The following is a 112,250-nucleotide window of genomic DNA, read 5'->3' as shown; positions in this document are numbered from 1 at the left end:
CAGCCGGTGCCGATTTCCAGCACGCGGGTGCCTTCGGTGACGCCGGCCTTGTCCAGCAGGCGGTCGATCTTGGCCTGCTGGGCGGCGGCGAGCCCGTCCCAGGCGACATGCCGCAGCGCCTCGCCGCGTTCCGGGAACAGCGCGCTGGAGTAGGTCATGGTGCTGTCCAGGAACGTCGCGAAGAGCTCGTTGGACAGGTCATAGTGCCGGGAGATGTTGGACCGGGTGTTCTGCTCGGTGTTGCGTTCGGTCCGCGGGGTGCGGGGCAGGTAGAGCCCGCGCAGTTTCTGCAGCGGCTCCGGCACGAGCGAACCGACCCGGGCCGCAAAGACCTCCATCACGGCGGTGAGGTTGTCCGCGTCCCAGTCCCCGGCCATGTAGGACTCGCCCAGGCCGATCAGGCCGCCGTCGCCCAGCCGCCGGGCAAAGTCTTCGGGCCGGTGCATCGTCATGACCGGGTACGCGGTGCCCCGGCTGGAGCCGGAACCCGCGCCGAGACCCAGCTCGGTGCCGTCGGGGTAACGGACGGTCAGGGGCAGGCGCCGGACCGCGGCGCGGAAGATCGTGTCGGCGACCTTCCCCGCAACCCGGGCCTTGGTGCTGGCCGGAACGGCGGCGACGCTGGGCCAGATCGCGGCGTCTATGACCGCCGGCGGCTCCGGAACGGTGTACGGGACAGCGTACGGCGTGGCGGCGTTCCCAGAAGTAGGGTTACCGGACGCGGGGTTCCCGGCCGGAGTGTTTCCGGACTGGGTGCTGTCCGGGGTGCTGGGTTCCGGCGTGTGGTCAGTCGGCGGCGCCGGGTAGGCTCCGCCCGCTTCGGTCATGGTCACTGGACTGCCTCCTGTGAGGGGTGGTGTGGTCTTTTGATGACGGGCAAGCGGCGTGCCCACAGCTTGATGCCCTGCCAGCGGATCTGCGCCGCGACCCGCAGCGGCGCCAGCGGGACGGCGAGCGCCGCGGCGAGGATGTTCGGCACGGTGGCTTCGCGGCGGACCCCGTCCATGGTGGCGACGAAGGGCTGCTGGCCTTCCCGCTCCAGGACGATCGATACGGCCAGCCGCTCCCCCGGTTCGGGCAGTTTCATCCGGTACCGGCCGTCGACGTCGTTGAACGGTGAGACGTAGAACGCCTTGGGGACGGTGGCGCGGCCGGCGGAGTCGGTGTGCAGCAGGTAGCAGTGCCGTTCGCCGTAGGTGTTGTGCACCTCGGCGACGACGCACCGCAGCTCCCCGCCGGGGCCGTGGCACCAGAACAGGCTGAGCGGGTTGAAGACGTGGCCGAAGACGCGGGCGCTGGCCAGCATGGTGATCCGGCCGCCGTCGAGCGTGATGTCCTGGGTGGCGAGGTAGCGTTCGACGTTGCCGCGCAGGCTCCCGGCCGGGTCACCCAGGTGGTCGGCGGCGGAGAAACCGGCCAGCGGCGCGATCCAGCGTGGCAGCACCGGGAGGGCATCGACGTCGACGTACCAGCTGTAACTGCAGTAGGTGAAGGCGTTGCGCAGCGGCGTCCGCCGCACGTGCCCGATGGAGGTGCGGTAGATGGCTGCGCCGCCGCTCATGCACCCTCCAGCGCAGGGGTCAGGGTTTCAGCGCCCTGCGGTGCTGCGGCCGCCGGGTCGGCGGGGGCCGCCGGTTCCCAGGACCGCCCCAGGGCCGCCGCGGCACGGACGCCGGAGAGCGCCCCGTCCTCGTGGAAGCCCCAGCCGTGGTAGGCGCCGGCGAACGCCAGCTGCCCGTCGCCAAGGCCCTGGATCTGCTCCTGGGCGCGCAGCGAATCCGGGGTGTACTGCGGGTGTTCGTAGACCATGCGCTCCAGGACGGCGCGGTCGCCGACCAGTTCGGATTCGCCGAGGCTGACGATGTAGCGCCCGCCGTCAACCGGGTCCAGCCGCTGCAGCCGGGTCATGTCGTAGCTGACCAGCACCCGGTCGGGACGGGCGTCGCAGGAGGGCAGCCGGTAATTCCAGGAGGCCTGGGCGTTGGTGCTCTTCGGAAGCACGGCGTTATCGCGGTGGAAGACGGTGTGGTTGACCGAGTACGGCATGCCCGCCAGGGCATCCGTTTCGGCCGGTGAGGCGTCGGTGAGCAGGCTCAGCGCCTGCGCCGGGTGGGTGGCGACGACGACGGCGTCGAAGGTCTCCGTGTGTTCGGGCCCGCTGGCGGGTTTGGAGGTGACGTCCACGCCGCCCTCGTGCCGGCGGATCCCGGTGACCGGCGAGGAGAGCCGGATGTCCGGCAGGCCGGCCGCGATCTTGTCCACGTAGCTGCGGGAGCCGCCGGTTACGGTGCGCCACTGCGGGGACCCCTTGATGCCGAGCAGGCCGTGGTGGCCGAGGAAGGTGAAAAGGTAGCGGGCCGGGTAGGCCAGGGCGGTGGTCGGGTCGCAGGACCAGACGGCGCTGACCACGGGCGTCATGAAGTGCACGATGAAGTAGCTGCTGAACTTTTCCCGGTCCAGGAACTCTCCGAGCGTCAGTTCGCCGGCGCCGTCCGCTGCCCCGTCCGTGCCGGCGGCCAGCAGGGCCCTGGCCCGGCGGTAGAACCGCGTGACCTCGAGCAGCATCAGCAGGTAGCGGCCGCGCAGCAGGGTCGAGGGCGTGGGGATGATGCCGCGTGCGCCGGCCCGGGCCCCGGCATATTCGAGTCCGCAGCCGTCGCAGCGGATGGACATGCTCATCTCGGACGGCTGGGTCTGCACGCCGAGTTCCTTGAACAGCCGCAGGAGGGTGGGGTAGGTCCGGTTGTTGTGCACGATGAAGCCGGTGTCGATGCCCAGCACCGTGCCGTCGGGCTGGCGCACGTCATGCGTATGGGCGTGGCCGCCGAGCCGTGCGTCGGCTTCGAAGACACTCACCCGGTCCCGCCGGTTCAGCACGTAGGCGGCGGTCAGGCCGGCCACCCCGCTGCCGATCACGGCGACGCGCCGCCCGTCCGGGATGCTCTCTGCTTGCTGCACTGTCTGCTCCTGTTGCCTTGCCTGAATTGTCCTGATGGACCGTCGTATGGGCAATTCGTCACCGCGGGGCGGCCGGATGAGTGTAAATTTTCGGCGGCCGCTTGAAACCCAATGTGCCAGAATGAAGCCGGATTCCGCTTCCGCCCCACCGAAGCACCGACGCACAACCCCGAAGGACGGCCCTTGATCAACCCCGTGCACCTGCGAACGCTGGTGGAAGTGGTACGGCTGGGCTCGTTCACGGCGGCCGCATCCCGGCTCGGTTACACGGCCTCGGCGGTGTCACAGCAGATGTCCGCCCTGGAGCGGGACACCGGGGTGGAGCTGTTCCAGCGCTCAGCCCGCAGCATCCAGCCCACGGAAGCCGCCGTCGTCATGACCCGGCACGCCGCCAAGGTGCTGACCGATATCGACGCCCTGATGGCGGCGGCCGCACGGACCCACGACAGCGCCAGCCAAGAACTGCGGCTGGGCATCTTCCCGTCCCTGGCCACGTACGTGCTGCCCCGGATCCTGCAGAACCCGGCGTGGAAGAAACTCGGCATCGAACTGCGGGTCTCCGTGGCGGAGCCCGGCCAGACCATCCAGGGGCTGCGCACCGGCGGCGAGCTCGACGTCGCCCTGGTCTACCAAGTGGGCCAGTCGGGCCTGGCGTGGCCCCACACCATCAACCGGCAGTGGATCGGCGACGACGACTTCCGGGTGGTGCTGCCCGCGGCGTGGGGCATCGGCGCGGACGCCCGGGTGGCCGCCGACCATCTCTCCGACATGCCCTGGATCATGCACCACCCCGGCACCTCCGATGCCACCGTGATCGAGCGGCTCTTCGCCGGCTGCAACCTGCACCCGCGGGTGGTGGCGTACAGCGATGACTTCCACGCCAGCCTGGAGATGGCCGCCGCGGGGCTTGGCGCGGCACTGGTTCCCGAATTGGCGCTGCTGCACCGGCCCGACGGCGTCGTGGTGCTGGACGTCCCGGAGATCCGGCTGGCCCGCAACGTCTTTGCGCTCCTGCCGAAGGAGAAGCAGACGGCGCAGGTGCAGTTGTTCGTGGAACTGCTGGCCGACACGCTGCAGAAGCTGGGAACGACGCGCCGGGACTAGGCGCAGGAGCGGTTGTTAGGGCCGGACCTCAGGAGCGGCGCCGCAGTTTCCCGGCGGGCGCGACGAGGGCGCTGATGAGCCGGTGCTTGGCCTTCGTATACGGCGGATAGATCAGTTCCAGGGTGTCCGGCCAGGACGGTTTGGACAGGGTGGAGCGTTCGTGGGAGAAGGTCCGCACCGAGTGTTCCCCGTGGTAGGCGCCCATGCCGCTGTTGCCCACCCCGCCGAACGGCAGCCCCGGAACGCTCAGGTGCGCCGCCGGAACGTCGAAGCAGAGCGCCCCGGAGGAGGTCTCCTCGGAGAACGCCTGGCGCGTGCCGGGGTCGTTGCTGAAGACGTAGAGCGCCAGCGGCTTGGCGCCGGCGTTGATCATCCGGATCGCCTCCGCCTGCCCGCTGACCGGAACCAGCGGCAGCAGCGGTCCGAAGATCTCCTCCCCCATCACCGCGTCGCCCGGCGCGGGCCGCAGCAGGCTCGGGGCGAAGTACCGGCTGGCGGCGTTCCGTCCGCCGCCGTGGACCACCGTGCTGCCGTCCGCGAGCGCGGCGACCCGCTCGAAGTGCCGGTCATTGACGATCCGGCCGTAGGAGTCGCTCCGCGCCGGGTCGCTGCCGAAAAGCGCCGTGATCGCCTTGACCAGCTCACGCTGCAACGGTTCCAGCACCTCTTCGGTGGCCAGGACGTAGTCCGGTGCCACACAGGTCTGGCCCGCGTTCATGAACCGTCCCCAGGCCAGCCGCTTCGCCGTCTTGGCCAGGTCCGCGGTGGAGTCCACGTACGCCGGTGACTTGCCGCCCAGTTCCAGCGTGACCGGCGTCAGGTGTTCGGCCGCGGCCCGCAGCACCACCTTCGCCGCGGCTTCCCCGCCGGTGAAGAAGATATGGTCAAAGCGCATTTCCAGCAGGGCCGTGGTCTCGGGGATGCCGCCTTCAATGACCTCGGCTGCGCCGGGAAGGTACTCCGGGATCCAGCGGGCCAGGGCGGCAGAGGTGGCGGGGGCGTGTTCGCTGGGTTTGAGCACCGCCGTGTTGCCGGCGGCGAGGGCGCCGGCCAGCGGCGCCAGCAGCAGCTGCAGCGGGTAGTTCCACGGCCCGATCACGAGCACCACGCCCAGCGGGGTCAGCTCGGTCCAGGCCTTGGCCGGCTGGACGGCCAGCGGGACGGAGACCGGCCTGGGCTTGAGCCAGGCGGCCAGGTGCTTCTCCAGGTGCGCGGCCTCGGCGGTCACGAAGCCGATTTCGGTCAGCTGGGCCTCGGTCTCGTGCTTGCCCAGGTCACCGGCGAGAGCGGCGGCGAATTCGCCGCGGCGCTCAACCAGCATCCGGCGCAGGTTGCCGAGTTGCTCGAGGCGCCAGGCGAGCGGACGGGTGGTTCCGCTGTCAAAAACTTCGCGGGCGCGGGCGACGGCGGCGGCTACGGTGTGCATCCGTTCAATCTACCCGCCGGGAGAGCCTCTCCGGCGGCGGCACCGCACAATTGCCGCCGGATGGTGGAACGGCGCGGGATTGAGGACTATGTTGAAGTCATGAGCAAGGTAGCAAGCCGGCACTTTGGAGAGATCGAGCTCAACCACGGTCGTGACCATAATTTCGCTGCGAAGCACGAACTTGACGGCCAGCCCCTGGAGCTTGACCTCAATGTCAACGCCCATGACCACTTCGACGAGGCGGCCCTGCACAAGGTCGACTACCGGCTGCGGTTCCTGCCGGAACTGGTGGACCAGGTCCGCGAGATGATCGCCGAGGAACTGGACCAGGAGGGCACCAGCCCGCAGGAGTACCTTCGCTTCCACTGCAACGCCCTCAAGCCCGAGCATCTCAAGCAGGTCTTCGGCGTCGAGGACAAGGCGCAGTTGACCAACCAGGTCTTCCTCAAGGCGTTGAAGCTCGGCCACGTGGGCATCTTCCCCGGCCAGCCGGAGCGCTACTTCGTCCTGGACTTCACCCTGGGCGCACACTTCACCGACGAGGTCCTGGTGGCCTCCGCGGACGAGGACGGCGTCGTCGACGACGAGATTCTCTGGGAATCCTGAAGCTGAGCGGAACGCACGACGGCGGCCGGCCACCCAGGTAGGTGGCCGGCCGCCGTCGTTTTTTCACTCGGCCTGCCTGTCCGGCCGGGGGCTAGACAGCGGCTTCGAGCAGTCCGGTCCGGACCGTCCGCGCCGCGCCGACCAGGTGCCGCAGCGATGCCTCGGTCTCGGCGTAACCGCGGGTCTTGAGGCCGCAGTCCGGGTTGACCCAAAGCTGGCGGGACGGGACATGCCTGACCGCGGTGCTGAGCAGTTCGGTGACTTCCTGCTCCGCCGGGACACGGGGCGAGTGGATGTCATAGACGCCCGGGCCCACGCCGCGGCCGAAGCCGTGCGCCTCGAGGTCGTGCACCACCTCCATGCGGGAGCGGGCCGCCTCGATGGAGGTCACGTCGGCATTGAGGCCGTCGATCGCGTCGATGATGGCGCCGAACTCGGAGTAGCACAGGTGGGTGTGGATCTGGGTGGCGTCCGCGGCGCCCGCGGTGGCGAGGCGGAACGACCTGACGGACCAGTCCAGGTAGGCGGCCTGGTCGGCGCGGCGCAGCGGCAGGAGCTCACGCAGCGCCGGCTCGTCGACCTGGATGATGCTGATTCCGGCGGCTTCCAGGTCCGCAATTTCGTCCCGGAGGGCCAGCGCCACCTGGTTGGCGGTCTCCCCCAGCGGCTGGTCGTCGCGGACGAAGGACCAGGCCAGGATGGTGACCGGACCGGTGAGCATGCCCTTCATCGGCTTGTTGGTCAGCGACTGCGCGTAGCGGGCCCATTCCACCGTGATCGGGGCGCTGCGGGTGACGTCGCCCCAGAGGATGGAGGGCCGGGTGCAGCGCGAGCCGTAGGACTGGACCCAGCCGTGCACGGTGACATCGAAGCCCTCGAGGTTCTCCGCGAAGTACTGCACCATGTCGTTGCGCTCGGGCTCACCGTGGACCAGGACGTCGAAGCCGAGTTCTTCCTGCAGCCCGACCACGCGCTTGATCTCGTCCTTCATGAGCTGCTCGTACTGCCCGGTGCTGAGTTCGCCCTTGGCTGCCCGGGCCCGGGCGGTGCGGATGTCGGCCGTCTGCGGGAAGGAACCGATAGTGGTGGTGGGCAGCGGGGGCAGCTGCAGCGCCGCCGCCTGGGCGGCTTCGCGGATGCCGTAGTCGGAGCGGCTGAAGTCGGCCTCGGTCAGGGCCGCCGTGCGGCGGCGGACGCCGGCGCGGCGGACCCCTTCGGCGGCGGCGCGGGAGGCGATGACGGCCGCCGCCTCCTCGATGGCCGGCTGCACGGAGGCCGGATCGGTCAGCAGCCCGGCGAGGGTGACCACTTCCACGGTTTTCTGGTCGGCGAAGGCCAGCCAGCTGCGCAGCTGCGCGGAGAGCTGGGTCTCCTCGTCGACGTCGTGCGGGACGTGCTGTGTGGAGGTGGAGGTGCTCACGGCGAGCCGGGCGGCGGACTGCCGGAGCTCGGCGATTTTCGCCGCCGAGGCGCCAAGGTCGTTACGCCAGATGTTGTGCCCGTCCACGACGCCGGCGACGAGGGTCGTGTTCCCCAGCGCCGCCAGTGCGGCGGCGGAGGGTACCTGGCCCTTGAAGACATCCAGGTGCAGGGCGTCGATGCCGGTCGCGGCGAGGGTGCCGAGCTGGCCGTCGAGTGAGCCGTAGGGGGTGGAGACGAAGAGCTGCGGCCGGCGTGCCGCGGCGGCGAGGACCTCGTAGGCGCGGGCGGCCGCGGCCTGGATGTGCCCGGCCGGGGCGGCGTGGTCGGCGACGAGGGCGGGTTCGTCGAGCTGGATCCAGGCCGCCCCGGCTGCCGCGAGCTTCTCCAGCAGCGCGGTGTAGACCGGCAGGACGTCCTCGAGCCGGGAGAGCGGGTCGAAGCCGGCCGGGGCGTCGTCGGAGGCCTTGCTCAGCAGCAGGAAGGTGACGGGTCCGACGAGGTACGGGCGGGTCTCCACGCCGTTGGCGAGGGCGTATTCGAACTCTTCGACGATCCGGGAGGAAGCCGGCGTGAAGCGGGTTTCCGGGCCGATCTCCGGGACGAGGTAGTGGTAGTTGGTGTCGAACCACTTGGTCATTTCCAGCGGCGGCTGGTCCTTGGTGCCGCGGGCCAGGGTGAAGTAGCCCTCGATGCCGAGCTGGCCGTCCGCGTCCAGGAGGTTGCCGAAGCGGGCGGGGACGGCGCCGAGGTGGGCGGCGGCGTCCAGCACCTGGTCGTAGTAGGAGAAGGTGCCGGGGATGGCGGCGGGCTCGGTCAAGCCGAGCTCCTGGAGCCGGCGGGCGGTTCCGAGCTGGATCTGTTTGGCGGCCGTGTCCAGGGCGGCGGCGTCGATCCGGCCGGCCCAGTAGGCTTCGACGGCCTTTTTGAGTTCGCGGCGGCGGCCGATCCGGGGGTAGCCGAGGATCGAGGCGGACGGGAAGGGGGTGGCGTGCTGTGCAGTCATGGCAGGTCCTTGGGTGGTGGTGAATGTCAGCTGGCGAGGCGGCGCTCGGTGCCGCCTCGCGGCGCGGCGCTCCGGCGGGGGCCGGGCCGGGCGCCCGGCCTGGGCAGCGCGAGCCGGTCCAGCACGTCGAGGGCGCTGGCGTGCTCGTTGAAGGTGTAGAGGTGCAGGCCGGGGGCGCCGGCGTCGAGCGCGGCGTTGGCGAGGTCCACGGTGGCGGCGACTCCGATCCGGTTGCGTTCGGCGTCCGTGTCGGCGGCAGCGAGCCGTTCGAGCAGTTCCGGTGCCGGTTCGACGCCGGTCAGCTCGCCCAGCCGGGTCAGCCGACGGACGCTGGTCAGCGGCATGACGCCGGGGATGATCGGGATGGTGACGCCGGCCCGGCGGGCCCTGGCCAGCAGCTGCTCGTACTGGCCCGGGTGGAAGAACACCTGCGTGATGGCGAAGTCTGCGCCGGAGCGCTGCTTGGCGAGCAGCACCTCGACGTCGTGCGCCTCGCTGGGCGATTCCGGGTGCCGGGACGGGTAGGCGGCGACGCCGACCGCGACTTTGCCCGCACAGAGCAGGGCCGAGCGGCGCTGTTCGACGCGGCGGATCAGCTCGATCAGGTCCTGGGCGTAGCGCAGGGACCCCTGGGCCGGCTCGGTTCCGTCCTTGGGCTGGTCCCCGCGGAGGGCCAGGATGCCGCGGACGCCGACGTCGAGCAGTTCGGCGATGACGCCGGCCAGTTGCTGCGGGGTGTTGCCGACGCAGGTCAGGTGCGCCAGCGGCCGCAGGGTGGTTTCCTGGACGAGCCGGTTGATCAGTTCGACGGCGGTGCCGCGGTTGGAGCCGCTGGCGCCGTAGGTCACGGACACATAGTCGGGATTGGTCGTCTCGAGTTCACCGATAGTGGTCCAGAGCGACTCCGCAGCCGCGGGTGAGCGCGGCGGGAAGAGTTCGTAGGACAGGGCGACAGGCGCCGTGGCGGCCGGATGGGGATGTGCGTCGATAAGGCTTGGAGGTGACATTTGCGTCCTTGGCTGTGGGTCATCGCCGCCAGCTCGGCCGGCGATCCGGCCGGCACTGCCGCCAATGAGGTGAGTTTGGGGAACACGGAGGGAACTTCGGCAGGACGCAGCCGCGACTGGTACGCCTGGGGGGAAGCTGTCCGTGAGCAAATGTCAGGCCCACATGGGGGCACCCACACCCTCCTGGGCGGCGCCGGATGGTTCCGGTGGCCGGCCCGCAGCGGAGGATCGCTGACACGTTACGGAAGTAACTTGGCTACGACTCTAGGCGGATCAGGAAGGGGCGCACAAGCCGACCGCCGAATTAAGACGCGGTTTTACGTCAGGAAGGCACGTGTCGTTGAATATTCTTCGCCAGAACTCCACCTGGGACGCCGGGGCAAGGCATGATGCTCAGTGCGGAAGGGCCCTCCCCAGGCCGCCGGTGCGGGTCTATCCTGTGCACATGATCCAGCTTCCAGCCAGTTACCAGGAGTATCTCGCCGGCAAGAGCGAGAGCCTCGTCAACACCGTGCGGCCCATTTTGATGCAGTCCGCGGCGGACGGCCGGCACGGCGTCCGGGTGGTCGTCCACCCTCACGACCACCAGGCGCACCTCGACGACACGATCCCGTTCGGGACCGTCATCGAGGACATCGACTAGCGTCCGGAGCCCCGCAAGGCCGGCGCGCCTAGCCTTCGAGCAGAAGGCGCTGCGAGCGGGGTGCCAGCGTGTGTTCGAGCACCAGGCAGGCCGCACCCACGGCGCCCACGTCCTCCCCCACGCCGGTGCCGACGACCTCGATGCCATGGATCTTCCCGGTGGCGCTGTTGCGGCCCACCAGTTCGGGAAGCATCTCCAGGTAGGCGGGCGAGAGGCAGGTCCAGAACGGGCCGCCGAAGACGACGCGGTCCACGTCCAGGGCATTGGCCACCGCGGAAACGGCCCTGCCGACCAGCACCGCGGATTTCCTGATGATCTCGACGGCTGTCTCGTTGCCGCCGTAGGCCAGGGCACAGAGTTCGGCGAAGCTTTCCTGCACGGCGGGCGCGCTGCGGTCGCCCCGGGAACCGTCCAGCACCCCGGCCGCCTCGGCCTGCGCCACGAGGACCTGCGGGATGGCGGATGACTTGACGCAGCCGCGTTGGCCGCAGTCGCAGAGCGGACCGTCCGGGTCCACGATGATATGGCCGATTTCGCCGGCGTTGCCCGAAGTCCCGCGGATGACCTCGTCGTTGATCACCACGCCGCAGCCGATGCCGGTGCCCATGTACATGAAGACGAAACTGCCGGCGCCACTGGGGCCGCCGGCCCAGGTCTCGGCGACCGCGGCGCTGGTGACGTCCTTGTCCAGCAGCGTGGACAGGCCGGTCGCCTCGGCAAGGGTGTCGCGTAACCGCACCCGGTCCCACCCCGGCAGCAGCGGTGGATCCACCACGGCGCCTTCGCCGAGGTCGATCGGCCCCGGCGACGCCACGCCCAGCCCGGCCACCTTGGCCGGATCGACGCCGGAGTCCTGGATCAGCTGCCGGATTTCGTCCGCGATGGTGCCGATGATCGATTCCGGGTCCGTGCTGGAAGGGGTTTTGAGCCGGGAATGTTTGACCACGGCGCCGACGAGGTCCAGCACCACAAAGGTGAGCACGGCGGGATCGAGGTGGACGCCGACGGCGTACATCCCACCCGGGTTGAGCCGGAGCATGGTGCGCGGCTTCCCGGGCCCGGAGCCTTCCTTGCCGGCTTCCACGATCAGGTTCTGGTCCAGCAGGCGGCGGGAGATATTGGAGATGGTTTGCGGCGACAGGCCGACCATCTGTGCGAGCTCGACGCGGCTCAGCCCGCCCGGGGCCCTTCGGATCGCGTCCAGGATGACGGTGAGGTTGAAGTCGCCCATGCGTGGGAGGTTGGTTCCGCGCCGAGGCGAGGGTGTGCGGATCTCAGTCACTGATACCTCTAAACGTCATTGGCCAAGCACAGCTGATGTCAGAATCGTACGTTACCGACGGCGCGGACCCCACCCGCAGGCGTCACGATCAGGCTGGTTCGATGTCCCGTGCGGCGGCGGGTGCCGGTGCCGCTGCCGACGGTGCCGGTCCGGCACCGCCCGGCGGCTGTTGCCGCACGCTGACGGTGACGGTGAATTTACGGTTGCGCCCGGCCTCCCGGGTGGGTCCCACCAGCCGCTGGAGTGCGGGCCGGTACTGCAGATGGCTGTTGAAGACCGTCCACAGTTCCCCGCCCGGCGCCAGGACGCGGGCGGCCGCTTCGATGAGTTTGAGCCCGGCGCCGGCGTGCACGGCGGCGCCCAGATGGAACGGCGGATTCAGCAGGACCAGCCCTGCGCAGCCGTCCGGCAGGGAGCTCACGGCGTCGTCCTGCAGCGTCTCGATCTGACCGTCAAGGCCGTTGGCGCGGGCCGTGGCCCGCGCGGAGTCGACGGCCGCGGCCGAGCGGTCCGTAGCCGTGACGCGGGCGAGCGGATGGCTGCGCGCGTAGGCCGCGGCCAGGACGCCGGTGCCGCAGCCGAGGTCCACGGCGTGGGCGGCGTCGGACATCTCGGGGAGGAAGTCCAGGAGGAACCGGGTGCCGATGTCCAGACCCGTGCCGGCGAAGGCCGCACCGCGGGCGCAGACGGTCAGCCCGAGCCCGGCGTGCCGTTCGGCGACCGGGAACGGCGCGGCGCCGTCGACGGCTTTGGCCCCGCGCACCAGGAGGACGCGCGACTTATGCTTGGCCAGCTGGGGTTGGACCTGCCGGAAGTAGCGTTCCAGCACGGTGTTCATGCCCAGGCTCATGTGCTTGATCCTGCCGCCAGCGAGCAAGGTGACGCCGGGGGCGGCGTACCGGGCGACGGCGTCGGCGATCTCTTCGAGTTCGGCCAGGGACCGCGGCAACTGGAGCAGGACCAGGCCGGCATCCTTGACCGCGTCGTGAAGCGGCAGCTGTTCAAATCCGCCGGTGAGGCCGGCGGCCTCGGCGTTGCGCCTCAAGGCGCGTTCGCCGGTGACCAGGTCCTCGTGGACACGGATGATGCCGTCCGCCCCGGCGGTGCCGTCGCTGCCCCGGCCGGCCAGGCGCAGCCCCAGTGTCAGGGCCCCGTAGCGGTCCCCCACGACGGCGGTCCGGACGCCGGGGGCAAGTTCACCACTGGCCCGCAGTGCGGCGGCGGTGTCCAGCAGCAGCCGGTCCGTGGCATCCCAGGCCTGCAGGTTGGGCGCCTCGACGTCGGGGGCCCTGCGCAGCAGGGAAAACAGGGAGTCCAGGTCATCCTCCGCCATGTGCACAGCTTGCCGCCGTTCTCTCGCGCCGTTCCGGTCTTGCCTGCGGCCGCGCCCCACTCGTGGGCGCTTCCCCGCGCCGGGCAGGGCCTGCCCGGCCTACCGGCTTAAAAAGGCGAGGTCCCGCTCGCTGAGCGGGACCTCGTTCGGTGGAGCTGAGGGGACTCGAACCCCTGACCCCCTGCATGCCATGCAGGTGCGCTACCAGCTGCGCCACAGCCCCAAACCGCTGCTTCTCCGACCTTCCCAGTGGGCGGTTCGATCAAGCAACCTGATTAGCTTAATCTACATTTGCCGCAGACGCTAATCGGCGCACGGACGCGCATTTCGCGGGGATGGCCGGCACCTGGAAGGTGTGGCCGGTGGTGCTGGAACCCAAAAAATCCGCCGGAATCTTTCGATTCCGGCGGATTATCCGGTGGAGCTGAGGGGACTCGAACCCCTGACCCCCTGCATGCCATGCAGGTGCGCTACCAGCTGCGCCACAGCCCCGTATTCTTGCCGTTCCGGTTTCGTTCTCTCCGGAGCAACTCAAATATCTTAGACCAGCACTTCTGAAAATTCCAAATCGGGCATATTCAGAATTCGGTGCCGCCCGGTCGGGCTGTCCGCTACTCGGTTTCGGTGGCGGGAGCCGTGGTGGCGGTGGCTTCGTCGCCCAGCTGGAGATCCACGACGGGGCAGTCCTTCCAAAGGCGCTCCAGGGCGTAGAAGACGCGGTCTTCCTCATGCTGGACGTGGATGACGACGTCGGCGTAGTCCAGCAGGACCCAGCGGCCGCCGGAGCGTCCCTCGCGGCGGACCGGCTTCAGGTCATGCTTGGACAGTTCGTCTTCGATGCCGTCGACGATGGCGTTTACCTGCCGTTCCGAGGGGGCGGAGGCGATCAGGAACACGTCGGCCAGGGCCAGCCGTTCGCTGACATCGAGGGCCACGATGTCCTGGGCGAGCTTGTCTGCGGCGGCGTGGGCTGCCTGGCGGGCGGTCGTGATGGATGAATCGGTGGCAGTCATTGGACTCCTTGGTGAAGTGGAAAGCTGATGGATGGGAACGGGCTGGGCGCCCGGGGTGCGTTGGGCGCCTGCGGCCGGGGATGCGGTGCGGGACCGCGGAGACGGGACCGGTTAGCCGGCCAGCCCGGTGATGATCAGGATGATGCCTGCGATGAGCGCCAGCACGCCAAGGGCCAGGACTCCGAGCTGGAGGGCGCGCAGGCGCCGGGCCCGGCCGAGCCCCGCCGTGGCGGCGTCCAGCGGATCGAGCCCGTACGCGGCGTTGGCGGCAACCGGAGGCCTGGCCGCCGGCTCCTCCTCGGCCGGCATCTCGACGCCGGCAGGCTGGCGGCGGACGGAGGCCGCTTGCGCGGCGGCTTCTGCCCGGGCCAGGACGCCGGAGCGCCCGTCGGCGGGGCCGGTGTCGCGCTTGCGGGACGATCCGGGCCGGCGCGCCGTGCGCGGCGGCTGGACCTTGGGACTGGAGTTGGTGACCAGCGGGACATAGGACGTCGCCGGGCGTTTCATCACCGGCCGGTCGATGCCGGGGACGGCTTCGAATTCCAGCGGCGTGACCATGGCGAGGTTGCTCGCCGTCGAGGGCCCGTTGCTGGGTGCCTCGGTGCGCGGCTGGCCCGGGCGCGGCGCGGCCGGCTGGTTGTTTTGTGCGGCGAGCTTTTGCTTTGCTGCCGCCCGCCGGTTGAGCACGGCGGCACGTTCGGCCAGGGCGATCTGCTCGGCCAGCACTTCCGGGTTGACCGCGTCCGGGTCGGTGGCGGCGATGTGTTCCATCTTGGCAACCTGGTTACGCGCCTGTTCGGCGAGGAGCTCGCGGGCGGCAAGGGCCTGTTCGACGCTCATCCCCTCGGGCAGCTTTGGCTCCGGGGCCGGACCGGCCGACGCGCCGGTGGGCGCGGTGCCGGGGGCGGGAGCAGCCGCCTCCGACGCCCCAGAAGCGGCGCCCGGCGCCTCAGGACCCTTCCCGGCGGCAGCCTTCGGGGCAACGACCGGGTGGGACCGGGTCCGCGGCGACGGCATTGGAACAATCGGATTCGCCGAGGTCGCCGGGGCGGTTTCCTCGGCCAGCTGCTGGAGCCGGAGCTGCCGGCGCGTCGGCGTCCCGCCGGGCGAGAGCTGTCCCTCTTTTTCGGCCAGCTCCTTGATGGTGCGCAACGCGGCGCGGTCACGGGCGCGGATTTGGGACGAGCGCTCGGCCGCGGAGGTCGTCCGGACCGAGTCCACCGGCCCGGGGATGCGCCGCCGGCCGGTGGTTTCGGCCTCCGTGGGTGCTTCCGGCCGCGCGGCATTGGCCGGGTTGTCCGGCGTCTCGGCGCCCGGGTTGGCGTCCTGGCGTTCGCCCCTGGCCTGGCGCAGTTCGCGTCGGCTGCGGATGGGAGGCTGTTCCTGACTCATGGAAGACTCATTCGGTGCTGGCGGATTGGTGTGCTTCGGGCTCCGGCCGCGACTCCCGGGGATCCGACTCGGGATCGGACCGGCCGTCGTAGAGGTCGTACTTGGCGATGTACTGGACTACCCCGTCCGGCACGAGGTACCAGACCGGGTTGCCGGCCGCGACCCGCGCCCGGCAGTCGGTGGAGGAAATCGCCATGGCGGGGACCTCCAGCAGGCTCACATCTTCGCGGCCCATGCCGTCCAGTACGTGGCCGGGCCGCGTTACGCCGACGAAGTGCGCCAGTGACCACAGCTCGTCGATGTCCTTCCAGGACAGGATCTGGGCCAGCGCGTCCGCGCCGGTAATGAAGAACAGGTCCGCGTCCGGCCGCAGCGTGCGCAGGTCGCGCAGCGTGTCGATGGTGTACGTCGGCCCGGGCCGGTCGACGTCGACCCGGCTCACCGTGAACCGGGGGTTCGACGCCGTGGCAATGACCGTCATGAGGTAGCGGTGTTCGGCCTCACTGACCTTCTTGCTGCTCTTCTGCCACGGCTGGCCGGTAGGCACGAAGACGACTTCGTCGAGGCCGAACTCGGCGGCGACCTCACTGGCCGCGACGAGGTGGCCGTGATGGATTGGATCGAAAGTTCCGCCCATCACACCCAGGCGCAGGCGGCGCTTCGCGCCGTGCTGCTTCACTGTGGCGGAAATATTAGTGGCCCAGTCCGTGGTCGTGCTTGTTCGGGTGCTGGCGGTGCGGGTCCGCGTGCTCCTCGACGGCTTCGTGGCGCTTGCCGAGGTTGCCGTAGGAGAGCGTCACGAACAGCATGACCAGCAGGATCACGAACATCGTAATGCCGACGACGAACGGCGGCGCGATGAGCGGTGCGAGTGCCTCATGCTCGGCAGCGGCGGCTACGGTGGTGGCGATCTGCTGGAACAGCATGTTCTCCCCTAGTGAGTTCACGGAATCAGGGCGGCGGGCTCCCCCGCCGCTCCTGGCTTTTGTTCCATGTTACCGCGTCGCTAGGCCCTGACCTGGCCTTCGCCCTGCACGATCCACTTCGTGGTGGTCAGCTCGGTCAGGCCCATCGGCCCGCGGGCGTGCAGTTTCTGGGTGGAGATGCCCACCTCGGCGCCCAGGCCCAGCTCCCCGCCGTCGGTGAAGCGCGTGGAGGCGTTCACGATCACGGCGGCCGAATCGACCTCGGCAATGAAGCGTTCGGCGTTGGCGAGGTCGTTCGTGAGGATGGCTTCGGTGTGTCCGGTGGACCAGGTCCGGATGTGCTGCACCGCTTCATCGAGGCTGTCGACCATGGCCACGGCGAGGTCCAGGTCCATGTATTCGGTGCCCCAGTCCTCGTCGGTGGCCGGGACGGAGTCGACGCCGGCGGGCAGCGCGGCCCGGATCCGGTCGTCGGTGTGCAGGGTGACGCCGGCGCCGCGCAGCGCCGCGGCGACCGCGGGCAGCACCGTCGACGCGGAGTGCACCAGCAACGTCTCAACGGTGTTGCAGACGCTGGGCCGCTGGGTCTTGGCGTTGAGCAGGATCTCCACCGCCATCTCCTCGTCGGCGGAGGCGTCGAGGAAGATGTGGACATTGCCCTCGCCGGTTTCGATCACGGGGACCGAGGAGTTCGTCACTACGGTCTGGATCAGTTCGCGGCCGCCGCGGGGAATCAGCACGTCGACGCGGCCCCGGGCCCGCATCAGCACACCGGCGCCCGCACGGCCGTATTCGTCGACGCTCTGCACGGCGTCCGCGGGGAGGCCCACGGACTCCAGCGCGTCGCGGAGGATTGCGACCAGCGCGGCGTTGGTGTGGGCCGCGGCGCTGCCGCCGCGCAGGATCACGGCGTTGCCGCTCTTGAGGGCCAGCCCCGCGATGTCCACGGTGACGTTGGGACGCGCCTCGTAGATTGCTGCCACCACGCCCATGGGCACGTTGACCTGCCGCAGCCGGAGCCCGTTCGGGAGGGTCTGGCCGCGGACCACGTTGCCGACCGGGTCGGGCAGGTTGGCGAGGTTTTCAAGCGCGGCCGCGAGGGCCTGGACGCGGGCACCGGTGAGGGTCAGCCGGTCCAGCAGTGCCGCGGAGGTGCCGTTGGCCTGACCGGCGGCGACATCCTGGGCGTTGGCGGCCAGGACACGGTCCTGATGTTCGAGCAGGGCGGCTCCGACGGCCCGCAACCCGCGGTCCTTCCAGGCGCGGTTGGCACGGGCCATCCGGCGGGACGCGGCCCGGGACCGGTCTGCGACGGCGTGCACCGCGGCTTCGACGTCCGTCACGGCCGGCGGCAGGGCCTCGGCGGGCGCGTCGGTAACCGGCAGGTCGGGGTGCGAAGTGAGGGCCTCAGTCATGCTCCCAGTTTAGGCGAGCCGAGGGCTCAGACCAGCACCAGGTCGTCAACATGAACAACTTCACGGTCATAGCCGCGGCCGAGCGCCCGGCCCAGTTCCCGGGTGGAGCGGCCGAGCATCTGCGGCAGTTCCCCGGCCCCGTAGTTGACCAGCCCGCGGGCCACCACCGTCCCGTCCGTGCCGGTCATTTCGACCGGGTCGCCGGCTTCGAAGTCCCCGTGCACGGCGGTGATACCGGCCGGAAGCAGCGAGGTGTGGCGGTCGCGGACGGCCCGGACGGCGCCGTCGTCGAGCACCAGCGTGCCCTGCACGGACGCGAGGTGGGCGAGCCACAGCAGCCGGATCGGCTTGCGGGAGCCGTTGACGGAGAACCAGGTTCCCACGTCCTCCCCCGCCAGCGCCGCGGCGGCGTTGGCGGTGGAGGTGACGAGTGCGTGGATGCCGGAGCCGGCGGCGATCGAGGCGGCCTCCACCTTGGTGACCATTCCGCCGGTGCCGACCCCCGCTTTGCCGGTGCTGCCGATCGAGACCCCTTCGAGGTCCTGCGGGCCGGCGACGTGCGGGATCCGCTTGGCGCCGTGGGAGGGCGGCCCGTCGTAGAGGGAATCGACGTCGGAGAGCAGGATCAGCGCGTCGGCGCGGACCAGGTGGGCCACGAGCGCGGCGAGCCGGTCGTTGTCGCCGAAGCGGATCTCATGGGTGGCCACGGTGTCGTTCTCGTTGACCACCGGGACCACGCCGAGGTTCAGCAGCCGGTCCAGCGCCCGGAAGGCGTTGGTGTGCTGGCTGCGGCGCATGAAATCGTCCGCGGTGAGCAGCACCTGGCTGACCGTGACGCCGTGTGCGCCGAAGGCGTGGGTGTAGCGTGCCATCAGCAGTCCCTGGCCCACGCTCGCGGCGGCCTGCTGGGTGGCGAGGTCGCGGGGTCGCTTGTCCAGGCCCAGCGGGGCCAGGCCCGCGGCGATCGCCCCGGAGGAAACCAGGATGATCTCGGTGCCGGCGTTGCGCTTGCGCGCCAGGGCGTCGGCGAGGTCGGTGACCGCTTCCTCCGCGATCCCGCCCCGGATGGAGGTCAGCGACGAGGACCCGACCTTGACCACGATCCGGCGGGCGCCGGAGAGCACGGCACGGCCGGGGACGCCGGCCGTGCCGGGCCGGGCGACGGCGTTACTCGTCATCGGCTTCGCCGAGTCCACTCTCCTTGAGCGGCTGCGGGGCGCGGCGGGCACTGACCGATTCGGTCCAGATGCCGGCCTTGCGCTCGGCCTCCAGCTCGGCGCGGGCGGCGGCCTTGGCCTCGCGGCGCTCCTGCTGCTCTTCGCGCTTCTGGCCGCGGGTGGGGCGGTCGCCGATGTCGGCGAACCGGATGTCCGTGCCGCGCGGGGAGGCCAGCAGTTCGGCGCCGGCCATCATCGTCGGCTCCCAGTCGAAGACGACGCCGTCGTCCTCGCCGATGACGACCGCGTCGCCGGGCTTGGCGCCCTGCTTGAACAGCTCGGTTTCGACGCCGAGCTTGGCCAGCCGGTCCGCGAGGTAGCCGATGGCTTCCTCGTTGGTGAAGTCGGTCTGCTTGACCCAGCGGACCGGCTTCTCGCCGAGGACGCGGAACAGCGGCTCCATGCCGCGTTCCTCGCGCCGAATGGTGAAGCCGGATTCGTTGACCGCGCGGGGGCGCAGCACCGGCGCAGCGACCTTGGGCGGGGTGGCGGCGACGGCGTCGCGGGCGGCCTTGACGATCTCGGCCATGGCGAAGCCGAGCTGGCGCAGTCCCTCATGGCTGGTGGCGGAGATCTCGAAGACGCGGTAGCCGCGCTTCTCCAGCTCGGGACGGACGAATTCGGCCATGTCCTTGCCGTCGGGCAGGTCCACCTTGTTCAGGGCGACCAGCCGCGGGCGGTGATTCAGGGGCACGACTTCGCCGTCGGTGCCGGCGTAGCTCATGTCGACGGCGTACTTCTCCAGTTCGGCCTCGATCACGGCCAGGTCGGAGAGCGGGTCGCGGTCGGATTCCAGCGTGCCGCAATCCAGCACGTGGACCAGGGCCGCGCAGCGCTCGACGTGGCGCAGGAAGTGGTGGCCGAGGCCCTTGCCCTCGCTCGCGCCCTCGATCAGGCCCGGGACGTCGGCGATGGTGAAGCGGACGTCGCCGGCCTGCACGACGCCGAGGTTCGGGACCAGGGTGGTGAAGGGGTAGTCGGCGATCTTCGGCCGGGCTGCGGACATTGCGGCAATCAGGCTGGACTTGCCCGCGGAGGGGAAGCCGACCAGCGCGATGTCGGCGATGGACTTCAGCTCCAGGACGATGTCGCTGGATTCGCCTTCGATGCCCAGCAGCGCGAAGCCGGGGGCGCGGCGCTTCTGGGAGGACAGCGCGGCGTTGCCCAGGCCGCCCAGGCCGCCGGCCGCGGCGATGAACTCGGTGCCTTCGCCGACCATGTCGGCCAGGACGGTTCCGTCCTTGCTCTTGACGACGGTACCCTCGGGCACGGGCAGGACCAGCGTCTCGCCGTTCTTGCCGCCGCGCCAGTCGCCCATGCCGGGTCCGCCGTTGGTGGCGTGCCGGTGGGGGGCGTGGTGGTAGTCGAGCAGGGTGGTGGTCTGGGGGTCCACGCGGAGGATGACGTCGCCGCCGTTGCCGCCGTTGCCGCCGTCGGGTCCGCCGAGGGGCTTGAACTTCTCGCGGTGGACGGAGACACAGCCGTGGCCGCCGGTACCGCCGGATACGTGCAGTACTACCCGGTCTACAAAGCTGGCCACGTGGATCTCCTCAGTGCTGTTCCTTGGGTCCCTGGGGGCCCAAGATGATTGTAATGCGGTTAAAACACCGGTGGAGCGGACCTGCTGGCCCGCCCCACCGATTTAGAACTTGTTGTTACTCTGCAGCTGCAGCAGCCACGATGTTCACAACGCGACGACCACGGCGGGTGCCGAACTCGACAGCACCGGGGGTCAGGGCGAACAGGGTGTCGTCGCCGCCGCGGCCGACGCCGGCGCCCGGGTGGAAGTGGGTGCCGCGCTGGCGGACGATGATCTCGCCTGCGGAAACTACCTGGCCGCCGAAGCGCTTGACGCCGAGGTACTGGGCGTTGGAGTCACGACCGTTGCGAGTGGAGCTCGCGCCTTTTTTATGTGCCATTTGAAATGCCTGCCTTTAAATTCTGGGGAATCTGCTGAAAACCTGAACAGTAACGCTAGTTACTTGATACCGGTGATCTTGACCTTGGTCAGTTCCTGACGGTGACCCTGGCGCTTCTTGTAGCCGGTCTTGTTCTTGAACTTCTGGATGACGATCTTGGGACCACGCAGGTCCTCCAGGATCTCAGCCGTAACCGTTACCTTGGCCAGGTCCTTGGCTGCAGACGTGACCTTGTCACCGTCTACCAGGAGCAGTGCGGGCAACTCAATGGTGCTGCCGGCTCCACCGGGGACGCGGTTCAGGGTAACGAAGTCTCCAACGGAAACCTTCTCTTGGCGGCCGCCTGCGCGGACAATCGCGTACACCACTGGGGAACTCACTTCTCTCGACGTTTATTACTAGATTTGCGTGCGGAACCTGGGACCAAGGGCTGGTCCGGCTCACGCTGTGCCTCAACGCCGGTGGATTCCCCGGGGGAATCCATGAGCCATTCCGTGAAAGCGTCCTGCCCGTAGGCGGATGGACACTTCCTCAAGGACATAACCCAAGTGTTGGCGTAAGCACCGAAGGTCTAGACTACGCTAATTTTGCCTTCGGCCGCAAACGAGGCCGGGCCCGGCATGGAGTGCGTGACAGGCGCCACACCGCCCCCGTCAAGGGGCCGGTGCCGTCCTGCCGCAACGGCTTCCGGAACCGCGCCCCACTATCTTACCGGCCGGACCGTCCTGCTTCGGCTAAGCGTGCAGCCTCGGCGCGTCGAAGAATTCCGTCTCGTAGCGGCAAGAGTGGCGGAAGGCTTCGGCCATGGCCGCGCGGTCCCCTGCCGACGCCCGCCGGGCTGCCGCGTCGGTAAAGCGGATGGCCTGCCGCGTCGATGCCGCGAAGGCTTCGTCCGCATAGGTGCGGAGCCACGCGGCATAGGGATGGGCCTCGGGGTCGGCGGCAAAGTCCCGCCGGAAGGCCTCGTGCAGGGTGGCGCCCACCTCGGCGTACAGCCAGAAGCACGGGAGGGCCGCCGCGACCAGCACCGCGTAACTGCCGGCGAGTGAGGCCGCATGCAGGTGGTCCACGTAGGCCTTGGTGACCGGCCCGGCGCCGGATGCTGCCGCGGCGTGGCCGGCCAGCCACGTGCGGTGCAGTTCGGATTCGACCTCGAGGCACTGCTGGGCCGAGCGCCCCCAGAACAGCTGTTCTTCTTCGGTGGGGGCAAGCGCGGCGGCACGGGACAGCACCCGGGAGTAGCCGTTCAGGTACAGGGCGTCCTGGCCGAGGTAGTAGGTGAATTCGCGCTCGGGCAGCGTTCCGTCCGCAAGCCCGCGGATGAAGTCCAGGCCGTAGATGGCCGCCAGGCTGTCGGCCGCGTGCCGGTCGAGCGCCGCCGCGAAGCCGCCCTCGGCGGCCTCCGGGTCGCCGTCCCCGCCCCCGTACCCGCCGGACGCTGACTGCAGGTGGTGGAAGTGGTGGACGGGTCCGTTGCCGCCCCCGACCTCGAGTTGCCCGGCCTCCCGCAGTGCTCCCAGCAGCCAGGGTTTGACCTCCCGCAGTGCGGCTTCCCAGTTGCCCGCCCGGGCCTGCACCGTGGCGAGGGCCGAGGACAGCGAGCAGCCGGTGCCGTGGCTGTTCCCGGTGGCGATTCGCTCGCCTTCCACCACCACCTGTTCCCGGCCGAGCACTCCCCCGGTGTTGATCAGCGCATCCGGGCAACCGCCGTCGTCGGTCCCGGCACTGCCCGCCAGGTGGCCACCCTTGACCAGCACCGTGGTCCCGGTGGCGGCTGCGAGCCGTTTGCCCTGCTGCAGCGCACCGGGCCAGTCATTGGCCGCCGGTTCGCCGAGCAGCATGCCCAGTTCGGCCAGGTTGGGGGTGATCAGGTCCGCCAGGGGAAGCAGGGCGCGGAGGGCGGCTTCCGACGATTCCTGCAGCAGGCGGTCGCCGCTTGTTGCCACCATCACCGGATCCAGGACCACGACGGCGGGACGGGCCTTCTCCAGCCAGGCGCGCACGGCCTCGATCACGGCGGCGTCGCCCAGCATGCCGATCTTGACCGCGTCGACGGTGATGTCCTCGCTGATGGCCTCCAGCTGGGAGGTCAGGAACGCCGCCGGCGGGACGTGCACCGCGCGCACGCCCCTGGTGTTCTGGGCGGTCAGCGCGGTGATGGCGGCCATTCCGTAGCCGCCGTGCGCGGCGATGCTTTTCAGGTCCGCCTGGACGCCGGCTCCGCCGGAAGGGTCGGAGCCGGCGATGGCCAGGACCCGCGGGATCCGCCGGGGCTGCGGGGCTTCCACGGCGGCGCCTCCCGGCCCGTGGCCCGCCTGCGCGGGGGTTGGAAAGGCGGCGGAGAAAACGGACGTAGGCGCAGTGGGTACAGTCATCTGGACATCCCTTCGCCGGTGCTAACCGGACAGGTTCAACGGGTCTGGATCTCAGCCGGCTCGATGCGCGGCACCCCGTGTCAGTCCACCCAGCCTAGCGCGCGTCGCCCCGATATCCCGCGCCCCGCAGGGGGCCGCGTGCCCGGCGGAACAGCCCCCTTAACGACCCAGCGGGCCCCGCCCGGGTCCGAGCACGTGTGCGTCGGATCCGGGCGGGGCCCGCGGTGGTTCGTGCCTGCTGCTGCCGTCCGCCTACAGTTCCGAGGCGGGGACGCCGACGCCGAGGATGAGCGGTTCGCTGGCGGCCGGCTTGGCCGCTGCCTGGCTCGGCTCCGGCGCCTTGGCCTCGTGCACCGAGCCGGCGGCAGCCGACGGGGTGGCTTCGCGCTGCTGCACAGAGGTCTCGTTGGCGGCACCCTGGGCGCGGCTGGCGCTGCGGTTGCGGCGCACGCGGCGCGGGGCGGCGGTGTCAGTGGCCGCTACGGACGGCTGGGCCGGAGCCTGCCGGACGGGCGCCTGCTGGACCGGAGCCTGCGCGCGTTCCTGCTGGACCGGAGCCTGCGCGCGTTCCTGGCGGGCCGGTTCCTGGGCGCGTTCCCGCGTCCGGTCCTGGCGGCCACGTTCCTGCCGGCCGCGTTCCTGCCGCGCCGGTGCCTGTCCCCGCTCCTGGCGGGAATGGTCCTGACGGGGCTGGCCCTGCCGGGACTGATCCTGCCGGACCGGTTCCTGGCCGGTTGCCTGCTCCTCGCGGGCACGCACGCTCGGCGGCTGGATCCGGGCGACCCGGGCCCGGCCACGGCCGCGGGTGGCCCGGGACGGTGCGGCGGCCGGTGCTGCCTCCGCGGCTTCCTCTTCCGGCGCGGCTTCGGCGGCCCGTGCGGGGGCAGCGTCGGCGGCGGGGGCCTGAGCCTGGGCGGGAGCCGCCCCGGCGGCGGCGGCCGGCTTGCCGGTTTCGGCGTCGCCCAGGTTGGCGAAGGCCTCGGTCAGCAGATCCAGGGTCAGCGCGGGCTGCGTGCTTTCCTGGGCGTGCTCGACGAAGGGCAGGGCAACCTGCTCCCCGCCGAAGGTCAGGACCGCGGCGGGGCGTCCGGCCGCTTCCTCGGTGGAGGCGAGCTCCACGGCGGCGTCGAGCGCCGCCTGCCGGGTTTCGGCGTCGGGCGCTGCCGTGGCCTCGCCGTCGTGCAGGTGCGCGGCGTGCGCCGCGGCGGCGATGTTGGCCAGCGCCGCACGGGTCGCTTCCGCCTTGGCGTGGCGCTCTGCCTCATCCGGTTCGGCGTGCACGGCTGCGGGCGCGGAAACCCCGGCCTCGCCGCCCTGGCCGCCCTTGCCCCGGCGGCGCTTGCGCTCACTGCGCCCGGCAGGCTGGTGCTCAGCGCGCGGCACGTGGTGTTCGGCGGCGACAGTGTTGGCGCGGCGGTGCTCCACCGGCTCGTCGTGGGTCACGACGCCCCGGCCGGCGCAGGCTTCGCACTGCTCGCCGAAGACTTCCAGCAGGCCGGTGCCCATCCGCTTGCGGGTCATCTGCACCAGCCCGAGCGAGGTCACCTCGGCAACCTGGTGCTTGGTCCGGTCCCGGCCCAGGCATTCGACCAGGCGGCGCAGCACGAGGTCGCGGTTGGATTCGAGCACCATGTCGATGAAGTCGATCACGATGATGCCGCCGATGTCGCGCAGCCGCAGCTGCCGGACGACTTCCTCGGCCGCTTCGAGGTTGTTCTTGGTGACCGTCTCCTCAAGGTTTCCGCCGCTGCCGGTGAACTTGCCGGTGTTGACGTCGACGACGGTCATGGCCTCGGTGCGGTCGATCACGAGCGAGCCGCCGGAGGGAAGGAAGACCTTGCGGTCCAGGGCCTTGTGGATCTGCTCGTCGATGCGCCAGGCAGCGAAGATGTCCGTGTCCTTGGTCCACTTCTCGAGCCGGCCCACCAGGTCCGGGGCCACATAGGTGACGTAGGCCTCGATGGTGTCCCAGGCCTCCTCGCCGGAGACGATCAGCTTGGAGAAGTCCTCGTTGAAGACATCCCGGACCACCTTGATGGTCAGGTCCGGTTCGCCGTAGAGCAGCTCCGGGGCGAGGACCTTGCTCGACGTGGACTGGCTTTCGATTCCCTCCCACTGCGCCCGCAGCCGGTTGATGTCGTGGGTCAGCTCCTCTTCCGAAGCTCCTTCGGCAGCGGTGCGGACAATGACGCCGGCGTCCTCCGGGAGGCGGTCCTTGAGGATCCGCTTGAGCCGGTTCCGCTCGACGTCGGGCAGCTTGCGGGAAATGCCGGTCATGGAGCCGCCGGGCACGTAGACCAGGTACCGGCCGGGCAGGGAAATCTGGCTGGTCAGGCGGGCACCCTTGTGGCCGATCGGGTCCTTGGTGACCTGGACCAGCACGGAGTCGCCGGACTTGAGCGCGTTTTCGATCCGGCGCTGCTTGCCTTCGAGGTTGACGGAATCCCAGTTCACTTCGCCGGCGTACAGCACGGCGTTGCGGCCGCGTCCGATGTCGACGAAGGCAGCTTCCATGGACGGGAGCACGTTCTGGACCTTGCCCACGTAGACGTTGCCGATCAGGGAATCCTGCTGCGTGTTGGACACGAAGTGCTCGGCCAGGACGCCGTCTTCGAGGACACCGATCTGGATTCTGTCGTCGCGCTGGCGCACGATCATCTGGCGGTCCACGGATTCGCGGCGGGCCAGGAATTCGGCCTCGGTGATCACGGTGCGGCGGCGGCCGGTGTCGCGGGATTCGCGGCGGCGCTGCTTCTTGGCTTCCAGCCTGGTGGAGCCCTTGAGGGAGGTGACGCGGTTGCTGGCCGGGGCTTCGCTGACCGCCCGCGGGGCCCGCACGCGGGTCACCGTGTTGGGCGGGTCGTCGTCGTTGCCCCCGGTCAGTTCCAGGTCCTGGTCGCCGCGGCGGCGCCGGCGGCGGCGGCGGGAGGTCACACCGTCGTCGAGCGTGGCCTCGGAATCCTCGGCTTCGCCCTCGGTGTCGCCTTCGGCCTCAGCCTCGCCGGCCGTGCGGCTGCGCCCGCGGCGGCCGCGGCTGCGGCGGCGCCGGCGGCTGCCGGAGTCCTCGCCGTCCTCATCGTCTTCTTCGTCGGTTTCATCAGCTGCCGCGGGGGCTGCCGCAGCGGTCGGGCGGACCACCGCGCTCAGGTCGGGGGCCTGGAAGATCATCGAGGTGACGGCGCCCGGGTCCAGGAACGGCGACGGCGCCTCGGCGGACTGCGTGTCCGGCTCCGCCTCCGGCGCGGGGGTTTCGGCGGCCTGGGCAGCCGGGGCCGCTGCGGCGGCTTCTGGAGCAGGGGTTACCCCGGCGGCGGGTTCTGCCTCGGGTGCGGGGGCGGCCGTTTCGAGCGCTGCTGCCTCGGCCGCTGCATCCTGTACCGCCACGGGCTCTGCGGGGGCGGTTTCCTCCGGCGCCGCTGCGACCGGGGCGGCCTTGGCGCGGGAAGCCCGGCGCCGGACCGGCTTTTCGGGAGCCTCTGCGGGAGCTTCGGCAACGGCGTCGGCAACCGCCGGAGCTTCGGCGGGGGCCGTCGTGTCGGCGGCGGCTTCGGCGGCAGCGTCCTGGACGTCCGTCTCGACCTTCCGCGACCGGCTGCGGCGGGCGGGGGCCTTGGCTTCTGCGGCGGGGGCTTCAACGGCGGCGGGGCTATCGGGCGCGGTCCCTTCGGGGCCGACTGCAACGTCCGCTCCGGCGTCGGGCACCGGCTGCGTTTCGGGCGCCGGCTCGGCTGGTGCCGACTTCGGCGCGGCCTTGCGGCGGGTGCGGGTGGCCTTCTTCGGCGCCTCCGCCGCGACGGCGGATTCCGGGGTTTCCTCGGTGACGGTTGCTTCGTCGTTACCGGCTACAAGCTGGTCATTATCCATATGTGGCGACACTCCTGCCCCTGATGTACCGCCACATCCGGCACCCGTGGGGGCATATATGCGTCAACACCCGCAGGCATTGACAGAAGTCAATTGGCTACCTTCAGGTTCGCACCGGCAGTGGGGTGCGGCAGCCCTGGAAGGCCGGCGGGATTGTCGTGAACCCGTTGATCTCTACGTCACAACCAGGTGCCGTCCAATGGCATTGCGGGATAGCCCGGATCGACGGATCCGTAGTATGCCCAGCTCATCATTGGCGGTCTTGGAAACAAAGTCGCCGGACTGTAACGCGAATGTGGTTCGCGTAACAGCCAGGTTCATTGTCTCACAGGAGGCGCAAAAGCAGGGGTAGGCCGGCCCCCACGTCCGCGCAGTGGACCGCGGATCGGACGGTGCGGCCGCTGCCGGGCTTCTTCCAGCCTCCGGCGATAGAATCGGCGCAAGAGCATCCGACGCAGTTTCCCGACGCAAAGGACTGAAATTCCATGCCGAGCCTGTCCACCGCCCCCGGTGACGTCTCCCCGGCCGGGCACACCGCCGGCCCGGCCGCCGCGGAGCGGCCGTTGCCCCCGATGACCCGCGACCGGCCGTTCGCCTGGCTCCTGCTGGTCACCGGCGTCGTCGGCTGGCTCGCGTCCGGCTCGCTCGTGCTGGAGAAGCTGGAGGTCCTGAAGGACCCGAGCCATGTCACGGTGTGCGACGTGAACCCGTGGATTTCCTGCGGGCAGGTGATGCAGACCTGGCAGAGCTCGGTCTTCGGCTTCCCGAACATGTTCATTGGCATCGTGGCCTTCGCCGTCATCATCACCACGGCCATGGGGATCCTCGCCGGCGCCACGTTTGCCCGCTGGTACTGGATCGGCCTGCAGGCCGGCGCGACGCTCGGCTTCGCTTTCGTCGTATGGCTCTGGTCCCAGGCGCTGTACTCGATCCACATCCTGTGCCCCTTCTGCATGGTCGTCTGGGCGGCGATGATTCCGCTGTTCGTCTGGGTGACCGCCCGCAACGCCGTCCACGGGGTCCTGCCGCTGCCAGCCGCGGCCGCCCGGGTCCTGGCCGACTCCGGCTGGATCGTGACGGCGCTGCTCTACGTCGCCGTCGTCGCCACGATCTTCTTCGCCTTCATCCAGGTCTTCATCGGAACCTCCGGCTACTGAGGGCCCCACCCGAGAAAAGCGCGAACGTACACTTGGGGCCCCGATTTCGGAAGAAATCGGGGCCCCAAGTGTACGTTCGCGCTAAACGGGGGGGCACTAAGTGTCCGTTCGCGCGAGGAGTGGGTTAGAACCAGATCTTGATCTCGCGCTCGGCGGACTCGACCGAGTCGGAGCCGTGGACCAGGTTCTGCTGGACCTTGACGCCCCAGTCGCGGCCGAAGTCGCCGCGGATGGTGCCGGGCGCCGCCGTCGTCGGGTCGGTGGTGCCGGCGAGCGAACGGAAGCCCTCGATCACGCGGTGGCCTTCAAAGATCGCCGCGACGACCGGGCCGCTGAGCATGAACTCGACCAGCGGCTCGTAGAACGGCTTGCCGACGTGCTCTTCGTAGTGCTGCTCGAGGAGTTCGCGGGTGGCGTCGACCTTCTTGAGTTCGGCCAGGGTGTAGCCCTTGGCCTCGATCCGGGCAAGGATGCTGCCGGTCAGGTTGCGGGCGACGCCGTCGGGCTTGATCAGGACTAGGGTGCGCTCAGTGCTCACAACTGCTCCAATATGTTGGGGTGGGGTTCGGGGACAAGTCTAGTTGCTCTGGCCCTCGGGGTGGGCGGCGTCCCAGGCCTGCTGCTCGCGGTCCCGTTCGGCCGACTCGCGGTCGATCCGGATGCCGGTCCGGATCCCGTACCACCACGTGATCGCGAACAGGCCGCCGACGATGAACATGGTGGGCTCAATGAACCCGGTGAGCACCAGCAGCAGCTGCAGGATCCAGCCCAGGGCCACGCCCCACGGCTTCGTCAGCACGGCGCAGGTCAGGGCGAGCACCAGGCTCAGCCCGATCCCGACGCCGAAAACCAGCAGCGGCGGGAATTCGCCGCGCCGGAGCCCGAACACGGCGAGGGTGCCGAAGAGCGCAACGAAGGACTCCAGCAGCAGGACGGTGGAGGCGAACATGACCTTGGTGGACCGGCGTTTTTTGGGCATGCCCGGGCGCCATTCGCGCTGGGCCTTGGTGAGCTTTGCCATCGGTTACGCCTCGGACTTTCCGAGCAGGATCCGGGCCTCGGCCACGAGCGTGATGGACCCCGTGACGAGGATTCCGCCGGCCAGGTCGTCGTTGGCTTCGGCCCGCTCAACGGCCCATTCGAGCGCGTCGTCGAGTTTTTCCGCGACGTGGATGTTCTCCTCGCCGAAGCCCAGGTCCAGGGCCAGTTCCCCCAGCTCGGCGGCCGGGATCGCGCGGGGCGAATTGGATTGGGTGAAGCAGTACTCGGCGGCGACGTCGCCCAGGGAGTCCTTGAGCTGGCGGAGGATTTCCTCGGCGTCCTTTTCCTGCAGGATGCCCACGACCACCACGAGCTTGCTGAAGCTGAACGCTTCCTGCAGCGCTTCGGCCGAGACCCGGATGCCTTCCGGGTTGTGGGCGGCGTCCGCGATGATGGTGGGGGCGGTGCGGAGGACCTCGAGCCGGCCCGGTGAGGTGACGGCGGCGAACGCCTCTTGCAGCACCTCGGCGTCGAGCGGTTTCTCGGCGCCGAAGAACGCCTCCAGGGCGGCGATCGCGACGGCGGCGTTCTCCGCCTGGTGCGCCCCGTGCAGCGGAACCATCAGGTCCTCGTAGCGGCCGGCGATGCCCTGGACGGTCACCAGCTGTCCGCCGACGGCGACCGTGCGGGACTCGACGCCGAACTCCACCCCTTCGAAGCGGAACGGCACGTCGACTTCCTTGGCCTTCTCCAGCAGCACCTGGGCGGCGTCGCGGGGCTGGGCGGCGCTGACCAGGAAGCCGCCGGGCTTGATGATGCCGGCCTTTTCGTGCGCGATGTCCTCGGTGGTGTCCCCGAGGAGGTCGGTGTGGTCCAGGGAGATCGGCGTGATCACGGAGACCTGGCCGTCGCCGACGTTGGTTGCGTCGGTGATCCCGCCCAGGCCGACCTCGATCACGGCGACGTTGACCGGCTGGTCCGCGAAGACCGCGAAGCCCAGGATGGTCAGGCATTCGAAGTAAGTCAGCCGGGGCTGGCCCTCGGCGGCGAGCTCGCCGTCGACGATGTCCAGGTACGGGCGGATCTCGTCCCAGATCCGGACGAAGGTTTCGTCCGGGACCGGTGCGCCGTCGATGCTGATCCGCTCGGTGACCTTGGTCAGGTGCGGGCTGGTGTAGCGGCCGGTGCTCAGCCCGTGCGCCCGCAGGCCGGCCTCGATCATCCGGGCGGTGGAGGTCTTCCCGTTGGTTCCGGTGACGTGGATGATCGGGAACGCCTTGTTCGGCTCCCCCAGGATGTCCATGGCGCGGCGCAGCGGCGCCAGCCTCGGTTCCATCTTGTTTTCCGGCGCCCGGCCCAGCAGTTCGGCGTAGACGCTCTCTACGGAGAATTCGTCGGTCATGGATTAGGCCCCTACTTCAACGGTGACTTTGTCGACACTGATCCGGGGTTCCTTGACCTCGGCGGGTACCGTGTCCAGTTCCACGGTCAGCGTCTCGGTTTTGACCAGCTCGGCGTGCGCCAGCAGCGCCTCGACCGTGGCGGCCGCCGCGGTGACCGTGGTGCGGATCCGGTCGCTGACGTTCAGCCCGGCGTCCTTGCGGGCCTGCTGGATGGCCCGGACCAGGTCGCGGGCGGTGCCTTCGGCCTCCAGTTCCGGAGTGACCTCGGTGTTGAGCACCACGAACCCGCCGCCGGGCAGGACGGCCGCCGCGCGTGAGCCTTCGCCTTCCGCGGCTTCGGCCACGACGGTTTCGAGGGTGTATTCCTGCGGCTCGAGGGCGAGGCCGCCGGCGGTGACCACCCCGGCGTCGTCCACGCTCCAGTCGCCGGACTTTGAGCCCTTGATGGCCTGCTGGACGTTCTTGCCCAGCCGCGGGCCGGCGGCCCGGGCGTTGACCACGAGCTTCTGCTCGATGCCGAACTCCTCCGGGGAGGCGCTGCCGGCGTCCAGGAGCCGCACGGAGCGCAGGTTCAGTTCGTCGGCGACGACGGCGGCGAAGCCCTCGAGGGCGTCCGCGCCGGGGGCGACCACGGTGAGTTCCTGCAGCGGCAGGCGGACACGGAGGTTCGCGGCCTTGCGGAGCGAGGATCCGGTGGAGCAGATCTGCTGCACCCGGTCCATGGCCTCGACGAGCTCCGGGTTGGCCGGGAACTGGTCCGCGTCCGGCCAGTCGGCCAGGTGCACGGAGCGGCCGCCGGTGAGGCCGCGCCAGATCTCCTCGGAGACCAGCGGCAGCAGCGACGCCGCGGCCCGGCAGACGGTCTCCAGGGCGGTGTAGAGCGCGTCGAAGGCGTCGGTGTTCTCGTCGAAGAAGCGCTGGCGGCTGCGGCGGACGTACCAGTTGGTGAGCATGTCCAGGTAGCCGCGCAGTTCATCGCACGCCCCGGAGATGTCGTAGCTGTCCAGCTGGGCGGTCATGTTGCGGACCAGCTCGCCAGTGTTGGCCATCAGGTACTGGTCCAGGGTGTCGGAGTAGCCGTCGTAGCGGAGCTTCGCGTCGTAGCCGGAACCTCCGGAAGCGGCGTTCGTGTACAGGGTGAAGAAGCTGTAGACGTTCCACAGCGGCAGGATGACCTGGCGAACGCCGTCGCGGATGCCCTGTTCGGTGACCACGAGGTTGCCGCCGCGCAGGATGGGGCTGGACATCAGGAACCAGCGCATGGCGTCGGAGCCGTCGCGGTCCAGGACCTCGGAGACGTCCGGGTAGTTGCGCAGGCTCTTGGACATCTTCTGCCCGTCGGAGCCGAGCACGATGCCGTGGCTGATGACGTTGCGGAAGGCCGGCCGGTCGAACAGCGCGGTGGAGAGGATGTGCAGCATGTAGAACCAGCCGCGGGTCTGGCCGATGTACTCGACGATGAAGTCCGCCGGGTTGTGGGTGTTGAACCATTCCTCGTTCTGGAACGGGTAGTGCACCTGGCCGTAGGGCATGGAACCCGAGTCGAACCAGACGTCCAGGACGTCCTCGACGCGGCGCATGACGGACTGGCCCTCTTCGGGGGTGCGCGGGTCGTCCGGGTTCGGCCGGGTCAGTTCGTCGATGAACGGCCGGTGCAGGTCCACCTGGCCGTCCTTGTTCAGCGGCAGCCGGCCGAAGTCGGCTTCGATTTCGGCGAGCGAGCCGTAGACGTCGGTGCGCGGATAGTCCGGGTCGCTGGACTGCCAGACCGGGATGGGGCTGCCCCAGTAGCGGTTGCGGCTGATGGACCAGTCACGGGCGTTGGCGAGCCACTTGCCGAACTGGCCGTCCTTGACGTTGCCGGGGATCCAGTTGATCTCCTGGTTCAGCTCCGACATGCGGTCCTTGAACTTGGTGACCTCGACGTACCAGGAGGAGACGGCGCGGTAGATCAGCGGGTTGCGGCAGCGCCAGCAGTGCGGGTAGGAGTGCTCGTAGCTGGCCTGGCGGACCAGCCGGCCCTGGGCGCGGAGCACCTGGGTGATGGGCTTGTTGGCCTCGAACACCTGCAGCCCGGCGATCGCGGCGAGGTCGCCGTGGCCGAAGAGGGGCAGGAATTTCGCGCCTTCATCGACGGACAGGACCACGGGGATGCCGGCCTCTTCGCAGACCTTCTGGTCGTCCTCACCGTAGGCCGGTGCCTGGTGGACGATGCCGGTGCCGTCGGTGGTGGTGACGTAGTCGGCCACGAGGAAGCGCCAGCCGTTTTCGGTGCCGTACTTCTCGGCGTCGGCGAAGTAGTCCCAGAGCGGCTGGTACGTCAGTCCCTCGAGTTCGGCGCCGGTGTGGCGGGAAACGACGGCGGCTTCGGCCGCGGCGGCGCCCTCGGCGCCGTCGCCGTAGCCGAGGTCCTTGGCGTAGGCGCCCAGCAGGTCGGCGGCCAGCAGGAAGGAGCCGGTGACCGGCGCCTCGGCCGAGGCGGCCTTGATCCCGTGCGGGCCGGCCGGGAGCACCACGTAGGTGATGGCGGGGCCGACGGCGAGCGCCAGGTTGGTGGGCAGGGTCCAGGGCGTGGTGGTCCAGGCGAGCGCCTGCACGCCGGCGAGCTGGCGGGAGAGTTCCGACTCCCCCGCGGTGATCGGGAAGGTGACGGTGACGGTCTGGTCCTGGCGGTTCTTGTAGACGTCGTCGTCCATGCGCAGCTCATGGTTGGACAGCGGCGTCTCGTCCTTCCAGCAGTACGGCAGCACGCGGTAGCCGTTGTAGGTCAGGCCCTTCTCGTGCAGCTGCTTGAAGGCCCACAGCACGGACTCCATGTACTCGACGTTGAGCGTCTTGTAGTCGTTGTCGAAGTCCACCCAGCGCGCCTGGCGGGTGACGTAGCTCTTCCATTCGTCGGCGTACTTCATCACCGAGGCGCGGCAGGCGTCGTTGAACTTGTCGATGCCCATGGCCTCGATCTGGGTCTTGTCCGTCATGCCCAGCTGCTTCATGGCTTCGAGTTCGGCGGGCAGGCCGTGGGTGTCCCAGCCGAAGCGGCGCTCGACGCGGCGGCCGCGCTGGGTCTGGTAGCGGCCCACCAGGTCCTTGGCGTAGCCGGTGAGCAGGTGGCCGTAGTGCGGCAGGCCGTTGGCGAAGGGCGGGCCGTCGTAGAAGACGAATTCGTTGGAGCCGTCTTTACCCGCGTCCCGCTGGTCGATGCTCGCCTGGAACGTGCCGTCCTGGTCCCAGTACTCGAGGATGCGCTCCTCGATCTCCGGAAACTTCACGGAGGCGGACACGCCGGCTGACGGAGAGCTGCTGGCGTCGGAAGGTGCGGCTGAGGCCTTGGGGTAATGGGTCATCTCGACATCCTGGGTTGAGCTGTGAACAACGGGATTCATTCAGGATGCGAGGACGGCTCCTGTGCTGTCGGAACAACACCGGCACCGCGGTACCACCTCACTTACCGCACGCTGGCCCCCGCTCCCCGAAGGAGGCGCCGGCCGGCCGCGGCCGCTCGTTGACTGCTGTGACGGGCTTACCCGTCCGGTTCTACCGGCCCTGGCCGCGTTGCCGCGCCGGGGCGTTCTTCCGGAAGCTCACCGGTGATGGCCGGGTCAAAGCTGATATGTCGATGGTACCGGAAGTCGCGGCGCCCCGCGGTATCACGGCCGGGCCGGCACAGCGGGGCGCCGAAGGAGCGGGAGGAAGGCCAGCAGCGCTGCCAGCTGGGTGGCCACGATGAAGGTGATGAGCCCGGGAAGGGAAACCGCGTAGAGGGCGCCGATAATGGTGGCGCCGGCCAGCCACCCGGTGCCGTAGATGGCCGTGAAGATGCCGTATCCGGTGGCTCGGCGCGCTGCCGGTACCAGGTCCGCGACCGCTGCCCGGAGGGTGGATCCGTGGATGCCCAGGGCCGCACCCCACACCACCGCGCCCGTCCAGACCAGCCCGGGCGAGGTGCTGAAGGAGAAGAACGGGACGGCAGCCGTCAGCGGCAGCGCAATCAGCAGGCCGCGCAGGCCAATCCGGTCATACAGTGCCCCCGAAGCCAGGGCTGCCAACGCCGCCGCGCCCATGGACGCGGCGTAGGTGACCGGGATCAGCGCGGCGGGAAGCACCCCCTGCACTTCGAGGTGGTAGGAGATCACCCCGAAGGTGGAGAACCCGAACATCGAGACCGCGGTGAACCCGCTGTACCACCAGAATCCGGCCGGCAGCCGGTGCCGCGGCGGGCGGGGGCCGGCCAGGCCGGCAGTGGTTCCGGAGGTGCGGGGGCCGGCGTCGGGGCCGTCGGGGTCGAACCTCTCCGGCACCGGGACGGCGCGGCGAAGCAGCAGCACAGCGACCAGGGCAAGCGCTCCCGGGATAGCCAGCACTGCGAAACCGAGCTGGTATCCGGACACCGCGACCATCAGCCCCACCAGCAGGGGTCCCACCAGCGCTCCGGACCGGTCGAGGGCCTCGTGGGCGGCGAACGCCCTGCCGTGGCCGATGCTCGACCCGGCGTGGGAGAGCATGGTGTCGCGCGCCGGTGTGCGGACCGCCTTGCCGAAGCGTTCTGCGATGATCAGCACCGAGGCCTGCCACAGCGCTCCCGCCAGCGACAGCAGCGGAACGGTCACGATGGTCAGCGTGTAGCCGGCGATTGTCAGGGGCCAGTACTTGCGGGTCCTGTCCGCCAGGGGGCCGCTGGCCAGGCGCAGGACCAGGGCCACGGCTTCGCCGGCGCCGGTGATGAAGCCGACCATGACGGCGGATGCGCCAAGGGTTGCCAGGTAGGGACCCGTGATGGCGCGGGCGCCCTCGTAGACGACGTCGGCGAGCATGCTCACGACGCCGAAGGACAGCACGAACCGCAGCGGGCCAAACCTGTTCGTTGTGCCCGCCGCGCCCGTCACAGCAGCCCGGCCAGGGTGAGGCCGCCGGCGGCTGCCGCGACGGCGGCAACGGCCGTGCCGACACCGTTCAGGAGCGCCAGGCCGGTGCGGCGGGACTGGATGAGGCGGACGGTTTCGAAGCTGGCCGTGCTGAAGGTGGTGAAGCCGCCGAGGAAGCCGGTTCCGGCGATGGCCTGCAGTTCGGCCGGCGCCGCGTGGGCGATCACGAGCCCGGCAACCAGTCCCAAGAGGAAGGATCCGCTGATGTTGATGGCGATGGTGCCCAGCGGCAAGGCGGTGCGGAGGCGGGACCTGACCAGCCCGTCCACGACGAACCGTGTCCCGGCGCCGAGGCCGCCGGCGAGGCCAAGCAGGAGCAACGTAAGGAGGGTCATGCGGCGCGCTCCTGCCGGCCGTGGTGGTCTTCGGCGCCCCGCCGGGGGGCTTGCCGGGCGTGCTGTCCGGCGGCTGCCCGGATCCCGGCGACCGTCGCGACGGCCCCGCCGATCACGGTGGCGGCGACGTAGCCCAGCGCGTCGCCTGCCCGGCCGGCGCCGAGCAGGGTGGTCGTCTCCAGCGTCAGGGAGCTGTAGGTGGTGAAGGCGCCCATGAACCCGGTCCCGGCGAACAGGCGGATCACGCGTAGCCGGCCGGCGTCGGGGCCCCGCCGCACGAGGGCCTCCAGCAGGGCGCCGAGCAGGAACGCGCCGGCGAGGTTGATCGCCAAGGTTGGGAGCGGCCACCCGCCCGGGGAGGGCAGGACGGTGCCGAGCCCGTAGCGGGCCAGCGCACCGGCCACGCCGCCGCCAACCACCACGAGCACGAAGCCCGGATGCAGGTGCAGCGGGCGCCGGATGCGGGCCGCACCCAGGGTCCCGGCGTCGCTGTCCACGGGCAGCACCCGCCCGGGTGCGGCCGCGGGCGATTCCGCCGCGGTATCCGGGGCGGCCGTCTCCGGAGTGGGCCGCTCCATCAGCGCACGTCTTTCGGGCGAGGTTTGGGCTGCGGCGCGAGCGGCACGACCAGGACCGGCCGGTGCTGGCGGTGGGTCAGGTGGACGGCCACGGACCCGACCAGCAGTTCCTCGAATCGGGCCCCCAGGCCGCGTTCGCGGGTACCGACGACGATCACGGAGGCGGCGGTCGATTCGGCCAGCCGACCCAGCGCGCGGGCCGGTTCGCCGGCCAGAGTCACAAAGGACCACTCGACGCCGGAGCCGTCCAGCGCCTCCCGCAGCCGCCCGGCTATCGCGGCGCTGATCCCCTCGACGTCGTCATCGATCCCGTCCGGATCGATGGGCCGGGCGCCGCCGCCGTCGGGTTCGCCGGCCAGGTAGCTGGTGACGTCCACGTAGGCGCAGATGAGGTTCACGCCCAGGCTGTGCGCCAGCTCCGCGGCGCGGTGGGCGACGGCGAGGGGCTGGCCCGGCACGACCCCCATCAGGACCGGGCCGGTGATCCTGCGCGGAACGAAGGCCGCGGGTCCGGTCTCCGCCGCGGGGTGCTTCGCGGGCTCGCTCATCGGTGCTCCTGTCGTTCGGATTCAACATCGCCTGGGCGGGACGCTGCGGGGATGCAAGGCAGGTCCGGCAGGGCCCGGGCGAACTCGAGGAGCCGGGGGCTTTTAGCAGCACGTGCGGGCATGGGCCACCTACCTTCGTATCCGCAAAGGTAGGAACCATCAGCCGGGAGGCGGTTCGAACGTCCGCAGCGGGTGCAAGGCGTTCCGGCGGGATCCATCACCGTGAACAGATCGTACAGGTCCGGCCGCGGGCGCGCCATCATCGGGCGCGCCCGCGGGCACCGGGATCCGGTCAGCTTTTGCGGATCACCTTGAAGTTGGACGCCTGGGCGACCGGACGAATGATGATCTGGTCCAGATTGACGTGATGCGGCGCAGTCACCGCATAACGGACGACGTCGGCGACGTCGCCGGCCGTGAGGGGCTTCTCCACTCCGGCGTAGACCTTGTCCGCGGCCCCCTGGTCACCGAGCCGGTTGAGCGAGAATTCCTCGGTCTGCACCATGCCCGGGGCCACCTCGATCACGCGGAGGTTGTGTTCGGCTTCCTCCAACCGGAGGGCCCCGGTGAGGGCGTGCTGGGCGAACTTCGCCGCGTTGTATCCACCGCCGCCCTCATAGGCGGACAGACCCGCCGTCGAGGTCAGGTTCAGGACGGTGCCTCCGCCGCAGGCGCGGAGCATCGGCAGGAAGGCACGGGTGAGCTTCATGGTGCCAAGCACGTTGACCCCGTACATCCAGTCCCAGTCCTCGGTCTTGGACTCGGCGACCTTGTCCGCGCCTCGGGCACCGCCGGCGATGTTGATCAGGGTGTCGATGCCGCCCGCCTGGCTCACAGCCTCCAGCAGCCGCGCGACGTCGGCGTCGTCGGTCACATCCGCGGGCAGTGCGATGGCGCCGGTCTGGACCGCGAGTGCCTCGAGCCGCTCGGCGCGCCGGGCGACGGCGAAGACGGTCCAGCCTTCGTTCCGGAGCGCCCGTACGGTGGCCTCGCCAATCCCGGTGCTGGCGCCGGTGACGACGGCTGCCTTGGCGGTAGGTGCAGTTGATGCGGTATCGATTCCCTCAGTCATGGCACCACCCTAACGGGAATCGCCCGCCGGCTCGGCGCTGCCCCGCTGCAGGAACTCCAGCAGCACCCGGGCGTGGTTGGTCTCCGGGTCCCTGGCTCCGAACAGCAGGGTCACCTTCCCGTGCTCCGCCGCCAGGTCCCGCAAAGTGCCTACGGCGGGGTTGGAGTCGAGCTCGGCTTCGTAGGCGGCGCGGAAGTCGGCGAACCGTTCCTGCATGTGGGCGAATTCCGTGCGCAGCGGCGGCGAGGGCGCCACGTCCTTGAGCCACAGCTCCAGCTGCGCGCGGTCCTTGCTGACGCCCCGGGGCCAGAGCCGGTCCACCAGCACCCGGCAGCCGTCGTCGTCCGCGGGTTCCTCGTAAATACGCTTGATTGCGAAACTTCCGCCGCTTTCCGTCACCTGCAGCATGTTACGGCAGCCGCCCCTGCGGGGGCACCGGCAAAAAAGATGGAAGAATTGGCCCATGGCTGAACACACGCAGGGTACAGACACGCCCACCACCGCCCCCATCAACGTTCCGGACAAGCCCGCCCTGGAGGGCCTCGAAGCCGCCCTCACCCGGCGCTGGCTTGACGAAGGGACCTACAAGTTCGACCCGGAAACCACCCGGGACCAGGTCTACTCGATCGATACTCCCCCGCCCACCGCGTCGGGGTCCCTGCACGTGGGGCACATGTTCTCCTATACCCAGACCGACGTCTTGGCCCGCTACCAGCGGATGACCGGCAAGAACGTCTTCTATCCGATGGGCTGGGACGACAACGGCCTGCCCACCGAACGGCGGGTGCAGAACTACTACGGCGTGCGCTGCGATCCGGCCATCCCCTACGACGCCGGTTACCGGCCGCCGGCCGAACCGGCCAAGAACCAGCGCGACTTCGACGTCGTCTCGCGCCGGAACTTTATCGAACTTTGCGAAGAGCTCGCGGTCGAGGACGAGAAGGTCTTCGAAAACCTCTTCCAGACCCTGGGCCTGTCCGTCGACTGGGACCTGACCTACCGCACCATTGACGACAAGTCCCGGGCCATCTCGCAGCGGGCGTTCCTGGCCAACCTCGCCGCCGGCGACGCGTACATGGCCGAGGCGCCCACCCTGTGGGATGTCACCTTCCGCACCGCGGTGGCCCAGGCCGAGCTGGAGGACCGCGAGGTCGCCGGCGCGTACTACCGCTACCCGTTCTTCACCGAGGACGGCGAAAAGGTCTACATCGAGACCACCCGCCCGGAGCTGCTCGCCGCCTGCGCCGCGCTCGTGGCAAACCCCGACGACGAGCGCTACCAGCCGCTCTTCGGCAAGAAGGTCACCTCTCCCCTGTTCGGCGTCGAGGTGGAGGTCAAGGCCCACCCGCTCGCGAAGGCGGACAAGGGCTCCGGCATCGCCATGGTCTGCACCTTCGGCGACCTGACCGACGTCACCTGGTGGCGCGAGCTGCAGCTGCCGACCCGCCCGATCGTCGGCCGCGACGGCCGCATCGTGGGCGAGACCCCGGACTGGATCACCTCCGAGGACGGCCGCGCCGCGTTCGCCGCGATCGCCGGCAAGACCGTGTTCAGCGCCAAGGAAGGCGTGGTGGAACTACTTTCCGCCGCGGACCTGCTCGACGGCGAACCGAAGAAGATCATGCACCCGGTCAACTTCTTCGAAAAGGGCGACAAGCCCCTCGAGGTCGTCACCTCCCGCCAGTGGTACATCCGCAACGGCGGCCGCGACGAGGAGCGCCGCGAACGCCTGGTCGGCCGCGGCAAGGAGATCGAGTTCCACCCGTCCTTCATGCGCTCCCGCTACGAGAACTGGATCACCGGCCTGAACGGCGACTGGCTCGTCTCGCGGCAGCGCTTCTTCGGCGTGCCGGTGCCGGTCTGGTACCCGCTGGATGCCGACGGCAACCCGGACTACGACTCCCCCATCCTGCCCGCGGACGGGCAGCTCCCGGTGGATCCCGCGGCGGACGCGGCCCCGGGCTACGAGGAAGCCCAGCGCGACACCCCGGGCGGCTTCACCGGCGACGCCGACGTCCTGGACACCTGGGCGACCTCCTCGCTGACCCCGCAGATCGTGGGCGGCTGGAGCACCGACGAGGCGCTGTTCGCCAAGGTCTTCCCGTTCGACGTGCGCCCGCAGGGGCACGACATCATCCGGACCTGGCTGTTCTCCACCGCCGTCCGCGCCGATGCCCTGCAGGACGTGGCCCCGTGGAAGCACGCCGCCATTTCCGGCTGGATCCTGGACCCGGACCGCAAGAAGATGTCCAAGTCCAAGGGCAACGTGATCGTCCCGACCGATGTGCTCAACGAGTACGGCTCGGACGCGGTCCGTTACTGGGCGGCCTCGGCGAAGCTTGGCGCGGACACGGCCTACGAAATCGCGCAGATGAAGATCGGCCGCCGCCTGGCGATCAAGCTGCTGAACGCGTCCAAGTTCGTGCTGAACCTCGGTGCCACCGAGGACTCGGTGGTCTCCGGTGACCTCTCGGTGCTGACCAATCCCCTGGACCGTGCCGTGCTGGCGCAGCTCTCCGACGTGGTCCAGCAGGCCACCAAGGCGTTCGAGAACTACGACTACGCCCGGGCACTGCAGATCACGGAGAGCTTCTTCTGGCACTTCACCGACGACTACGTGGAGCTGATCAAGGACCGGGCCTACGGCGCGGCCGGCGAGGAGCAGCAGGCGTCCGTGCTGGCCGCCCTGGCGACCAGCCTGGACACGCTGCTGCGGCTCTTCGCCCCGTTCCTGCCGTTTGCCACGGAGGAAGTCTGGAGCTGGTGGCGGAACGGCTCGGTGCACCGCGCGCCGTGGCCCGCCGCCGTCGGGGTCGACGGCGACACGACCCTGCTGGCCACCGTGGGGTCGGCCCTGGGCGGCATCCGCAAGGCCAAGTCCGAGGCCAAGGTCAAGCAGCGCACCGAGGTGCTCTCCGCCACGATCACCGCTCCGGAGGCCCTGACCACCCAGCTGCAGGCCGGCCTGGGCGACCTCAAGGCCGCGGCGAACGCCCGTGAGCTGGCATTGGTGGCCGCCGACGGCGAGCTGACCGTAAGCGACGTCGTGCTGGCTCCGGCCGAGGAGCCCGCCCAGGCGTAGCACCCGCCAGAAACCATGAAGAGGGCCCTGTGCCCGGCTCACGCCGGGCACAGGGCCCTCTTTGCTTGGTCTCCCGGGCCTAGATTTCCGAGGAGGTCTCGAAGTGCGTCAGGACCGGCGGGGCGGCCAGCAGGGCACCGAGGCCGCTTGCGCCCTCCTCGGTGGCCCGCCACGCCCGGTAGGCCGCGTCCTGCTCCATGGAGGCCCAGCGTTCGACGACGACGACGTGCGTGGGATTCTCCTTGTCCACGAGTACCTCGACGCCCAAGCAGCCGTCGAAGGCACGGGTGTCCGCCAGGGTCTCGCGCAACACTTCGGGGGCGGACTCAAGGACTTCGGTCTTCAGGGTCAGGTCAAGGTGGGCGGTGATGGGCATGGGGCTCCAAAGCTCGCAAGAAATCCCGAGGGGATGCTGTCACTGGGGCCAACCATGCGGGGCGGGGCCTTGTTCCCACCGGGCAAAGGGGAAGCCCCATCAGCTTTTTGCGGTTGGTGGGGCTTCGACTTTTCGATTACCACGTGACGTCTTAGGTAATCTGGCGGGATCCTTGGAATTTCAGGTCTTCCTACCTCGTCACTGGTAGCCACCATCTGACTTTGCCGAAGGCTGCGTCGGATGAGTGTCACTGAATCTTTGGTTCCTGCGTCCCGCTTCTTTCGAAGTGGGTAAGTCCTATTGTTCTCCCGCCCTCAGGGATGCACAAGGGCCCCGGATGAACTACACGGCAGTAGTTCGTCCGGGGCCCTGATGACCGCAGCGGGGCTGGCGCCTAGCTGAAGACCGGGTCCTCGGTGCGGCTGCGCTTGAGCTCGAAGAAGGACGGGAACGAGGCCAGCGTCACGGTGGCATCCCACAGCTTGCCGGCCTCCTCGCCACGCGGGATGCGCGTGATGACCGGCCCGAAGAATGCCGTTCCGTTGAACGCAACGACCGGGGTGCCGACGTCCTGGCCGACCAGGGAGATGCCGGACTCGTGGCTGGCCCGCAGCTCGGCGTCGAACGCGTCGTCTTCGCCGGCTGCCGACAGTTCGGCCGGCAGGCCCAGCTCGGCCAGCGACTTGGCGATGACCTCGGCAATGTCCTTGTTGCCCTCGTTGTGGATCTTGGTGCCCATGGCGTCGTAGAGCGGCTTGATGTATTCGCTGCCGTGCTTCTGGGCGGCGGCCACGATCACGCGGACGGGCGCCCAGGCCTTGACCAGGAAGTCCTTGTACTCGGCCGGCAGTTCGTCGCGGCCCTCGTTCAGGACGGCCAGGCTCATTACGTGCCACTCGGTCTTGATGTCCCTGACCTCCTCGACCTCGGTGATCCAGCGGGACGTCACCCAGGCGAAGGGGCACATGGGGTCGAACCAGAAGTCAGCTTTATTCGTCATGGTTTCAGGCACGGAATTCTCCTTCGGAAGTCAACGGGGCCGCACCGCGCGGGGGCGAACACACCACCACAGTGCACGGGGCGTCACTTACGCACAGCCACGGTCCCGGCGGATTTATTCCAAGCCCCCGATGCTGGCGGACGTCGTGATCAGACCGGTGCGATCAGGCGGACTTGCGGCGCTTGACGTCGTGGGCGACCAGCGTGGGCTCGGCCTTGTTGGCCACGACGTCCTTGGTGATCACCACGGAGGCGACATCGTCCCGGCTGGGCAGGTCGAACATGACCGGGAGCAGCACTTCCTCCATGATGGCCCGCAGCCCGCGGGCGCCGGTGCCGCGTTCGAGCGCCTGGTCCGCGATCGTGTCCAGGGCCTCATCCTCGAATACGAGTTCGACGCCGTCGAGCTGGAACATCTTCTGGTACTGCTTGACCAGCGCGTTCTTGGGCGTGGAGAGGATCTGGATCAGCGCCGGGCGGTCCAGGTTGGACACCGTGGTGATGACCGGGAGCCGGCCGATGAACTCGGGAATCAGGCCGAACTTCAGCAGGTCCTCGGGCATGACCTCGCCGTAGGAGTCCGCGTTGTCCTTGACCTCGTTCAACGGGGCGCCAAAGCCGATCCCCTTGCGCCCCGAGCGCGAACCGATGATTTCCTCCAGGCCGGCGAAGGCGCCGGCCACGATGAAGAGCACATTGGTGGTGTCGATCTGGATGAATTCCTGGTGCGGGTGCTTCCGGCCGCCCTGCGGCGGGACCGAGGCGACCGTGCCTTCGAGGATCTTCAGCAGGGCCTGCTGCACGCCCTCGCCCGAGACGTCGCGGGTGATGGACGGGTTCTCGCTCTTGCGCGAAATCTTGTCGATCTCGTCGATGTAGATGATGCCCTGCTCGGCCTTCTTGACGTCGTAGTCGGCAGCCTGGATGAGCTTGAGCAGGATGTTTTCGACGTCTTCGCCCACGTAGCCGGCCTCGGTCAGGGCGGTGGCGTCGGCGACGGCGAACGGGACGTTCAGGCGCCGGGCGAGGGTCTGGGCGAGGTAGGTCTTGCCGCAGCCGGTGGGGCCGATGAGCAGGATGTTGGACTTGGCGATCTCGACGTCGTCGTGGTGGCCGCCTTCGGCCAGGCTGCCGCTCTTGGGGGCGTGGCCGGCCTGGATCCGCTTGTAGTGGTTGTAGACGGCGACGGCGAGGGAGCGCTTGGCGGGTTCCTGGCCGATGACGTATTCCTGCAGGAAGTCGAAGATCTCGCGGGGCTTGGGCAGTTCAAAACTGCCCAGGTCGGCTACTTCGGCGAGTTCTTCTTCAATGATCTCGTTGCAGAGTTCAATGCACTCGTCGCAGATGTAGACGCCGGGCCCGGCAATGAGCTTGCGGACCTGCTTCTGGCTCTTTCCGCAGAAAGAACACTTCAGCAGATCGGTGCTCTCGCCAATCCGAGCCATATGTGAACCCCTTTTAGTGTCTTGCTGCCGGCCGGGTCGTGCTCCTGTGCAGCGCTGCATCCGTTACTCGAGTCACGGACGGTCCCCGCGGGACATCCGGCCGTGACATCTTCCACTCTAGGTCACTTTAGGCGTGATCGGTGGAAAGAAGACGCCGGTGCGGCCCCATTTCTCTGGGCCGCACCGGCGTCGTCGTCTTACTGCCCGGTGCTACTTGGTCAGCGCCTGGGGCTTGATCTTGCGCGAGTCGAGGACCTGGTCGATCAGGCCGTAGCTCATCGCTTCGGCCGCCGTGAGGATCTTGTCGCGTTCAATGTCGTTGTTGACCTGCTCGGAGGTCCGGCCGGAGTGCTTGGCCAGGGTGTCCTCGAGCCAGGAACGCATGCGCATGACCTCGGCGGCCTGGATTTCCAGGTCGGAGGCCTGTCCGCCCTGCCCGCCGGAGAGGGCGGGCTGGTGGATCAGGACGCGGGCGTTCGGCAGGGCTAGGCGCTTGCCGGGGGTGCCGGCGGCCAGCAGGACCGCGGCGGCGCTGGCGGCCTGGCCCAGGCAGACCGTCTGGATTTCCGGGCGGATGTACTGCATGGTGTCGTAGATCGCCGTCATGGCGGTGAAGGAACCGCCCGGGGAGTTGATGTAGAGCGTGATGTCGCGGTCCGGGTCGGTGGACTCGAGCACGAGCAGCTGCGCCATGATGTCGTCCGCGGAGGCGTCGTCGACCTGGACGCCCAGGAAGATGATGCGATCCTCGAACAGCTTGGTGTAGGGGTCCTGGCGCTTGAAGCCGTAGGGGGTGCGCTCTTCAAACTGCGGCAGCACGTAGCGGCTGCTCGGCAGGTTCCCGGCAGTCGATCCGAAGTTGTAGTTCATAGTCATTGCTCCTGGAGTCGGTTCTGGCTGCGTGCCGGTTAGTTTTCGGTGCCGGACTCGGCGTTGGTTCCGCCGCCGCCTGCCACGGATCCGGCGTGGGCCGCGATCTTGTCGAAGAAGCCGTATTCGAGGGCTTCGGTGGCCGTGAACCACTTGTCACGGTCGTTGTCCTTGAGGATGGTTTCCACCGTCTGGCCGGTCTGCTCCGCCGTCAGTTCGGCCATGACCTTCTTCATGTGCAGGATCAGCTCGGCCTGGATCTTGATGTCCGAGGCGGTGCCGCCGATGCCGCCCGAGGGCTGGTGCATCAGGATGCGGGCGTTCGGGGTGGCGTAGCGCTTGCCCTTGGTGCCGGAGGAGAGCAGGAACTGGCCCATCGAGGCGGCCAGGCCGGTGGCGACGGTGACGACGTCGTTCGGGATGAACTGCATGGTGTCGTAGATCGCCATGCCGGCGGTCACGGAGCCGCCGGGCGAGTTGATGTAGAGGTAGATGTCCTTCTCGGGGTTTTCGGCCGAGAGGAGCAGCAGCTGGGAGCAGATCGCGTTGGCGTTCTCGTCGCGGACCTCGGAGCCGAGCCAGATGATGCGCTCTTTCAGCAGGCGGTTGTAAATGTAGTTATCCTGGGCTGCCGGATCGACGGTAGCCATCCGGGGTGCCCCTGCTTGCTGTGACATGTGTACTTACCTCTCGCTGGCGACGGTGGCGCCACTGGACGGCGCCACTGAACTTTCCTACATGGACACTAACGGTTTTCCGCCCCGCTTTGTGCGCAGGCACAGGGCTGTTCGCTGACGGCGCACGATTGGCCGGAGGGGTTCGTTGCAGGCTTAAAAAGCCGCACCCCCGAATCGGTGATCCGGGGGTGCGGGCGGGTACTGCGGGTGCCGGTCGGGCTAGAACTTCACGGCCGCCGGGTCGTCGTTCTTCGCCTCTTCGGCAGCCGGGGCTTCCTCGGAGGTTTCCTCGGCCGCGTCGGCTTCGAAGGAGGCCTCTTCGCCGCCGGGGCGGACGAAGTCGCTCAGGTCGATGGTCTTGCCCTCGGAGTCGGTGACCTCGGCCTGGCCCAGGACCACGGCGAGTGCCTTGCGGCGGCGGACCTCGGAGACCATCATCGGGACCTGGCCGCTCTGATCGATGATCTGGGCGAACTGGTTCGGATCCATGCCGTACTGGCTGGCGGTGGTGACGATGTAGTCGATCAGCTCGTTCTGAGTGACGTTGACTTCTTCCTTTTCCGCGATGGCGTCAAGGATGATCTCGTTCTGGAAGGCGCGCTCGGTGTTGGCCTTGACCTCGGCGCGGTGCTCCTCGGTGTCGTGCTCACCTTCACCGTGGGAGTTCTCGGCGCTGAAGTGCTGCTCGAGCTGCTCTTCGACGACGGAGGCCGGGACCGGAACCTCGACCATTTCGACGAGCTTGTCCAGGACCTTGTCGCGGGCCTCAACGCCCTGCTCGACCGTCTTGGAATCGGCGGCCTGCTTGGCGAGGTCCTCGCGGAGCTCGGCCAGGGTGTCGAACTCGGACGCCAGCTGGGCGAAGTCGTCGTTGGCCTCGGGCAGCTCGCGCTCCTTGACGGCCTTGACCACAACCTTGACCTGAGCGGCTTCGCCGGCGTGGTCGCCGCCCACCAGGGTGGTGTCGAAGATCGCGTCCTCGTCGGCGCTGAGGCCGGTGACGGCCTCGTCCAGGCCTTCGAGCATGGTGCCGGCGCCGACCTGGTAGGACAGGCCGGAGGCGGAATCGACTTCGGCGCCGTCGATCGAGGCGGTGATGTCGATGGTGAGGAAGTCACCGTCGGCGGCGGGGCGGTCGACGGACTTGAGCGTGCCGAAGCGGCCGCGCAGCTCGTCGAGGGCCTTGTCCACGTCGGCGTCGGAGGACTCGGCAGCGGCGACCTCGACCTTGATGCCGGCGTAGTCCGGCAGTTCGATCTCGGGGCGGACGTCAACCTCGGCGTGGAACTTAAGTTCGCCGTCGGTGGCGGACGGGTCCGGCACCTCGGTGATCTCGACCTCGGGGCGGCTCAGCGGACGGATGCCGGTTTCCTGCACGGCGGACTGGTACCAGCCGTTGAGGCCTTCGTTGATCGCGGTCTCCAGGACGTACCCGCGGCCGACCCGCTGGTCGATGAGCTTGGCAGGGACCTTGCCCTTGCGGAAGCCGGGAACCTGGATCTGCGAAGCAACAGTCTTGTATGCCTCTTCGATGCTGGGCTTCAATTCCTCAAAGGGGACCTCAACATTGAGCTTGACCCGCGTGGGGGTGAGGTTCTCGACAGCGCTCTTCACAGTCTAAGTACTCCTGGTTTTGGGGGTATGGGGGTCTGCAACGCCACTATCGACGGCATTGCTGCAGAGTCGGGGTGACAGGATTTGAACCTGCGACTTCCTGCTCCCAAAGCAGGCGCTCTAGCCAAGCTGAGCTACACCCCGTAAGTGCACAGAACAGTCTACGGTCATACTGTGGCGATTTGCACATTTGACACTGGGGGCCTGCATTGGGTTTAGTTGTATCCGGCTTCAACAGCCGCCCGGAAATTTCGCTGAACTTCCAGCGTATTCCCGGGGACGTAGCTTAATGGTAAAGCCTCAGTCTTCCAAACTGATTACGCGGGTTCGATTCCCGTCGTCCCCTCTCGAATATGACGAAGAAGGCCCCTCTCCGGAGGGGCCTTCTTCGTACCCGGTCGCTTCAGGCCCGTTGGCAGGCGGGGCACCAGTAGAGCTTCCGGGCGGCGTGCTCGGCCAGCGCCACCGTCCCGCCGCAGTCACGGCACTCCAGGCCGTGCCGGCGGTAGACGAAGTGCGCGTCCCCCGGCTCCGGCAGGGTCCCGGCGGAGCGGGCTCCCAGGCCGCCATCGCCTACGACGCCGGTTCCCCCGGCGCGGGCCGAGGTCCAGTAGCGCGGCGCGGTCGTGACGATCCGGCCGTCGCGGACGCCATCGGACATCACGGCAACCGTGTCGTCCCAGAGCCGGCCGGCCGCCTCCGCGTCCAGGGCGGTACCCGGCAGCAAAGGATCCAGCCGCTGCCGGAACAGCAGTTCGGCCCGGTAGACGTTGCCGACGCCGGCAATCACCTTCTGGTCCATCAGCAGCCTCGCCAGCGGGCTGCGTTTTGCCGCCAGCGCGGCGATGAAGCCGTCCCGGTCCCCCGGAAGATTCCGCAGCGGATCCGGCCCCAGCCGGGCAGTGACCGCTTCGGCCTCTGCTTCGGTCAACGTCTCGCAGGTGGTTGCCCCGCGCAGGTCCGCCCAGCCGTGTGCACTGGCCAGCCGCACCCGCACGGCGCCCACGGGGGCTGGCGGGCCGGCATACACGGATTCCGGGCCAGGTCCGCCGGAGACCTCCCGCTCCCCTACCCGGCGCGGCGCGCCGATGCTGGACGCGCCGCGGAAGTGCGCGTCCCCGCCGAAGTCCCAGGCCCCGTACAGCCCCAGGTGGACGTGCAGGACCAGACCGTGGTCGAACGTGAGGAAGAGGTGTTTTCCGTGGGCGGCGGAGGCGGTCAGGACGTGTCCGTCCAGCAGCGCCGCGCCCTGGGCGAAGCGGCCCTGCGGGCTCGTGACCGCGAGCCGTTCGGCCACGAAGACGTCGGCGAACTGGCGCGCCAGCCGGTGGATCGAATGCCCCTCCGGCACTACTCGACTACCTCGCCGGTGGCCTCGTAGGTGGCGATCTTGCCGATCCGGCGCACGTGGCGTTCGTCGTTGCTGAACGGCTCGGCGAGGAAGGCCTCGATAATGGCGGTGGCCTCCTCGACACTGTGCTGCCGGCCGCCGACGGCGACGACGTTGGCGTCGTTGTGCTCCCGGGCCAGCTTGGCGGTGGAGAGGTTCCAGGCCAGCGCGGCGCGGACGCCCTTGACCTTGTTGGCCGCGATCTGCTCGCCGTTGCCGGACCCGCCCAGCACGATCCCCAGCGCCGCGGTGCCGGCTTCCTGGTCGGCGATGACGGCGCGGGCGGCGTTGATGCAGAACGACGGGTAGTCATCCTGGGCGTCGTAGGTCTTCGGTCCGTGATCGAGGACTTCGTAGCCCTTGGCCCGGAGGTGGCCCACCAGGTGGGCGCTCAGCTCCATGCCGGCGTGGTCGGTGGCGATGTGGACGCGCGGGAATTCCGGTGCAGTGGTCACGGCAGATCCGTTCTGTGGGGCGCCGGCGGGCTCGCCGGCGCGGCTGATCAGGCTCCTGACAAGCCTACTAGGGCCGAACCGGGGGCGCCCCGCCGTCGCGGCGTGCCCGGGCCGCGACCCGGGTGAGCACCTGCGCCACATTGTCCGCCGTCGCCGGGCTGCCGCCGCTGACCGCCAGCCGGTGGCCGTCGGAACGGGCGACGACGACGGCGGGGCCGCTGCTGACCAGCATCGCCGTCGTGCCGCCGTGGTGCCGGTAGCCCCAGCCGCCATAGTCCGCGGCTTTGACCAGCTCGGGGACGGCCGTTTCGATGGCGGCAGCGGGGACGTCCATGACCGGCACGACGCCGGCCGCGAATACCCGCAACCCGGTGCGGTCCACCCTGACCCGGGCGAAGAGGAACACCGCGGCGACGACTGCCACGGCCACCAGCAGCACGGCCAGCCAGGGCACAGCGATCGTGAGCAGCGCCGCGGGGAACAGCGTGGCGATGCCCAGCATCACGAACACGGAACTGCGGGCGTGGACCCACAGGCTGATGGAGTCGCGGGCCAGCTCGGGGTCCAACTCGCGTTCCAGCGCCTCCCGGACGGCCCGCTCATCGTCAGCGGACCACCGCTCGTCCGCCTTGAAGACAAGTCCCATCACCACCCCCAGGCCGAGGGCGGCGCCGCTGCCCATCGCCAGCACCGCCACGTCGACCCGGGAGCCCCGGGCGTCGGGCAAGCCCAGCTGGCCGACGAGCATGGCCGCCAGCACGGTGGTGACGAAGAGACTCACCGCCAGCCCGGCCCCCATCATGAAGCGGCGCATCAGTGCCGGACGGGATAACGGGACCGCCTGCAGCAGCAGCGCCCAGCCAACGACCACGATCAGGGCCGCCCCGATCGCCACGACGGCACCGAAGGGCGCGAAGTCGGCGGCGCCGGCGTCGGTCCAGCGGACTGCCAGCGGTTCGGGCAGGTCCGGCCGGATCAGCAGGGCGCACCCGACGAAGGCGGCTGCCAGCACCACCGGGAACCCGACGGCGAAGCGCAGGGCCCGGACGTCGGCGGAGTCGCGGATCTTTCCCATAGCTCCAACGCTACCCCTGCCGCAGCCGCCGGGAGGGACACGCTGTGACGGAGGCAACTTGCCAAGGCGGAGAAGCGTGAAAGAATAATTTCACAGTATTGTTTCCACCGTTCCCACCACTCCTGGAGGCACCTCTTGCCCGGTATGAACCTCACGCGCGCCGAAGCCCGCGAGCGCGCCGCACTGATCGCCGTCGACTCCTATGACGTCAGCCTCGACCTGACCCGGGGCGAGAAAGTCTTCGGCTCCACCACCGCAGTGAAGTTCTCGGCCACGCCGGGGTCCTCGACCTTCATCGACGCCGTGACCGACACGGTGCACAGCGTGACGCTCAACGGCCGCGAACTCGATCCCGCCGCCGTCTCCGACGGGATCCGCATCCAGCTGCCGGACCTCGCCGCCGAGAACGAGCTGGTGGTGGTCGCCGATGCACCGTACATGAACACCGGCGAGGGGCTGCACCGCTTCGTGGATCCGGTGGACAACGAGGTTTACCTCTACACCCAATTCGAGGTACCGGATTCCCGGCGGATGTTCGCCGTGTTCGAGCAGCCCGACCTCAAGGCCAGCTTCACGTTCACTGTCACCGCCCCCTCGCACTGGGATGTCGTGTCCAACTCCCCCACGCCCGTGCCGGCCGAAACCACCCCCGGCGAAGACGGCGGCGCCCGGTCGGTCTGGACGTTCGCGCCGACCCCGCGGCTGTCCTCCTACGTCACCGCGCTGATCGCCGGACCGTACCAGTCGGTCCGCAGCGAAGTAGTCTCCGCCGACGGGAAGGTCACCCCACTGGGCGTCTTCGCCCGGAAGTCGCTCATGCAGTACCTCGACGCGGACAACATCTTCGAACTCACCCGCCAGGGCTTCGAGTTTTTCGAGGCCCAGTTCGGCTGCCCGTACCCGTTCGAGAAGTACGACCAGCTGTTCGTGCCCGAATTCAATGCCGGGGCGATGGAAAACGCCGGCGCGGTCACCATCCTTGAGGGCTACGTGTTCCGCAGCAAGGTCACCGACGCGCAGGTCGAACGCCGCGCCATCACCGTGCTGCACGAACTGGCGCACATGTGGTTCGGCGACCTCGTCACCATGCGCTGGTGGAACGACCTGTGGCTCAACGAGTCCTTCGCCGAGTACATGTCCCACCTCGCAGCCGTTGAGAACACGAAATTCGACCACGCCTGGACCACCTTCGCCTCGGTGGAGAAGTCCTGGGCCTACCGCCAGGACCAGCTGCCCACCACCCACCCGATCTTCGCCGAGATCAACGACCTGCAGGACGTCGAGGTGAACTTCGACGGCATCACCTACGCCAAGGGCGCCTCGGTGCTGCGGCAACTGGTGGCCTGGGTGGGACCGGAGGAGTTCATGGCCGGGGTGCGGGAGTACTTCCGCAAGCACTCCTGGCAGAACACCGAACTGGCCGACCTGATGGTCGAGCTGGAGAAGGCCAGCGGCCGCGACCTGGACCACTGGGGCCGGCTCTGGCTGGAGACCGCCGGGGTGAACACGCTGAAGCCGGAACTGTCGGTCGGTGAGGACGGCACGATTACCTCCTTCGCGATCCTGCAGTCCGCCACCGAGGCGCAGCCGACGATCCGGCCGCACCGGCTCGCGGTGGGCTTCTACAACCTCGACGGTGCGGGAAAGCTCGAGCGGGTGCACCGCGAGGAGCTCGACGTCGACGGCGAGCGCACCGACGTTCCGGCCCTGGCCGGCATGGCGCAGCCGGACCTCGTCCTGCTCAACGATGACGACCTGGCCTACGCCAAGGTCCGGCTGGATCCGAAGTCCCTGGCCACCGCCACGGCACACCTGAAGGACTTCGGCCAGAGCCTGCCCCGCACGCTCGTCTGGGGTTCGGCATGGGACGCTGCGCGCGACGGCGAAACCCCGGCCCGCGGCTACGTGGAGCTGATCCTGGCCAACATCGCCGAGGAGACGGACTCCTCGGTGATCCTGGTCCAGCTCCGCCAGCTCGCCACCACGCTGAACTTCTACGTCGCCGCGGAGCACAAGGAGGCCACCGCGACCGCAGCCGCCGACCGGCTGTGGGAGCTGGCCTCCCGCGTCCCGGCCGGGTCCGACGCGCAGCTGCAGTTCGTGAAGTCCTACGCCCTGCTGGCCCGCAGCGCCGGACAGCTGGACACCGTTGCCGGGCTGCTGGACGGCTCGGTCGAGCTGGCCGGGCTCGCCGTCGACCAGGACCTGCGCTGGGAGCTGATCACGTCCCTCGTCGCCGGCGGCCGCGCCGGCCAGGAGGCGATCGACGCCGAGCTGGAGCACGACAACACCGCCACCGGCCAGAACGCCGCCGCCCTGGCCAAGGCAGCCATCCCCACGGCCGAGGCGAAGGCCGCGGCCTGGGAGTCGATCGTGGTCAAGGGCGAACTGTCCAACGCCCTGCAGGGCTCGGCCGTGGCCGGGTTCACCCGGGTGCTGGACACCTCCCTGCTGGAGCCTTTCGCCGAAAAGTACTTCGAGGCCGTCCCGGGAATCGTCCGGGACCGCACCCACGCGCTGGCCCAGCAGATCGTCGTCGGGCTCTACCCGGCCCAGCTGACCACCCAGGCCACGGTGGACCGCACGGACCAGTTCCTGGCCACCCTGCCGGAGGAGAGCGCCGCGCTGCGCCGCATGATGCTGGAGAACCGCGACGGCGTCGTCCGCGCGCTGCGCGCCCGCGCTGCCGACGTCTAGGACGCACCCAGCGGCAGGCGGCGCTCACCGGCACCGCCGGCCCCCAGGACCCCGGCACCGTCTGACGGTGCCGGGGTCCTGCGTTTTAGCGCGGCTAGACTGGCGCCATGGGCCTTGACGAACACCGCTATTCCCTGCTGGTGCGCTGGACCGGCAACACCGGCAGCGGCACCTCCTCCTACCGGGGTTACTCCCGGGACCACGACATCGAGATCCCCGGGCTGCCGGTCCTGAAGGGCTCCGCAGACCCCACCTTCCACGGCGACCGGCAGCGGTACAACCCGGAGCAGCTGCTCCTCGCCGCGCTCTCGCAGTGCCACATGCTCTCTTTCCTGCACGTTGCCGTGAAGCACGGCGTCGTGGTCACCGGGTACGAGGATCATGCCGAGGGCCTGATGCGCACCAACCGGGACGGCAGCGGCCAGTTTGAGTCCGTCACGCTCCGGCCAAAGGTCACCACTGCGTCCGCCGTGGCCGCGGACCTGACGGAGGAACTGCACCGCGGGGCGAACGCGGTCTGCTTCATTGCCCGGAGCGTGAACTTCCCGGTGCGGCATGAGGCGTCGGCGGCGGTGGCTCCGGGCCCGGCCGCTTAGCCGGACGCAGCCCCCGACGCAGCCCCGGCCCGGAACTCCCGCAGCAACCGGTGCTCGGTGTCCGGGCTGAGACCGGCCTTGCGTTCCCGGTCCAGTCCGCGGCGCCGCTCGTCGGCCAGACTGTCCGCCAGCGTCCGGGGCCACGGCCGCAACTGCAGCCCGGCGGCGCGGGCGGCGGCATTGCTGCGGGTTGTGAATCCCTCGTGGCCCGGCGGAAGCCACAGCGGCAGCGAGTCCGGGCCCGCCCAGTAATTCACGCCGCGGGCGGCCAGCCAGTCAGAGGGGGCGGCAACGACGCGTGCGGTTTCCCCGGCGCTTGCCCCGGAGGGCTCCCCGGCGGCTTCGCCGGCTGCTTCCCCCGCCAGCCGCCGCGACTCTTCAAGGTAGGCGGCGAACGGCACAGGTTCGCCGACGGCGTTCAGCGTCCCGGTCACACCCTGTTCCGCCGCTGTCAGCAGCCAGGCGGCCAGGTCCCGGACGTCGATGATCTGGGTCGAAGCAGCCGGAATGTCCGGCACGAGGACCGGCCCGGGATCGCGGGCGAAGCGGGCCGGCCAGTAGCCGTAGCGGTCCGATTCGTCGCCGGGCCCGCCGATCAGCCCCGGCCGGCACAGGTGCGCCTTCTCCCCTGCCAAGTCCATGGTCAGGCGTTCGATTGCGGACTTCGCCGCGCCGTAGTTCTCCATCGTCGCCGGGGTCCCGGCGGGCAAGGGCGGCAGGACGGCGTCATCCTCCGCCGTGCCGGGGACCGAAGGATCCGCATAAACCGAACAGCTCGAGACGAAGGTCCAGTGGCGGGCCAGGCCTGCGAGCGCTTCGAGCGCATCCTGCGCCTCGCCCGGGTCCCGGGCGACGTCGATGACGGCGTCCCACTCCCCCGCGTGGACGGCCCCGGCGTAGGCGGCCGGACCCTGTGAACGGTCCGCCTGCAGCCAGCTGGCGCCGTCCGGCGGCGCCGACCGGGTGCCGCGGGCCAGGCACATGACGTCGTGTCCGGCGGCGACGGCCTGCCGGGCGATTTCGGCTGACAGGAAAGCGGTGCCGCCAAGGACCAGGATGCGCATGGGGCAACGCTACGGCGCTAATCTGGAAAGTGAACAGAGTCTTATGCGCCCGGCGAACGCGGGCGCGCCGAAGGAGCAACCCGCGCAGATGTACAGCCTGACCACCGCCGAGCCCATCACGCCTCCGGACATATCCGCCGTCAACCTGCCCGGTGTGCTGATCAGCATCGGCGTCGGGGTGGCTGTCTGGCTGGTGGCGTCGTTCGTGATCGCCGGCATCACCAAGCGGGTGGCCGCCGGCACCACGTTCTTCAAGAAGCCGCACTTCCGCTGGGTGGCGCCGGCGCTGCGGGCACTGGACCACCAGCGGCGCGAACAGCGTGCCAACACCATCGGCTCGCTGCTCAGCAGCGTCGTCAGTGTGCTCGTCGTCGTCATCACGGTGATGTACGTCCTGCAGAACCTGAACGTCAATATCGCCCCGCTGCTGACCAGCGTGGGCATCCTGGGCGTGGCAATCGGCTTTGGCGCCCAGCAGCTGATCCGCGACTTCCTCGCCGGGATTTTCATCACCATTGAAGACCAGTACGGCATCGGCGACGTCATCGAGACCTCCGAAGTGGTGGGGACTGTGGAGTCGATGGGACTGCGCATCACCCGGGTCCGCGCCGAGGACGGCACCGTCTGGTACCTGCGCAACGGCGAGATCCTGCGGGTCGGCAACCGCTCCCAGGGCACGTACGTCCCCCTCAACGACCCGGCGGACGACGCCGGGGCCGCACCCCAGCAACAGGCCGGAGAATGACATGACCATCCCCAACGCCGGTGAGCCCCGGCAGCCCAAACAGCTGATGCAGAACGATCCGTTCAGCCGCCCCGGGTACACGGACAACTTCTACGACGCCGTGGGCGGGCACGAGACCTTCGTGAAGCTGATCGATGTGTTTTACGACGGCGTCGCGACGGACCCGCTGCTGCGGCCTATGTACCCCGAGGAGGATCTGGGCCCGGCCAAGCGCCGCTTCCTGATGTTCCTGGAACAGTACTGGGGCGGTCCGACGACCTACAGCCAGGAGCGCGGCCACCCGCGTCTGCGGATGCGCCACATGCCCTTCCGGGTCACGCCGGAGGCCAAGGATGCCTGGCTGCACCACATGCGCACCGCCGTGGACGCACTGGACCTGCCGCCGCTCTACGAGGGCACGCTCTGGGACTACATGGAGCGGGCGGCGCTCTCGATGGTCAACAGCCCCTCCGAGGCCTAGGAGCGCACCACGCCGGACATGGAAAGACCCCGGAGGCACTTGGGGGAATGCCTCCGGGGTCTTTCTGCGTTCAGAATACCCGGTCGGGTATGCAGCTCGCAAGTGCCGCGTGGGCGTGGCCCGGCGGCGTCCTACAGCCCCGAGCCGGCGCGGACCAGGATGTGTCCGCGGCTGCTGCTGAGCCGGAACCACCGGCCGGCACGGAAAAGCCCCTGCTCTCCGTCGGCCAGGAAACCCAGGGCCAGCGCGGCGAAGGCCGCCCCGGCAGGCAGCCCGCCGGCGCCGTCGAGGGGCCGGCCCCAGACGGTGGCCCGGGCGTTGTTCACCAGCAGCGCTCCCGGTTTGTCCGGGATGATGCCGGCAATCTCGGCGATCCCGGCGTCCGCAGCCTGGCGCAGGACTGCGTCAGGCAGGGCCCCGAGCGCCTCCCAGCCTGACCGCGGGGCTCCGACGCCGGCCCAGGATTCGGCGACGGTCACCGGCGGCACGGGGAGGTCGACGTCGCCGGCACCGGCGCGCGCAAGCCGGTCCAGCACGGCGGACAGCGGAACGGTGACGTCGAGGTCCGCGGGTTCGGCCAGCGCCATCGTCCGCAGCCCCAGGATGGTCGGTGTCGACTCCCCCAGCAGCCGGGGCCGGAGCACGCACACGTAGGCGGCCAGGACCGGGCCGGCGGCGTTCAGCCTGATGGCGCCGTCGTCGATGGACTTGGCGCGGGTCGCGAAGGTGCGCAGGTCGGCGAGGTCTTGGGGATCGCTGAACCGCAGGGACTGGGTGAGGAGGTCAGACACAATCCCGACTTTACCGGCTGCGCCTCTTTTGAGCCTTGCCGGGGCGCCGTCTAGAGTCGTTGCATGACTGAAGCCGACGCCGGATTGCAGGCGATGCCCACCGAGGATCCCACCACCTCGCTCATCCAACTCCTGACCCTCGGCGAACTGGAGGGCGCCCGGACGGACGAGGACATTTTCATGGGCCCCTCGCAGAAGCAGCCCCGGCAGCGCGTCTTCGGCGGACAGGTCCTGGCGCAGTCGCTGGTGGCGGCCGGCCGGACCGTGCCCGACGGGCGCGGCGTGCACTCCATGCACGGCTATTTCCTCCGCCCCGGCGACGCCAACCAGCCGATCACCTTCGGCGTGCAGCGGCTGCGTGACGGCCGCTCCTTTTCCGCGCGCCGGGTGCACGCCTACCAGGAGGGCATGCCGATCCTGTCGATGATCGCGTCCTTCCAGGACGAGGATGAAGGGATCGAGCACCAGAGCGAGATGCCGGAGGGGATCCCGGACCCGGAGTCGCTGCCGAGCACGGCCGACCTGCTGGGCAAGTACGACCATCCGGTGGCCCGGCACTGGGCGTATGAACGGCCCTTCGATATCCGCCACGTGGACCCGGCCCTGTATGTCTCGGCGAAGGGGTCCAGGGACGCGCGCAATGCCGTCTGGATGAGGACCTTCGGGCCGATGCCGGACGATCCGCAGCTGCACCGCGCGGCCCTGGCCTACGCCAGCGACTACACCCTGCTTGAGTCGGTCCTCCGCCGGCATGGCCTGAGCTGGATCACCCCGGGCATGTCCGTCGCCAGCCTCGACCACGCCATGTGGTGGCACCGGCCGGTCCGCGTTGACGAATGGCTGCTCTACGTCCAGGAGTCGCCGAGCGCCCAGGGCGCCCGCGGCCTGGCGACAGGCAGGATTTTCAGCCGCGACGGCCGGCACGTGGCGACCGTCGCGCAGGAGGGGATGATCCGGGTGCCGACCGACCTCAAGCACAAGGTCAAGGGCGCCGTCCAGACCAAGGTCCTGCAGCACCAGATGCGCAAGGCCGACCGCGGCTGACGCGGCACGCAAAAAGGGCCGGCTTCCCATTCGGGAAGCCGGCCCTTTTTGGTGCGTGCGGCCCTGCCGCGCGGCCGAACCTAGTCGCGGGTGAGGCGGCGGTGGGTCACGCGGTGCGGCTTGGCCGCGTCGGGGCCGAGGCGCTCGATCTTGTTCTCCTCGTAGGATTCGAAGTTGCCCTCGAACCAGTACCACTTGGAGGGGTTCTCCTCGTCACCTTCGTAGGCGAGGATGTGGGTGGCCACCCGGTCCAGGAACCAGCGGTCGTGCGAGACGACGACGGCGCAGCCGGGGAACTCCAGCAGCGCGTTCTCGAGGCTGCTGAGCGTTTCGACGTCGAGGTCGTTGGTCGGTTCGTCGAGCAGCAGCAGATTGCCGCCCTGCTTGAGGGTCAGGGCCAGGTTCAGGCGGTTGCGCTCACCACCGGAGAGCACGCCGGCCTTCTTCTGCTGGTCCGGGCCTTTGAAGCCGAAGGCGGCCACGTAGGCGCGGGACGGCATCTCGACCTGGCCGACCTGGATGAAGTCCAGTCCGTCGGAGACGACCTCCCACAGCGTCTTGTTCGGGTCGATGCCGCCGCGGCTCTGGTCCGCGTAGGAGATCTTGACCGAGTCGCCGATCTTCAGCTCGCCGCCGTCGAGGGGTTCCAGACCGACGATGGTCTTGAAGAGCGTGGTCTTGCCGACGCCGTTCGGGCCGATGACGCCGACGATGCCGTTGCGCGGCAGCGAGAAGGACAGGCCGTCGATCAGGGTGCGGTCCTCAAAGCCCTTCTGCAGGTTCTTGGCTTCGAGCACCAGGCCGCCGAGGCGGGGTCCCGGCGGGATCTGGATCTCTTCGAAGTCCAGCTTGCGGGTGCGGTCAGCTTCCGCCGCCATCTCCTCGTAGCGGGCCAGACGGGCCTTCGACTTGGTCTGGCGGCCCTTGGCGTTGGAGCGGACCCACTCAAGTTCCTCGGCGAGGCGCTTGGCCTGCTTGGCGTCCTTCTTGCCCTGGATCTCCAGGCGGGCGCGCTTCTTCTCGAGGTACGTGGAGTAGTTGCCCTCGTACGGGTAGAGGTGGCCGCGGTCCACTTCGGCGATCCATTCGGCCACGTGGTCCAGGAAGTACCGGTCGTGGGTGACGGCCAGGACGGCGCCGGGGTACGAGGAGAGGTGCTGTTCGAGCCACAGCACACTCTCGGCGTCCAAGTGGTTGGTGGGCTCGTCGAGCAGCAGCAGGTCCGGCTTCTGCAGCAGCAGCTTGCAGAGCGCGACACGGCGGCGTTCACCACCGGAGAGCAACGTGACGTCGGCGTCGGCCGGCGGGCAACGCAGGGCGTCCATGGCCTGCTCGAGCTGGGAGTCGAGGTCCCACGCGTCCGCGGCGTCGATGGCTTCCTGGAGCTGACCCATCTCCTCAAGGAGTGCGTCGTAGTCCGCGTCCGGGCTGGCCATCTCTTCGGAGATCTCGTTGAAGCGCTGGATCTTGCCGTAGATCTCGCCGACGCCTTCCTGGACGTTGCCCAGAACGGTCTTCTCCTCGTTCAGCGGGGGTTCCTGCAGCAGGATGCCCACCGAGTAGCCGGGGCTCAGCCGGGCTTCACCGTTGGAGGGCGTGTCCAGGCCGGCCATGATCTTGAGAATGGTGGACTTACCGGCACCGTTCGGGCCAACAACACCAATCTTGGCCCCCGGGAAGAAGGACATGCTCACGTCGTCGAGGATAAGTTTTTCGCCAACGGCCTTACGGGCCTTGGTCATTGTGTAGATAAATTCCGCCATGCCTACAAATCTAGTGGCTTGGCGGCGATAACTCACATTCCCTGCCCGGGTCAGCCCCGCCAGCCCCCGGTCCCGCTCCGTCGCGCCCCGCCGGCCGTCGGCGGCCCCTTCGACGATGGACTCAGGCCGCGGTTTCCTTCAACTCCCCCGTTTCCGCGTCGAAGTCCGGTTCGTCGTCAGCGCTGTCGCCGCTTTCCGCCTCGCCGGCGGCAGAAAAGTCACGGTAGGGGTCGTCCGGGTCGGGGCCGCCGTCGTTCCGCTCGGGCCCAGCCGCATCCTGGGCGGCCGCCGGATTGTGGCCCACGTTGCGGGTGTAATTCGCAGACCCCCACATCAGGTCGTGCCCTACCGACTCGGCGTCGATGTCCACCGCGTGGTGGACCCGGCCGTCGGTTTCCCAACTGCGCAGTTTGAGCCGGCCGACGACGATGATTCGCTGGCCCTTCTTAATGCTGCAGCCCATGTTGCCTGCGAGCTGGCGGTACCCCTGCACGGTGAACCAGTTGACGTGTCCGTCCACCCAGGCGTTGGCCGTCCGGTCGTAACGCCGCTCGGTTGAACCCATCCGGAAGGAGGCAGTGGCCACGCCGCCCGGCGTCGTCGAACTTTTGATGTCGGTGGCGACGAAGCCACGGACCGTGATGCTGTCATTCATTGGTCTGTCCTGTCTCTGAGTTGTTCACTGGCTCATCCAGCGTCGCCCCCGGACGGGAGTTGGGGCAGGCAGGGACGCCGCTATGTGGAAAACCACCGCAGTGCCACCTCGGGCACGCCGGCCGCCCGCCTTCCTCCCCGCGCCCGGCACTGTAAACTTCTTGAGGCGTCTCCGGCAGCAGTCCGGGGAGCGGCCACGTGCCCCAGTAGCTCAGGGGATAGAGCAGCGGCCTTCTAATCCGCCGGTCGGGGGTTCGATTCCCTCCTGGGGCACAGCGCGCGGTTCTGGCCGGCGGCTTTTCGCCGGCCAGGGCCGCTTTTTCGTCGGCGGGCGCCTCCGCGCCGGCACTCAGGGCCCAACCAACAACCCGTCCGCCGCCTTCGCATCCAAAATCATCAGTACCCTTAGGATTGACGTAACAAGCGGGGCACGTGGTCAGCTCGCCCGTCCCGCAGCGATCCGAAAGGTATGGCCGCAATGACTCAGACACCCCGGGAATACGATCCCCAGGAGCCGGTTGACGGCTCGAACGCGCAGTACCCGATGGCGGGCGATGCCTCGACCGGACCCGTCGACACCGGTTACATGGGCGGCGCCCCTGCAGCCACCTCCGGACAGGCGCTCGGCACCCCCACCGACGCCGTAGCTGCGTCCCGCGGCGAGGCGCCGGGGCCGGCGGCGTCCGGGACCTCCACTCCAGCCCCGGAGGCCCGCACGGTCACCCGAGCGGGAATGGTCTGGGTTGCGGTCGCCAGCGCACTCGTGGTGCTGGTGCTGCTGATCGTCTTCATCCTGCAGAACCAGGTCTATGTGCAGGTGGCGTTCTTCGGCTTGGAAGGCTCTGTCCCGCTGGGTATCGCCCTCTTCATCGCCGCCGTCGGCGGTGGCGTGCTGGTGGCCATCGCGGGTGCCGCCCGCATCATCCAGCTGCGCCGGGCCGCCCATCGCCAGCGGATCAGCCAGGCCGCACGGACGCGGTAGCGCACCCGACGTCCGGCTGCAACGGGCCGTCCGCGGTGAAAGCCACCAGGTGTTCGCCGCGGGCGGCCCACCGCGCTTCGTCCACCTGCGGGGAACCGGCTGAGCCCGCTGTCGCGGAAGGAAGCGCTGCGGCCCCGGCCGGCGCCGGGGGTCAGATCACCGGGCGGGTGGTGACCGGTTCGGAGGGCTTGCTGAACAGCTGCTTGGTCTTGGGATCCAGGAAGATCAGGTACAGGGCGAACAGCAGGGCGATGATGGCGGCGGCGTTGCGGGCCAGCGCGAGCGCCAGGCCGAGGTCTTCGGTCTGCAGGTAGGGGAAGACTTCCAGCTGGTCCGAGATGGCGTACACCATGAAGAAGGACACCAGGAAGTACACGGCCTTGACCTGCCAGTCGTCCCGGATGCCGGTGACGGCGAAGAGCGGGATCAGCCAGACGACGTACCAGGACTGGATCATCGGCGCCAGGAACACGACGGCGGCGAAGGCCAGCGTGAGCCGCCGCATCAGGCGGTCGTAGTCACCCCGGAAGATCTGCCACGCGACGATCCCGAGCGCCAGCAGCTTCCCGGCGTCGTAGACCCATTTGGCTACGCCCCAGCCGTCCAGGCTGAAGGCGTTCAGGATCGAGGCGACGATCAGGCCCAGCAGGCCCACCGGCGCGTACCAGATCCAGATGCTGCCCGGGGCCGAGAGCCCGTTGATCCAGCCGAAGCCGAACCCGTTGACCAGGCTCATGGCGTACAGCAGCGCGAGGCTGATGCCGGCAGTCAGCGCCCAGAAAACGAACTTTCGCGGCCAGCCGGCGTTCTTGCCGGCCCACAGGAGCCCGATGAAGGGCAGGAAGACGATCGTGATCGGCTTGACCGAGATGGACAGGGTCACGAGCACCAGGCCCAGAAGCACGCGTTTGGTGGCGCAGTAGTAGAGACCGGCCAGGGCCAGCCCGATCATCAGGGCATCGTTATGGACGCTCGCGATGAAGTTGGTCAGGAACAGCGGGTTGGCGGCGGTCAGCCACAGCGCCCGGTGCGGGTTGACGCCGTGGAGGTCGGCCAGCTTGGGCACGTAAATGACGCACAGCACGATGCCGATCAGGGCGGCAAGGCGGAACAGCATGATGCTGGCCTCGGGATGGACGTTCGTGGACCAGACCACGAACTGTTCGATCCAGAGAAAGAGCTGGCCGTACGGCACGGGAGCCTCGGTCCACATCTTGTCCGCGCCCAGCTGGAAATAGTTGGACAGCGCGGAGATGCCGTTCTCGTACGGGTTGAACCCCTCCACCATGAGTCGGCCCTGGCCGATGTAGGCGTACACGTCGCGGCTGAACAGCGGCACCGAAACCATCATCGGCAGCCCCCACGCGGCCACGGCCGCCAGGGTCGCCTTGCGCGCGCCGGTACCCCAGACACGGACCCGTTGCCCCAGCCGGAGCCAGGCGCGGACCAGCAGCATCCCGCCGACCGCCAGCAGCACAATGCTCAGGGCGACGCCCACCGCCTCGGTCCGCATCCAGATGAACAGCGGAACCCGCCGCAGCTCGGAAACCGGAGCCAGCCAGCCGACGCCGAGGGAGCCGATGGCCATGAAGACCGAGCCCACGAATCCGGCCAGGATCGGCGACCGGGCGTTGTCGACCTCTGCAACGGACGACGCCGGAGAGGTGCGTGAGGTACCGGCAGCCGTTCCCCCCGCCGCAGGTACAGGCGCCGTCATCTCAGGGTCGTCCAATCTGTAGTTGGGGGTTGGTTCGTCCCGCGGCCCGCCGCCACGGCGGCCACGGGGCACGCCGCGGGAGGAAAAAATAGAGGGCCGCGTCCCCGAAATCCTAGCACCGGACCGCTCAACGACGGCGGAACGGTAGGCTGGGCGGGTGCCTATATCTAACGAACGCATCGTGTGGATCGACTGCGAAATGACCGGCCTGGATTCCAAGAACGACGCCCTCATCGAGGTGGCGGCCCTGGTGACGGACTCTGAACTGAACATCCTTGGCGACGGCGTCGACGTCGTCATCAAACCGGACGACGCCGCCCTCGCCCAAATGAACGACTTCGTGCGCGATATGCACACCCGGTCCGGGCTGCTCGCGGAACTTCCCCACGGCAAGACCATGGCCGAGGCACAGGCGCTCGTGCTCGACTACATCAAGAAGTGGGTGCCGGACCCGAAGAAGGCACCGCTGGGCGGCAACTCCGTCGGCACCGACCGCGTGTTCCTGGTCCGCGACATGCCGGAACTGGTCGAGCACCTGCACTACCGCGTGATCGATGTGAGCACCATCAAGGAGCTCTCACGGCGCTGGTACGCCCGCGCCTACTTCCAGTCCCCCGCGAAGCTCGGCGGCCACCGCGCCCTGGGCGACATCAAGGACTCCATCGACGAGCTGCGCTACTACCGGGAAGCCGTCTTTGTCCCCGCACCGGGGCCGGACAGCGCCACCGCCCAGCGGATCGCCAAGTCCATCATGGCGCCGGCCGACGCAGCCGACGACGCCCCGGCCACCTCATCGGCGGAGTAATCTCCACCACGTTTGGGGAAAATTTCGGCGAATTCCGCCAAAGTGGCAAAACCACCCCCGAACAGCAGGTAAGCTATTTGTCGTTGCCTTAGCAGCCCGCCGGTTCGCCGGAGGGTCCAGCAGGGCACATGGTGGGCGTAGCTCAGTTGGCAGAGCGCCTGGTTGTGGTCCAGGAGGTCGCGGGTTCAACCCCCGTCGCTCACCCTCACCAAGGACGGCACATTGTCCGACCTTGCCAAAGGCCGCACCGGTTATCCGGTGCGGCCTTTGTTGTCTGTCCAGTCGTCCGTGCAGGGAAGGATCCGCCATGAAACGCCGGCTCTTTGAAGAAGACCACGAGATGTTCCGCGAGATGGCCGCGGAGTTCAACACCCGCGCCGTCGCCCCGCACTACAGCCAGTGGGACCAGGACCACATGATCTCCCGCGGATTGTGGACGGCCGCCGGCGAGCAGGGCCTGCTGGGCCTCGCCGTGCCGGAGGAATTCGGCGGCCTGGGCATGAACGACTACCGCTTCCGCGCCGTACTGGATGAAGAGTTCGCCAGGAGCAACCACCTCGCCGTGGGCCTGGCCCTCCACCTGCACGATGACATGGTCCTCCCCCACCTGCTGGCCTACGGCTCCGAGGACCTGAAATCCCGCTGGCTGCCCGGCATGGTCTCCGGCGAGACCGTCACCTCGGTCGCGTGGACCGAACCGGGGGCGGGGTCGGACCTTCGCGGCATCCGCACCAAGGCAGTGCGCGACGGCGATGACTGGCTGATCAGCGGCCAGAAGACCTTCATCGGCAACGGAATCTCCGGCGACGCGTCCCTGGTCCTGGCCCGCACCGACGGCGGCACCGGACGCGGAAACCACGACTCCTTCTCCCTCTTCATGGTCCGCAAGGGCGAGGGCTACAGCACCGGCAAACAGCTGGACAAGATGGGCCTGAAGGCCTCCGACACCGCAGAGCTGTTCTTCGACAACGTGCGCGTGCCGCACGCGGACCTGGTCGGCGAGGAAGGCAAGGGCCTCCAGTACGCGGCCGCACAGTTGCCGCAGGGCCGGCTGGCGATCGCGGTGGCGGCGTCCGCCGTCGTCCGCGCCGTCTACGAGGCGACCGTCGCGTACACCAAGGACCGCAACGCCTTCGGCGAGCGGATCATCGATTTCCAGCACAGCCGCTTCGAGCTGGCCGACATCCTGACCGAGGTCGAAGTCACGGAGAGCTACGTGGACCAGGCGATCCTGGCCTTCAACGCCGGCGAGCTGGACGCGGCATCCGCGGCCCGGGCCAAACTGTGGGCCTCGGAGCGGGCCAAGTCCGTCACCGACCGCTGCCTGCAGCTGCACGGCGGCTACGGCTACATCATGGAATACCCGGTCGCGCAGGCCTATCTCGCCGCCCGCCTGCTCACCATCTTCGGCGGCACCAACGAAATCATGCGCGACGTCGTCGGCCGCACCATCGCCGGTTAACCAGCCGCCGACCCGCAGCAAAGGAAACCCATGACAGTCCTTCCCATCACCATCTGGGGCGAACCCGTCCTGCACCGCCGGGCCGCCGAGGTCGAAGTCTTCGACGACGCCCTCCGCACCCTGATCGCGGACATGTTCGAGACCAACGACGCCGCCAACGGCGTCGGACTCGCCGCTCCGCAGGTGGGGGTGGGCAAGCGGCTGTTTGTCTACAAGTACGCGAACGACGACGGCGCGCCGCCGTCCGGCGTGGTCGTCAACCCGGTGCTGACCCTCTCGAAGGTTTCCGGCGCGCTGCCGGACCCGGATGAGGAGGTCGAGGGCTGCCTGTCCTTTCCGGGCGGCCAGTACCCGCTCAAACGGGCGGAGTGGGCCCGGGTCCAGGGCTTTGACGGGGACGGCAAACCGGTGGACTTCGAGGCGACCGGCTGGTTCGCCCGGGTGATGCAGCACGAGTACGACCACCTCGACGGCAAGCTCTACGTCAACCGGCTGATGGACCGCTACTCCCGCAAGGCGATGAAGCAGGCCAAGAAGAGCGGCTGGGGCGTCCCCGGGCTGACCTGGATGCCGGGCGTGGACCCGGATCCGTTCGGCCACTAAGGAGGCCTGCGACACCGGCCGCCAGGACTCCTATGCTTGGGCCCATGGAAGCCACCGCAGCGGCGAAGCCGATCCTCACGCTCACCGTCAACCCGGCCCTGGACATCAGCACCACCACCGAGACGGTCTCCAGCGGGCACAAGCTGCGCTGCGGGCCGAGCCGGCTGGATCCGGGCGGCGGCGGCGTGAACGTAGCCCGGGTGGTGCAGCGGCTCGGCGGGCGTCCGCTGGCCATTTACACCGCGGGCGGACCCACCGGGGAAGCCTACCGGCGCCTGATCGAAGCCGAACGGCTTCCGTCCCTCGTGGTCCCCGTCCAGGGCAGCACCCGTCAGGACTTCACGGTTGACGAGACCAGCACCGGGGAACAGTTCCGCTTCGTGCTGCAAGGCCCGGAGTTGAGCGAACCGGAGTGGCGCCTGTGCCTGGCGCTCGTGGCGGACACCATCCAGCCGGGCGGCTACGTCGTCGCCAGCGGGAGCCTGCCGCCGGGGGTACCGGAGGACTTCTACGCCCAGGTGGCCCGGCTGGCGCGGGAACAGGGCGCACGCTGCGTGGTCGATGCCTCCGGCCCTGCCCTCGCCGCGGCCCTCGCCGAGGGGGTCTTCCTGATCAAACCCAGCCGGCGGGAGCTCGGGCTGCACTTCGGCACGGTCCTGGACAGCGAGCAAAGTGAACTCGACGCCGCGATGGCTTTGGTGGCCGACGGGACCGCCGAGCACGTTGCGCTGACCCTCGGCGGGCAGGGCGCGGTGCTGGCCTCGAGGGAAGGTACCCTGCGGCTGGCGGTGCCGCAGGTGCGGGTGCGGAGCACGGTCGGCGCGGGCGACAGCTTCCTGGCCGCGTTCGTGCTCCGGCTGGCGCAGGGCAGGCCCCTGCCGGAGGCGTTCCGCTCCGCGGTCGCGGCCGGCAGCGCGACGGTCACCACGGTGGCCACGGAGCTCTGCCACCGGGAGGACGTCGAGCGGCTGGAGGCCGAACTCGCGGCCCAGGACTTCGGGGCCTGAGCGGGGAAGCCGCCGCGTCCCCGGCACCTCAACGAGGCAGCACCGTGTGCTGGTTCGGACAGGAACCGAGGACCCGCTGCATCGCGTCCTTTTCGGCGGGGGTCACCCACAGCCCGTAGGCGGCCTTGACCGAAATCTGACGGGCGACGTAATGGCAGCGGAAGTTCCGGTTCGGCGGCAGCCAGGCGGCGGCGTCGGAGGCGCCCTTGTCCTGGTTGGCCTGCCCGTCGACCGCAATCAGGTTCAGCGGGTCGTTGGCGAGGTGCTGGCGCTGGACCGCCGTGAGCTGCTGGGCGCCAGTCCGCCAGGCGTCCCCCAACGCGACGACGTGGTCGATCTGGACGTCCTTGCTTGAGCCTGACCCACGGCGGAACGTTATCGTCCGCCCGGTGTAGGGTTCCTGGAACGTCCCGGCCCCGATCCGGCAGCGGGATCCCGCGGCGAAGCTGGCCCCGGGAAGGTCCCGGCGGAGGATGTCATTGCGGGTGTCACAGCCGTTGCGGTCGACGTCGAGCCACGCCTGCCCGAAGGCGCTGCGGTCGTAGTTTCCGATGCCGGCCGGGTCTCTCACCGGCAGGGCCTCCAACGCGTCGGCGGCGTTCCCGCCGGGGACGGCGCGCACCGCTGCCACGGGCTGCATCCAGCCCCGCGCCAGCACGGGAGCTGCGCTGGGCCCGGTCCCCCGCGGCTCGGCCAGGAGGAACTGGCCGACGGTGAAGAACCATACCGGCAGCACCAGGGCTGCCAGCAGCCCGGCTGCAAGGACCGCCCACGCCTGCCGGGACCGGCGCCGGGCGCGCCGGTAGTCGCGCAAAGTGGCGGTCACGGAGGGATGGCGCGGGGCCGGGGCGGGGACACGCCATCAGCCTAGGCGCGGGCAGCGGCGGCCGCGGGGTTCTCCACAGTGTGCAGGACAGGTCCGCGGCGGGCGCCCGTCAGGTCCGCGTTGTCACTGCTCCCGGGTAACCCGGCGCAGGTCCTCCTCGGCAAGCTTCAGCAGCGCTTCGAGCTGGGCGACGCGGGCGTCGTCGATCTCGCCGGCCTCGCGTTTGGTACGGGCGTCGTCGAGGAGGCGCTTGGCTTCCTTGGCGTTGCTGCGTGCCACGTCGAGGGCGTGTTCGAGGGTGGTTTCGTGCTCCACAGCCGGGTTCTGTTCCATGGCTTTATTGTGGTTCGCTTTCCCGGCCGATGCCAGCGGACCGGCCGGGAAAGCGCGAAGCGTCCTAGCCGACTTCGACCGGCAGGCCGGCGGCGGCCAGCGTGGCCGCGGCGTCCTTGGCGGGGAACGACGGCGGGTTGACGCCGGCCATTTCCTCCATGACCCGGACCACCTGGCAGCTGTAGCCGAACTCGTTGTCGTACCAGACGTAGAGCACCAGGTTCTTGTCGTTGCAGATGGTGGCGAGGCCGTCGACGATGCCGGCACGGCGAGAGCCGACGAAGTCGGTCGAGACGACCTCGGGCGAGTCGATGTAGTCGATCTGCTTGCGGAGGTCCGAGTGCAGGGACATCTCGCGCAGGTAGTCGTTGACCTCGTCCTTGGTGGTGCCGTTCTCCAGGTTCAGGTTCAGGATGGCCATCGACACGTCCGGGGTGGGGACCCGGATGGCGTTGCCGGTGAGTTTGCCCTGCAGCTCGGGCAGCGCCTTCGCTACGGCCTTGGCGGCGCCGGTCTCGGTGATGACCATGTTCAGCGCGGCGGAGCGGCCGCGGCGGTCGCCCTTGTGGAAGTTGTCGATCAGGTTCTGGTCGTTGGTGAAGGAGTGGACCGTTTCCACGTGCCCGTGCACCACGCCGTAGCGGTCGTTGATCGCCTTCAGCACCGGGGTGATGGCGTTGGTGGTGCAGGAGGCCGCGGTGACGATCTTGTCCTCGTCGGTGATCGAACCGTGGTTGATGCCGTGCACGATGTTCTTCAGGTCGCCCTTACCCGGCGCGGTGAGGAGCACGCGGGAGACGCCCTTGCTCTGCAGGTGCTGGGAAAGGCCTTCGGCGTCGCGCCAGCGGCCGGTGTTGTCGACCACGAGCGCATCCTTGATGCCGTAGGCGGTGTAGTCGACGGTGGCCGGGTTGTCCGAGTAGATGACCTGGATCTGCACGCCGTTGGCCGTGATGGTGTCGTTCTCCAGGTCCACCTTGATGGTGCCCTCGAAGGAGCCGTGCACCGAGTCGCGGCGCAGCAGGCTCGCCCGCTTGGTGAGGTCGTTGTCGGACCCGCGGCGCACGACGATTGCGCGCAGCCGCAGCCCGTGGCCGCCGCCGGCCTTTTCAATCAGGAGCCGGGCCAGGAGGCGGCCGATCCGGCCGAAGCCGTAGAGGACGACGTCGGTGCTGGTGCGGTCGTCGCCGCCGCGCTTGCCGACGACCTCGGCGAGTTCCTGGCGCAGGAAGGCGTCCAGGCTGATGCCGTCGCCCTCCGCGCGGTACTTCTCGGTGAGCCGGGCGATGTCGATGGCCGCGGCGCCGAGATCCAGCTTGGTCAGCGCGTCCAGCAGCGGCGCGGTCTCTTCCAGGCGCAGCTCTTCCTTGCTCATGCGGCGCGCGAAGCGGTGGGCTTTGAGGATGTTCATGGTGGACTTATTGATCAGGCTCCGTCCATGGATGGAGGTCACCACGTTGTTCTCGCGGTACAGCCGGCCGATGACCGGAATCATGGCCTCGGCGAGCGCCTCGCGGCCCATCCACGTATCAAGACAAGAATCTGACGTCTGGCTCACAGAACTACCTTCCTAGAATCCCCGCATACGCCCTCGTATACGGATGTCGGCCGCCGGCGGGTGTCCGGAACCTGGGCGCCGCGGGGATTCGGTCCACCCCGGGCGCCTGTGTGCAACGCAAAGAAAAGGCCACCGGCTGCGAACGCAGACCCGGTGGCAGAACATCTACGTTCGCTATCCATTCTAGGGCGGGGCCGGGCCCCCGGACGCCGGCGGCGGCGTGAAGTCACTCACACGGCAGTGGGGCTGGCGGGGCGCCTGTGACGTAGGATGACCGGATGGGACTCATCGTTGCACTTCTTGTCATCTGGCTGATCCTTTCAGCCCTCGGCTTCGTCGTGAAGGGCCTGCTCTGGCTGGCCGTGATCGGCCTCATCCTATTCGTGGCGACCGCCGCCTGGGGCTGGGTGAAGCGCAAGGCCAAGGCCTGAGCGGCTCCAGCACTTAAGGGCTAACGGCGAAGGGCCGGCACCTCGGGTGCCGGCCCTTCGCCGTGTCCCGGCCGGTCCGGCCGGTGCTGTCTTGGGGTGGATGGGTTGACCGATACGCCGGGTTCTGTGTTCCCGCGCTGTTACCGGCGCGGGAGTAGCGGCCATCCATCTACGAACGCCGTTGCCGACGCCCTCCAGCAGCCTACCCGGACACTCGGGCGGGCAGCCCTCGAACGTGTCCTGTCTGGCCTTGCTCCGGGTGGGGTTTACCTAGCCTTCCCGGTCACCCGGGAAGCTGGTGGTCTCTTACACCGCCGTTTCACCCTTACCTGCTGCCCCACCGTGCAAGCACGGCTACGGAGCAGGCGGTCTATTTTCTGTGGCACTGGCCTGCGGGTTACCCCGAGTGGGCGTTACCCACCACCCTGCCCTGCGGAGCCCGGACGTTCCTCGAGCCACTTGCGTGACGCGCGGCCGCCTGGTCAACCCATCCGCTGTCCATTCTACGGTCCCGCCGCCGCACGGCCGGGCGGCCCGCCGGACCGGCGCCTTTTTCCCTCTCCGGTGGGAGAATTGAAGCAACATTCCCGCCAGGCAAGGGGGCGTCAGGATGGACTTCACCGCCGTCGTCGTATGGTTGCTCTTCGCACTGCTGCTGCTGTTCCTGGCCCGGGCCTCCATCCGGATCGTGCGCCAGTACGAGCAGGGCGTGCTGTTCCGGCTGGGCCGGGTCATCGGCGTGCGGATGCCGGGGCTGCGCTTCATCGTCCCGGTCATCGACCGGATCCAGCTGGTCAGTCTCCGGATCGTGACCATGCCCATCCAGTCCCAAGGCATCATCACCCAGGACAACGTCAGCGTCGACATCTCCGCCGTCGCCTACTACCGGGTGATTGACGCCGTGAAGTCGGTCGTGGCAATCGAGAATGTGGCGGCCGCGATCAACCAGATCGCCCAGACCACGCTGCGGAAGGTGGTCGGCCGGCACAGCCTGGACCAGACCCTCTCCGAGACCGAGCACATCAACAGCGACATCCGCGAGATCCTCGACGCCCTCACCCTGGAGTGGGGCGTCGAGGTGACCCTCGTGGAACTGAAGGACATCCAGCTGCCCGACAGCATGAAGCGCGCCATGGCCCGGCAGGCCGAAGCCGAGCGGGAGAAGCGGGCCAAGATCATTGCGGCCGAGGGCGAATCGATCGCGGCGGTGGCCCTGGGCGAGGCATCGGACATGATGATGGCGCACCCGCTGGCCCTGCAGCTGCGGAACCTGCAGTCGCTCGTCGAGATCGCCGTGGACAAGAACTCCACCGTCGTCTTCCCCGCCCCGCTGATGAGCACCATCGGCGAACTCTCGGCCTTCCTCGCCCGCGAAAACCAAGCCGCCGAGGCCGCCGGCCGCCCCCGGCCCGCCGGAGCCCAGGCCCCGTCGCCGGCCCCGGCTCCCGCGGTCGCCCCGGCTGCCGCCAGCACCCGGGACACCCCGCCGAAAGTCGCCTGAGCTGCGCGCGGCTAAGATCGTACGGTGCTGATTCTGCTGCCGCCCTCCGAAGGCAAGACCCCCGCAACGGGCGGCGACGCCGTCGACCCTGCGTCGCTGAGCTTCCCGGCGCTGAACGCCTACCGCGCCAAGGTCCTGGAGGCGCTGGGGACGGTCAGCGCCCACGAGGACGCCCTGGCCCTGCTGGGCGTCGGCGCGTCGCTGCAGGCCGACGTCGAACGCAACACCCGGCTGCACTCCGAGCCGGCCGCGCCCGCCCACCAGGTGTACTCCGGGGTCCTTTACGACGCCCTGGGCTACCGCACGCTGACGCCTGCGCAGCGGAAGAAAGCGGACGGCTCGGTGCTGGTCATTTCCGCCCTCTGGGGCGCGATCCGCTTCTCCGACCGGGTTCCGGCGTACCGCCTGTCGATGGGCACGGCACTGCCCGACGTCGGCCGGCTGGCTTCCTTCTGGAAGCCGCAGCTGACCGAGGCGCTGGCTGCCATCACGGAGGGCGAGCTGCTGGTGGACTGCCGCTCGAGCACGTACGCGGCTGCCTGGGCGCCGCCGGCCGGACAGACCGTGGCCGTCAATGTCTTCACCGACGTCGGCGGGGTCCGCAAGGTGGTGAGCCACTTCGCCAAGCACACCCGCGGCGAACTCGCCCGGCACCTGCTGAGCCGGCGCGGCAAGGTCCCGCAGACGCCGGAGCAGCTGCACAAGGCCGCCGCCGAAAAATGGACCTCCGAGCTGGTCGGGGGCACGGCCCGGAAGCCGCACACCCTCAACCTGATCCTGCCCGGCTAGGCCGGAAGCCCGGCTAGGCCCACTCGGCGGAGCGGACCAGGATGCATCCGGAATCGGGGCAGAAGACGATGTCGTCCTCGGCGGCGGCCTTGATCTCGGCCAGGTCGCCAGGGCTCAGCTGCATGCCTGAGCCCTCGGAGGTGCCGTGGAAGAGCCGCGCCGCCCCGACGCCCCGCTTGGCCAGCGTCTTCTCGTAGACGGCGAGCATGCCCGCGTCCAGCCCGTCGGCGAACTCGGCGCGCTGGCCGCGCACCACGGTCAGCTCGGCCGCCACCTCGGCGAGCTGTTCGTCCAGCTCGGCACGGATGGCCCCGAATGAGCCCTGGATGTCGTCCACGATCTGCTGCTGTTCGGCCTGGCGGAGGCGGAGCGCGTCGAGCCGTTCGAGGACCTCGAGTTCGACGTCCTCAAGGTCCGAGCGCCGCTTGTTCAGGGAAGCGATGTCGCGCTGCAGGGCCACCAAGTCCTTGGACAGGCCGGTGCCGCTGTTGAGCCGGGCCTCGTCGCGCTCAATCCGCGAGGCGACCTGTTCGACGTCGGCCTCGGCACGCTTAAGTTCGAGCTCGGCGTCGTGCACCGCCACCTTCGCGGATCCCAGTTCACCGTTGGCCACGCCCAGCGCGGCCTCCAGGTCCGTGATCCGGGAGTCGCTTTCAAGGCTGCGGCGGCGGTTGGTCAGGGACTTGATCCTGGCGTCGAGTGCCTGCAATTCGAGCAACTTCAACTGTTCCGCCGGTGCTGCCTTGGCCACTGTTTCCTCCGCTTGTTCACTTTCCGGCCGGTGCCGGGCGCCGTACGGGCGCTCCCTAGACTCTAGCGCCTAGCCCGGAGTCAGGATGAAGTCCCAGGGGTCGCTGTTGGTGGTGCTGACCCGGATCTCCACGTCGTGGCCCTGGTCGCCCAGGACATTGCCCAGCGCCTCGGCGGCGGCCGGCAGCCACAGCCACTCGCTGGCGAAATGCGAAACGTCAATCAGGTAGGGCCGGTCATTGACGGCCGCCTCGCGGGCTTCCGACGCCGGGTGGTGCCGCAGGTCCGCTGTCAGGTAGACGTCGGCGTTGCTGGCCCGGACCTCGTTGAACAGGGAGTCGCCTGCTCCCCCGCACAACGCCACGCGCCGGACCAGGCCGTCACGGTCACCGGAGACCCGGACGCCGCCGGCCACGGAAGGCAGGATGCCGAACACCTTGGCGGCGAACTCCCCCAGGGTCTGCACCTCGGCCAGGTCGCCCACCCGTCCGATGCCCTCCTCGGGCAGGCCGTTGGCGGCTGGAGTCAGCGGCATCACGTCCTGCAACCCCAGCGCATCGGCGAGGACATCCGAGACGCCTCCGACGGCGGAATCACCGTTGGTGTGGACGGTCAGGAGGGCGGTGCCGGACTCGATCAGCCGGTGCACGGCTTTGCCCTTGGGCGTGTTGGCCGCGACGGAGGTGACGCCCTTGAGCAGCAGGGGGTGGTGGGTGATGAGCAGCTCCGCGCCCCAGGCGACGGCTTCCTCGATGACTTCCAGGGTCGGGTCCACGGCGAAGAGGATCCTGCCGACCGGGGCGTTGGGGTGCCCCGCTACCAGGCCCACCTCGTCCCACTGCTCGGCCAGCGATTCGGGCCAAAGCTCCTCGACGGCCAGCATGATGGTCCCCAGCGTGGCCGCGGCCTCCTCAGGGGACTCGCCCGGAGCGGCGGCGTCCACGGGGCCGGTTCCTTCGGCAGCTTCGGCGCCGGCCTCGGTGCCCCCGGCCTCGGCGCTCCCGGGGCTTCCGGTAGCGCCGCCGGGCCCGGCCGGCTGTGCTGAAACGTCGTTGTTCTCAGGTTCCATACCCACATTCTTACCTTATCCGCGGCTCGTGCCGCCCGTGCCGGGCGCCCCTGGTTGGGGCGGGGCCCGGGACGGGCGGGAATGATCTGCGCCGTTCGTCCATTGAACAGGACATGAGAACTTTCGTCCTCGGCGGGGGCTGCTTCTGGTGCCTCGATGCCGTTTACCAGAAGACCAAGGGTGTCAGCTCGGTCGTATCGGGTTACACCGGCGGCCACGACCGGAACCCCGACTACTACGCCGTCTGCTCCGGCACCACCGGCCATGCCGAGGTGGTGGCCGTGACCTTCGACGAGGAGGTCATCCCCGCGGACGTGGTCCTGGACATGTTCTTCGCCCTGCACGACCCCACCACCCTGAACCGGCAGGGCTACGACGTCGGCACGCAGTACCGGTCCTCGATGTTCTACGAGACCACCGAGGAAAAGATCCTGTTCGAGGAAGCGATCGAGCGCAACCAGGCGCTCTGGTCCGATCCGATCGTGACCGAAGTCAGCCGCCTGCCGGTTTTCCACGTCGCGGAGGATTTCCACCAGGACTACTACGCGAAATACCCCGACCAGGGCTACTGCCAGGTGATCATCAACCCGAAGCTGGCCAAGGCCAGGAAATATTACTCTGCATGGCTTAATGCTTAGCCGGGCCTTTACGGCCCTCGTTAGGCTGACCTTAGAATTCCTCCTCACAGATAGGCACATATAACCCATGGCACGGATCTATGACGATGTAACCCAGCTGGTCGGCGGCACTCCGCTGGTGCGGCTCAACCGGCTGAGCGAGGGCCTGGACGCCACCGTCGCGGTCAAGCTCGAGTTCTACAACCCGGCCAACAGCGTCAAGGACCGGATCGGCGTCGCCATTATCGACGCCGCGGAGAAGTCCGGCGCGCTGAAGCCCGGCGGAACCATCGTCGAAGGCACCTCGGGCAACACCGGCATCGCCCTGGCCATGGTCGGCGCCGCGCGCGGCTACAAGGTCATCCTCACGATGCCGGAGACCATGTCCACGGAGCGCCGCGTCATGCTGCGCGCCTACGGTGCCGAGATTGTCCTCACCCCCGGTTCCGAGGGCATGCGCGGAGCGGTGGAAAAGGCCCAGGAGATCGTGGCCAACACGGAGAACTCCATCTGGGCCCAGCAGTTCGCCAACGCCGCCAACCCCGAGGTCCACCGCCGCACCACGGCCGAGGAGGTCTGGGAGGACACCGACGGCAAGGTGGATATCTTCGTCGCCGGCGTCGGCACCGGCGGAACCGTCACCGGCGTCGGCCAGGTGCTCAAGGAGCGCAAGCCCGGCGTGCAGATCGTCGCCGTCGAACCCAAGGACTCCCCCATCCTCAACGGCGGCGCCCCCGGCCCGCACAAGATTCAGGGCCTGGGCGCAAACTTCGTTCCGGAAATCCTCGACACCAACGTCTACGACGAGGTGCTCGACGCGACCCTGGAAGACTCCGTCCGGGTCGCCCGGGACCTGGGCACCAAGGAAGGCATCCTCGGCGGCATCTCCTCCGGCGCGATCGTCTGGGCGGCCCTGGAGCTCGCCAAGCGTCCCGAGAACGCCGGTAAGCTGATTGTTGCTGTCGTCTGCGACTTCGGGGAGCGCTACATCTCCACCGTGCTGTACGACGACATCCGCGGCTAACACCGGCCCCGATTCCAGCTTTCGCAGAAAGGTCTTAGTGAGCTTCTTCGCAAGACTGAAGGAAGACCTCGACGCCGCCCGGTCCCACGACCCGGCGGCGCGGGGCTCTTTTGAGAACTTCTTCGCCTACTCCGGCCTGCACGCCATCTGGGCGCACCGGCTGACGCACCGCATGTGGCAGAATCCGTCGCTGCGTTTCCCGGCACGCCTGATCTCGCAGCTGGCCCGGTTCCTGACCGGGATCGAGATCCATCCGGGCGCCACGATCGGCCGCCGCTTCTTCATCGACCACGGCATGGGCGTGGTGATCGGTGAGACCGCCGAAATCGGCGAGGACGTCATGCTCTACCACGGCGTCACCCTCGGCGGACGCTCGCTGGCCAAGATCAAGCGGCACCCGACGATCGAGGACCGGGTCGTGATCGGCGCCGGCGCCAAGGTGCTGGGCCCGATTACGATCGGCCGGGACAGCGCCATCGGCGCCAACGCCGTCGTGGTCAAGGACGCGCCGGCCGAATCCATCCTCACCGGCGTGCCGGCCACCTGGCGCCACCGTGACGCCCAGCGCGAGACCAAGCCCGCGGTCGACCCGGCCGAGTACCTGATCGAATACCGCATCTAGTCCGCGTTCCAAGCACAGGCTTTAAACGCAGCGGCCGGCGCCCCGGAAGGGGCGCCGGCCGCTGCGTTTAACCGGTCCGGACTAGTGCGTGTCCACCGCGGCGATCTCGGACTTGTCCTCGCCCCAGAGGGTGTGGAACGTGCCCTCGGTGTCGATGCGGCCGTAGGTGTGCGCGCCGAAGAGGTCGCGCTGGCCTTGGATCACGGCGGCCGGCAGGCGCTTGCGGCGCAGCCCGTCGTAGTAGGCCAGCGAGGAGGAGAACACCGGTACCGGGATGCCCAGCTGCACGGCGGTGGCGACCACGCGGCGCCAGGCCGGGAGAACCTCGGCGATGGCCTGGGTGAAGGCCGGGGCGAAGAGCAGGTTGGCCGGCTTCTGATCCGCGGCGTAGGCCTTGGTGATTTCCTTGAGCAGCTCGGCGCGGATGATGCAGCCGCCGCGCCACAGGGAAGCGATCTCGTCCAGCTTCAGGTCCCAGCCGTATTCCGTGGCCGCAGAGGTCAGCATGTCCAGGCCCTGGGCGTAGGAGACGAGCTTGGACGCGTACAGCGCCTGCCGGACGTCCTCGACGAAGGTCTCGGGGACCTCGACGGCGGCCTCGCCGCCGGCGAGCAGCTCCTGGGCCAGCTTGCGCTGGTCGGCCTGGGAGGACAGGGCGCGGGCGAAGACGGACTCGGCGATGCCGGAGACCGGCGACCCCAGTTCCAGGGCGGAGATGACCGTCCAGCGGCCGGTGCCCTTCTGCCCGGCAGCATCCACGACGACGTCCACGAACGGTTTGCCCGTCTTGGCGTCGACGTGGCCGAGGACCTCGGCGGAGATCTCGATCAGGAAGGAGGCCAGCTCCCCCTTGTTCCATTCGGCGAAGATTTTGGACTGCTCGGCCGGCTCGATGCCCGCGCCGGAACGCAGCAGGTCGAAGGCTTCGCCGATGACCTGCATGTCCGCGTATTCAATGCCGTTGTGCACCATCTTGACGAAGTGGCCGGCGCCGTCGGTGCCGATCCAGGCGCAGCAGGGCTGGCCGTCGACGTGGGCGGAGATCTTTTCCAGCAGCGGGCCGAGGGCCTTGTAGGACTCCTTGGAGCCGCCGGGCATGATCGAGGGACCGTTGAGCGCGCCTTCCTCGCCGCCGGAGACGCCGATGCCGACGAAGTGGAGGTCCTTCTTGGCGAGGGCCGCTTCCCGGCGGCGGGTGTCCTCGTAGTGCGAGTTGCCGGCGTCGATGATGATGTCGCCGGGCTCCAGAAGCGGTTCGAGCTGCTCGATCACGGAGTCCACCGGCTTGCCCGCCTTGACCATGATCAGCACGCGGCGGGGCTTCTCCAGCGAGTCGACGAGTTCCTGCAGCGTCTCGGTCCGGACGAAGTCGCCGTCCTGGCCGTGCTTCTCGAGGAGCGCGTCGGTCTTCTCAACGGACCGGTTGTGCAGGGCAACGGTGAAGCCGTTCCGGGCCAGGTTGCGGGCCAGGTTGGCCCCCATCACCGCAAGGCCGGTGACACCGATGTGTGCTGACATCAAAACTCCAATTCATTCTGTGCAACGGGTGCAATTCGCTCCGCGCCGGGCGGGAGCACGCTTTTGGGACCAGTGGCTGTCAATAAACCATATGTATTCCCGCGGACTGCGGGAAAGCAGCGCCCACGTGGCGGAATACGGCGCGTCATAAACAGTCTATGATTTCGGCGGCCGCGGCGCCCGCTGCCGCCGGATAGGCGGCCCGCGCCACTATGCTTACGACTATGTCGACCAGCCTCCATCACCGCGCTATCGAGCATCTGGGCGCCCGCATCGTCGCCGGTGAGCTTCCCGCCGGCCACGTCATGCTGGCAGAACACCTTGAGGACGAACTGAAGGTCTCCCGCTCGGTGGTCCGCGAGGCGGTCCGGGTGCTGCAGTCGCTGGGGCTGGTGGAGACGATCAAACGGGTCGGCATCCGCGTCCTGCCCGCCAACAGGTGGAACCCGTTCGATCCGCTCGTGATCCGCTGGCGGCTGGCCGGCGAGGGCCGCGGCGCCCAGCTGCGTTCCCTGGCCGAGCTGCGGACCGCCGTCGAGCCGGTCGCCGCCGAGCTCGCGGCCGCGAATGCGCCGGACGAACTCCGGTCCGACCTGGTGGAGATCTCCCATGCCATGCGCGAAGCAGGCGTGGCCGGGGACGTCCCGCGGTTCCTCGACCTGGACATCCAGTTCCACTCGCTCCTGCTCACCGGTTCCGGCAACGAGATGTTCGCCAACATGGTGGGCCAGGTTGCCGAGACGCTGACCGGCCGCACGGTCCACGGCCTGATGCCGGACCACCCGCGCAGCTCCGCCCTGCAGTGGCACGTGGACGTGGCCGAATCGATTGCGGCCGGCGACGGCGCCGCCGCCCGGGAGGCCTCCGAGAAGATCATGCGCGAGACCATCGCCGACATGGAGCCAAGCTGGAAGGACCAGCCCCGGGTCTTCGTGCCCGTTCAACGCCGCTAGCCGGAATTAGTCCCGACAATGGCGAAATTCAACCGCTAGACGTTTCACATTTGCCGGAAATCACGGTATATTTCTTTCAAGCCTTCCACCGCGGTATCCCCCAATAATCGCGGTGGAAGGCTTTTCCATTCCTAGGCGGCGTCCGCCACAGCACCGCGGAGCCGCCAGCCCCCGCCGAGGCCGTCGCGGATGAGCTCCATGGTGGTTAGGGCTGATCCCCGGTTGCGGCCCAGCCGGGCCTGGATCTGCCAGACCTCCACGTCGACCCGGCTCAGGCCCTTGGGCATCCGGCGTTCGGCCTCCCACCACGGCACCCGTTCAAACCAGCGGACCGGCTCCGCCCCGACCAGCCATTCGCGGCCGCCGCGTAGCACCGTCACAGGGCGCCCGTCCGGACCGGTCTTCACCATCACATGTTCCATGCCGGCGACAGTACGGGCGGGGACCGACATTTTTCCGTGGCGCCTGCAGCGGCAGGGACGCCGGTGGGCGGGCAGCAAAAAACCCCGCTGCGGGGCCATGACAAGCGCCCTGCAACGGGGTTTTCCTTGGTGGGTCCTACCGGGATCGAACCGATGACATCCACGGTGTAAACGTGGCGCTCTACCAGCTGAGCTAAAGACCCAAAGCATTGTTTCCGCACTTCACCGCGTCAACCAACGAACAATTACTGTACCGGAAGCGGGCGCTGAAACGCTAATTGATGACCACCCCCGGTCGGCCCGGGCGGTGCCGGCACGCGGCCGCCCATGGCCCTGCGGTCCCAGGCGCGAGCCGGGGTCAGAGGCCCGGGAGTTCGGCGGCCAGCCAGGACAGCGATTCGCTCACGCCGGCCTCCAGTTTGATGGTGGCCAGGTCGTCGCCCCGGGTGGGTCCACGGTTGATGATCACCACATCCTTGCCCTGCTTCGCCGCGTGCCGGACGAACCTCAGGCCGCTCATCACGGTCAGGGACGATCCTGCGACCAGCAGGGCCGCCGCGGCGTCGACCATGGCGTACGAGCGCTCCACCCGATCCTTGGGGACGTTTTCGCCGAAGTAGACAAAGTCCGGCTTGAGGGTGCCGCCGCAGGCCGGGCAGTTCGCGACCACGAAGCCCGCGATCAGCTCCGCGTCCTCCACGGTGGCGTCGGCGTCGGGGGCGGTCTCGACGACGCCGGCTGCCAGCGCCTCTTCCAGGAAGCCGGGGTTCAGTTCCTCCAGCACGCCGGCGAGGAGCGTGCGGCTGTAGCGGCGGTGGCAGGCCAGGCAGGTGACCTGATCGAAGCGGCCGTGCAGGTCCACTACGTTGACGCTGCCAGCGTCCTCGTGCAGCCGGTCCACGTTCTGGGTGATCAAGCCTGTCAGCAGCCCGCGCTGTTCCAGCAGGGCGGCGGCCGCGTGGCCGTCGTTGGGGTCGGCCCGGCGCATCCGCGACCAGCCGATGTGGTTGCGGGCCCAGTACCGGCGCCGGTTTTCCGGGGCGCCGATGAATTCCTGGTAGGTCATGGGCGCCCGCGGTGCCGCTCCGGGCCCGCGGTAGTCCGGGATGCCCGAGTCGGTGCTCAGCCCGGCGCCGGTGAGCAGCGCGAAGCGCTCCCCCGCCAGGAGCCCGTGGATTTCGCGGAGCGCTTCGAGGTCGTCCTGCGCCGGCCGGGCGGCAGGAACCGGCGGCAGGCTCGCGAAGCCGGTCATGCCGACTCCGGGCCGCCGCTGCCTCACCATGCCGTCCGCCGTCAGTTTCCCGTGAGGTCCGCCAGGGCGGCGCGGTATTCGGCAAGGTCGCGCGCCTGGCCGCGGGGATTGACCACCACGTAGCGGACGGTCCCGGCCGCATCGATGATGAAGGTCCCGCGGCGGGCCATGCCGGCGTCGGCGTCGAACACCCCGTACTGCTCCGCGACGGCGCCGTGCGGCCAGAAGTCCGCCAGCAGGTCGAAGCCGTAGCCTTCCTTCTCCGCGTAGGCCCGCTGCGTGAACTTGCTGTCCACGGAGACGCCCAGCACCACGGCATCGGCGTCGTCGAAGAGCGCCAAGTTGTCGCGGAGTTCGCAGAGTTCGCCCGTGCAGATGCCGGAGAACGCGAACGGGAAGAATACGAGGACCACGTTGCGGCCCCGCAGTCCGGACAGCCGGACCGGTTCGCCGTACTGATTGGCCAGTTCGAAGTCGGGGGCCTGCTGGCCGACCGCCGGAACGGCAGGGGCCAGCGCCGGCGCGTCGGTGCCGGGTGGGGTCACTTGTTCTTCCGGGTGACCAGGCGGGTGGCGCTCCAGTCGCGGGAAACGCCGGCCGAGGTGGTGCAGTGCAGCCCCGCGGTGGGCGCCGCCTCCTGGATGTCCGAGGGCGAGACGTAGCCGTCACGGCCGTTCTTCGGGGTCAGGACCCACACCACGCCGCCCTCAGTCAGCGAGGTGAGCGAGTCGACGAGGGTGTCCACGAGGTCCCCGTCACCGTCGCGCCACCAGAGGATCGCGGCGTCCACGACCTCATGGTCCTCCTCATCGAAGAGTTCCGAACCGGTGAGGTCCTCGATGTCGTCACGCAAGTCGAAGTCGACGTCGTCGTCATAACCGAATTCCTGAATCAGATCTCCGTTTTTGAAACCCAATTTTTCCGCCACATTTACCGAAGTGGCGGCGTCGGCCTCGCTCACGTGTTGCTCCTATGCTGTTTGTACGATCCGGGGTGGTGCTCTATGGTCCCAGCGGTGCTAGTGATTTCCATTACTACAAGCCAACACCCTTTGAGCCTTTGCTTCAAGCTGCCGGGCCCGTGATCGGCCATATTCTGCGTCACACAGCCCCATCCGCGGGCCCGTCGGCGGCCCCGCGTCACAGAACCAGTATGCCCGCGACTTACGGCCCCGGCCCTGCGGGACGGCTACGCATCCGCGGACTCACACGGCTAGAGTGGCTGGTGACGACCATGACTGCGCGGCCAAACCGACCGCTACAACAGGCAGGCACGGTCGTGATTGGACCTAGCCCGGCGTACAGGACCGGGCTGCTGTTACCGATATGTCGCACACGTCGCGTTCACGCCAGGCAGTCACCCTGCCGGAGCTGAGGGTGCCGGTGAATGCGCTCAAAGAGAGGTTGGACGTGGCTGCAGGAGAAGATACCTCCCATATCCTCAGCGGGTTGACTAACCAGCTGCCTGATCGTGATCCCGAAGAGACCGCCGAATGGCTGGAGTCCCTGGATACCCTGATTCAGGAACAGGGCACCGAGCGTGCCCAGTACATCATGCGGAGCCTGCTTCAGCGGGCGGGCGCCCAAAGCGTAGGCGTGCCGATGGTGACCACCACCGACTACGTCAACACCATCCCCGTGGACCAGGAAGCACCGTTCCCCGGCGATGAGGAGATCGAACGCAAGTACCGCGCCTGGCTGCGCTGGAACGCCGCCGTCATGGTGCACCGCTCCCAGCGCCCCGAGATCGGCGTCGGCGGCCACATCTCCACCTACGCCGGTGCGGCGACTCTCTACGAGGTCGGCTTCAACCACTTCTTCCGCGGCAAGGACCACCCGGGCGGCGGTGACCAGGTCTTCTTCCAGGGCCACGCCTCCCCCGGCATGTACGCCCGTGCCTTCCTCGAAGGCCGCCTGAGCGAAGAAGACCTCGACGGCTTCCGGCAGGAGAAGTCCAAGGAGGGCCACGCCCTCTCGAGCTACCCGCACCCGCGCCTGATGCCGGAGTTCTGGGAGTTCCCGACCGTGTCGATGGGCATCGGCCCGATGAACGCCATCTACCAGGCGCAGTCGAACCGCTACCTGCACAACCGCGGGATCAAGGACACCTCGGATCAGCAGGTCTGGGCGTTCCTGGGCGACGGCGAAATGGACGAGCCGGAGTCCCGCGGCCTGCTGCAGCTCGCCGCCAACGACAAGCTGGACAACCTCAACTTCGTGATCAACTGCAACCTGCAGCGCCTCGACGGCCCGGTCCGCGGCAACGGCAAGATCATGCAGGAACTTGAGGCGTTCTTCCGCGGCGCCGGCTGGAACGTCATCAAGGTTGTCTGGGGCCGCGAGTGGGACACCCTGCTGGCCAAGGACGACGACGGCTCGCTCGTGAAGATCATGAACGAGACCGTCGACGGCGACTACCAGACGTACAAGGCCGAATCCGGCGGGTTTGTCCGCGAGCACTTCTTCGGCAAGACCCCGCAGACCAAGGACATGGTCGCGGACATGACGGACCAGGAGATCTGGAACCTCAAGCGCGGCGGCCACGACTACAACAAGGTCTACGCCGCGTACAAGGCCGCCACCGAGTTCAAGGGCAAGCCGACGGTCATCCTGGCCCACACGGTCAAGGGCTACGGCCTGGGCACGCACTTCGAGGGCCGCAACGCGACCCACCAGATGAAGAAGCTGACCCTGGCGGACCTGAAGGCCTTCCGCGACCACCTGCGCATCCCGATCACGGACGAGCAGCTCGAGGCCGATCCGTACCAGCCGCCGTACTACCACCCCGGTGCCGACGCCCCGGAGATCAAGTACCTGATGGAGCGCCGCCAGGCCCTCGGCGGCTTCGTCCCGGAGCGCCGTTCCAAGCACACCGAGGTCACCCTGCCGGGCGACAAGGCCTACGAGGTCGCCAACCGCGGCTCCGGCAAGCAGCTGGCCGCCACCACCATGGCGTTCGTGCGGCTGCTCAAGGACCTGATGCGGGACAAGGACTTCGGGTCCCGGATTGTGCCGATCATCCCGGATGAGGCGCGCACCTTCGGCATCGACGCGTTCTTCCCGACGGCGAAGATCTACAACCCGAACGGGCAGAACTACCTGTCCGTGGACCGCGACCTGGTCCTGGCCTACAAGGAATCGATCGCCGGGCAGATCGTGCACGCCGGCATCAACGAGGCCGGTTCCGTCGCGGCGTTCACCGCGGCCGGCACCTCCTACGCCACGCACGGCGAGCCGCTGATCCCGATCTACGTGTTCTACTCGATGTTCGGTTTCCAGCGCACCGGCGACTCCTTCTGGGCAGCCGCGGACCAGATGACCCGCGGGTTCATCATCGGCGCCACGGCCGGCCGCACCACGCTGACCGGCGAGGGCCTGCAGCACGCAGACGGCCACTCCCCGATCCTCGCCTCGACCAACCCGGCCGTCGTCACCTACGACCCGGCCTACGGTTACGAAATCGGCGTGATCATGCGCGACGGCCTGAACCGGATGTATGGGCCTGGCGGAGCCGACAACGATACCGACCGGAACCTGATGTACTACCTCACGGTCTACAACGAGCCGATCGTCCAGCCGGCCGCCCCGGCCGAGATCGATACCGAGGGCATCATCAAGGGCATCTACCTGCTGGCCCCGGCCAAGATCGACGGCCCCCGCACGCAGATCCTCGCCTCCGGCGTCTCGGTCCCGTGGGCCCTCGAAGCCCAGCGGGTCCTCGCCGAGGACTGGGGCGTGTCGGCCGATGTCTGGTCCGTGACCTCCTGGACCGAGCTGCGCCGCGACGCCATGGCCGCCGAGGAAGATGCCTTCCTCAACCCGGGCCAGCCGGCACGCGTTCCGTTCGTGACCGAACAGCTCGCCGGCGCCACCGGGCCGATCGTGGCGGTTTCGGACTACATGAAGGCCGTGCCGGACCAGATCCGCCAGTTCGTCCCGAACGAGTTCGCCTCGCTCGGCGCGGACGGCTTCGGCTTCTCGGACACCCGCGCCGCCGCGCGCCGCTTCTTCAAGAACGACACCCACTCGATCGTGGTCCGTTCGCTGCAGATGCTGGCCCGCCGCGGCGAGGTCGATGCCCAGGCCCCGGCCCAGGCAATCGAGAAGTACCGGCTGCTGAACGTCAACGCCGGCACCACCGGCAACGCGGGCGGCGACTCCTAGCCACCCGCGCCGGCCACGGCAGTACCGCAACAGCGCCGGACGGCGGTTCCCACCTGGTGGGGGCCGCCGTCGGGCGTTTAACCCCGACGGCGGCAGCCCCTCCGCGGCCGCGGGGCGTGTGATCTGGCGCAACGCGTCTTGTAGCCTTTGCACAAATGGAGCTTGGGCGGCGCGCCCCGTATGCTCGATGCATGGCAGAGCCCACCACCACCCCCGCCCCACGCAAGCAGCCGGCGCGGGCACTGAATCCGGAGAAGGCCGAGACGCTCAAAAAGCTCCGCGCCAGCGTGGGCCAGCTGTCCACGACCACCCTGCGGCAGCTGGAAAAGTCGCTGCCTTGGTACAGCCGGCTGAACTCCGATGAGCGCTCCGCGCTGGGCATGGTCGCGCAGAACGGCATCGCCGCCTTCGTCACCTGGTTCGAGCGCCCCAGCTCCCCCTCGTGGATCCTGTCCGACGTTTTCGGCACCGCCCCGACCGAGCTGACCCGGTCGATCAGCCTGCAGAAGGCCCTGCAGCTGATCCGGATTGTCGTCGAGGTGGTCGAGGAACAGGTCCCGATCATCGCCCCGGAAGCGGACCAGGCCGGCCTCCGCGAGGCCGTGCTGCGCTACTCCCGCGAGGTCGCCTTCGCCGCGGCCGACGTCTACGCCCGCGCCGCCGAGACCCGCGGTTCCTGGGACACCCGGCTCGAAGCGCTCATTGTCGACGCGATCCTGCGCGGCGAAAACACGGACGCCCTGCGGTCCAGGATCGCCGCGCTGGGCTGGAAGGCGCAGGAGCGCTTCACCGTGATGGTGGGCAATTCCCCCTCCGAACCCAGCGCCAGCTACGTCAGCGAGCTGCGCCGCACGGCCGGCCGCTTCGCCGAGGACGCCCTCGTCGGCATCCAGGGCGACCGGCTGATCCTGATCCTGGGCGGGGTCCAGGACCGGGAGGGTGCCTGCCAGAAACTCAGCGAGCTCTTCGCCCCGGGCCCGGTGGTCTACGGCGCCGAGGCCGGCTCCCTGTTGGAGGCCAGCAGTTCCGCCCAGTCCGCGTTCGCCGGGCTCACCGCGGCCCGGGCCTGGCCGTCGGCACCGCGCCCGGTGGCGGCCGACGACCTGCTGCCGGAACGGGTGATCTCCGGGGACGACGCCGCTCGGCGCTCCCTGGTCAAGAACATCTACCGGCCGCTGCTGGCGGCCTCGAACGGCCTGGTGGAGACCCTCGGGACCTACCTCGAGCTCGGTCATTCGCTCGAAGCCACCGCCCGGGAACTGTTCGTCCACGCCAACACGGTGCGATACCGGCTCAAGCGTGTGTGCGACGTCACCGGCTGGGATCCACTGATCCCCCGGGAGGCTTTCGTGCTCCAGGCGGCACTGGTGGTGGGCCGTCTTTCGACCCCTCCGCGGGCCGCGGCGGAGCGCCCCGCGCCGCGCAACAACTCCTGACCCGTTGTAGACTTCCTACAACCTGACCCAGTGAGCTTGGTGCATGAAAGTACCGATGATTCACGCGGCAATTTGGAAAGCTGGATACGTGCTTGCAATCGTCTGCCCTGGACAGGGCTCCCAGACCCCCGGTTTTCTGGCCCCCTGGCTGGAACTCCCACACGTCGCAGGCCATCTGGCCTCCCTGAGCGAAATTGCGGGCATCGACCTCACCGCGCACGGCACCACCTCGGATGAGGAGACCATCAAGGACACCGCCGTCGCGCAGCCGCTGATCGTCGCGGCCGGACTCGTGGCCGCCAAGTCGCTCTTCGACGTCGAACTGGGCACCCTCCCGGTGATTCTCGCCGGGCACTCGGTCGGTGAAATCACCGCCTCCGCCCTGGCCGGGGTCCTGACCGAAACCGAAGCCATGACCTTCGTCCGCGAACGTGCCAACAGCATGGCCGCCGCGGCCGCAGCCACCCCCACCGGCATGAGCGCCGTCGTCGGCGGCGACCCCGCCGAGGTGCTGGCCGCGATCGAGGCCTGCGGCCTGACCCCCGCCAACGTCAACGGCGCCGGACAGACCGTCGCCGCCGGCACCCTGGAGCAACTCAAGGCCCTGGCCGAGAACCCGCCGGCGAAGGCCCGCGTGATCCCGCTGAAGGTCGCCGGCGCGTTCCACACCGCACACATGGCCCCGGCCGTTGCGGCGCTGGAGGCGCTGCGCCCGTCGCTGCACCCGCGCAACCCGCAGGTGCCCCTTCTCTCGAACTACGACGGCGCCGAGGTCACCGACGGCGGCGCCGCCGTCGCAAGCCTGATCGCCCAGGTCAGCCGCCCGGTCCGATGGGACCGCTGCATGGAAACCCTCGTGAAGCGCGGCGTCACCGGGGTCATCGAACTGGCTCCGGCCGGAACGCTGGCCGGCCTCGCCAAGCGCGGCATGCCGGGCGTGAAAACCGTCACCGTCAAGACCCCGGACGATCTGTCCGCCGCCCTGGCCCTATTCGCAGAACTGGAGGGAGGCAAATGAGCGCTCCTACCCTGAAGCAGGCTCCCCTGCAGGAAAACACCCGGGTCATGGGCGTCGGCGCCTACCGCCCGAACGTCATCGTCACCAACGACGATGTCTGCCAGTGGATCGACTCCTCGGACGAGTGGATCCGGCAGCGCACCGGCATCATCACCCGCCACCGGGCTCCCGCCGACGTCAGCGTGATCGACATGGCGGAGGGCGCCTCCCGCGAGGCGCTGGAGAAGGCCGGCATTGAGGCCTCCCAGCTCGGCGCCGTGATCGTCTCCACCGTCACCCACCCGTACGCGACGCCGTCCGCCGCCGCCAGCCTGGCTGACCGCCTCGGCGCAACCCCCGCGCCCGCGTTCGACATCTCCGCAGCCTGCGCCGGCTACTGCTACGGCATCGCCCAGGCCGACGCCCTGGTCCGCTCCGGGGCCGCCAAGTACGTGCTCGTCGTCGGCGCGGAGAAGCTCTCCGACGTTATCGACAACACCGAGCGCACGATCTCCTTCCTGCTGGGCGACGGCGCCGGCGCCGTCGTCATCGGCCCCTCCGACGCCCCGGGCATCGGCCCGTCGGTCTGGGGCTCGGACGGCAGCAAGTGGGACGCCATCGGCATGACCCACTCAATGCTGGACATCCGCGAGCTGGCCATGGCCGGCAAGAGCACCGCCGCCCTGAGCGACGGCGAAGCGGCCGTGACGCAGGCGGCGCTCTGGCCGACGCTGCGCCAGGACGGCCAGACGGTGTTCCGCTGGGCCGTCTGGGAGATGGCGAAGGTGGCCCAGCAGGCCCTCGACGCCGCCGGCATCCGCGCCGAGGACCTCGCAGCCTTCATCCCGCACCAGGCCAACATGCGCATCATCGACGAGATGGCCAAGCAACTCAAGCTTCCGGAGACCGTCAAGGTCGCCCGGGATATCGCCGAAGCAGGCAACACCTCGGCAGCGTCCATCCCCCTGGCCACCCACCGCCTGCTCCAGGAAAATCCTGAGCTCAGCGGCGGACTGGCCCTGCAGATCGGGTTCGGAGCCGGACTGGTCTTCGGCGCCCAGGTGATTGTGCTTCCGTAGGCGGCCACCGCACTTCCCAGGCCGGCGGCACCCGCCGGCACTGATTCCCACACCAAACCGAACCCTCGGTTTGAATCATTTCGCCAGACACTGCCGGAACAACACCCGGAAGCCGACGGCACCAACAAGAGAAGGAGCCATCAATGGCTAGCAACGAAGAGATCCTGGCCGGCCTGGCCGAAATCGTCAACGAAGAGACCGGCCTGGCCCCCGAGGCTGTCGAGATGGACAAGTCCTTCACCGAGGACCTGGACATCGACTCCATCTCGATGATGACCATCGTCGTCAACGCCGAGGAAAAGTTCGGCGTGCGCATCCCGGACGAAGAGGTCAAGAACCTCAAGACCGTTGGCGACGCCGTGAACTTCATCTCCAACGCCCAGGCCTAATCACCGCCTGAACTTCCGGCACGGGCCGGCGGCGGCCGGGCAGCAGCCCGCCGCGCCGGCCGTGTTCAGGCAGGGTTCCCGGCCTGATTCCGTTCCCGGCGCCGGCGCGCACCGGGACGGCCCGCCGGAACCGATCGTTACCGCACCACCACCGAGTTTTGCCCACGCGGGCCGCGGACGCCTCACCCAGGGGTCCGCATGAGAGCCGGCGCACCGACAGAGAGTGATCCCATGGCACGCAAAGTAGTCATTACCGGTCTGGGTGTCACCACACCCATCGGCGGCGATGTCCCCACGATGTGGAAGAACGCGCTCAAGGGCGTCTCCGGGGCGCACACGCTCGAGGACGACTGGGTCGCCAAGTACGAACTTCCCGTGCACTTCGCCGCACGCGCCTCCACCCCGGCCCTCGAGGTCCTGAGCCGGGTCGAGGCCAAGCGCATGGACCCCTCCACGCAGTTCGGCGTCGTCGCCGCGCGTGAGGCCTGGGCCGATGCCAACATCACCGAGATCGACCACGACCGCCTCGCCGTCGCCTTCGCGACCGGCATCGGCGGCGTCTGGACGCTGCTGGATGCCTGGGACACCCTGCGCGAAAAGGGCCCGCGCCGCGTCCTGCCCATGACCGTGCCGATGCTGATGCCCAACGGCGTCGCAGCCGCGGTCAGCCTGGACCTCGGCGCCCGCGCCGGCGCCCACACCCCCGTGTCCGCCTGCGCGTCCGGCACTGAGGCCGTGCACATGGGCCTGGACCTGATCCGTTCCGGCAAGGCCGACGTCGTCGTCTGCGGCGGCGCCGAAGCGGCCATCCACCCGATGCCGATCGCGGCCTTCGCCTCGATGCAGGCCCTCTCCCGCCGCAACGACGATCCCGAGCACGCCTCGCGGCCCTACGACCGCGACCGTGACGGCTTCGTCATGGGCGAAGGCGCCGGTGCGCTGGTCCTGGAAGCCGAGGAGCACGCCCTGGCCCGCGGCGCCCGGATCTACGCCGAGCTCGCCGGCACCTCGGTGACCGCCGACGCCTACCACATCACCGCCCCGGACCCCGAGGGCCTGGGCGCCACCCGGGCGCTGAAGGCCGCCATGTTCGACGGCCGGATCCAGGCCGAGGACGTCGTGCACGTCAACGCGCACGCCACCTCCACCCCGGTCGGTGACAAGCCCGAATACACCGCGCTCAAGGCCGCCCTCGGCAGCCACGTGGACAACGTGGCGGTCTCGGCCACCAAGTCGCAGATGGGCCACCTGCTGGGCGCCTCCGGTGCCGTGGAAGCGGTACTGACGGTCCTGGCCGTGCACGAGCGCAAGGCTCCGGTCACGATCAATCTGGAGAACCAGGATCCGGAGATCCCGCTGGACGTCGTCACCTCCGAGCGGGCCCTGCCCGCAGGGGACATCGTGGCGCTGAGCAACTCCTTCGGTTTCGGCGGCCACAACGCCGTCATCGCCGTCCGCAGCGTCTAACCGGGCCGGCCGCGCGGCATACCTGCGCGGCCCGCCCGGCACGCGCGGCACGCGCGGCACGCCGAAATGACAGATGGCGGCAATGTTCCTCGTGAACATTGCCGCCATCTGTCATTTCGCGGTGCTATGGAGTGTGTTGCGGTGCGTCCCGGACTGGCGGGAGGCGGGTGGGCTCTAGCCGACCTGGTGGAGCCAGCGAACGGGGGCGCCTTCGGCGGCGTGGCGGAAGGGCTCGAGTTCCTCGTCCCAGGCTTCGCCGAGGGCGAGGGAGAGTTCATGGTAGACGGCGGAGGGATCGCCGGCGCCGGATTCGTAGGCGTACCGGATCCGGTCCTCGGAAACCATGATGTTGCCGTGGACGTCCGTCACGGCGTGGAAGATGCCGAGCTCCGGGGTGTGCGACCATCGGCCGCCGTCGACGCCCTGGCTGGGCTCCTCGGTGACCTCGTAGCGCAGATGCGCCCAGCCGCGGAGCGCAGACGCCAATTGAGCCCCCGTGCCCGGCGTTCCGGTCCACGACAGCTCGGCCCGGAACATTCCGGGCGCGGCGGGCTGGGCAGTCCACTCAAGGTCCGTGCGCTTGTCCACGACCGAGCCAATGGCCCACTCAACGTGGGGGCACAGGGCGGTCGGGGCCGAGTGAACGAACAGGACACCGCGGGTTTGTGCAACAGACATTCCATCCTCCATAGCTATAGGTACGTCTTCCCCAACGACCTCTGCCTGGATGACCATGCGTCGCGTAAATCCGCGTGGGGCGGCTGCCCCTGCCAGACTATTCAGTTGTGTAATTTCTGCGCCATACAAAAAATAGGTCCGGACCTCACTCGGTGCTTAAGAGCTTCAAGCACCACTTGAAAGTTGCCGGGCGTGAGTCTCATTCTGCCGTACCGTGCCTAATTACGCCAGTGCAATTCGGCGAGCCGTCTCCGGCGCGCCGAAAGGGGGTTGAACGGTTCGCCACGCATGGGCCGGAGCACCCAAAGAGCCGCCACAGACTGCCCCGCCGGTCAGGCCCGCGGGTGTGCCTGCTGGTAGCTCTTGCGGAGCCGGTCGACGGAGACATGGGTGTAGATCTGGGTGGTAGCGAGGCTGCTGTGGCCAAGGATCTCCTGCACCGCTCTGAGGTCCGCGCCGCCGTCGAGCAGGTGGGTGGCGGCGGAGTGGCGCAGCGCGTGCGGACCCGTGGCCGAGGTGTCCCCCAGCCCGTCCAGCAGGTCTTTGACGACGCTTCGGACCTGCCGCTGGTCCACCCGGCGGCCGCGGGCGCCCAGGAAGAGTGCCGGGCCGGAGCCTTCCACTGCGACGGTCGGGCGGCCGCGGCGCAGCCAGTCGTCGACCGCGAGCGCAGCCGGCAGTCCGTACGGGACGGTCCGTTCCTTGTTTCCTTTGCCGAGTACCCGCAGGGTCCGGCGGTCCGGGTCCAGGTCGTCGATGTCCAGGCCGGCCAGCTCGCCGACACGCACGCCGGTGGCGTAGAGCAGCTCCAGCATGGCCTTGTTGCGCAGGGCCAGCGGGTCCCCCTCGGCGGCGGCTGTCTCGGCCCCCGTGACGAGCCGCTGTACCTGCCCCTGTTGCAGCACGCCGGGTAGGGATTTCTCCCGCTTTGGGGCCTTGAGGCGAAGCGCGGGGTCGGCGCCTAGGAGCTCCTCTCGGACAGCCCACGCGGTGAAGGCCCGCGCCGTGGCAGCCCGCCGGGCGAGCGTGGCCCGGGACATCCCCGCTTCGCTTTGCGCTCCCAGCCAGCGGCGCAGGGTCCCGAGCTCGATGTCGGACAGCCCGGCGGCGCCCTCTGACGCGGCGTACTCCAGCAGGCTGGCGACATCCGAGAGATAGGCGCGCACGGTATGGGCGGACCCGTTCCGCTCCGCCGAGAGGTAGCGGCCGAAGCCCTCGGCGGCGGCGTCCAGCGCGGCGGGCAGTTGTTGCTGTGTTGGCACTCTCCCATTCTTCCCGCCCGGGGCCCGACCGGTCCGGCAGCCGGGCGGCGCGCCGCCGGGATCTCATCCGGCCGCCGTCGAGCGTTTCCAGCCGCCGCGGACGCCTTCGGCCAGGCCGAGCAGTCCCAGCCGCCCGAGGCCGGCCCGCACCGACTCGGCGCTGAGCCCGGCCACGACGGCGAGCTTCTCCACCGTGCTGGTGGTCCGCAGCGGCAGGGCATCGAGCAGGATCAGGTCCTCAAGGGTCAGTCCGTCCTGCGCCTGCGCCGGGCCCGGGTCCGCATCGGGCAGGCCGTCACCGCTTGGCGAGGCCAGTTCGGCGATCTCGCCGGCATCTGTGACGCACACCGCGCCTCCCTCGCGCAGCAGGCGGTGGCATCCTGCCGAGTTGGCCGAGTGCACCGGGCCCGGGACCGCTCCGACAGCCCTGCCCAGGCTCTCCGCGTGGTGGGCGGTGTTCAGGGCACCGGACCGCCACCGGGCCTCCACCACCACCGTGACGGCGGCCAGTGCGGCAATGATCCTGTTCCGCTGCAGGAACCGGTACCGCGTCGGAGCCGAGCCCGGAGGAACCTCGGCCAGAACGGCCCCCTGGTTGGCCACCGCGCGGAGCAGGTCCTCGTTTCCCGCCGGGTAGAAGCGGTCCACTCCCCCTGCCATCACGGCGATCGTGGGCAGGCTCCCGGCAGCTCCGGCGAGAGCCGCTCGGTGGGCGTGCGCATCGATACCGTAGGCCCCGCCCGAGACGATAGTGAATCCCCGCTGGGCCAAGGCATAGGCCAGATCACCTGTCACCGCCGAGCCGTACGAGGTGCTGTCGCGGGAGCCGACCAGGGCGACGGCCTTCGTCGCCGGAGGAAGCTCCTGTTCGACGCCGCGCCACCAGAGGCACAGCGGTTCCTGCAGGCCCAGGTCCGCCAGCTGGGCCGGCCACAGCACGTCGCCGGGGATGAGGAGACGGCCGCCGAGCCGCTGCACCGTGGCAAGGTCCCTGGCCGGGGCCAGATCGGGAACGCGGGGTGCCCAGCGTTTCAGGGCCATTCCCAGCCCGCTCCAGCCGCCCGACGCCCCGTTTTCCTCCAGCACGCCGGTCAGCTCACGTTGCAGTCCGGGCCCGGCCGGGAGCTTTCCGGTAGCGACCCGCAACGCGTCTTCAGCACCCACCAGCCGGACCAGCGCCAGGCCAACAACATCTTGGGGTTCCAACAGCCGGGACAACGCGGCCCGGGCCGTTCTTTCGTCGTGTGTCATGCAGGGATTCCTCTCCGTGGGTGGTCCAGGCCTGGACTGCACACCCGCAGGCCTGAACCGTGCGCCGTCGCCGTCATGCGGCGGCCGCTGCGGCCTGGCGAAGCCCGAGCGCCTGGCCGATCTCGTCCGCGCCGGGGCTGCCGCGCCCGGCCAGATCGGCCAGGGTCCAGGCGAGCCGCAAGACGCGGTCATAGCCGCGGGCCGTCAGTGCGCCCCGTTCCAGGGCGTGGTCGAGGATGCGGGTGTTCGTCCCGGCGGGCCGGAGCACGCCGCGGAGCACCCTTCCGGGGACCTGGGCGTTGGTCTCCAGTCCGAGCGGCCCGAGCCGCTCCAGCTGCACCTCCCGGGCCCGGTGGACCCGGGCGGCGATTTCCGCGGTTCCCTCCTCCGCGCGGGGCTGCCCGAAGTCGGCCAGGGCCACCCGCTCCACCTGGAGCTGGATGTCCACGCGGTCCAGCAGGGGCCCCGACAGCCGGGCAAAGTAGCGTCGGCGCATCATCGGCGTGCAGGTGCAGTCCAGGCCCTTGCCGGCGGCCTTGCCGCAGGGGCACGGGTTGGCTGCGAGTACCAGCTGGAATCTCGCGGGATAGGCAGCGGTACCGGCGGAGCGGTGGATCACCAGCTCACCGCTTTCCAGCGGCTGCCTCAGGGCGTCCAAGACACGGCGTTCGTACTCCGGGGCCTCGTCCAGGAACAAGACGCCCCGGTGCGCCCGTGAGGCGGCGCCGGGCCGCGGCAGGCCTGATCCGCCGCCGATGATGGCGGCCGCGGTGGCCGTGTGGTGCGGGTTCTCGTAGGGCGGCCTGCGGCGCAGGGTGACGGCGGCCGAAGTCAGGGCGCTGAGCGAGTGGATGGCCGTGACTTCCATGGCTTCACGGTCGCCAAGGTCCGGGAGCAGCCCGGGCAGCCGTTCAGCCAGCATGGTCTTGCCGGCCCCGGGCGGTCCGCTAAGCAGCACGTGGTGCGCACCCGCGGCGGCAACTTCCAAGGCGCGCCGGCCCTCGGTTTGGCCGGCGACGTCGCACATATCCGGCGCCAGGGCGGCCGGGTCCGGGCCTGCTTCGTCCGGCTCTTCCTCGTCGGGCTCGAAGTCGAGGGCGAGGTCCTGCGGGTCGGCTCCGAAGTCGAAGGCCAGCCTGGCGAGGGTGCGGTAGCCGCTGACCCTGGCGCCCGGCACCAGTCCGGCCTCGGCGGCGTTGGCCTGGGCAACCACCACATCCGGGTAGCCGGCCTGCACCGCGGCCATGACGGCAGGAAGGATGCCCCGGACCGGCCGCAGGCGCCCGTCCAGGCCCAGTTCGGCGATGAAGACGTGCCTGCCGGTGGGGCGGACGTCGTTGGCGGCGAGCAGTACCGCCATGGCAATGGACAGGTCGAAGCCCGACCCACGTTTGGGCAGCGACGCGGGGATCAGGTTGGCGGTGATTTTCCGCCGGCTGAGCGGAATGCCGGAGTTTTGGGCCGCGGACCTGATCCGCTCTTTTGCCTCGTTCAGTGAGGCATCCGGAAGGCCGAGGATCACAAACGCCGGCAGCGTCTGGCCGATGTCGGCCTCGACCTCGACGATGTAGCCGTTCAATCCCACCAAGGCCACCGAGTAGGTCCGGCCCAGCGCCATCTATCCCACCCCTTTGAGGTGTTCGATGGACGGGCCGCCGGTACCGTCGTCGAGGACGGCGACGACGTCGACCCGGCGCAGCGGCATCCGCAGTTCGTGATCGCGGCACCAGGCGGAGGCCAGACGGTGCAGCCGTGCCAGTTTGGCCACGGTGACGGCTTCGAAGGGGTGACCGAAGGCGAGCGAGGCGCGGGTTTTGACCTCCGCGATCACCAGGGCGTCGCCGTCGAGCGCCACGATGTCGATTTCACCCTCGGGACACCGCCAGTTGCGGTCGACGATCCGCATCCCCTGGGCTTCGAGGAAGCCTGCAGCGAGTTCTTCACCTCGCCGGCCCAGCACGTCCTTGGCTCTCATGCCTCCAGCGTGCGGCCCGGCGGTTCCCGGGCACAGCGGCAGGCCGGGCTATGTGGACAACCCAAACTAAGTGGGTAAGTCGGATCTGTGGGTAACCCGGGCTACGCGGGCAACGTCAGCCGGCGGCCCGGCCCCAGACGGAGGTCACTTGCCGGCGCAGGGTCAGTTGCCGAGGTCCTCGACCTTGGGCAGCGCCAGTTCCTCGCTGCGCGGCAGTTCCTCGACGTTGACGTCCTTGAACGTGATCACGCGGACGCTCTTGACGAACCGGGCGGACCGGTAGACGTCCCAGACCCAGGCGTCCTGCAGGGTCAGGTCGAAGTAGACCTCGCCGTCGGCGCTGCGCGCCTGCAGGTCCACGTGGTTGGCCAGGTAGAAACGCCGTTCTGTCTCGACCACATAGCTGAAGAGCCCGACGACGTCGCGGTATTCGCGGTAGAGCTGCAGCTCCATGTCGGTTTCATAGTTCTCAAGGTCCTCGGCACTCATGCTTCCATCTTGCACCATTGGGCGGCGGGCGCGCGCCACGGCTCCTGACGGGCCGGGCTGGTAGGCCGGCACCGTGGCCCGCAGCAGCGGGTCCGCGGCGGCGGTCCTAGTCGCCCAGCAGCTGCCAGCTGACGCGGTGGTAGGGCGAGGGTCCGGCGGCGCGGAGGGCGTCCTTGTGCGCGGCGGTTCCGTAGCCCTTGTTTTCGTTCCAGCCGAAGGCCGGGTATTCGGTGTGCAGGGCGGCCATCTGCCGGTCCCGCTCGACCTTGGCCAGCACGGAGGCCGCGGCCACGGACAGGCACTGCATGTCGGCCTTGACGAGGGTGTGCACCGGGGCGTCACAGCCAGGCTCCTCCGGGCCGGCGTCGTCGGGGTCCGGGTCGAACAGCGACGCCTGCGCCGCCGGCGAAAGCCAGTTGTGGCTGCCGTCCAGGAGCACCACGTCGGGTCTCACCCCGGCGGCAAGCACGGCGAACCAGGCACGGTTGCCCGCGAGCCGCAGCGCGGCGATGATGCCCAGCGCGTCGATCTCCGCCGCGGAGGCGTGGCCGACGGCGGACGCGACGCTCCAGCTGCGCACCAGCGGTTCCAGCCGTTCCCGGTCCGCGACCTTCAGCAGCTTACTGTCCCGCACATCGGCGAGCAGCTTTTGCTTGTGCAGGTCCACGACGGCGATCCCGACGCTGACGGGACCGGCGAGGGCACCGCGGCCCACCTCGTCGATCCCAGCGAGCAAACGCGCACCGGAACCCCGGAAGCGGCGTTCGTAGTCGAGGGTTGGAGCTTCGGACACGGCAGCCGTCCCTACTTGCCCGCCGGAGCCGGGACGTTCCGGAAGACGTCCGGGTAGTTATCCAGGGACGTGATCCGGTTCAGCGGCCACGCGATCACGGCCGCCTTGCCCTCGATGTCGGCCAGGTCGATGAAGCCGCCGTTGCTGTCCAGATGGGAACGTGAATCGGCCGAGTGGTTGCGGTTATCTCCCATGACCCAGACTTTCCCGGCCGGGACCACGACGTCGAAGTCCCGCGCCTGCGGGATCTCGGCACTGTTGATGTACTTCTCGTCCAGCGGTGCCCCGTTCACGGTCAGGCGGCCGCTGCCGTCGCAGCAGACAACATGGTCGCCGGGCAGGCCGATGACACGCTTGACCAGGTGCTGCTCGGAGTTGTCCGGGAGCAGGCCGACGAACATCAGCGCGTCCTGCACGCCGGTGAGCGGCCCGGCGGGCTTTGCCGGGGCCGGGACCAGCCATCCCTTGGTGTCGCGGAAGACGACGACGTCGCCGCGCTCCAGCGCGATCGGTTCCGGCACGAGCAGGTTCACGAAGATCCGGTCGTTGACGTCGAGCGTGTTCATCATCGACTCGGACGGGATGTAGAAGGCCCGGAACAGGAACGTCTTGATCAAGAAGGACAGGACGACGGCGATAACCACCACCGTGGCGATCTCCTTGAGCCAGGCCAGCACGGGGTTGCGCCCCTCGCAGGCCTTCGCCTTGCGGGCCCGGGCCGACGTCGGTCCGGCGTGCGCGGGACCTGCCAGCGGGGTGCCCGGTGCGTGTTCGGGCCGGTCGTGCTCGAGCCGGCCGTGACCCCGAACGGGCCGCGCCGCGTCGTGCGCCGCGTGCGGCTGCGCGGCGTGCGGCTCCGCGGTAGTCTCCGCCGTCGGCCCCGCCGCAAACGCGGTGGTCTCCGGCGTCGGCTCGGGGACGTGCGCCGGCACCGGCGCGGCCGGCAGCCGCGTCGTCCGGGGTTCGTCGGCCGGGATCGGCATGGAGGTCACGCGGGGTTCGTCGTGCCCCTGCGGATCGGGACTCCGGGGTCCGGTCTCGGGCATCTACCGTCCGTTCCTAATCGTTGTGGCGGCCTCGGCGGGCCGCGGTATTTCTGCAAATCTATCAAGCGGCCAGATGACTTGTACCGGCCGGCCGATCACGCGGTCCAGCGGAACCATGCCCCCGCCCGGCGCGCCCAGCAGGCTCCGGGAATCGGCCGACTGCGACCGGTGGTCCCCCAGCAGCCACAGCCGGCCGTCCGGGACGATGACGTCGAACTTGAGCCGGCTCGGGGCATCCCCTGCATAGATATAGGGTTCCTCAAGCGGCTGGCCGTTTACTGTGAGCCGCCCGTCGGAGCCGCAGCACGCCACCCGGTCGCCGGGCAGGCCGATGACGCGTTTGACGTAGGTGGTGTCGCTGCCCGTCAGGCCCAGCCAGTGGCCGGCGCCCGCCAGGAGGTCGGCGGCGGGGCCACGCCCGCTGTTCAGCGGGGCGAAGGAGCCGCGGCCGTCGAAGACAACGACGTCCCCGCGGCGGATGGGCGACGACGCGAAATCCGTCCGCGACACGAGGATCCGGTCACCGTCGCGCAGCAGCGATTCCATCGAGGCGGAAGGGATGAAGTAGACGTCCAGCCACAGCGAACGCACCAGCCCGCCGATGGCCACCGCCAGAACCAGGCCTAAAAGCGCAAGACGCCAGCCCAGTTTCCTGGGCCGGCGTCTTGTCTGTTCCATGATCCGAATCCTCTAACGCGTTTCTGATGGAGCTGCGCAGGGGCGGACGGTTCCGGCGCATGCCGGAGCCGTCCGTGGATCCGCGGGTAAGTCCGGAAGACTTACTTGGCGGTCTGGAAGTCGCGCTTTTCCTTGATCTTCGCAGCCTTACCGCGCAGTGCACGCATGTAGTAAAGCTTGGCGCGGCGCACGTCACCCTTGGAGACGAGCTCGATCTTGTCGATGATCGGGGAGTGCACCGGGAAGGTACGCTCCACGCCAACACCGAAGGAAACCTTGCGGACGGTGAAGGTTTCGCGCACGCCGTCACCCTGGCGGCCCAGGACGAAGCCCTGGAACACCTGGACGCGGGAGTTCTTGCCTTCGATGATGTTCACGTGCACCTTGATGGTGTCACCCGCGCGGAACTCGGGAACATCGTTGCGCAGCGAGGCTGCGTCGACGGAATCGAGGATATGCATTAATCCACTCCTGGTGAACGCCACAGGTCATTCACGTTGGGTCACGGCGGCCAAGCCCGGATGCGGTCCGCACCGGAAATTGCCGCCGAAAGTTTTATGTTTCCGGTTCCGCCGGGAATCGGCGGGACCGGGGTGCCGCGCTGTTGGTGACGCTCCCCCTGTGGCAGGTTCGCACCCAGCAGGCACAAGGACTAATTTTGCCACATCCGGGGCCGGTTTGGTGAATCCGCGGGACGGGCCGGCCTGGCCCATGCCGGCCCGGTGGTGGCCCGGCGGTGCAGGCTCAGGCTTCGGGGCGGCGCCGGAGCCGGCCGTCGACGACGTCGTACCCCAGGTCCGCGAAAGCGGTGCGGTCCGCGCGGGGCAGGGCGCCGGCGTCGAACGCCTCCAGCAGGTCCGGGCGGCGTTCGGCGGTGCGGCGGTACTGCTCGTGCCGCCGCCACTGGGCAATCTTGCCGTGGTTGCCGCTCAGGAGCACGGCAGGGACCTCGCGGTCCCGCCAGGTCGAGGGCTTGGTGTAGACCGGGTATTCGAGCAGCCCGTCGGAGTGCGATTCCTCGACGAGCGATTCGGGGTTGCCGACGACGCCGGGCAGCAGCCGCCCGACGGCCTCCACCATGGCCAGCACGGCCACCTCGCCGCCGTTGAGGACGTAGTCGCCGAGGCTCATGGGCCGGACGGTGAAGTGCTCCGCGGCCCATTCGAGGACCCGTTCGTCGATGCCCTCGTAGCGGCCGCAGGCGAAGACCAGCTGGTCCTCTTCCGCGAGTTCGTGGGCGATCGCCTGGGTGAAACGCTCCCCCGCCGGCGACGGGACAATCAGGACCGGCTTCTGGGCCGGCGCCCCGGCGGAGGCGTCCGCGCCTGGCCCCGTCGCGGCCACGGCTTCGAGCGCCTGGGCCCAGGGCTCCGGCTTCATCACCATGCCCGCGCCGCCGCCGTAGGGCGTGTCGTCCACGGTGCGGTGCCGGTCCGTGGTGAAGTCGCGCAGGTCGTGGACCGACAGGTCCAGCAGTCCGTCCTGCCGGGCCTTGCCAATCAGGGACAGCTCCAGCGGTGCCAGGTACTCGGGGAAGATGCTGACGACGTCGATCCGCATCTTAGGCGTTGTCCCCGTCGCCGGCCTGCCGTTCCCCGGCCGCCGCGACGCCGTCGCCGTCGTCGGGGGTGGCACCGGCGTCGGTGTTGACCTCGAACAGCCCGGGCGGCGGGGTGACGACGACGTACTTGTCGCCGACGTTGACCTCGGGGACGATCTGCTCGACGAACGGGACCAGGACTTCCCGGCCGTCCTCGACGGTGACCACCAGCAGGTCTTGGACGGGCATGGTGTGCAGGCCGGAGACCTTGCCGACCACGTTGCCGCCGACGCGGACGTCCAGGCCGACGAGTTCGTGCTCGTACCAGCCCTCGTCGTCGTCCTCGTCCAGTTCCTCGGTTTCGATGTAGAGCTTCGCGCCGCGGAGGGCCTCGGCCTCGTTGCGGGTCTGCACTTCCTCGAAGGCCAGCAGCAGGATGTCCTTGTTCCAGCGGGCGCTCTCCACCGTCAGCGGCCCGGCGGAGGCGGGTTCCACCACGAACTGCATGCCGGGAACGAAGCGGTCACCGGGGGCGTCCGTGAGCACCTGCACGGTCACTTCGCCGCGGATGCCGTGCGGCTTGCCGATTCGTGCCACCTGAAGCTGCATCTGTTCCTCTGTTCGGGTTTTGGGGAGTTTATGGTTCCGGGTGCGCTTCTTGCGCAAAAGAGTCCGGCCCCTCCACCATAAGCTGGCGGAGGGGCCGGACTAAAGACGAGTTGTGCTGGCCGCGCTACCGGCGGCGGTCGGTGTCGACGACGTCGACCCTGACCTGCTCGCCGTCGGCCAGAGCAGCCACCACAGTGCGCAGCGCGCGTGCGGTGCGGCCCTGGCGACCGATCACCCGTCCAAGGTCGTCCTGATGAACGCGCACCTCGAGGGTGTCCCCGCGGCGGTTGTTCTTGGCACTGACCTTGACGTCCTCGGGACTGTCAACAATCCCGCGGACCAGGTGTTCGAGCGCTTCTGCCAGCAAGTTACTCAGCCTCGGTGGTCTCTGCTTCGGCTTCGGCCGGAGCCTCGGCTGCATCGTCCTTCTTGGCCTTCTTGGTGATGGCTTCCGGGATGATCACGGAGCCCTTCTCCGGGGCAGCGAAGCCTTCCTTGGCAGCCTTGGTCTTCAAGGTGCCTTCCTGGCCCGGAAGACCCTTGAACTTCTGCCAGTCACCGGTGATCTTGAGGATCGCGGCAACCTGCTCGGACGGCTGTGCGCCGACGCCGAGCCAGTACTGGGCACGGTCCGAGTCGACCTCGATGTACGAGGGCTCTTCGGTCGGGTGGTACTTGCCGATCTCTTCGATGGCACGGCCGTCACGCTTGGAGCGTGCGTCCATGACGACGATGCGGTAGTACGGGGCGCGCATCTTGCCGAAGCGCTTAAGGCGAATCTTAACGGCCACTTTTGTGGTCACTCCTGTTTCATAAACGGGGTCGAGCCCGGCGTTCTGCACCCGTGGGGCGGGCCGTACTAGGGGGTTCTAAAGGACAAGATCCAGACGCGGAGAGAGGGGCCGCGCAGATCAAGTACCTGATCATTGTGCCAGATGACCGCGCGGATTTCGACTTGACACCCGCGCGCGGCGTTCCGGGCGGCGTTTTGGGCGGAGGCGTGGGCGGCGTCAGCAGGCCCAGACGTAGAGTCCGGCCTTGGCGGCGGGATCGACGCCGGCGGCCAGCTCCGCAATCTGCCGGACGTACCGCTCGGCCTGCTCGGCGCCGAAGGGCATGTCCTCCTCCGCGGCCCAGCTCGCGGCGACGTCGGCCAGCACGTCGCCCTCCCCTTCGGTTTCATAGGTAAGCAGCTCCGCCAGCGCGCGGACCATGGCGGCCGGTGCACCGAGCAGGGCATCGCTGGCCACGTCCACCATCGCCAACTCGTAGTCGGCACCCGCTGCATGCACCGCGGCGCCGGCCAGGTCGCCCAGGCGCTCGACCTCGAAGTCACTGATGTCCGGGATCCGGACCGCACCGGGCGCGGGGGCGGCGCCGCCGTCGAGGGCTGCAGCGCGCTTGAGCGCGGCGTCATGGGTGGCGGCGAAAATCTCGGTAAATCCCACGGAACTCATCCTTAGCTGTCCGGCGGCGTCGGGCCGCTGCCTGCGGCCTTCCCTCAGCCTAGCCGTTCGGGCGGCAGGGATGGACATGCCCAGCGGCGGGCAGGATCCGGCAACGGACATGCCCAGCATAGGACGTGGCCAGTGGGCATAACCCGTCATGCCCACGCCCCGGCCCGAAGGATGGGCATGTCCGTCGGAGGTGCCTCGGAAGGAGGGATGGACATGCCCGGACCAGGGTTAGCGGACGGCGACGCGGATCCGGTTGCGCCACGGATCCTCGAAGCGCAGCTCAGCCCCGGTGTGGTGGGACTGGACGCCGGCGGTCTTGAGCCGGTCCGCAAGCGCCCCGACGTCGTCGCCGGAGGGTACTTCGATCAGCACCTCGCCCAGGCCCAGGGTGTCGCGGCGCGGGCCGGCGCCGCGGCTGTTCCAGACGTTCATGGCCATGTGGTGGTGGTACCCGCCAGCCGAGACGAAGAGCGCCTGGCCGTGCCAGCCGGCGGTCTTCTCGAAACCGAGCGTGCCGACGTAGAAATCGTGGGCAGACTGCACGTCGCCGACCTGCAGGTGAACGTGCCCGACGCCGGCGTCCGTCTCGAGCTGTCCGGCCAGGGCGGCTTCGGTCAGGTGCTGTTCCAGGTAGCGCTGCGGCGGCAGGGCCAGGCTGTCCATCACCACGTTCTTGCCCTCCCAGGACCAGGCGTCGCGGGGGCGGTCCCAGTAGAGCTCGATGCCGTTGCCCTCGGGGTCGTTGAAGTAGAAGGCCTCGCTCACCAGATGGTCCGCGCTGCCGGTGAAGGACTGCGGCTCGTACTGCGCGGCCGAGGCGATGGTCGCGGCCAGGGCGGCCTGGTCCTCAAAGAGCAGGGCGGTGTGGAAGAGGCCGGCCTCTCCGCGGGAGGGGATGTTCAGCCCCGGGGCCGGGGCCAGGTGGACCAGCGGCCTGCGCTTGCGACCGAGGTAGAGCCCCCCGTCCTGCTCGGCCACGACTTCCAGACCGAGGGCGCGCTGGTAGTAGTCGGTCATCAGCTTCATGTCGCCGACCTTGAGCATCACGGTGCCCATGGTGAGGTCTGCGGGAAGGAGATCCTGGGTGCTGGGTTCTGCGGTCATCGAAACGCTCCGGTGGTCCTGCGGCCGCCGACCTTCGGCGACCCGTCACATAGTTAAATTACTTGAAGCTTCAATTTATTCCTAATGCAGACCGCCGGAACCTCCCTCTCCCCCGCCGACGCGTGCGCCGCGCAGCACGATGTGGCGGATGCTCCTGAGCGTGGTGAGGTCCTTGCGCGGGTCCTCGTCGCACACGAGGACATCGGCGCTGGCGCCTTCGGCAATGGCCTCAGCCTCCAGCCAGGTGCGGGCGGCCCAGGAACCGGCGTCGAGGGCGGCGACGGCGGGCAGGCCCGCTGCCTGGAGCGCCTCGAGTTCGTCCACGATCCGCCCGTGCCGGATGACGCTGCCGGCGTCGGTGCCGGCGTAGAGCGCCACGCCGGCCTCATGCGCTTCAAGGATGCGTTCCGCGCGGCGCTCCCACAGCGCGCGCATGTGGGCCGCGTACCGGGGGAACTTCGCCTCGGCCTGCGCGGCGATGTTGGGGAAGGTGGCGATGTTGATCAGGGTGGGCACAATCGGCACGCCCTGTTCGACGAAGCGCGGCAGGTGCCGGGGCAGCAGCCCGGTTCCGTGTTCGATGCAGTCGATGCCGGCGTCGAGCATGTCATCGAGGGTGTCCTCGGCGAAGCAGTGCGCCGTGACCCGTGCGCCCTCGTCATGCGCGGCCCGGACGGCGTCCTTGACGGCGCGGGCGGGAAAGCTCGCGGCGAGGTCTCCGGCGCCGCGGTCGATCCAGTCCCCGACCAGCTTGACCCAGCCGTCACCAGCGCGGGCCTGCTTGCGGACAGCCTCCACCAGATCCTCCGGTTCAACCTCGACGGCGAGGCCGCGCAGGTAACGGCGGGTCCGGGCGATATGCCGGCCGGCACGGATGATCCGGGGCAGCCCGGGGTGCCGCTGGATCCACCGGGTGTCATGGACGGCGCCGGCGTCGCGGACCAGCAGAGTTCCGGCCTCGCGGTCCTCCTTGGCCTGCTGCCCGGCCACCTCGGCGGGGACATCGCCGCCGGGGCCGAGCCCGATATGGCAGTGCGCGTCGACCAGCCCGGGAATGACCCAGCCGTCCAGGACCTGGTCCGGCTCCTCCGTGGGCCGGGTGAAGGTGAGCGTGCCGTCCACCGCCCACAGCCCCTGCCGTTCCTGGCCGGGCGCGGTAAGGACCGGGCCGCGGAATTCGATGATGCCATTCATGGCCTACAGCCTAATCCGCAGCGCCGGCGGCTCAGGAGGCGTGCGCGTGGCTGCTGCGTTCGACGTCGGCGATGAAGGTGCGGATGGCGCGGTCGCCTTCGCGGGAGTCCTGCGGCCGGTGCCCTCCGGGGGCGGTGCGGTACAAGGCGCCGGTTTCCCGGAGGTAGCCGGCGATCTCCTCGTACAGCGGTTCCCAGCCGCCGGTGAGGACAAGGGTGGGCACGCCGGGAACGATGTGCAGCGGCGCGTCCCATCCGGGGGCCTGCAGCCGCAGCCGCCGCGCTTCCCTGCCGTCGTCGGCCGCGGGGGCGCCGACGCCGCCGCGCACCGGGGCGTGGGCGGCGAACACGCGCCGGACGAATTCGCGGTGGAAGTCCTCGTCGCTGAGCTGGTGCCGGACATCGAAGAGCGGCTGCAGCAGCGCGCGGTGGGCCGCGGTGGCGGGCAGTTCGGCCGTCAGCGAGAAGCAGGCCGGCTCCACCAGGGTCAGCGACTGGACCAGGTCCGGGCGTTCGACGGCGGCCATCATCGCCGAGATGGCGCCCTGGGAGTGGGCGACCACATGGCCTCCGGCGGCACCCCGGCCGTCGTCGGCCAGGGCCCGCAGGACGATGGCCGCGTCGGCGGCGAAGTCGGTCGGCAGCGGCTCGGCGACCGGATCGAAGCCGTGGCGGCGCAGGAACAGGGCGTCGTAAGCCAGGGCCATGCCATGCTGCTTCGGCCACGCCGCGGCGCCGAAACTGCCGGCGCCGTGGACGAAGACTACGCGCTGCTTGAACATGGTCTAACCCTAGGGCACCGGTCTGTCATCGGGACCGACGACATACGCTCCGGGCGCCCTGCTTACTTGCTGCCGCCAAGGAACTTGTCGAAGCCCTTCGGCAGGTTCAGCTGCGAGGGGTCGAAGTCCCCGCCCTGCTGGCCGAAGGAGGCACCCGTGGGGACGGCCTTGGCGCCGGCAGCCCGGCGGGCCTCCGCGTCTTTGAGCTCCTGCGCGGCCTTGGCTGGGTTGCCGGAACGGGCCTTCTTCTTCGGCGCGGACTTGGCACCCTTTCGAGCACCGCCTCCGCCGCCACCCATGCCCGGCATCCCCGGCATGCCGGGCATGCCGCCGCCCGCAGCCATTTTCTTCATCATCTTCTGCGCCTGGGCGAAGCGCTCCAGCAGGCCGTTGACCTCGGAGACGTGCACGCCGGAACCGCGGGCGATGCGGGCGCGGCGGGAGCCGTTGATGATCTTCGGTGCCACCCGTTCGTGCGGGGTCATGGACCGGACGATCGCCTCGACGCGGTCGATTTCACGCTCGTCGAACTGCTCGAGCTGCTGCCGGATGTTCTGCGCGCCCGGCATCATCATGAGCATCTTCTTCATCGAGCCCATGTTGCGGATCTGCTGCATCTGGGCGAGGAAGTCCTCAAGCGTGAAGTCTTCCTGGTCGGCGAACTTCTTCGCCATCCGGGCCGCTTCGTCCTTGTCCCAGGACTTTTCGGCCTGTTCGATCAGGGTGAGCACGTCGCCCATGTCGAGGATGCGGGAGGCCATCCGGTCCGGGTGGAAGAGTTCGAAGTCGTCCAGGCCCTCGCCGGTGGAGGCGAACATGACCGGCTTGCCGGTGACCGATGCGACGGAGAGCGCGGCACCGCCACGGGCGTCGCCGTCGAGCTTGGAGAGCACGATGCCGGTGAAGTTCACGCCTTCGTCGAACGCCAGCGCGGTGTTCACGGCGTCCTGGCCGATCATCGAGTCGATCACGAACAGGACTTCATTCGGGACGATCGCCCGGCGGATCTGGCGCGCCTGCTCCATCATGTCCGCGTCGACGCCGAGGCGGCCGGCGGTGTCCACGATCACGACGTCGTGCAGGGTGCGCTTGGCTTCCTCGACGCCGGCGCGGGCGACGGCGACCGGGTCACCGGCGGGGTGGTCGAGTTCGGTGGAGGTGGCGCCCGGGTGCGGGGCGTAGACCGGCACGCCGGCGCGCTGGCCGACAACCTGCAGCTGGGTGACGGCGTTGGGGCGCTGCAGGTCGCAGGCGACCAGCATGGGGCTGTGGCCCTGGGCCTTGAGGTACTTGGAGAGCTTGCCGGCCAGGGTGGTCTTGCCGGCGCCCTGGAGGCCGGCGAGCATGATGATGGTCGGGCCGGTCTTAGCCAGCCGGATCCGGCGGGTCTCGCCGCCAAGGATCTCCACGAGTTCCTCGTTGACGATCTTCACGATCTGCTGGCTCGGGTTCAGCGCGCCGGAAACCTCGGCGCCGAGGGCACGCTCGCGGACCCGGGCGGTGAACTCCCGCACCACCGGAACGGCGACGTCGGCATCCAGCAGGGCGCGCCGGATCTCGCGGACCGTAGCGTCAACGTCCGCCTCGGTCAGGCGGCCCTTGCCACGGAGGTTCTTGAAGGTTGCTGTCAACCGGTCAGAGAGTGAATTGAACACGCGCCGTGCACTTCTTTCAGTGGATCTACAGCTGGCGGCCGGAGCGGCGCGCCAGAGTCGTGACTGATTCGCCGGAACGAACTGCCTCGACAACGGGACTCGACTATCTAGGGTATCAAGACGCGCCTTCAAGATGGCATGCTGGCTTAGGTGACCAGTCAACCAACGGTAAAAACCCTGCTCATCCTCGGCGCCTCGGGCGACCTGACCGGCCGGCTGCTGCTTCCGGGCCTCGCCCGGCTGGTGGCCAGGGGCCACGCCCAGGGCCTGACCCTGGTCGGCGCGGGCTCCGACGACTGGACCGAGGACCAGTGGCTCGAACGCCTCGAGACCTCCTTCGCCGACGCGAACTCCCAGGCCGATTCGGCCGGTAAACGGGAACTCAAGCGGATCCGCGAAACCACCGCGTACCGCCAGCTCGACGTCACGGCCGAAGGCCAGCTGGCCAAGCTGATCGCTGGGCTGGAAGGCCCCGTCGCCGTCTACTTCGCGCTGCCGCCGAAGATCAGCGAGCGCGCCTGCCAGGCCCTCACCCCCGACGACGTTCCCGCCGGGACGCGGCTGGTGATGGAAAAGCCCTTCGGCTCCAGCGAGGAATCCGCCCGCGAGCTGAACCGGACCCTGGCCGCCCTGGTCCCCGAGGACCACATCCACCGGGTGGACCACTTCCTGGGCAAGGCGACGGTGCTGAACATCCTGGGCCTGCGTTTTGCGAACACGTTCCTGGAACCGGTGTGGAACCGGGAACACATCGAAAAGGTGGAAATCATCTTCGACGAGGACCTCGCGCTGGAGGGCCGGGCCCGCTACTACGACGGCGCCGGCGCGCTGCGGGACATGATCCAGAGCCACCTCCTGCAGATCATGGCGCTGATGGCGATTGAACCGCCGGCTTCCGTGGACGAACGCGACCTCCGCGACGCCGTCGCCACCCTGCTGCGCGCCAGCAGCATCAAGGCCCCCTACGCCAGGAACACCCGCCGCGCCCGGTACACCGCCGGCACCCTGGGCGGCCGCCAGGTCCCGGACTACGCCAAGGAAGAGGGCGTGGACGCCTCGCGGAACACCGAGACCCTGGCCGAGGTGCAGGTGGACATCGACAACTGGCGCTGGCAGGGCGTGCCGTTCATCCTCCGCTCCGGCAAGGCACTCGGCACCAAGCGCAAGGAAGCCGTGGTCACCTTCCGGCCCGTCCCGCACCTGCCCCGCGGCTTCACCGGCGTCGACTCCCCCAACCAGCTGAGGATCGGGTTCGGCCCGGACACGCTGCAGTTCGACGTCGACGTCAACGGCCCCGGCAACGTGCTCAGCCTGGACCGGGCCACCCTGCAGGCCGAACTGAGCGCCTCCGAGCTGCTGCCCTACGGCGAAGTCCTGGAGGGCGTGCTCACCGGCGATCCGCTGCTGAGCGTCCGCGGCGACACCGCCGAAGACTGCTGGCGCATCCTCGAACCCGTGCTCAAGGCCTGGGCCCGGGACAGCGTGCCGCTGGAGGAATACCCTGCCGGCTCCGACGGTCCCGAGGGCTGGCCGGCCTAGCCGCCGCGCCGGCGCACCGGGCACCGAGCGGCAAAAGCGGGCAGCAAAAAGCGGGGCCGGACACCTTTTCAGGTGCCCGGCCCGCTGTCGCAGCCCCCGATCGCGGTCCGACAGCGCGGTGCGACTGGGGGGCTGCCGCTTAGATGGCTGCCGCGCCGCGTTCTCCGGTGCGGACCCGGACGGCCTCGAAGACATCCACGCTCCAGACCTTCCCGTCACCGGCCCGGCCGGTGTTGGAGCTGGCGATGATGACGTCCAGGATGTCGTCGGCCTGTTCGTCAGTGGCCAGCACCTCGACCCTGATCTTGGGCAGCAGGTCCACGTTGTACTCGGCGCCGCGGTACACCTCGGTGTAGCCGCGCTGCCGGCCGTAGCCGCTGGCCGCGCTGACGGTCAGGCCCTGCACCCCGTAGGCTTCCAGGCCTTCCCGGATCGCGTCGAGCTTTTCCGGACGGACAATTGCGGTGATCAGTTTCATGCTTCCACACTTTCCTTGCCTGCAGCGGTCTTCTGGCCGTTCGAAGCGGTGTCCACGGCGGCCCCGGCCGGCGCAGCAGCCGGAGCGCCTGCCGGTGCCTCAGCGCCCTCGGCCAGCGGCTTGCCGGTGATCAGCTCGTGGAGCGGCTGGAAGCTTCCGCCGTGGCCGCCGACGCCGAACTCGTACGCCGTTTCGGCGTGCAGGCTCAGGTCCACGCCCACGACTTCCTGCTCCTGGGAGACCCGGAAGCCCATCGTCTTGTGGATCGCCAGGGCGATCACCGCGGTCAGCACGGCCGAGTAGACGATCGCCACCGCGGCCACGGCGAGCTGCGCCCAGAGCTGGGTGAGTCCGCCGCCGTAGAACAGGCCGCCGCCGACGCCGTCGGCCGGGACGGCGATGAAGCCCAGCGCCACGGTGCCGATGATGCCGGAGACGAGGTGGACGCCGACGACGTCGAGCGAGTCATCGAAGCCCCAGCGGAACTTCAGGCCGACGGCCAGCGCGGAGGCCACGCCGGCCACGACGCCCAGGCCGAGCGCACCGACCGGGCTGACGTTGGCGCAGGCCGGGGTGATGGCGACCAGGCCGGCGACGACGCCGGAGGCGGCGCCGAGGGAGGTCGGGTGGCCGTCGCGGATCCGTTCGGTGACGAGCCAGCCGAGCATGGCCGCGGCCGGGGCTGCGAGGGTGTTGACCCAGATGAGGCCAGCCTGTTCCGCCGTCGTGGCCGCACCGGCGTTGAAGCCGAACCAGCCGAACCAGAGGATGGCGGCTCCGAGCATGACGAACGGGATGTTGTGCGGGCGGTGGTTCGGGTCCTTGCCGAAGCCGCGGCGGTTGCCGATGATCAGGACCAGGACCAGGGCCGCGACGCCGGCGTTGATGTGGACCACGGTGCCGCCGGCGAAGTCGATGGCCGGGCCGAGGGCCTTGCCGAGTTCACCCTCGGGGCCGAAGAGCCCGCCGCCCCAGACCATGAAGGCCAGCGGGCAGTACACCAGGGTGACCCACACCGGCACGAACACGCTCCAGGCGCCGAACTTGGCCCGGTCCGCGATCGCGCCGCTGATTAGGGCGACGGTGATGATGGCGAAGGTCGACGCGTAGCCGACCTTGATCAGCCCGTCGGGGGTGTCGATGCCCTCGAGCCCGAAGGTGGCGAACGGGTTGCCGACGATTTCCAGGAAGCCTTGCCCGGAGCTCATCGAGGCGCCCCACAGCACCCAGACGACGCCGACCATGCCGATGGAGATGAAGCTCATCATCATCATGTTCAGTGCGGCCTTGGCGCGCGTCATGCCGCCGTAGAAAAATGCCAGTCCCGGTGTCATGAACAGCACGAGCGCTGCTGCCACCATCAGCCATACGTGACCTGCGGTAAGTTCCATGGTGCACGTCCTCCCTTGCGTAGAAATAAGTGCGATGCGAATTGTTGATGTCCGGCGGATCGCTCCGCCTGCCCCAACGCGGATTGCGTTCTACGAAAGAGTCTGCTGGCGCAGTGTTTCACCGGCAGAGGTTTTAGATTGCCGGGTTGTTACAGGAACCTCCCGGACGTAAATGGTGCATCTCGCGCTTGTTACGGTTATGTTTCACGCGCTTCTACTCCCCTCCCGCCTTCCTTCCGGCACCGAAAGCAGCACCATGAGCAAAACAACCCCGCCCGCCAACGGAACCCGCCTCCCGGCCCTGCTCCGGCGCACTGGCGGCCCGCGCCTGCCCCGGGACATCAAGGTGATGCTGGTCGCGGCCTTCCTGATCGCGCTGGGCTTCGGCCTCGTGGCGCCGGTGCTCCCCCAGTTCGCCACGACGTTCGACGTCGGTGCGACCGCGGCGGCGGTGATTGTCAGCATCTTCGCGTTCATGCGCCTGCTATTTGCCCCGGCCGGCGGGGCGCTGATCGTAAAGCTGGGCGAACGCCCGGTGTATGTGGCCGGGCTGCTGATCGTGGCCGCGTCGACGGCGGCCTGCGCCTTCGCCCAGGACTACTGGCAGCTGCTGATTTTCCGCGGCCTCGGCGGCGCCGGATCGGTGATGTTCACGGTCGCGTCGATGGCCCTGGTGGTCCGGCTGGCGCCGCCGGAGAGCCGCGGCCGGGTTTCCGGCGCGTACGCCTCGGCCTTCCTGATCGGCAACGTGTGCGGGCCGATCGTCGGCGGGCTGCTGGCCGGCTTCGGCCTGCGGGTGCCGTTCCTGGCCTATGCGGCGGCGCTCGTGCTGGCGGCCGCCGTCGTGCAGACCCAGCTCAGCCACGTCCCCGCGGGGTCCCGGGAGGCGGGGGCGGCGGCGCCGCCGATGCTGCTCCGGGAGGCGCTGCGGGACAGCGCCTACCGGGCCGGGCTGGCCTCGAGCTTCGCCAACGGCTGGGCGACCTTCGGGGTCCGGATGGCGACGGTGCCGCTCTTCGCGGTCGCGGCGCTCGGCGCGGGCTCGTCCTCGGCCGGCTGGGCCCTGGCCGTGTTCGCTGCCGGCAACGCCGCGGCCCTGACCTTTTCCGGGCGGCTCGCGGACACGCTGGGACGGAAGCCGTTGATGCTCGCCGGGCTGGTGGTCACCGGCCTGGCCACCGCCGGGATCGGCTTCACTCACCAGCTGTTCTGGTTCCTGCTCGCTTCGACAGTCGCGGGCCTGGGTTCCGGGTTGCTGGGGCCGGCGCAGCAGGCGGCGATCGCCGACGTCGTCGGTAATGAACGCTCCGGCGGGAAGGTGCTGGCGGTGTTCCAGATGACCTCGGACAGCGGCGCGATCGTCGGCCCGGTCATCGCCGGGGTGCTGGCCGACCGGCTGGGGTACGGCTGGGCGTTCGGCGTGACCGGCGGGGTGCTCCTGGCCGCGGCTGCCGGCTGGCTGCTGGCCCGGGAAACCTTCCAGCGACAGCCCGCTTAAACCGAAGCCGGTGCCGTTGGGACGTCCCAACGGCACCGGCTGCGGGTGTAAGCGCGGCTAGTTCAGCAGCGCGTCCACGAAGCTTTCGGCGTCGAACGGCGCCAGGTCGTCCGCGCCCTCGCCCAGGCCGACCAGCTTGACCGGCACGCCGAGGGACTTCTGGATCGCAACGACGATGCCGCCCTTGGCGGTGCCGTCCAGCTTGGTCAGCACGATGCCGGTGATGTTCACGACCTCGGCGAAGACCCGGGCCTGGTTCAGGCCGTTCTGGCCGGTGGTCGCGTCCAGTACCAGCAGGACCTCGTCCACCTCGGCGAGCTTTTCGACCACGCGCTTGACCTTGCCGAGCTCGTCCATCAGGCCCACCTTGTTCTGCAGCCGGCCCGCGGTGTCGATCATGACGACGTCGACTTCCTGCTCGATGCCGGCCTTGACCGCCTCGTAGGCGACCGACGCCGGGTCCGCCCCGGCAATATCGGACTTGACCGTGGGGACGCCGACGCGCTGGCCCCAGGTGGCGAGCTGCTCGGCGGCAGCGGCGCGGAAGGTGTCGGCAGCGCCGAGCAGCACATCCTTGTCCTCGGCGACAAGCACGCGGGCCAGCTTGCCCACGGTGGTGGTCTTGCCCACGCCGTTGACGCCGACCACCATCATCACGGCGGGCGCGGCGGCGTGCCGTTCCACGTTCAGGCTGCGGTCCATGATCGGGTCAACGAGCTTGATCAGTTCCTCGCGCAGCAGCGCCTTGACCTGCTCCGGCGACCGGGTGCCGAGGACCTTGACGCGTTCCCGGAGGGCGTCCACGAGCTGCATGGTCGGTTCGGTGCCGAGGTCGGCCAGCAGCAGGGTCTCCTCGACCTCGTCCCAGACGTTTTCATCGATCTTGTCCGCGGAGAGCAGCGCCAGCAGGCCCTTGCCCAGGATGTTGTTGGACTTGACCAGGCGTTCGCGCAGCCGGGTCAGGCGGCCCGCCACCGGCAGCGGGGTCTCGACCGGAACGGTCTCCAGCCCGGCGGCGTTGTCCGGCACCTCGACGGTTTCCAGGCCCTCGAGGTCGACGGCGTCCGGCGCCTTCGGTACCGGTCGGTCCTCCAGCAGCGTGCCGCCGCCGGCGCCCTGCACGGGGTCGTTCGCGTCGCGCTGCGTCGGGTACTCTTTGATATTTTTCCGGGTCTTCATGAGCACCGGAATCAGCGCACCGAGGACCACCAGGGCAACAATGATGGGCAGAATAATGGGGAGGATGTCGTTCACTCCCCTAGCTTCTCATAACCCCAATCGCCGGTCTTAAGGCGCCGGCCCGAGGGCCGGTTTCGGGCGCCGGGCCTAGACGTCGGCGCCCAGCCGCTGGCTGATCACGGT

At 69.1% G+C, this 112,250-nt stretch carries 106 protein-coding genes, 7 tRNA genes, 1 other RNA gene and 2 riboswitches (2 of these 116 cut by a window edge); of the genes, 33 read left to right on the top strand and 81 right to left on the bottom strand.

Annotated elements, in window-relative coordinates; genetic code table 11:
• The 3 genes in view from ASG71_RS09595 to ASG71_RS09585 are tightly spaced (at most 2 nt apart) and all read right to left on the bottom strand, a layout consistent with a single transcriptional unit that may run on beyond the window.
• Positions 1–827 carry the 5' portion of a class I SAM-dependent methyltransferase gene (locus ASG71_RS09595; protein ID WP_082574993.1) on the bottom strand. It extends 688 nt beyond the left edge of the window, so the window shows 827 of its 1,515 coding nt (coding positions 1–827); its start codon is at positions 825–827; its stop codon lies off the left edge, out of view.
• Between the two features lie 2 nt (positions 828–829).
• On the bottom strand, positions 830–1,561 hold the full coding sequence (locus tag ASG71_RS09590; protein ID WP_056738387.1) for a DUF1365 domain-containing protein: 732 nt from the start codon (positions 1,559–1,561) through the stop codon (positions 830–832).
• Positions 1,558–2,958 (bottom strand): NAD(P)/FAD-dependent oxidoreductase, encoded by a 1,401-nt coding sequence (locus tag ASG71_RS09585; protein WP_056738385.1) that lies wholly within the window; start codon positions 2,956–2,958, stop codon positions 1,558–1,560. The genes ASG71_RS09590 and ASG71_RS09585 overlap by 4 nt, the downstream gene beginning before the upstream one ends.
• Before the next feature lie 183 nt (positions 2,959–3,141).
• Here ASG71_RS09585 and ASG71_RS09580 point away from each other — a divergent pair, with 183 nt between their 5' ends.
• Positions 3,142–4,062 (top strand): LysR family transcriptional regulator, encoded by a 921-nt coding sequence (locus ASG71_RS09580; RefSeq protein WP_056738716.1) that lies wholly within the window; start codon positions 3,142–3,144, stop codon positions 4,060–4,062.
• A 28-nt stretch (positions 4,063–4,090) separates the two neighbouring features.
• Here the strand turns inward: ASG71_RS09580 and ASG71_RS09575 are convergent, their stop codons facing one another.
• On the bottom strand, positions 4,091–5,488 hold the full coding sequence (locus ASG71_RS09575) for an aldehyde dehydrogenase family protein (RefSeq protein ID WP_056738383.1): 1,398 nt from the start codon (positions 5,486–5,488) through the stop codon (positions 4,091–4,093).
• A 99-nt stretch (positions 5,489–5,587) separates the two neighbouring features.
• Between ASG71_RS09575 and ASG71_RS09570 the strand changes: the two genes are divergently transcribed.
• Positions 5,588–6,094, top strand: coding sequence for a DUF2004 domain-containing protein (locus ASG71_RS09570; RefSeq protein ID WP_056738714.1), 507 nt, complete (start codon positions 5,588–5,590; stop codon positions 6,092–6,094).
• A 91-nt stretch (positions 6,095–6,185) separates the two neighbouring features.
• On the opposite strand, the gene metE is transcribed toward ASG71_RS09570, so the two are convergent.
• Together metE and ASG71_RS09560 are read right to left on the bottom strand one after the other, a co-directional pair.
• Positions 6,186–8,519, bottom strand: coding sequence for a 5-methyltetrahydropteroyltriglutamate--homocysteine S-methyltransferase (gene metE, locus ASG71_RS09565; protein ID WP_056738380.1), 2,334 nt, complete (start codon positions 8,517–8,519; stop codon positions 6,186–6,188).
• 26 nt (positions 8,520–8,545) lie between these two features.
• Positions 8,546–9,526 carry a methylenetetrahydrofolate reductase gene (locus ASG71_RS09560; RefSeq protein WP_056738377.1) on the bottom strand — a complete coding sequence of 327 codons (981 nt, stop codon included), beginning with the start codon at positions 9,524–9,526 and terminating at the stop codon, positions 8,546–8,548.
• A 445-nt stretch (positions 9,527–9,971) separates the two neighbouring features.
• Here ASG71_RS09560 and ASG71_RS09555 point away from each other — a divergent pair, with 445 nt between their 5' ends.
• The gene (locus tag ASG71_RS09555) at positions 9,972–10,169 is read left to right on the top strand and encodes a hypothetical protein (RefSeq protein WP_056738712.1); all 198 of its coding nucleotides are present in this window, start codon (positions 9,972–9,974) and stop codon (positions 10,167–10,169) included.
• A gap of 28 nt (positions 10,170–10,197) precedes the next feature.
• Here the strand turns inward: ASG71_RS09555 and ASG71_RS09550 are convergent, their stop codons facing one another.
• The 15 genes from ASG71_RS09550 to ASG71_RS09480 form a co-directional block, all read right to left on the bottom strand.
• Positions 10,198–11,400: an ROK family transcriptional regulator gene (locus ASG71_RS09550; RefSeq protein WP_056738375.1), complete on the bottom strand. Its 1,203-nt coding sequence runs from the start codon at positions 11,398–11,400 to the stop codon at positions 10,198–10,200.
• A 139-nt stretch (positions 11,401–11,539) separates the two neighbouring features.
• A complete protein-coding gene (locus ASG71_RS09545) occupies positions 11,540–12,784 on the bottom strand; it encodes a class I SAM-dependent methyltransferase (RefSeq protein ID WP_056738373.1) in 1,245 nt (414 codons plus the stop codon).
• A 150-nt stretch (positions 12,785–12,934) separates the two neighbouring features.
• A tRNA-Ala gene (locus ASG71_RS09540) sits at positions 12,935–13,007 on the bottom strand.
• 196 nt (positions 13,008–13,203) lie between these two features.
• A tRNA-Ala gene (locus tag ASG71_RS09535) sits at positions 13,204–13,276 on the bottom strand.
• A 119-nt stretch (positions 13,277–13,395) separates the two neighbouring features.
• Entirely contained in the window at positions 13,396–13,797 is a 402-nt protein-coding gene (gene rsfS / locus ASG71_RS09530; protein ID WP_056738370.1) for a ribosome silencing factor, read from the bottom strand.
• Between the two features lie 111 nt (positions 13,798–13,908).
• Entirely contained in the window at positions 13,909–15,189 is a 1,281-nt protein-coding gene (locus tag ASG71_RS09525) for a hypothetical protein (protein ID WP_056738369.1), read from the bottom strand.
• Between the two features lie 7 nt (positions 15,190–15,196).
• The gene (gene nadD / locus ASG71_RS09520) at positions 15,197–15,868 is read right to left on the bottom strand and encodes a nicotinate-nucleotide adenylyltransferase (protein WP_268760376.1); all 672 of its coding nucleotides are present in this window, start codon (positions 15,866–15,868) and stop codon (positions 15,197–15,199) included.
• Positions 15,869–15,881: 13 nt separating this feature from the next.
• Positions 15,882–16,115, bottom strand: coding sequence for a hypothetical protein (locus ASG71_RS09515; protein WP_056738366.1), 234 nt, complete (start codon positions 16,113–16,115; stop codon positions 15,882–15,884).
• Between the two features lie 80 nt (positions 16,116–16,195).
• Positions 16,196–17,530 (bottom strand): glutamate-5-semialdehyde dehydrogenase, encoded by a 1,335-nt coding sequence (locus tag ASG71_RS09510; RefSeq protein WP_056738364.1) that lies wholly within the window; start codon positions 17,528–17,530, stop codon positions 16,196–16,198.
• Between the two features lie 26 nt (positions 17,531–17,556).
• Positions 17,557–18,708, bottom strand: a complete 1,152-nt coding sequence (gene proB / locus ASG71_RS09505; protein ID WP_056738708.1) for a glutamate 5-kinase — start codon at positions 18,706–18,708, stop codon at positions 17,557–17,559.
• Complete coding sequence (obgE, locus tag ASG71_RS09500; protein WP_056738362.1) at positions 18,698–20,287, bottom strand: GTPase ObgE; 1,590 nt, start codon at positions 20,285–20,287, stop codon at positions 18,698–18,700. The genes proB and obgE overlap by 11 nt, the downstream gene beginning before the upstream one ends.
• A gap of 115 nt (positions 20,288–20,402) precedes the next feature.
• Positions 20,403–20,666, bottom strand: coding sequence for a 50S ribosomal protein L27 (gene rpmA, locus ASG71_RS09495; RefSeq protein WP_009372867.1), 264 nt, complete (start codon positions 20,664–20,666; stop codon positions 20,403–20,405).
• Positions 20,667–20,725: 59 nt separating this feature from the next.
• Complete coding sequence (gene rplU / locus ASG71_RS09490) at positions 20,726–21,034, bottom strand: 50S ribosomal protein L21 (RefSeq protein WP_056738360.1); 309 nt, start codon at positions 21,032–21,034, stop codon at positions 20,726–20,728.
• Between the two features lie 366 nt (positions 21,035–21,400).
• A complete protein-coding gene (locus ASG71_RS09485; protein ID WP_082574991.1) occupies positions 21,401–23,041 on the bottom strand; it encodes a bifunctional hydroxymethylpyrimidine kinase/phosphomethylpyrimidine kinase in 1,641 nt (546 codons plus the stop codon).
• Positions 23,032–23,129, bottom strand: a riboswitch (TPP riboswitch). (Overlaps the previous gene by 10 nt.)
• Before the next feature lie 164 nt (positions 23,130–23,293).
• Positions 23,294–26,905, bottom strand: a complete 3,612-nt coding sequence (locus ASG71_RS09480) for an Rne/Rng family ribonuclease (RefSeq protein WP_056738358.1) — start codon at positions 26,903–26,905, stop codon at positions 23,294–23,296.
• A gap of 485 nt (positions 26,906–27,390) precedes the next feature.
• Here ASG71_RS09480 and ASG71_RS09475 point away from each other — a divergent pair, with 485 nt between their 5' ends.
• A complete protein-coding gene (locus tag ASG71_RS09475) occupies positions 27,391–28,062 on the top strand; it encodes a vitamin K epoxide reductase family protein (RefSeq protein WP_056738357.1) in 672 nt (223 codons plus the stop codon).
• A gap of 124 nt (positions 28,063–28,186) precedes the next feature.
• Here the strand turns inward: ASG71_RS09475 and ndk are convergent, their stop codons facing one another.
• The 10 genes from ndk to ASG71_RS09425 form a co-directional block, all read right to left on the bottom strand.
• Complete coding sequence (gene ndk, locus ASG71_RS09470; RefSeq protein ID WP_056738356.1) at positions 28,187–28,600, bottom strand: nucleoside-diphosphate kinase; 414 nt, start codon at positions 28,598–28,600, stop codon at positions 28,187–28,189.
• 39 nt (positions 28,601–28,639) lie between these two features.
• On the bottom strand, positions 28,640–29,083 hold the full coding sequence (locus ASG71_RS09465) for a DUF4233 domain-containing protein (protein WP_056738355.1): 444 nt from the start codon (positions 29,081–29,083) through the stop codon (positions 28,640–28,642).
• 3 nt (positions 29,084–29,086) lie between these two features.
• Positions 29,087–30,445, bottom strand: coding sequence for a bifunctional folylpolyglutamate synthase/dihydrofolate synthase (locus tag ASG71_RS09460; protein WP_056738354.1), 1,359 nt, complete (start codon positions 30,443–30,445; stop codon positions 29,087–29,089).
• A 3-nt stretch (positions 30,446–30,448) separates the two neighbouring features.
• A complete protein-coding gene (gene ileS / locus ASG71_RS09455; protein WP_056738353.1) occupies positions 30,449–33,790 on the bottom strand; it encodes an isoleucine--tRNA ligase in 3,342 nt (1,113 codons plus the stop codon).
• A 303-nt stretch (positions 33,791–34,093) separates the two neighbouring features.
• Complete coding sequence (locus ASG71_RS09450; RefSeq protein WP_200947961.1) at positions 34,094–35,329, bottom strand: MFS transporter; 1,236 nt, start codon at positions 35,327–35,329, stop codon at positions 34,094–34,096.
• Positions 35,326–35,703: a fluoride efflux transporter CrcB gene (gene crcB / locus ASG71_RS09445; protein ID WP_056738352.1), complete on the bottom strand. Its 378-nt coding sequence runs from the start codon at positions 35,701–35,703 to the stop codon at positions 35,326–35,328. The genes ASG71_RS09450 and crcB overlap by 4 nt, the downstream gene beginning before the upstream one ends.
• Positions 35,700–36,281 (bottom strand): fluoride efflux transporter FluC, encoded by a 582-nt coding sequence (locus ASG71_RS09440; protein WP_157366311.1) that lies wholly within the window; start codon positions 36,279–36,281, stop codon positions 35,700–35,702. The genes crcB and ASG71_RS09440 overlap by 4 nt, the downstream gene beginning before the upstream one ends.
• Complete coding sequence (locus ASG71_RS09435; protein ID WP_082574988.1) at positions 36,281–36,829, bottom strand: universal stress protein; 549 nt, start codon at positions 36,827–36,829, stop codon at positions 36,281–36,283. The genes ASG71_RS09440 and ASG71_RS09435 overlap by 1 nt, the downstream gene beginning before the upstream one ends.
• A gap of 143 nt (positions 36,830–36,972) precedes the next feature.
• Positions 36,973–37,060: riboswitch (Fluoride riboswitch) on the bottom strand.
• 61 nt (positions 37,061–37,121) lie between these two features.
• Positions 37,122–37,901 (bottom strand): SDR family oxidoreductase, encoded by a 780-nt coding sequence (locus tag ASG71_RS09430; RefSeq protein WP_056738351.1) that lies wholly within the window; start codon positions 37,899–37,901, stop codon positions 37,122–37,124.
• 9 nt (positions 37,902–37,910) lie between these two features.
• A complete protein-coding gene (locus tag ASG71_RS09425) occupies positions 37,911–38,309 on the bottom strand; it encodes a DUF488 domain-containing protein (protein WP_056738350.1) in 399 nt (132 codons plus the stop codon).
• A gap of 55 nt (positions 38,310–38,364) precedes the next feature.
• Here ASG71_RS09425 and valS point away from each other — a divergent pair, with 55 nt between their 5' ends.
• Entirely contained in the window at positions 38,365–40,983 is a 2,619-nt protein-coding gene (gene valS / locus ASG71_RS09420; protein WP_056738349.1) for a valine--tRNA ligase, read from the top strand.
• 79 nt (positions 40,984–41,062) lie between these two features.
• Here valS and ASG71_RS09415 read toward each other — a convergent pair whose 3' ends face one another.
• The 7 genes from ASG71_RS09415 to ASG71_RS09385 all read right to left on the bottom strand — a co-directional run bounded on the left by ASG71_RS09415 (position 41,063) and on the right by ASG71_RS09385 (position 47,108).
• Complete coding sequence (locus ASG71_RS09415; protein WP_056738348.1) at positions 41,063–41,359, bottom strand: putative quinol monooxygenase; 297 nt, start codon at positions 41,357–41,359, stop codon at positions 41,063–41,065.
• A 394-nt stretch (positions 41,360–41,753) separates the two neighbouring features.
• Positions 41,754–42,371 carry a DsbA family protein gene (locus ASG71_RS09410; protein WP_321164503.1) on the bottom strand — a complete coding sequence of 206 codons (618 nt, stop codon included), beginning with the start codon at positions 42,369–42,371 and terminating at the stop codon, positions 41,754–41,756.
• 151 nt (positions 42,372–42,522) lie between these two features.
• Complete coding sequence (gene clpX, locus ASG71_RS09405; RefSeq protein ID WP_056738347.1) at positions 42,523–43,803, bottom strand: ATP-dependent Clp protease ATP-binding subunit ClpX; 1,281 nt, start codon at positions 43,801–43,803, stop codon at positions 42,523–42,525.
• 210 nt (positions 43,804–44,013) lie between these two features.
• Positions 44,014–44,673, bottom strand: a complete 660-nt coding sequence (locus tag ASG71_RS09400; protein ID WP_056738346.1) for an ATP-dependent Clp protease proteolytic subunit — start codon at positions 44,671–44,673, stop codon at positions 44,014–44,016.
• Positions 44,674–44,711: 38 nt separating this feature from the next.
• The gene (locus ASG71_RS09395) at positions 44,712–45,323 is read right to left on the bottom strand and encodes an ATP-dependent Clp protease proteolytic subunit (protein ID WP_056738345.1); all 612 of its coding nucleotides are present in this window, start codon (positions 45,321–45,323) and stop codon (positions 44,712–44,714) included.
• Positions 45,324–45,569: 246 nt separating this feature from the next.
• On the bottom strand, positions 45,570–46,964 hold the full coding sequence (tig, locus tag ASG71_RS09390) for a trigger factor (protein WP_056738344.1): 1,395 nt from the start codon (positions 46,962–46,964) through the stop codon (positions 45,570–45,572).
• A gap of 69 nt (positions 46,965–47,033) precedes the next feature.
• Positions 47,034–47,108: transfer RNA gene (locus ASG71_RS09385), tRNA-Pro, on the bottom strand.
• A gap of 131 nt (positions 47,109–47,239) precedes the next feature.
• Between ASG71_RS09385 and ASG71_RS09380 the strand changes: the two genes are divergently transcribed.
• Positions 47,240–47,310: transfer RNA gene (locus tag ASG71_RS09380), tRNA-Gly, on the top strand.
• A 57-nt stretch (positions 47,311–47,367) separates the two neighbouring features.
• Here the strand turns inward: ASG71_RS09380 and ASG71_RS09375 are convergent.
• The 3 genes from ASG71_RS09375 to ASG71_RS09365 all read right to left on the bottom strand — a co-directional run bounded on the left by ASG71_RS09375 (position 47,368) and on the right by ASG71_RS09365 (position 49,884).
• Positions 47,368–48,315, bottom strand: a complete 948-nt coding sequence (locus tag ASG71_RS09375; RefSeq protein WP_056738343.1) for an Fpg/Nei family DNA glycosylase — start codon at positions 48,313–48,315, stop codon at positions 47,368–47,370.
• A complete protein-coding gene (locus ASG71_RS09370) occupies positions 48,315–48,809 on the bottom strand; it encodes a ribose-5-phosphate isomerase (protein WP_056738342.1) in 495 nt (164 codons plus the stop codon). The genes ASG71_RS09375 and ASG71_RS09370 overlap by 1 nt, the downstream gene beginning before the upstream one ends.
• A 67-nt stretch (positions 48,810–48,876) precedes the next feature.
• Entirely contained in the window at positions 48,877–49,884 is a 1,008-nt protein-coding gene (locus ASG71_RS09365) for a hypothetical protein (protein WP_056738341.1), read from the bottom strand.
• Positions 49,885–50,028: 144 nt separating this feature from the next.
• Here ASG71_RS09365 and pepN point away from each other — a divergent pair, with 144 nt between their 5' ends.
• Both pepN and ASG71_RS09355 read left to right on the top strand, forming a co-directional pair.
• Positions 50,029–52,581 (top strand): aminopeptidase N, encoded by a 2,553-nt coding sequence (gene pepN, locus ASG71_RS09360; protein ID WP_056738340.1) that lies wholly within the window; start codon positions 50,029–50,031, stop codon positions 52,579–52,581.
• Between the two features lie 107 nt (positions 52,582–52,688).
• Positions 52,689–53,177, top strand: coding sequence for an OsmC family protein (locus tag ASG71_RS09355; protein ID WP_056738339.1), 489 nt, complete (start codon positions 52,689–52,691; stop codon positions 53,175–53,177).
• Here ASG71_RS09355 and ASG71_RS09350 read toward each other — a convergent pair.
• A complete protein-coding gene (locus ASG71_RS09350) occupies positions 53,174–54,241 on the bottom strand; it encodes an NAD-dependent epimerase/dehydratase family protein (RefSeq protein ID WP_056738338.1) in 1,068 nt (355 codons plus the stop codon). The two genes, ASG71_RS09355 and ASG71_RS09350, sit on opposite strands and share 4 nt — an antisense overlap.
• 88 nt (positions 54,242–54,329) lie before the next feature.
• Here ASG71_RS09350 and ASG71_RS09345 point away from each other — a divergent pair, with 88 nt between their 5' ends.
• On the top strand, positions 54,330–54,986 hold the full coding sequence (locus ASG71_RS09345; RefSeq protein ID WP_056738337.1) for a mechanosensitive ion channel family protein: 657 nt from the start codon (positions 54,330–54,332) through the stop codon (positions 54,984–54,986).
• A 1-nt stretch (position 54,987) separates the two neighbouring features.
• Positions 54,988–55,446 (top strand): globin, encoded by a 459-nt coding sequence (locus tag ASG71_RS09340; RefSeq protein WP_056738336.1) that lies wholly within the window; start codon positions 54,988–54,990, stop codon positions 55,444–55,446.
• Positions 55,447–55,577: 131 nt separating this feature from the next.
• On the opposite strand, the gene ASG71_RS09335 is transcribed toward ASG71_RS09340, so the two are convergent.
• On the bottom strand, positions 55,578–56,237 hold the full coding sequence (locus ASG71_RS09335; RefSeq protein WP_056738335.1) for a hypothetical protein: 660 nt from the start codon (positions 56,235–56,237) through the stop codon (positions 55,578–55,580).
• A gap of 63 nt (positions 56,238–56,300) precedes the next feature.
• Between ASG71_RS09335 and tesB the strand changes: the two genes are divergently transcribed.
• Positions 56,301–57,281 (top strand): acyl-CoA thioesterase II, encoded by a 981-nt coding sequence (gene tesB, locus ASG71_RS09330; protein ID WP_056738334.1) that lies wholly within the window; start codon positions 56,301–56,303, stop codon positions 57,279–57,281.
• A gap of 80 nt (positions 57,282–57,361) precedes the next feature.
• Here the strand turns inward: tesB and ettA are convergent, their stop codons facing one another.
• Positions 57,362–59,044, bottom strand: a complete 1,683-nt coding sequence (gene ettA / locus ASG71_RS09325; protein WP_056738333.1) for an energy-dependent translational throttle protein EttA — start codon at positions 59,042–59,044, stop codon at positions 57,362–57,364.
• A gap of 121 nt (positions 59,045–59,165) precedes the next feature.
• Positions 59,166–59,699: a single-stranded DNA-binding protein gene (locus ASG71_RS09320; RefSeq protein ID WP_056738332.1), complete on the bottom strand. Its 534-nt coding sequence runs from the start codon at positions 59,697–59,699 to the stop codon at positions 59,166–59,168.
• Positions 59,700–59,898: 199 nt separating this feature from the next.
• Between ASG71_RS09320 and ASG71_RS09315 the strand changes: the two genes are divergently transcribed.
• Positions 59,899–59,971 (top strand) — tRNA-Arg (locus ASG71_RS09315).
• A gap of 205 nt (positions 59,972–60,176) precedes the next feature.
• A complete protein-coding gene (locus tag ASG71_RS09310) occupies positions 60,177–60,680 on the top strand; it encodes a lipopolysaccharide assembly LapA domain-containing protein (protein ID WP_056738331.1) in 504 nt (167 codons plus the stop codon).
• A 151-nt stretch (positions 60,681–60,831) separates the two neighbouring features.
• Here the strand turns inward: ASG71_RS09310 and mptB are convergent, their stop codons facing one another.
• The gene (mptB, locus tag ASG71_RS09305; RefSeq protein WP_056738330.1) at positions 60,832–62,397 is read right to left on the bottom strand and encodes a polyprenol phosphomannose-dependent alpha 1,6 mannosyltransferase MptB; all 1,566 of its coding nucleotides are present in this window, start codon (positions 62,395–62,397) and stop codon (positions 60,832–60,834) included.
• Between the two features lie 157 nt (positions 62,398–62,554).
• Here mptB and orn point away from each other — a divergent pair, with 157 nt between their 5' ends.
• The 5 genes from orn to ASG71_RS09280 all read left to right on the top strand — a co-directional run bounded on the left by orn (position 62,555) and on the right by ASG71_RS09280 (position 66,274).
• Positions 62,555–63,202: an oligoribonuclease gene (gene orn, locus ASG71_RS09300; protein ID WP_082574987.1), complete on the top strand. Its 648-nt coding sequence runs from the start codon at positions 62,555–62,557 to the stop codon at positions 63,200–63,202.
• Positions 63,203–63,333: 131 nt separating this feature from the next.
• Positions 63,334–63,406: transfer RNA gene (locus ASG71_RS09295), tRNA-His, on the top strand.
• Between the two features lie 103 nt (positions 63,407–63,509).
• A complete protein-coding gene (locus ASG71_RS09290) occupies positions 63,510–64,664 on the top strand; it encodes an acyl-CoA dehydrogenase family protein (protein ID WP_056738329.1) in 1,155 nt (384 codons plus the stop codon).
• A 30-nt stretch (positions 64,665–64,694) separates the two neighbouring features.
• A complete protein-coding gene (def, locus tag ASG71_RS09285) occupies positions 64,695–65,267 on the top strand; it encodes a peptide deformylase (RefSeq protein WP_056738328.1) in 573 nt (190 codons plus the stop codon).
• 44 nt (positions 65,268–65,311) lie between these two features.
• On the top strand, positions 65,312–66,274 hold the full coding sequence (locus ASG71_RS09280) for a 1-phosphofructokinase family hexose kinase (RefSeq protein ID WP_056738327.1): 963 nt from the start codon (positions 65,312–65,314) through the stop codon (positions 66,272–66,274).
• Positions 66,275–66,302: 28 nt separating this feature from the next.
• On the opposite strand, the gene ASG71_RS09275 is transcribed toward ASG71_RS09280, so the two are convergent.
• The 3 genes from ASG71_RS09275 to ASG71_RS09265 all read right to left on the bottom strand — a co-directional run bounded on the left by ASG71_RS09275 (position 66,303) and on the right by ASG71_RS09265 (position 68,991).
• Entirely contained in the window at positions 66,303–67,100 is a 798-nt protein-coding gene (locus ASG71_RS09275; protein ID WP_056738326.1) for an HNH endonuclease family protein, read from the bottom strand.
• 123 nt (positions 67,101–67,223) lie between these two features.
• A complete protein-coding gene (locus ASG71_RS09270) occupies positions 67,224–67,433 on the bottom strand; it encodes a hypothetical protein (protein ID WP_056738325.1) in 210 nt (69 codons plus the stop codon).
• A 64-nt stretch (positions 67,434–67,497) separates the two neighbouring features.
• A complete protein-coding gene (locus ASG71_RS09265; RefSeq protein ID WP_082574986.1) occupies positions 67,498–68,991 on the bottom strand; it encodes a glyceraldehyde-3-phosphate dehydrogenase in 1,494 nt (497 codons plus the stop codon).
• Positions 68,992–69,269: 278 nt separating this feature from the next.
• Between ASG71_RS09265 and ASG71_RS16815 the strand changes: the two genes are divergently transcribed.
• A complete protein-coding gene (locus tag ASG71_RS16815) occupies positions 69,270–69,422 on the top strand; it encodes a hypothetical protein (protein ID WP_200947960.1) in 153 nt (50 codons plus the stop codon).
• Between the two features lie 97 nt (positions 69,423–69,519).
• On the opposite strand, the gene rnpB is transcribed toward ASG71_RS16815, so the two are convergent.
• Positions 69,520–69,912: RNase P RNA component class A (gene rnpB, locus ASG71_RS09830), an RNA gene on the bottom strand.
• A gap of 120 nt (positions 69,913–70,032) precedes the next feature.
• Between rnpB and ASG71_RS09260 the strand changes: the two genes are divergently transcribed.
• Positions 70,033–70,923 (top strand): slipin family protein, encoded by an 891-nt coding sequence (locus tag ASG71_RS09260; RefSeq protein WP_056738323.1) that lies wholly within the window; start codon positions 70,033–70,035, stop codon positions 70,921–70,923.
• Positions 70,924–70,947: 24 nt separating this feature from the next.
• Entirely contained in the window at positions 70,948–71,712 is a 765-nt protein-coding gene (locus tag ASG71_RS09255; protein ID WP_056738322.1) for a YaaA family protein, read from the top strand.
• Positions 71,713–71,725: 13 nt separating this feature from the next.
• On the opposite strand, the gene ASG71_RS09250 is transcribed toward ASG71_RS09255, so the two are convergent.
• Positions 71,726–72,463 (bottom strand): zinc ribbon domain-containing protein, encoded by a 738-nt coding sequence (locus ASG71_RS09250; RefSeq protein WP_056738321.1) that lies wholly within the window; start codon positions 72,461–72,463, stop codon positions 71,726–71,728.
• A gap of 69 nt (positions 72,464–72,532) precedes the next feature.
• Positions 72,533–73,531, bottom strand: a complete 999-nt coding sequence (locus tag ASG71_RS09245) for a Nif3-like dinuclear metal center hexameric protein (protein ID WP_235563958.1) — start codon at positions 73,529–73,531, stop codon at positions 72,533–72,535.
• Positions 73,532–73,644: 113 nt separating this feature from the next.
• Between ASG71_RS09245 and msrA the strand changes: the two genes are divergently transcribed.
• From msrA to epsC, 3 genes are all read left to right on the top strand, one after another.
• Positions 73,645–74,169 carry a peptide-methionine (S)-S-oxide reductase MsrA gene (gene msrA, locus ASG71_RS09240; protein WP_056738320.1) on the top strand — a complete coding sequence of 175 codons (525 nt, stop codon included), beginning with the start codon at positions 73,645–73,647 and terminating at the stop codon, positions 74,167–74,169.
• Positions 74,170–74,236: 67 nt separating this feature from the next.
• Positions 74,237–75,172, top strand: coding sequence for a cysteine synthase A (gene cysK / locus ASG71_RS09235; protein WP_056738319.1), 936 nt, complete (start codon positions 74,237–74,239; stop codon positions 75,170–75,172).
• A gap of 37 nt (positions 75,173–75,209) precedes the next feature.
• Positions 75,210–75,794: a serine O-acetyltransferase EpsC gene (gene epsC / locus ASG71_RS09230; protein ID WP_056738318.1), complete on the top strand. Its 585-nt coding sequence runs from the start codon at positions 75,210–75,212 to the stop codon at positions 75,792–75,794.
• Positions 75,795–75,875: 81 nt separating this feature from the next.
• Here epsC and gndA read toward each other — a convergent pair whose 3' ends face one another.
• Positions 75,876–77,312 (bottom strand): NADP-dependent phosphogluconate dehydrogenase, encoded by a 1,437-nt coding sequence (gene gndA, locus ASG71_RS09225; RefSeq protein ID WP_056738317.1) that lies wholly within the window; start codon positions 77,310–77,312, stop codon positions 75,876–75,878.
• Between the two features lie 224 nt (positions 77,313–77,536).
• Here gndA and ASG71_RS09220 point away from each other — a divergent pair, with 224 nt between their 5' ends.
• Positions 77,537–78,265, top strand: coding sequence for a FadR/GntR family transcriptional regulator (locus ASG71_RS09220; protein WP_056738316.1), 729 nt, complete (start codon positions 77,537–77,539; stop codon positions 78,263–78,265).
• Positions 78,266–78,396: 131 nt separating this feature from the next.
• Here the strand turns inward: ASG71_RS09220 and ASG71_RS09215 are convergent, their stop codons facing one another.
• The 5 genes from ASG71_RS09215 to ASG71_RS09195 all read right to left on the bottom strand — a co-directional run bounded on the left by ASG71_RS09215 (position 78,397) and on the right by ASG71_RS09195 (position 80,900).
• On the bottom strand, positions 78,397–78,687 hold the full coding sequence (locus tag ASG71_RS09215) for a hypothetical protein (RefSeq protein ID WP_056738692.1): 291 nt from the start codon (positions 78,685–78,687) through the stop codon (positions 78,397–78,399).
• A 127-nt stretch (positions 78,688–78,814) separates the two neighbouring features.
• Positions 78,815–78,890, bottom strand: a tRNA-Val gene (locus tag ASG71_RS09210).
• Between the two features lie 155 nt (positions 78,891–79,045).
• A complete protein-coding gene (locus tag ASG71_RS09205) occupies positions 79,046–79,939 on the bottom strand; it encodes an NAD-dependent protein deacetylase (RefSeq protein WP_414826655.1) in 894 nt (297 codons plus the stop codon).
• A 41-nt stretch (positions 79,940–79,980) separates the two neighbouring features.
• Positions 79,981–80,484, bottom strand: coding sequence for a peroxiredoxin (locus ASG71_RS09200; RefSeq protein WP_056738314.1), 504 nt, complete (start codon positions 80,482–80,484; stop codon positions 79,981–79,983).
• On the bottom strand, positions 80,481–80,900 hold the full coding sequence (locus ASG71_RS09195; RefSeq protein ID WP_056738313.1) for a DUF3052 domain-containing protein: 420 nt from the start codon (positions 80,898–80,900) through the stop codon (positions 80,481–80,483). The genes ASG71_RS09200 and ASG71_RS09195 overlap by 4 nt, the downstream gene beginning before the upstream one ends.
• Before the next feature lie 448 nt (positions 80,901–81,348).
• Between ASG71_RS09195 and aceE the strand changes: the two genes are divergently transcribed.
• The 6 genes from aceE (at position 81,349) to fabF (ending at position 89,470) form a co-directional block, all read left to right on the top strand.
• Entirely contained in the window at positions 81,349–84,102 is a 2,754-nt protein-coding gene (gene aceE, locus ASG71_RS09190; protein WP_056738690.1) for a pyruvate dehydrogenase (acetyl-transferring), homodimeric type, read from the top strand.
• A 191-nt stretch (positions 84,103–84,293) separates the two neighbouring features.
• Positions 84,294–85,538: a PucR family transcriptional regulator gene (locus ASG71_RS09185; RefSeq protein WP_056738312.1), complete on the top strand. Its 1,245-nt coding sequence runs from the start codon at positions 84,294–84,296 to the stop codon at positions 85,536–85,538.
• An 88-nt stretch (positions 85,539–85,626) separates the two neighbouring features.
• Positions 85,627–86,556, top strand: coding sequence for an ACP S-malonyltransferase (locus tag ASG71_RS09180; protein ID WP_200947958.1), 930 nt, complete (start codon positions 85,627–85,629; stop codon positions 86,554–86,556).
• The gene (locus ASG71_RS09175; protein WP_056738310.1) at positions 86,553–87,614 is read left to right on the top strand and encodes a beta-ketoacyl-ACP synthase III; all 1,062 of its coding nucleotides are present in this window, start codon (positions 86,553–86,555) and stop codon (positions 87,612–87,614) included. The genes ASG71_RS09180 and ASG71_RS09175 overlap by 4 nt, the downstream gene beginning before the upstream one ends.
• 143 nt (positions 87,615–87,757) lie before the next feature.
• Positions 87,758–88,003, top strand: a complete 246-nt coding sequence (locus ASG71_RS09170) for an acyl carrier protein (RefSeq protein ID WP_056738309.1) — start codon at positions 87,758–87,760, stop codon at positions 88,001–88,003.
• Between the two features lie 231 nt (positions 88,004–88,234).
• Complete coding sequence (gene fabF, locus ASG71_RS09165) at positions 88,235–89,470, top strand: beta-ketoacyl-ACP synthase II (RefSeq protein WP_056738308.1); 1,236 nt, start codon at positions 88,235–88,237, stop codon at positions 89,468–89,470.
• Between the two features lie 174 nt (positions 89,471–89,644).
• Here the strand turns inward: fabF and ASG71_RS09160 are convergent, their stop codons facing one another.
• The 19 genes from ASG71_RS09160 to ffh all read right to left on the bottom strand — a co-directional run bounded on the left by ASG71_RS09160 (position 89,645) and on the right by ffh (position 105,982).
• On the bottom strand, positions 89,645–90,148 hold the full coding sequence (locus tag ASG71_RS09160; RefSeq protein WP_056738307.1) for a DUF3145 domain-containing protein: 504 nt from the start codon (positions 90,146–90,148) through the stop codon (positions 89,645–89,647).
• 332 nt (positions 90,149–90,480) lie between these two features.
• Positions 90,481–91,410 (bottom strand): tyrosine recombinase XerC, encoded by a 930-nt coding sequence (locus tag ASG71_RS09155; protein ID WP_056738306.1) that lies wholly within the window; start codon positions 91,408–91,410, stop codon positions 90,481–90,483.
• Positions 91,411–91,473: 63 nt separating this feature from the next.
• Positions 91,474–92,661: a DNA-processing protein DprA gene (gene dprA, locus ASG71_RS09150; RefSeq protein ID WP_056738305.1), complete on the bottom strand. Its 1,188-nt coding sequence runs from the start codon at positions 92,659–92,661 to the stop codon at positions 91,474–91,476.
• Between the two features lie 73 nt (positions 92,662–92,734).
• Positions 92,735–94,279, bottom strand: a complete 1,545-nt coding sequence (locus ASG71_RS09145) for a YifB family Mg chelatase-like AAA ATPase (RefSeq protein WP_056738304.1) — start codon at positions 94,277–94,279, stop codon at positions 92,735–92,737.
• On the bottom strand, positions 94,280–94,636 hold the full coding sequence (locus ASG71_RS09140) for a YraN family protein (RefSeq protein ID WP_056738303.1): 357 nt from the start codon (positions 94,634–94,636) through the stop codon (positions 94,280–94,282).
• 162 nt (positions 94,637–94,798) lie between these two features.
• The gene (locus ASG71_RS09135; RefSeq protein WP_018773443.1) at positions 94,799–95,125 is read right to left on the bottom strand and encodes a DUF2469 domain-containing protein; all 327 of its coding nucleotides are present in this window, start codon (positions 95,123–95,125) and stop codon (positions 94,799–94,801) included.
• Positions 95,126–95,231: 106 nt separating this feature from the next.
• Positions 95,232–95,918 (bottom strand): ribonuclease HII, encoded by a 687-nt coding sequence (locus tag ASG71_RS09130; protein WP_056738302.1) that lies wholly within the window; start codon positions 95,916–95,918, stop codon positions 95,232–95,234.
• An 11-nt stretch (positions 95,919–95,929) separates the two neighbouring features.
• A complete protein-coding gene (lepB, locus tag ASG71_RS09125) occupies positions 95,930–96,964 on the bottom strand; it encodes a signal peptidase I (protein WP_056738301.1) in 1,035 nt (344 codons plus the stop codon).
• The gene (gene lepB, locus ASG71_RS09120; protein ID WP_056738300.1) at positions 96,965–97,642 is read right to left on the bottom strand and encodes a signal peptidase I; all 678 of its coding nucleotides are present in this window, start codon (positions 97,640–97,642) and stop codon (positions 96,965–96,967) included.
• A gap of 101 nt (positions 97,643–97,743) precedes the next feature.
• Entirely contained in the window at positions 97,744–98,103 is a 360-nt protein-coding gene (gene rplS / locus ASG71_RS09115) for a 50S ribosomal protein L19 (protein ID WP_056738299.1), read from the bottom strand.
• A gap of 283 nt (positions 98,104–98,386) precedes the next feature.
• Positions 98,387–99,202 carry a tRNA (guanosine(37)-N1)-methyltransferase TrmD gene (trmD, locus tag ASG71_RS09110; RefSeq protein WP_056738298.1) on the bottom strand — a complete coding sequence of 272 codons (816 nt, stop codon included), beginning with the start codon at positions 99,200–99,202 and terminating at the stop codon, positions 98,387–98,389.
• 1 nt (position 99,203) lies between these two features.
• A complete protein-coding gene (gene rimM, locus ASG71_RS09105; RefSeq protein WP_056738297.1) occupies positions 99,204–99,791 on the bottom strand; it encodes a ribosome maturation factor RimM in 588 nt (195 codons plus the stop codon).
• 124 nt (positions 99,792–99,915) lie between these two features.
• Positions 99,916–100,158, bottom strand: a complete 243-nt coding sequence (locus ASG71_RS09100) for an RNA-binding protein (RefSeq protein WP_056632598.1) — start codon at positions 100,156–100,158, stop codon at positions 99,916–99,918.
• A gap of 1 nt (position 100,159) precedes the next feature.
• On the bottom strand, positions 100,160–100,582 hold the full coding sequence (gene rpsP, locus ASG71_RS09095) for a 30S ribosomal protein S16 (protein ID WP_056738296.1): 423 nt from the start codon (positions 100,580–100,582) through the stop codon (positions 100,160–100,162).
• Between the two features lie 219 nt (positions 100,583–100,801).
• Complete coding sequence (locus tag ASG71_RS09090) at positions 100,802–101,239, bottom strand: hypothetical protein (RefSeq protein ID WP_200947957.1); 438 nt, start codon at positions 101,237–101,239, stop codon at positions 100,802–100,804.
• Positions 101,240–101,476: 237 nt separating this feature from the next.
• A complete protein-coding gene (locus tag ASG71_RS09085) occupies positions 101,477–102,352 on the bottom strand; it encodes a VOC family protein (RefSeq protein WP_056738294.1) in 876 nt (291 codons plus the stop codon).
• A gap of 81 nt (positions 102,353–102,433) precedes the next feature.
• Positions 102,434–103,546: an amidohydrolase family protein gene (locus ASG71_RS09080; RefSeq protein WP_056738293.1), complete on the bottom strand. Its 1,113-nt coding sequence runs from the start codon at positions 103,544–103,546 to the stop codon at positions 102,434–102,436.
• A gap of 31 nt (positions 103,547–103,577) precedes the next feature.
• Positions 103,578–104,327 (bottom strand): alpha/beta fold hydrolase, encoded by a 750-nt coding sequence (locus ASG71_RS09075; RefSeq protein WP_056738292.1) that lies wholly within the window; start codon positions 104,325–104,327, stop codon positions 103,578–103,580.
• A gap of 62 nt (positions 104,328–104,389) precedes the next feature.
• Positions 104,390–105,982, bottom strand: a complete 1,593-nt coding sequence (ffh, locus tag ASG71_RS09070; RefSeq protein ID WP_056738291.1) for a signal recognition particle protein — start codon at positions 105,980–105,982, stop codon at positions 104,390–104,392.
• A gap of 150 nt (positions 105,983–106,132) precedes the next feature.
• On the opposite strand from ffh, the gene ASG71_RS09065 reads away from it, so the two are divergent.
• Positions 106,133–107,521, top strand: a complete 1,389-nt coding sequence (locus ASG71_RS09065; protein WP_056738290.1) for a glucose-6-phosphate dehydrogenase — start codon at positions 106,133–106,135, stop codon at positions 107,519–107,521.
• 139 nt (positions 107,522–107,660) lie between these two features.
• On the opposite strand, the gene ASG71_RS09060 is transcribed toward ASG71_RS09065, so the two are convergent.
• Both ASG71_RS09060 and ASG71_RS09055 read right to left on the bottom strand, forming a co-directional pair.
• On the bottom strand, positions 107,661–107,999 hold the full coding sequence (locus ASG71_RS09060) for a P-II family nitrogen regulator (RefSeq protein ID WP_056738289.1): 339 nt from the start codon (positions 107,997–107,999) through the stop codon (positions 107,661–107,663).
• Positions 107,996–109,390: an ammonium transporter gene (locus ASG71_RS09055; protein ID WP_056738288.1), complete on the bottom strand. Its 1,395-nt coding sequence runs from the start codon at positions 109,388–109,390 to the stop codon at positions 107,996–107,998. Before ASG71_RS09055 ends, ASG71_RS09060 begins: the two co-directional genes overlap by 4 nt.
• A gap of 256 nt (positions 109,391–109,646) precedes the next feature.
• On the opposite strand from ASG71_RS09055, the gene ASG71_RS09050 reads away from it, so the two are divergent.
• The gene (locus ASG71_RS09050; RefSeq protein ID WP_082574984.1) at positions 109,647–110,888 is read left to right on the top strand and encodes an MFS transporter; all 1,242 of its coding nucleotides are present in this window, start codon (positions 109,647–109,649) and stop codon (positions 110,886–110,888) included.
• A 57-nt stretch (positions 110,889–110,945) separates the two neighbouring features.
• On the opposite strand, the gene ftsY is transcribed toward ASG71_RS09050, so the two are convergent.
• Positions 110,946–112,142, bottom strand: a complete 1,197-nt coding sequence (gene ftsY, locus ASG71_RS09045; protein WP_056738287.1) for a signal recognition particle-docking protein FtsY — start codon at positions 112,140–112,142, stop codon at positions 110,946–110,948.
• Between the two features lie 72 nt (positions 112,143–112,214).
• Positions 112,215–112,250, bottom strand: partial view of a chromosome segregation protein SMC gene (gene smc, locus ASG71_RS09040; RefSeq protein WP_200947956.1) — the final stretch only. 3,573 nt of this gene lie beyond the right edge of the window; the window shows 36 of its 3,609 coding nt (coding positions 3,574–3,609); its start codon lies off the right edge, out of view — the gene reads right to left on this strand; its stop codon occupies positions 112,215–112,217.

This window comes from Arthrobacter sp. Soil763, from assembly GCF_001428365.1.
In the GTDB taxonomy this organism is placed as follows: domain Bacteria; phylum Actinomycetota; class Actinomycetes; order Actinomycetales; family Micrococcaceae; genus Arthrobacter.
The sequence above is the reverse complement of the archived record's forward strand: the minus strand, read 5'-3'. Positions and strand labels throughout refer to the sequence as shown.

What these genes read in the sequence shown, in the direction of transcription:
- ASG71_RS09425 (WP_056738350.1), bottom strand. Translation starts at nt 38,309, where the DNA reads ATGCTGCAGGTGACGGAAAGCGGCGGAAGTTTCGCAATCAAGCGTATT.
- pepN (WP_056738340.1), top strand. Translation starts at nt 50,029, where the DNA reads ATGAACCTCACGCGCGCCGAAGCCCGCGAGCGCGCCGCACTGATCGCC.
- rplS (WP_056738299.1), bottom strand. Translation starts at nt 98,103, where the DNA reads ATGCATATCCTCGATTCCGTCGACGCAGCCTCGCTGCGCAACGATGTT.
- ASG71_RS09160 (WP_056738307.1), bottom strand. Translation starts at nt 90,148, where the DNA reads ATGTCTGTTGCACAAACCCGCGGTGTCCTGTTCGTTCACTCGGCCCCG.
- ASG71_RS09415 (WP_056738348.1), bottom strand. Translation starts at nt 41,359, where the DNA reads ATGCCCATCACCGCCCACCTTGACCTGACCCTGAAGACCGAAGTCCTT.
- ASG71_RS09245 (WP_235563958.1), bottom strand. Translation starts at nt 73,531, where the DNA reads ATGGAACCTGAGAACAACGACGTTTCAGCACAGCCGGCCGGGCCCGGC.
- ASG71_RS09220 (WP_056738316.1), top strand. Translation starts at nt 77,537, where the DNA reads ATGTCGACCAGCCTCCATCACCGCGCTATCGAGCATCTGGGCGCCCGC.
- ASG71_RS09570 (WP_056738714.1), top strand. Translation starts at nt 5,588, where the DNA reads ATGAGCAAGGTAGCAAGCCGGCACTTTGGAGAGATCGAGCTCAACCAC.
- ASG71_RS09320 (WP_056738332.1), bottom strand. Translation starts at nt 59,699, where the DNA reads ATGAATGACAGCATCACGGTCCGTGGCTTCGTCGCCACCGACATCAAA.
- ASG71_RS09400 (WP_056738346.1), bottom strand. Translation starts at nt 44,673, where the DNA reads ATGAACTACAACTTCGGATCGACTGCCGGGAACCTGCCGAGCAGCCGC.
- ASG71_RS09435 (WP_082574988.1), bottom strand. Translation starts at nt 36,829, where the DNA reads ATGAGCGAGCCCGCGAAGCACCCCGCGGCGGAGACCGGACCCGCGGCC.
- ASG71_RS09485 (WP_082574991.1), bottom strand. Translation starts at nt 23,041, where the DNA reads ATGACTGTACCCACTGCGCCTACGTCCGTTTTCTCCGCCGCCTTTCCA.
- ASG71_RS09085 (WP_056738294.1), bottom strand. Translation starts at nt 102,352, where the DNA reads ATGACCGCAGAACCCAGCACCCAGGATCTCCTTCCCGCAGACCTCACC.
- clpX (WP_056738347.1), bottom strand. Translation starts at nt 43,803, where the DNA reads ATGGCTCGGATTGGCGAGAGCACCGATCTGCTGAAGTGTTCTTTCTGC.
- ASG71_RS09280 (WP_056738327.1), top strand. Translation starts at nt 65,312, where the DNA reads ATGGAAGCCACCGCAGCGGCGAAGCCGATCCTCACGCTCACCGTCAAC.
- ASG71_RS09135 (WP_018773443.1), bottom strand. Translation starts at nt 95,125, where the DNA reads ATGAGTGCCGAGGACCTTGAGAACTATGAAACCGACATGGAGCTGCAG.
- ASG71_RS09290 (WP_056738329.1), top strand. Translation starts at nt 63,510, where the DNA reads ATGAAACGCCGGCTCTTTGAAGAAGACCACGAGATGTTCCGCGAGATG.
- ASG71_RS09460 (WP_056738354.1), bottom strand. Translation starts at nt 30,445, where the DNA reads ATGACCGACGAATTCTCCGTAGAGAGCGTCTACGCCGAACTGCTGGGC.
- ASG71_RS09525 (WP_056738369.1), bottom strand. Translation starts at nt 15,189, where the DNA reads ATGAGTCAGGAACAGCCTCCCATCCGCAGCCGACGCGAACTGCGCCAG.
- msrA (WP_056738320.1), top strand. Translation starts at nt 73,645, where the DNA reads ATGAGAACTTTCGTCCTCGGCGGGGGCTGCTTCTGGTGCCTCGATGCC.
- ASG71_RS09430 (WP_056738351.1), bottom strand. Translation starts at nt 37,901, where the DNA reads ATGACTGAGGGAATCGATACCGCATCAACTGCACCTACCGCCAAGGCA.
- ASG71_RS09575 (WP_056738383.1), bottom strand. Translation starts at nt 5,488, where the DNA reads ATGCACACCGTAGCCGCCGCCGTCGCCCGCGCCCGCGAAGTTTTTGAC.
- ASG71_RS09170 (WP_056738309.1), top strand. Translation starts at nt 87,758, where the DNA reads ATGGCTAGCAACGAAGAGATCCTGGCCGGCCTGGCCGAAATCGTCAAC.
- ASG71_RS09185 (WP_056738312.1), top strand. Translation starts at nt 84,294, where the DNA reads ATGGCAGAGCCCACCACCACCCCCGCCCCACGCAAGCAGCCGGCGCGG.
- ileS (WP_056738353.1), bottom strand. Translation starts at nt 33,790, where the DNA reads ATGACCCATTACCCCAAGGCCTCAGCCGCACCTTCCGACGCCAGCAGC.
- ASG71_RS09215 (WP_056738692.1), bottom strand. Translation starts at nt 78,687, where the DNA reads ATGGAACATGTGATGGTGAAGACCGGTCCGGACGGGCGCCCTGTGACG.
- ASG71_RS09270 (WP_056738325.1), bottom strand. Translation starts at nt 67,433, where the DNA reads ATGGAACAGAACCCGGCTGTGGAGCACGAAACCACCCTCGAACACGCC.
- ASG71_RS09465 (WP_056738355.1), bottom strand. Translation starts at nt 29,083, where the DNA reads ATGGCAAAGCTCACCAAGGCCCAGCGCGAATGGCGCCCGGGCATGCCC.
- valS (WP_056738349.1), top strand. Translation starts at nt 38,365, where the DNA reads ATGGCTGAACACACGCAGGGTACAGACACGCCCACCACCGCCCCCATC.
- ASG71_RS09075 (WP_056738292.1), bottom strand. Translation starts at nt 104,327, where the DNA reads ATGTTCAAGCAGCGCGTAGTCTTCGTCCACGGCGCCGGCAGTTTCGGC.
- rsfS (WP_056738370.1), bottom strand. Translation starts at nt 13,797, where the DNA reads ATGACTGCCACCGATTCATCCATCACGACCGCCCGCCAGGCAGCCCAC.
- ASG71_RS09310 (WP_056738331.1), top strand. Translation starts at nt 60,177, where the DNA reads ATGACTCAGACACCCCGGGAATACGATCCCCAGGAGCCGGTTGACGGC.
- ASG71_RS09050 (WP_082574984.1), top strand. Translation starts at nt 109,647, where the DNA reads ATGAGCAAAACAACCCCGCCCGCCAACGGAACCCGCCTCCCGGCCCTG.
- ASG71_RS09140 (WP_056738303.1), bottom strand. Translation starts at nt 94,636, where the DNA reads ATGAGAGCCAAGGACGTGCTGGGCCGGCGAGGTGAAGAACTCGCTGCA.
- ASG71_RS09345 (WP_056738337.1), top strand. Translation starts at nt 54,330, where the DNA reads ATGTACAGCCTGACCACCGCCGAGCCCATCACGCCTCCGGACATATCC.
- ASG71_RS09560 (WP_056738377.1), bottom strand. Translation starts at nt 9,526, where the DNA reads ATGTCACCTCCAAGCCTTATCGACGCACATCCCCATCCGGCCGCCACG.
- ASG71_RS09340 (WP_056738336.1), top strand. Translation starts at nt 54,988, where the DNA reads ATGACCATCCCCAACGCCGGTGAGCCCCGGCAGCCCAAACAGCTGATG.
- ASG71_RS09480 (WP_056738358.1), bottom strand. Translation starts at nt 26,905, where the DNA reads ATGGATAATGACCAGCTTGTAGCCGGTAACGACGAAGCAACCGTCACC.
- rimM (WP_056738297.1), bottom strand. Translation starts at nt 99,791, where the DNA reads ATGCAGCTTCAGGTGGCACGAATCGGCAAGCCGCACGGCATCCGCGGC.
- cysK (WP_056738319.1), top strand. Translation starts at nt 74,237, where the DNA reads ATGGCACGGATCTATGACGATGTAACCCAGCTGGTCGGCGGCACTCCG.
- metE (WP_056738380.1), bottom strand. Translation starts at nt 8,519, where the DNA reads ATGACTGCACAGCACGCCACCCCCTTCCCGTCCGCCTCGATCCTCGGC.
- ASG71_RS09555 (WP_056738712.1), top strand. Translation starts at nt 9,972, where the DNA reads ATGATCCAGCTTCCAGCCAGTTACCAGGAGTATCTCGCCGGCAAGAGC.
- lepB (WP_056738301.1), bottom strand. Translation starts at nt 96,964, where the DNA reads ATGCCCGAGACCGGACCCCGGAGTCCCGATCCGCAGGGGCACGACGAA.
- ASG71_RS09440 (WP_157366311.1), bottom strand. Translation starts at nt 36,281, where the DNA reads ATGGAGCGGCCCACTCCGGAGACGGCCGCCCCGGATACCGCGGCGGAA.
- ASG71_RS09055 (WP_056738288.1), bottom strand. Translation starts at nt 109,390, where the DNA reads ATGGAACTTACCGCAGGTCACGTATGGCTGATGGTGGCAGCAGCGCTC.
- ASG71_RS09205 (WP_414826655.1), bottom strand. Translation starts at nt 79,939, where the DNA reads ATGACCGGCTTCGCGAGCCTGCCGCCGGTTCCTGCCGCCCGGCCGGCG.
- rpmA (WP_009372867.1), bottom strand. Translation starts at nt 20,666, where the DNA reads ATGGCACATAAAAAAGGCGCGAGCTCCACTCGCAACGGTCGTGACTCC.
- ASG71_RS09145 (WP_056738304.1), bottom strand. Translation starts at nt 94,279, where the DNA reads ATGGCGCTGGGCCGGACCTACTCGGTGGCCTTGGTGGGATTGAACGGC.
- gndA (WP_056738317.1), bottom strand. Translation starts at nt 77,312, where the DNA reads ATGTCAGCACACATCGGTGTCACCGGCCTTGCGGTGATGGGGGCCAAC.
- ASG71_RS09590 (WP_056738387.1), bottom strand. Translation starts at nt 1,561, where the DNA reads ATGAGCGGCGGCGCAGCCATCTACCGCACCTCCATCGGGCACGTGCGG.
- dprA (WP_056738305.1), bottom strand. Translation starts at nt 92,661, where the DNA reads ATGACACACGACGAAAGAACGGCCCGGGCCGCGTTGTCCCGGCTGTTG.
- ASG71_RS09260 (WP_056738323.1), top strand. Translation starts at nt 70,033, where the DNA reads ATGGACTTCACCGCCGTCGTCGTATGGTTGCTCTTCGCACTGCTGCTG.
- ASG71_RS09060 (WP_056738289.1), bottom strand. Translation starts at nt 107,999, where the DNA reads ATGAAACTGATCACCGCAATTGTCCGTCCGGAAAAGCTCGACGCGATC.
- ASG71_RS09545 (WP_056738373.1), bottom strand. Translation starts at nt 12,784, where the DNA reads ATGGCGGAGGATGACCTGGACTCCCTGTTTTCCCTGCTGCGCAGGGCC.
- fabF (WP_056738308.1), top strand. Translation starts at nt 88,235, where the DNA reads ATGGCACGCAAAGTAGTCATTACCGGTCTGGGTGTCACCACACCCATC.
- ASG71_RS09510 (WP_056738364.1), bottom strand. Translation starts at nt 17,530, where the DNA reads ATGACTGAGGCCCTCACTTCGCACCCCGACCTGCCGGTTACCGACGCG.
- ASG71_RS16815 (WP_200947960.1), top strand. Translation starts at nt 69,270, where the DNA reads ATGGGACTCATCGTTGCACTTCTTGTCATCTGGCTGATCCTTTCAGCC.
- lepB (WP_056738300.1), bottom strand. Translation starts at nt 97,642, where the DNA reads ATGGAACAGACAAGACGCCGGCCCAGGAAACTGGGCTGGCGTCTTGCG.
- ASG71_RS09550 (WP_056738375.1), bottom strand. Translation starts at nt 11,400, where the DNA reads ATGGGCGACTTCAACCTCACCGTCATCCTGGACGCGATCCGAAGGGCC.
- tesB (WP_056738334.1), top strand. Translation starts at nt 56,301, where the DNA reads ATGACTGAAGCCGACGCCGGATTGCAGGCGATGCCCACCGAGGATCCC.
- ettA (WP_056738333.1), bottom strand. Translation starts at nt 59,044, where the DNA reads ATGGCGGAATTTATCTACACAATGACCAAGGCCCGTAAGGCCGTTGGC.
- ASG71_RS09175 (WP_056738310.1), top strand. Translation starts at nt 86,553, where the DNA reads ATGAGCGCTCCTACCCTGAAGCAGGCTCCCCTGCAGGAAAACACCCGG.
- trmD (WP_056738298.1), bottom strand. Translation starts at nt 99,202, where the DNA reads ATGCGGATCGACGTCGTCAGCATCTTCCCCGAGTACCTGGCACCGCTG.
- ASG71_RS09350 (WP_056738338.1), bottom strand. Translation starts at nt 54,241, where the DNA reads ATGCGCATCCTGGTCCTTGGCGGCACCGCTTTCCTGTCAGCCGAAATC.
- ASG71_RS09395 (WP_056738345.1), bottom strand. Translation starts at nt 45,323, where the DNA reads ATGGCTACCGTCGATCCGGCAGCCCAGGATAACTACATTTACAACCGC.
- ASG71_RS09515 (WP_056738366.1), bottom strand. Translation starts at nt 16,115, where the DNA reads ATGCTGTTCCAGCAGATCGCCACCACCGTAGCCGCCGCTGCCGAGCAT.
- mptB (WP_056738330.1), bottom strand. Translation starts at nt 62,397, where the DNA reads ATGACGGCGCCTGTACCTGCGGCGGGGGGAACGGCTGCCGGTACCTCA.
- ASG71_RS09475 (WP_056738357.1), top strand. Translation starts at nt 27,391, where the DNA reads ATGCCGAGCCTGTCCACCGCCCCCGGTGACGTCTCCCCGGCCGGGCAC.
- proB (WP_056738708.1), bottom strand. Translation starts at nt 18,708, where the DNA reads ATGACGAGTAACGCCGTCGCCCGGCCCGGCACGGCCGGCGTCCCCGGC.
- ASG71_RS09080 (WP_056738293.1), bottom strand. Translation starts at nt 103,546, where the DNA reads ATGAATGGCATCATCGAATTCCGCGGCCCGGTCCTTACCGCGCCCGGC.
- crcB (WP_056738352.1), bottom strand. Translation starts at nt 35,703, where the DNA reads ATGACCCTCCTTACGTTGCTCCTGCTTGGCCTCGCCGGCGGCCTCGGC.
- def (WP_056738328.1), top strand. Translation starts at nt 64,695, where the DNA reads ATGACAGTCCTTCCCATCACCATCTGGGGCGAACCCGTCCTGCACCGC.
- ASG71_RS09365 (WP_056738341.1), bottom strand. Translation starts at nt 49,884, where the DNA reads ATGGGAAAGATCCGCGACTCCGCCGACGTCCGGGCCCTGCGCTTCGCC.
- ASG71_RS09355 (WP_056738339.1), top strand. Translation starts at nt 52,689, where the DNA reads ATGGGCCTTGACGAACACCGCTATTCCCTGCTGGTGCGCTGGACCGGC.